A 115,343-nucleotide genomic window follows, 5' to 3' on the forward strand; every position below is an offset into this window, starting at 1 on the left:
CCCAAGTCCTTGTGATTGCAGTATTTTTACGCTCGGTCTAACTTTCATGTAAAGATTCTTTGAGTTTATTTGCCAAAAGTGTTTGACAGTTGGAAAGATGATGTGCATAATCTCGTTTCTCTGCTGCACGACAAGCAGCACGAAACGAAGCAAACAAGCGGTTCTTCAAGGTTTTAAGTAGTACCGAAGAGCAGCAAGGTTAGCAGAAATTTCGAAGCGATCTTTAACAAGTTAACAGCCGATAAGTGTGGGCACTGACCAGATGGGTTTAAGGTTTGTTCTTTTCTCAAAAAGAATGACTTTGAATCACGATTCAGAGTTAGTGCTCACGGAATAAAGTAAATGAATGTGAAAGCTGTCAAGGCTTTTATAAACATCTACTCCGTCGAGTTTAGTAAATTTTGCAGAGATTAAACTGAAGAGTTTGATCCTGGCTCAGATTGAACGCTGGCGGCATGCCTTACACATGCAAGTCGAACGGTAACAGGGAGCTTGCTCCGCTGACGAGTGGCGAACGGGTGAGTAATACATCGGAACGTGCCCAGTAATGGGGGATAGCTCGGCGAAAGCCGGATTAATACCGCATACGCCCTGAGGGGGAAAGTGGGGGACCGCAAGGCCTCACGTTATTGGAGCGGCCGATGGCTGATTAGCTAGTTGGTAGGGTAAAGGCCTACCAAGGCGACGATCAGTAGCTGGTCTGAGAGGACGATCAGCCACACTGGGACTGAGACACGGCCCAGACTCCTACGGGAGGCAGCAGTGGGGAATTTTGGACAATGGGGGAAACCCTGATCCAGCAATGCCGCGTGTGCGAAGAAGGCCTTCGGGTTGTAAAGCACTTTTGTCAGGGAAGAAATCCTTTGGGCTAATACCCTAGGGGGATGACGGTACCTGAAGAATAAGCACCGGCTAACTACGTGCCAGCAGCCGCGGTAATACGTAGGGTGCAAGCGTTAATCGGAATTACTGGGCGTAAAGCGTGCGCAGGCGGTTGTGTAAGACAGGTGTGAAATCCCCGGGCTTAACCTGGGAATTGCATTTGTGACTGCACGACTAGAGTGTGTCAGAGGGGGGTGGAATTCCACGTGTAGCAGTGAAATGCGTAGATATGTGGAGGAACACCAATGGCGAAGGCAGCCCCCTGGGATAACACTGACGCTCATGCACGAAAGCGTGGGGAGCAAACAGGATTAGATACCCTGGTAGTCCACGCCCTAAACGATGTCAACTAGTTGTTGGGGATTTACTTCCTTGGTAACGTAGCTAACGCGTGAAGTTGACCGCCTGGGGAGTACGGCCGCAAGGTTAAAACTCAAAGGAATTGACGGGGACCCGCACAAGCGGTGGATGATGTGGATTAATTCGATGCAACGCGAAAAACCTTACCTACCCTTGACATGGCAGGAACTTTCCAGAGATGGATTGGTGCTCGAAAGAGAACCTGCACACAGGTGCTGCATGGCTGTCGTCAGCTCGTGTCGTGAGATGTTGGGTTAAGTCCCGCAACGAGCGCAACCCTTGTCATTAGTTGCTACGAAAGGGCACTCTAATGAGACTGCCGGTGACAAACCGGAGGAAGGTGGGGATGACGTCAAGTCCTCATGGCCCTTATGGGTAGGGCTTCACACGTCATACAATGGTCGGTACAGAGGGTTGCCAAGCCGCGAGGTGGAGCCAATCCCAGAAAACCGATCGTAGTCCGGATCGCAGTCTGCAACTCGACTGCGTGAAGTCGGAATCGCTAGTAATCGCGGATCAGAATGCCGCGGTGAATACGTTCCCGGGTCTTGTACACACCGCCCGTCACACCATGGGAGTGGGTTCTACCAGAAGTGGCTAGTCTAACCGCAAGGAGGACGGTCACCACGGTAGGATTCATGACTGGGGTGAAGTCGTAACAAGGTAGCCGTATCGGAAGGTGCGGCTGGATCACCTCCTTTCTAGAGAAAGAGAAGTAGATCAAGTCTTGAATTTGTTTGGTTTTAGTGCTCACACTTATCGGTTTGTTTAGACGCGAAGATACAAGCAGCAAAAAAGAGGGCCTTTCAGTTCGATGTGAAAGCGTTGGCTAAGAGGTCAGGGCCCTGGGGCTGAAAAGTTTACGGGGTCTGTAGCTCAGTTGGTTAGAGCACCGTCTTGATAAGGCGGGGGTCGATGGTTCGAGCCCATCCAGACCCACCATCGGTTTGAAGTAGTTGTTGTAAAACACCTGGGGGTGTAGCTCAGCTGGGAGAGCACCTGCTTTGCAAGCAGGGGGTCATCGGTTCGATCCCGTTCACCTCCACCAAGTTTTTGCTGCCAACGGTGTGTTGCCAACTCGGTTTGGTTTGTATCAAGTGTGTAAATGACGGATCTTTGAATAAAAGATTGGCTGTTAGTGAAGTTGGCAAGTAAGCAATGCAAGCATTGCCCTTGCGGTCAAATGAATAAGCGCATGGTGCTGGGCACTGAGGTGTTTATTCATTTGGCTGTAAGAGTCGCCAGATCTTCAGGATCTGGACTTGTTCTTTAACAATTTGGAAATGATGAGATATCGAGATAGATACTCCTTTTAACGAAGGTGTAGATATTTTGATTGATGCGATTGCATCATCGTTCTTCTCAAGAAGTGGGTGTGTATTGTTCCTAATACGCACCGGCGCTTGAAATTTAGAATACACACAAACTACTTTGCTTTTTATGGTGATTACAGTGTTGTTCTTGTGAATAACTTGAGCAGGGCTTAACGCTATAGAGTCAAGCGAATAAGTGCACATGGTGGATGCCTTGGCAGTCATAGGCGATGAAGGACGTGGTAGCCTGCGAAAAGCTACGGGGAGCTGGCAAACAAGCTTTGATCCGTAGATGTCCGAATGGGGAAACCCACCCTTTTAGGGGTATCGCACAGTGAATACATAGCTGTGCGAGGCGAACCTGGAGAACTGAAACATCTAAGTACCCAGAGGAAAAGAAATCAACCGAGATTCCGAGAGTAGTGGCGAGCGAAATTGGAACAGCCTGTACGATTTAGCATTTGAGTTAACAAAACGGTCTTGAAAGTCCGGCCATAGAAGGTGATAGCCCTGTATGTGAAAACTCGATTGTGGAACTAGGCGTACGACAAGTAGGGCGGGGCACGAGAAACCCTGTCTGAACATGGGGGGACCATCCTCCAAGGCTAAATACTCATGACTGACCGATAGTGAACTAGTACCGTGAGGGAAAGGCGAAAAGAACCCCGGGAGGGGAGTGAAATAGATCCTGAAACCGTGTGCATACAAACAGTCGGAGCGGACTTGTTCCGTGACGGCGTACCTTTTGTATAATGGGTCAGCGACTTACATTCAGTGGCAAGCTTAACCGAGTAGGGAAGGCGTAGCGAAAGCGAGTCCGAATAGGGCGTCTAGTCGCTGGGTGTAGACCCGAAACCAGATGATCTATCCATGGCCAGGTTGAAGGTTGGGTAACACCAACTGGAGGACCGAACCCACTAACGTTGAAAAGTTAGGGGATGAGCTGTGGATAGGGGTGAAAGGCTAAACAAATCTGGAAATAGCTGGTTCTCCCCGAAAACTATTTAGGTAGTGCCTCGAGTCTCACTACAGGGGGTAGAGCACTGTTATGGCTAGGGGGTCATCGCGACTTACCAAACCATGGCAAACTCCGAATACCTGTAAGTGCAATCTCGGGAGACAGACATCGGGTGCTAACGTCCGGTGTCAAGAGGGAAACAACCCAGACCGCCAGCTAAGGTCCCTAATATCTGCTAAGTGGAAAACGAAGTGGGAAGGCTAAAACAGTCAGGAGGTTGGCTTAGAAGCAGCCACCCTTTAAAGAAAGCGTAATAGCTCACTGATCGAGTCGTCCTGCGCGGAAGATGTAACGGGGCTAAGCAGATAACCGAAGCTGCGGATGTACACGTAAGTGTATGTGGTAGGGGAGCGTTCTGTAAGCCTGCGAAGGTGTGTTGTAAAGCATGCTGGAGGTATCAGAAGTGCGAATGCTGACATGAGTAGCGATAAACAGAGTGAAAGGCTCTGTCGCCGTAAGCCCAAGGTTTCCTACGCAACGTTCATCGGCGTAGGGTTAGTCGGCCCCTAAGGCGAGGCAGAAATGCGTAGTCGATGGGAAGCAGGTTAATATTCCTGCACCGACGTGTAATGCGATGGGGGGACGGATCGTGGAAAGTGGTCCAGGTGTTGGATATCCTGGTCCCTGCATCATAGAGGACAGTTAGGCAAATCCGGCTGTCATATACTCAAGGGTGTGGGGGGAAGTAGCTACGGCTACGAACCCATTGGAAGTGGTCCCAAGAAAAGCCTCTAAGCTTCAGTTACACGTTGACCGTACCGCAAACCGACACAGGTGGGCGGGATGAGTATTCTAAGGCGCTTGAGAGAACTCAGGAGAAGGAACTCGGCAAATTGGTACCGTAACTTCGGGAGAAGGTACGCCCTTGTAGCTTGACCATGAACAATGGAAGGGTGAAGGGGTTGCAATAAAATGGTGGCTGCGACTGTTTAATAAAAACACAGCTCTCTGCAAACACGAAAGTGGACGTATAGGGAGTGACGCCTGCCCGGTGCTGGAAGATTAAATGATGGGGTGCAAGCTCTTGACTGAAGTCCCAGTAAACGGCGGCCGTAACTATAACGGTCCTAAGGTAGCGAAATTCCTTGTCGGGTAAGTTCCGACCTGCACGAATGGCGTAACGATGGCCACACTGTCTCCTCCTGAGACTCAGCGAAGTTGAAGTGTTTGTGATGATGCAATCTCCCCGCGGCTAGACGGAAAGACCCCATGAACCTTTACTGTAGCTTTGCATTGGACTTTGAACCGGTTTGTGTAGGATAGGTGGGAGGCTTTGAAGTGGGAACGCCAGTTCTCATGGAGCCATCCTTGAAATACCACCCTGATCTGTTTGAGGTTCTAACCTTGACCCATTATCTGGGTCGGGGACCGTGCATGGTGGGCAGTTTGACTGGGGCGGTCTCCTCCTAAAGAGTAACGGAGGAGCTCGAAGGTACGCTAAGTACGGTCGGACATCGTACTGATAGTGCAATGGCATAAGCGTGCTTGACTGCGAGACTGACAAGTCGAGCAGGTGCGAAAGCAGGACATAGTGATCCGGTGGTTCTGTATGGAAGGGCCATCGCTCAACGGATAAAAGGTACTCTGGGGATAACAGGCTGATACCGCCCAAGAGTTCACATCGACGGCGGTGTTTGGCACCTCGATGTCGGCTCATCTCATCCTGGGGCTGTAGCCGGTCCCAAGGGTATGGCTGTTCGCCATTTAAAGAGGTACGTGAGCTGGGTTTAAAACGTCGTGAGACAGTTTGGTCCCTATCTGCCGTGGGCGTTGGAAATTTGAAGGGGGCTGTTCCTAGTACGAGAGGACCGGAATGGACGTATCTCTGGTGTACCGGTTGTCACGCCAGTGGCATTGCCGGGTAGCTAAATACGGAAGAGATAAACGCTGAAAGCATCTAAGCGTGAAACTTGCCTTAAGATAAGATTTCCCTGAGGACTTGATCCTCCTGAAGGGCCGTTGAAGACCACGACGTTGATAGGCTGGGTGTGGAAGTGCAGTAATGCATTAAGCTAACCAGTACTAATTGCCCGTGCGGCTTGGCTCTATAGCATTGAGCCTTGCTTAAAAGATACGCACATGAAACAACACAGTAAATCTACCTCGGGGTAAAACCCGAATGAAAACCAAGGTAGTTTGTTAGATATAGATATACCCGCAACACGCATCAACAAGATAGCAGCGCTGTCTCAAAGATAACTCATCAGTTCCAAATCGAGCCAATCAGCCGCAACGCTGGTTAGCTAACAAGTAAGTGCAATCAAGGCACCGCACTTACAGCCAACCCTCTTTGCCTGACGACCATAGCAAGGTGGTACCACCCCTTCCCATCCCGAACAGGACCGTGAAACGCCTTAGCGCCGATGATAGTGTGCATTCGCATGTGAAAGTAGGACATCGTCAGGCTCTCCAATACCGAAAAACCCCGCTCTTCTGCTCAGATGGCGGGGTTTTTTACTTCTACATTCTCAATCTACAATCAGAACGAAGCTGCTTTTTCGAAGCGTCTCCCTCCTCATCTTGTTTTGTACTTATTCCTATATCTTCTCTGCTTTCCATTTGTTTTCGTTGTAATTGAATTTGGCGCATTTATTAATCCATTGTTTGCAGTGTCTTCTTGGCCTGTTTATTTTTCTGTTTCCTTGTGTTGTTTGCGCGGAAGGGGATGCATCAAGATATTCCCATCTCGATAAGCACTTTCAACACACCCTGGTCACTCAAACCGGGAGTTTGAAATTGAAACTCAACGCTCTACTTTCTTTGGCTGCGACTGATGAGGAGAAGGCGTGGTTGATTTACCGGTGGGTGACCTATCATTTCAAACACGATTCTGGACTAGCCAGCAAAATTGGAGATCCAGCCCAGCATTCGCTTGAAAAACTCCATGCGTTTGGAGGTGGTAGTTGTGCTGTGTATGCCAATGTTACTCATCGCTTAATGCAAATGGCTGGCCTGGAGGTGAAGACAATTTACGGCTTGGTGAAAGGTGGGCCTGCAACCTCTCGCCGCAATGGTAAATCAGTCAATCATGTATGGAACGCGGTCAAGGTGAAAGGTGTTTGGAAGGTCGTGGATTCTACCTGGGGGGCTGGTTTTATCGGTCGACAAGGATTTCAGCCCCAGCACAGCGATCTTTTTTTTCTTCTAACGCCGGAGAAGGCCATTCTCAGTCATTTTGATGAAGCAGATGAATTGGGTTACCAGCAGGCCTTTGGTGTCAATCAATTGTTGTTTGCCAGGTTGCCTGAAGATGCCTTGTATGCGGCTGCAGTCGGTTTGAATCCCACTTTAATAGTAGACGCTGTTCGAAGGGCGTCGAATATGAGTCTGGTGTCCACCTTTGATTTGCACGCTGACGTTTTTCGTGTGCTGTCAGTACCGGTCAATAGGCTGCTTGATCGGAAAACACAAAGTTTTGTGATCGAGTCCGAGGTTTTTGAGGAGCTGATGATTGTCCAGGGAAGGTCTTGGCTGCCACTAAAGAAAAGTGGCAAGGTTCATTCCCTGACTCTTTTGCCGAGTCAGGGTGAGTTGCTAGTCATGGGGCGGCGCCCAAAAGAATATGAGTTTGAGGCTTTGTTGGGCTATCAAGTGAAGTGACTCAAGTGTTCTTGAGAAAGGCTTGCGTAATTGCCAGCCACGCCGTAACACCCAGTGGGAGTATTTTGTCGTTGAAGTCGTAGCTTGGGTTATGCAAGGTGCACGGCCCTATGCCATGCCCATGGGTGCGGTGTCCGCCATCTCCATTGCCGATCCACAAGTATGCTCCGGGTTTGTGTTGAAGCATAAAGGCAAAGTCTTCTGCACCCATGGTCGGTGGAAGATTGGTGTGAACCGCTATTACTTCCGGTATTTGTTGTAACGCAATTTTCGCCAATTCGGCCATGTCAGCTGAATTGATGGTGGGCGGATACTTGCGCTCAAATTCCATTTCAGCGGTGGCACCAAAAGCGGCACAAAGCTCGGTGCTCAGCTTTCTCATGTGCTGCTCAATCAGGTCCAGTGTTTCAATACTGAAGGTACGGACGGTGCCTTGCAATACCGCATGATCGGGTATCACATTGATTGCTTCGCCTGCTTGAATCTGGGTGACTGACAATACTGCGGGTTCCACAGGTTTGCAGCTTCTGCTAACTATGGTTTGAAACGCGAGAATAAGTTGTGCTGCAATAACCACAGGGTCGATACCCAGATCGGGCATGGCTGCATGCGCACCTTTGGCTTGAATTTTTACTGAAAATTCATTGCTGGATGCCATGACCGCTCCAACGTGTGCTGCAAATTCACCTTCTTGCAAGCCAGGCCAGTTGTGCATGGCAAACACCGCATCGACTGGGTAGCGCTGAAAAAGGCCATCGTCGATCATGCGTTGTGCTCCGGCCCCGCCTTCTTCTGCCGGTTGAAAAATAAGCGCAACACTGCCCTTGAAGTTGCGATTTTCAGCAATTTCCTGGGCGGCACCCAACAGCATGGCCACGTGACCATCATGGCCACAAGCGTGCATTTTGCCGGGGTGGCGAGACGCGTGAGGAAATTGGTTCCGTTCCTGGATGGGTAAAGCATCCATGTCGGCTCGCAGACCGATCATTTTGCCTGGTCCCTGAGTTCCTTGAATCAGGCCAACCACACCAGTGCGTCCAATCCCGGTTTCCACTGCGTATCCAAGTTCAACAAGTCGCTTGGCGACAATGTCAGCGGTACGGTTTTCTTCGTAACGCAATTCGGGGTGGGCGTGGATGTCTCGACGGGTATTGACCCAGGATTCAATTTTGCTCGGATTCACAACAAACTTCGCTGGTTGGTACAGGCGTTAAGAATCGCAGGTTTTGCTCTCCGTGGCAATCACCGTGCTTTACTATGAATGTTCTTCACACGAGGTAGGGCAGGAATGATTCAGCGAAGTGCGTTGGTGGGCTGGATGCTGGCTTGCATTTTTCTATTGAATGCTTGCAGCACGGGGGCTTACTTTTGGCAGGCCACAACTGGTCACTTGAAAGTCTTGGCTGCCGCAGACACCATAGACGACATATTGTCTCGTCCTGATGTTCCCGAGAAATTACGGAATCAATTGCAGCATGTTCAGGACATTCGGGAATTTTCGGTGGCTCACTTGGCGCTTCCTGACAATCGCAGTTATCGGACTTATGCTGACTTGAATCGTGCCTATGCTGTATGGAATGTGGTCGCTTCCCAGTCTGACAGTTTGAGTTTGGAGACATGGTGTTTTCCGCTATTAGGTTGTATTTCTTACAAGGGATTTTATTCAGAGTCCAGTGCAGTGGACCTTGCGGACACCTTGCGTAAACAGGGTTTGGATGTCGCGGTTTTGGGTGTGCCTGCGTATTCAACCTTGGGTTTTACGCCAGACCCGGTTTTGAACACTTTTGTGAATTATCCAGCAGGTGAATTGGCTCGTCTGGTTTTTCATGAACTTGCACATCAGGTGGTTTATATCGCCGACGATTCGATGTTCAACGAAAGTTTCGCCACGGCAGTCGAAGAGTTGGGAGTGGTTGCCTGGCTGGCTGAGCCAGGGCGGGAGGCGTTGAAGACTCAATACGAAATATTCGATTCGCGCAGAAACGCTTTCAGACTGATGCTGGCGAAGGCCCGCGATGATCTGGAGCAAATTTATGAGAACCGCAACAAGTTGGACAAACAGCATGTTTTGAGATTGAAAAAAATGCGTTTTGATCAGCTGTTGGCCGATTACGCGGCGTTAAAAGATTCTTGGGGTGGATGGGCTGGTTATGACCGGTTCATGGCTGAAGATTTGAACAATGCGAAGTTGGGCGTGTCGGGTTTGTACACTCAATATGTGCCTGCATTCAAATCCTTGCACAGGCTCTGTGATCAAAGTTTTCCACGTTTTTATGCCGCAACCGAAGCATTGGGTGAATACCCTCGCGATCAGCGTGAAAGGGTGCTGACCGAGTTGCAACTAGGCGAGCCCTTGTCTTTTGGCTTCAAATGTTTATGAAAGCAGGCAGTGGCCGTTCTTCAATACAGGTCTGCCATCTTCGAACACCAAAAAAGATTGGGGTTCAAAAGGTGTCCAAATTTCGTCGTCAGTGAGCGCAGCGGTTGCAATCACCGCGACTCGATCATTCTGTGTGGTCACGGCACCAAAGTCGACTTGGATGTCGCAGTCGACCAAATGTGCGGCTTTAAATGGATGCGCGCGAACAATGTACTCAAGCTTTGTGGAACAGTGTGTATACATCGCTTCGCCGTTGGACAGCAGCATGTTGAATGTGCCGTGTTCCGCGATCTTGGAACACACCGGGCGGAGTACCTCATCCACTTCAGCGACACTGGGGCGGTTGTTCGCAGTGCGGTAGCCGAATTTGTTTTTCAGGGTTTGCAGCAATAGGCAGAATGCGAGTTCGCTGTCAGTTTCACCAATGGGCAAAAAGTCGCCTTGAAGACTTGGGTTGAAATCTTTCAGATCGCCGTTGTGCGCAAATACCCACGCCTGCCCCCAAAGTTCTCGAATGAACGGATGGCAGTTTTGGAGTTTAACCTGTCCGACTGTGGCTTTGCGTATGTGGGAAATCACGTTGTAAGAGCGGATTGGGTAGTTTCGGATCAATTCCGCCACTGGCGAATCGGATGCGGGGCGATGGTCGATGAAGCATCTTGCCGCAGAGCCCTCAAAAAATGCGATGCCCCAGCCGTCTGCATGTTCATCGGTCAGGCCGCCTCTTTTGGCAAAGCCTTCAAACGAAAATTGGATGTCGGTTGGCGTGTTGCAGTTCATGCCGAGCAATTGACACATGGTTTAATTGGTAAATTGTTGATTAATTGATTTTTTATTTTAAGAGACTTTTCATGTCTGAGAAGGATGATTTTTACAAAGACCTTTTAACTGAGGTTTTTGATGTGGGTGTTTTGGCAGCGCAGCCCGATCAAGCGTTGAAGGAAGCCTGGCAAGAGCAAATCATGCCTTGGTTGAGCCAACTGGCCCCAGAGAGAGAGCGGGTTTGGGTTTTTGGGGCGGGCAAGGCAGCTGCATCCATGGCCAAGGCCTTGGAGGGTGTGGTTGGCTCAACAGAGAAACTGCAAGGTTTTGTAGTAACCCGGCGTGGACATGAGGTTAAAACTTCGACCATCGAAGTGGTTCAGGCGGCGCACCCTGTGCCGGATGAAGATGGTCAACGTGCTGCGCGCAGGCTGCACAAAGCCATTTCGGAGGTGCCCTCTAGTGACGCAGTAATCGCGCTGGTGTCGGGGGGCGGTTCAAGTTTGCTCAGTGTGCCGGTTCGCGACATTCCTTTTGTTGATTTACAGCAGTTGAACCGAGCTTTGTTGGCCTGCGGTGCGCCGATCGACGAAATGAATATTGTGCGCAAGCATGTGACCCAAACATTGGGAGGGCAGTTGGCGCAAATTTGCCGTGCGCCCGTGTTTCAGTTGCTGATTTCGGATGTGCCGGGAGATGACCCTTCATCGATTGCATCGGGTCCGTTCAGTCCGGATGAGAGCACATTCCACGACGCCATGGAGGTGATTAAGCGGTGGGCAGTGCAAGTACCACATTCGATTGCCAGATATCTCGAGAAAGGGGTAAAGGGTACCGTGCCTGATACTCCCAAGCGCAGTTCGCTGGTTTTTCGCAAAGTGAAAACCCATTTGCTGGCCAGCAATTTAAAATCGTTGAATGCGGTAACCCAGCACCTTGAGGGCAAGGGCTACAAGGTGCTCAACCTTGGCGACACCCTGGAGGGTGAGGCGCGTGATGTGGCACAGGTGCATGCAGCGATTGCAAGACAGGCGGCCATGGGCCAGGGAGGCTGGCCAGAGGCACCCTTGGCCATCATTAGCGGAGGCGAATGCACCGTAACCCTGAACGACACTCAGTTAAGGCAAGCGCGGGGCGGGCGGAATTCCGAGTTTTTGTTGGCCTTGGCTTTTTACCTTCGTGATTTGAACGCGCCCGTGGAGGTTGCCGCAATTGCCGCAGATACGGACGGAATTGACGGGATTGGCGGGCATGCTGGTGCATTGCTGTTGCCCGGCGACAGGCAATTGTGCAAGGCAGCCAAACTTGCCCCTCAGCTGCACTTGGACCAACACACCAGTTACGACTACTTTAAACGCTTGGACCGATTGTTGATGACGGGGCCCACGATGACCAATGTGAATGACTTGAGGATTATTTTGATCGGCAAGCCCTGAGAAATTCTGGGCAATCCGTGTAAGGTAAAATACACATCATTCCGAACTTTATTTGGCCCCAATGATTCAGACTATCCAAATTGCACCGCCCGATGATTGGCATTTGCACCTTCGCGACGGCGAGGCGCTGGAGTGTGTTGTTGCAGCCACGGCGCTGAATTTTCGGCGTGCGATTGTGATGCCCAATTTGAAACTACCCGTGACTACAGTGGATCAGGCTATGGCCTATCGTCAGCGTATTTTGGTTGCAGTGGAGAAAGCTTGTCAGACTGGTTGCTACTCTACTGAAGAGCAGGCAGTCATGCGTCTGTTTGAGCCCCTGATGGTCCTTTACCTGACTGGTGCTACCAGTCCGCAGGAAATTGAGAAAGCCGCCAGCAGTGAGGTGGTCCGTGCAGTGAAGTTGTATCCGGCCGGCGCCACTACGAATTCTGAGGCAGGTGTTTCAGATTTGTTGGGTCAGTGTGGCGCGGTGTTGGAGTCTATGGAGCGTCATGGTTTGCCTTTGCTGGTACATGGTGAAGTGACGGATGCGGATGTGGATGTGTTTGATCGCGAAGCCGCATTTGTAGAGACGGTGATGAAGCCTTTGCGTCGGCAGTTTCCAAATTTGCGCGTGGTGTTTGAGCACATCACCACTGAGCAGGCGGCTACTTTTGTGACTGAGAATTCTGGCCATGATGCGCAGGGCAGGTTGCTGCTGGCTGCAACCATCACACCGCAGCACCTGCTGTACAACCGCAACGCTTTGTTCAAGGGTGGTTTACAGCCCCACTGGTATTGCTTGCCGGTGTTGAAGCGTGAAGTGCATCGCAAGGCGCTGTTGAAAGCAGCAACTAGTGGTTTGCCGCAATTTTTCCTGGGCACAGACAGTGCCCCGCACGCCAGGCATTTGAAAGAAATGTCGTGTGGTTGTGCGGGTTGCTACTCTGCACCTTATGCCATGGCCATGTATGCGGAGGCCTTCGAACAGACGGGGGCGCTGGAGACCACTGAACTGTTTGAAAAATTTTGTAGTTTGAATGGCCCCGCGTTTTATGGTTTGCCTGTAAACGAAGGTGTGTTTGAGCTACAGCGCAGGTCTTTTGAGGTGCCACAAAAGCTGCCTTTTGTCACTGACAGTGGCATTGTGCCTTTAAGGGCAGGTGAGGTGCTGGATTGGACCGTCACCCGCCTTCGGTGACCGTTGGTGGCAAATTTAACGGTTAGTCCTTGGCTATGGCCGTATGGTGAAAACCAGGCCTGTTTCGATTCTCGAATGGATAGCGAGGGTGCCGTCTCTTGCCGCTTGAATGATCTGCGCAATGAGTCTGCCGAGGCTGCACCGGTTTTTGTTCATTCAACCGAAAACCTGGGGGCGATTGACTATGAACGCCTTGTGCACATTGGCCAGGTCCCGACAAGAGATATTTCCCACGATTGGTATAACGGCCAAGTGTGGCTTGCCTTTCCCAAAGTAAAGCAACTGATCAATACGCTTCATGTTCAGGATGCTGTTAAATGTGCGGAACAGCCCGGTCGTCTGCCTGCCAATGGTCGAAGTCGCTTGCGCGATGCCCTGACTTTGTTTGATGAAAGCGGCGCGCTTCTGCTGACCACGGAGTGGTCGCTTTGCAATGCTTTGTTGCAGCACGATTGGAGGAGTTTGCTGCTTGATCAGCGAGGAAACTGGGATGCCCGGGCCAAGGTTCTTTTGTTGGGGCATGGCTTGCTTGATAGCATGAGCAAGGCTCACAAAGGTTTGTGTGCAAAGGTGGTGCCGGTGCAGGTTCCTTCGCTTGATATCGAATTACCAGAGTTGCAGCGATTGCTGTTATTTGTGGTGGAACAACTTCGCGCACCTGGTAACTTGAGCCCGTTGCCAGTGATGGGAGTTCCGGGCTGGTTTCGAGATTCTGAGCGACCGGGCTTTTACGACGATTCTTCTGTTTATCGCGCGAAGCCAACACGTGGGATTTCTTCATCTCATGAAAGATTGGCTTTTATTTGGGATGGGTCTACACTAACTCCCGGAAAGTGCGTCGGACAGTCGCTGCCTGAATTTCAGGGAGAGGAAAGTCCGGACTCCAGTGAGCACGGTGCTGGTTAACGACCAGGCGCTATAAGGTTTTGGTGACAAAACTGAAAGCGACGGAAAGTGCAACAGAAAACACACCGCCGATGGAAAGGCAACTTTCACAGGCAAGGGCGAACCGGAGGTGTAAGAGACCCCCGCAGACTTGGTAACAAGGCTGGCTAGGTAAACCCCACTTGGAGCAACACCAAATAGGCGCGCAGGCGCTTTCGGGCGTCAACGGCGCTCCCCGTGCGCGCGGGTAGGTGGCTTGAGCTGAAGAGTAATTTTCAGCCTAGAGGAATGATTGTCACTTTGGCTGCAAGGCCATTGAACAGAATCCGGCTTACAGGCGCGCTTTCTACTTCCCTTCATCAAGATTTAATTCCCAGGCGTTTCTTAAGACATTACTTTCAGTGTTGTCTTTATGCTCTTATTTTTTCAGTCATTTTTTCTGCGTTAATTTCTTCAAAGTGCTTCTAAGTCCTTGGTTGTAAAGCGTTTTCCCGAGAGAACTGCTTGACCACCCATTTCATAATGCGTAAAGTGGTGATTCGTGGGGATTTGTGTGATTTTGTGGGAAATTAATTCGCGTGTATCAGGGCAGTTCTTCCTTATCAATGGATGCAAAAGGGCGCATGAATGTGCCGCAGAAGCATCGTGACGCGCTGCAAACGCAGTGCGAGGGAGCCTTGACGCTTACAAAACACCCCAACGGTTGTTTGCTGATGTTTCCGCGCCCGGTTTGGGAGCAGCATCGAGAAAAAATTGCCGCTTGGCCCATGTCTGCCCGCCCTTGGCAGCGCATTTTCCTTGGTTTTGCAACAGATGTTGAAATTGATTCTGCAGGTCGTATTCTGGTGTCGCCAGAATTGCGGGAAGCGGCGTCACTGAGCAAGGAAGTCATGTTGCTGGGCATGGGTAGTCATTTTGAAATCTGGGATTCCACGCTGTTGAAGGTGGAAGAGGAAAAGGCAATTGCTGCGGGCATGCCTGAATCACTGAACGAATTTAGTTTCTGAAGGTGAGTACCGATGAACACATCCCCGTGCTACTTCAACCCACGGTTGACGCCCTGTTGCACACGCCCGACGGACTGTACCTCGATTGCACCTTTGGCAGGGGCGGACACAGCCGCGCTCTGCTCGAAAAGCTTTCAGCGCAGGGACAGTTGGTGGCCCTTGATCGGGACCCTCAAGCAGTCCAGGCCATGGGAGAAATCAAAGACTCCCGTTTTCGGGGAGTTCGCAGCGCATTCGCCGATCTCGAGTCAGCGCTTGATTCACTGGGTATCGATCAAGTGGATGGTGTGTTGATGGATATCGGCGTCTCTTCACCCCAAATTGATCAGGCTGAGCGGGGATTCAGTTTCCGCCGGGATGGTCCACTGGACATGCGCATGGATCCGCAGACTGGAGAGTCCGCGGCCGATTTTCTTGCTCGGGCAGACGCCCGGGAAATCAAAGAGGTGATAAAGAATTATGGGGAAGAACGGTTTGCTGTTCAGATTGCAACAGCGATTGTTGCTCGCCGCACGGAGCGGCCGATCACTACAACACTCGACCTTGCCCAGATCGTGGCAGGGGCAGTTCGCACGCGGGAGCCGGGCCAGGACCCTGCAACGCGCACCTTTCAGGCTTTACGGATTCACGTCAACCAGGAGCTTGCGCAGCTCGAACAAGGTTTAACAGCGGCCTTCAAAAGATTGCGGGTGGGTGGCAGGCTGGCGGTGATCAGCTTTCACTCGCTTGAGGATCGGATCACAAAGCAATTCATCGAAAAGCTGGCGAATCCAAAATCGCAACAAGATGCGCGTTTGCGCAAGCTGCCCTTGCCTGAACCCACGCCGTTGATGAAAAAGCTGGATCGAATCAAGCCGACCAAAGAAGAGTGTGAGTTGAATCCGCGTTCCCGCTCATCCGTGCTGCGTGTGGCAGAGAAGCTGGCGGAATGGCCAGCCAGTTCTTCGGCCGGGGGGAGCACATGGGGCGCCTGAATATTCTGTTACTGGCATTGGTAATTTTCTGCGCCATGTTGGTGGTTGAACAACAGCACACTGCGCGAACCTTGTTTGTTGCCTTGGGTCAAGAGCAGCAGGCTGAACACCAGATAGAAGTGGCTTTTACGCGTTTGCAACTACAGCAAGTGGCCTTGGCCAAAGGTGAGCGTGTGGATGAAGTTGCACGGACAAGACTGGATATGAATCCCCCAGCCCCAGGCTCGGTGGTGTTCATGCAGTTGGAGGGAGGCTTTAAGCGTGAGTAAAGCTGTTCGGTTCGGCGGATCAGAATTGTTGGAAATGCGATTGCCAGCCTGGCGATCGCGTTTTGTTTTGGTGTGTATCTTTCTGGCCTTTGGTGGCTTGATTGCGCGCGCAGCTTACTTGCAGATTATTTCCAATGACTTTTTGCAGGAGCAGGGAGCAAAACGCCTTGAGCGAACGCTGCCTTTGCAGGCCAGCCGGGGCAGCTTGCTTGACCGAAACATGGTGGTGTTGGCGCAAAGCGTTCCTGCCCAAGCTGTGTGGTATGACGGCCGCCGGATTGTTGATGCTAAAGATGAAGATTTGCGCAAACTTGCTGCTGTACTCGGCCTGAAGCCAGATCGAATGATTGCCCAGATGCGAAAAGACAGCAAGCGCGCATTTGTCTATCTGGACCGCCAGGTTGATTCCGATGTTGCTGCAAAAGCCAAGGCATTGAAAATTCCTGGTGTTGGGTTTGTGACCGAAAGCAAGCGCTACTACCCACAAGGCGAGACGATGGCGCATTTGGTGGGTTTTACCAGCATCGAGGACAAAGGCCAAGAGGGCGTTGAACTTGCATTCAATGACAGGCTGACCGGTGAGGATGGCGAGCGCAATGTGTTGCGCGATCGTCTGGGAAATGTGATTGAAGACATTCGCGAATTGCGCCCGCCGGTCAATGGACAGGATTTGGTCTTGTCCGTGGATGCTGATGTGCAATATATCGTGTTGTCTGAACTGAAAAAAGCGGTTGAACAGCACAAGGCAAGGGCGGCAGCGGCTGTAGTACTGGATGCGAAAACCGGTGAGTTACTGGCCATGGCCAACATTCCCACCTACGACCCCAACAACAGGGGGCAGTTGCATGGTGAGAAGTTGCGCAACCGTGTATTCACAGACATGTTTGAGCCCGGTTCAACATTGAAGCCTTTCGGTGTGGCCTTGGCCATGGACCAGGGCAAGGTGAAAGCCAGTACAAAAATTGATACCGGCAACGGTCGCATGTCGATCGGCCCCGCCACAATTAGTGATACAAAGCCGCACGGTGTCATGACTGTTGAGGAAATTATTCAGAAGTCCAGCAACGTGGGGACTTCCAAAATTGTGCTTGAGCTTGAGCGCAAGGATTTGTGGGACTTTTTCAATTTGCTAGGGTTCGGGCAAACTCCCTCAATTGCGTTTCCTGGTTCAGTGGCTGGTCGTGTGCGTCCCTGGAATAAATGGCGCCCCATTGAGCAGGCGACTATGTCGTATGGGCACGGTATTTCTGTGTCCCTGATTCAGTTGGCGCAGTCTTACACCATCTTTGCCAACAAGGGTCACTTTGTACCTGCGTCCTTGATTAAACGTGGGCCGCAAGACCCGGTGGTGTCCCATCGCGTTATCAGTGAGAAGGTTGCTGACAGCATGTTGCATATGCTGGAGTTGGCCTCCGGACCTGAAGGAACTGCGATCAAAGCCCAGGTGCAAGGCTATCGGGTTGCCGGTAAAACCGGTACAGCCCACAAGCAAGAGGGTGGACGGTACGTGAACAAGTATGTCTCGTCTTATGTGGGCCTGGCGCCTGTTTCTGACCCCCGTGTAATTGTCGCCATCATGGTGGATGAACCCAAGAGCGGTGTGTACTTTGGTGGTCTGGTTGCAGCACCAGTGTTCTCGACCATCACGAAAAGCGTATTGACCCGTTTGAATGTACAGCCCGATGCAATTGAATCTACGGAACAGTTGCGCAAGTTTGTGGCGGCACCGGGCGCTGCGGGGAGTCGCTTATGATTAGCGCATACCTGCATTCTGTATCTGAGGTGCTGGCCGAGCTTCATGAGCGCGGCTTTTATGCGGATTGCTCGGGCCTGGTGACGGATCACCGGCGCCTGACAGGACCTCGGGATGTGTTTCTTGCAGTACCCGGTGAAAAATTTGATCCGCGCAATTTGGCAGATGACTTGCTGACTGAGCAGCGTTGTGGCCTTGTATTGGTCGATTACGATGATCAGCGCGCCTACCAAAGCGCCAGTGTATTGCCAGTACTGCATTTGAAAACCATGTTGGCTGACCTGGCCTTTGGTTACTACGAAACCCCAAGCGATGCCATGACAATTATCGCGGTGACGGGCACCAATGGGAAAACCACAGTCACTCGCTGGTTGGCACAGTCACTTAACCAACTCGGTAAAAAGGCTGCCGTGATCGGTACCTTGGGTTATGGCGAACCTGATCAGTTGAAGGCCCACACCGGTTTGACCACCCCAGATGTGGTGGGTGTTCATCACTTGCTACACGAGTTGCGGCAAGCCGGTTTCGATACGGTTTGTATTGAGGCTTCCTCGATTGGGCTTGAGCAGCGTCGATTGGCTTGTGTCAGCATTGATGTGGCTTTGTTTACCAATTTGTCTCAGGATCACCTTGATTATCACGGGGACATGGCTGCTTATGGCCGCTCCAAAATGATTCTGGCCAGCTGGCCAACTTTGCGATTGGCTGTAGTCAATGCAGATGACTCTTTCGGCGTGGAGTTTTTGGCGCATGTTCAGCACAGAAATATTGATTGCTCTGCTGTCGGGCATGTAAGCACTGCGGACTGCCAAATTGTAAGTGTTGCCCATCAGGAGAAGGGGCAACGGATTGAACTGAAGATCAATGGTGCAATTACCCAAATTGACACGCCCATTATCGGTGAATTCAATGCCGACAACATGGCTTTGGTATTTGCCACATTGGTGAGGCTCGGGTATGACGCAAGCGAGGTGAAGAGGGCTTTGGCTGGGGTCACTCCTGCCCCCGGACGCATGCAACACATTGAAGGTGAGCCTGCGGTGGTGGTTGATTATGCACACACTCCTGATGCGCTGGAAAAGACGTTGTTGGCGCTTCGCCCTTTTGCCAACAAGCGTATGGGTAAGCTTTGGGTGGTGTTTGGTTGTGGTGGCGATCGAGACCGCAGTAAGCGCCCCTTGATGGGTGCAGCGGCAGTCGCAAAAGCTGATTTTGTGGTGCTTACGTCGGACAACCCGCGCAGTGAGAAACCTGAAACGATTCTGCAGGAAATTATTGCCGGGATCGACGCGCCGCTACAGAACAATATTCATGTTGAGGTTGATCGACCGGTTGCGATTGAATTTGCAGTTCGCAAGGCCAATGCTCAAGACGTGGTGTTGTTGGCGGGGAAGGGGCACGAAAGTACACAAACGATCGGTACACAAGTGATTGCACACTCCGATGCGCAATGCGCATTGACTGCGCTGAGCAAGCGAGGTGCGCATGCTTGAGTTGAACTGGGCCTTTGAACACATTGCGACTGCTTTGAGCAAGTTGCTGATTGCGCAGGTAAACCAGGGTGTGCCGGAGTTACCGAGTGCTGTTCGTCTGATTCAAACAGACAGTCGACTGGTAGAAAAAGGCGATTTATTCGTGTGCCTGATTGGCGAGCGATTCGACGCACATGATTTTGCCGGGCAGGTCATGAAATCGGGTGCCGCGGCATTGGTAACCAATCGCGTACTTGATTTGCCGATTCATCAGTTTGTGGTGAACGACACTCGCCTTGCCTTGGGTGCGTTGGCCAGTGCCTGGCGACAGCAGTTTGATTTGAAAGTGTTGGCTGTTGTAGGCAGCAATGGAAAGACAACCAGTAAAGAAATGCTGGGTGGAATTTGCAAGGCGCAGTGTGGCGACGATCAGGTACTGGTGACCGCAGGTAACTTGAACAACGATATCGGTGTGCCACAAACATTACTAAAGTTGCGGCCTCAGCATCAAATGGCTGTGATCGAAATGGGCATGAATCATCCGGGCGAGATTGATTATCTGGCAGGGTTGGTAAAACCTGATGTCGTGCTGTTGACGAATGCACAGCGAGAGCATCAAGAATTCATGAAAACGGTGCTGGCTGTTGCCAATGAAAACGGTAGTGCCTTTACTCATTTGTCGTCAAATGGTTGTGCAGTGTTCCCGGTAAGTGATGAATTCGATGCCTGTTGGCAAGCGCTGTCAACCGGTAAAAGTACCTTGCGTTTTGGATCCGGTGCCGATTTCGAAATCTTGCCGCCCCGCAGTGATTTCGGGCAATCCGCCGTCGTGCTTCGTGCCTTGGATGCTCCGATCGAATTACGCCCTAACTTTATTGGCGAGCATAACTATGCTAATGCGGCAGGAGCCGCTGCTGCTGCACATGCTGCGGGTTGTACTCATGAGGCGATTCAAGCAGGTTTAAATGCATTTCAGCCGGTGAACGGTCGCCTGCAGGTTGCCCTGAATACGCCGTCGATATTGCTGATCAATGACAGTTACAACGCAAACCCTGATTCTGTGAATGCAGCAAGCAAAGTGCTGGGCCAGCAGGCAGGCAGTACTTTGCTGGTGCTCGGTGACATGGGCGAGGTAGGTAATCAGTCAGATGAATACCATGCCGAAGTCGGGAGTTATGCAAAACAGGCTGGCGTCAAGCACTTGTATGCCTTGGGCGATGCGACCACTCACACAGTGCTGGCATTCGGTGAGGGCGCAATGCATTTCAAGACTATAGAAACCTTAATAGAAAACACCATGAATACAACAAAGCAAGGCCGATGGTCTGTGCTGGTCAAAGGCTCCCGGTTCATGAAAATGGAGCGAGTCGTTCAAGCGCTGGTTCAACATCATTCAGGGGAGGCTAACCATGCTTCTTGAGCTTACCCAATGGCTTGCGCAAGACATTCGCGCGTTTGGTGTTTTCAATTATTTGACGTTACGTGCGGTGCTGGCTTGTGCCACGGCACTACTGGTTGGGCTGGTGGCTGGGCCCATGGTGATTCGCAAATTGACCCAATACAAAATCGGCCAGTCCGTGCGCGACGATGGTCCTCAAACTCATTTGGCCAAAGCAGGCACACCCACGATGGGCGGTGCGCTTGTCTTAATTGGCATTGGCATTTCAACTTTGTTGTGGGCAGATCTGTCCAACCGCTTTGTATGGGTTGTGATGCTTGTGACATTCGGTTTTGGCTGGATCGGCTGGGTTGATGATTATCGCAAAGTGGTATATCGCAACCCCAAGGGTTTGCCTGCGAAATGGAAATACTTTTGGCAAAGCGTGGTGGGATTGATTTGCGCGTTCTATCTGGCTTTTGCAGTGTCTGCACAAAGCGGGCAAGAGGTATTGGATATTTTTGTGGCATGGGTTGAAAGTGGTTTTTCAATGCACCTGCCCAACAATGCCGATCTGATTGTTCCCTTCTTCAAGTCGATTAGCTACCCATTGGGTGTATGGGGCTTTATTGCCCTGACTTATTTTGTGATCGTGGGTACCAGCAACGCCGTGAATTTGACCGATGGGCTGGATGGCTTGGCGATTATGCCCACAGTGATGGTGGCGTCAGCTTTGGCAATTTTTGCCTACGTAGCCGGCAACGCCGTGTATTCCAAATACCTGCTGCTTCCGTACATTCCGGGCGCTGGTGAGCTTGCGGTTTTCCTGGCGGCAATTGCTGGTGCAGGTTTGGCTTTCCTGTGGTTCAACGCTTACCCGGCGCAAGTATTTATGGGCGACGTAGGTGCACTCGCTCTGGGCGGTGCGTTGGGAACGGTTGCTGTGATTGTTCGACAGGAAGTGGTGCTGTTCATCATGGGCGGCGTGTTTGTTGCTGAAACACTCTCGGTCATGATTCAAGTGCTCTATTTCAAGTACAGCGGTGGCAAGCGGGTGTTCCGAATGGCGCCGCTGCACCACCACTACGAACTGAGCGGTTGGAAAGAAACCCAGGTGGTAGTTCGCTTCTGGATCATCACGATGATTCTGGTGTTGATTGGTTTGTCCACGCTGAAACTGCGTTGAAATGACGTTCAAATTGAGTTGAAACGAATGAATTTGCTTCTTGATCAATCGGTTTTACAAGTCGGACTCGGAGAGTCTGGTTTGGCTTGCGCGCGCTGGGCGCTTGCGCAGGGTGCCCGATTGACCGTGATTGACACACGTGAAATGCCACCAGGATTACAGGAGTTGCAATCCATTCAGTCCGATGTGCGCTTGTTCAATTCAGTCAGTGATTTGAACTGGGATTTTGACCGCGTGGTGGTCTCACCTGGTTTGCCGCCCTCTCACCCGCTGATGGTAGCAGTGCTTGCACAGGCTGCCGCGCATGGCACCCCGGTAGATTCAGAACTTGATCTGTTTGCTGATGCGCTCGACGCTTTGCAGCAAGAAAAGAATTATCAACCGCAAGTGGTGGGTATTACTGGAACCAACGGAAAAACCACCACAACTCGGATGGTGGAATGTCTTACGCAATTTGCCGGGAAGAAAGCTGTGGCTGCGGGCAATATCAGTCCGGCTGCTTTAGATGCTTTGCGTGAGCAATTGGAAGTGGGCGATTTACCTGATATTTGGGTACTTGAGCTATCGAGTTTCCAGTTGCATTGGACCAAGCGTTTGAAATTTGATGCATCGACAGTGCTCAACATTACGCAAGATCATCTGGACTGGCACCCTGATATGCAGGAGTACGCCCAGGACAAATTCCGAATCTTTTCGGAAAATGGTGTGTGCGTGATCAACCGGGATGACGCCTTGGTGCTCGATGCCAATTTGCCAGCTGGAACAAGGGTGTCCACCTTTGGCACAAGTGCGCCTGCTCAAGTCGATGATTTCGGCCTGATTCGAGAAGGTGGCATGCTGTGGTTGGCTCAGTTGGTGGGTGATCAGGAGAAATCGCAGGAAACACCAATTTCCACTCGCCGCAGAAAGCAGGAAGAAGTAGAGCCACGGCAAAAGCTGCTAATGCCAATCGAGGCTTTGCAAGTGGTTGGTTTGCACAACGCAAGCAATGCACTGGCGGCCTTGGCGTTGTGCCAGGGCCTGGGCTTGCCAATGGCCAAGTTGTTACACGGTTTGCGCAGCTACCAAGGCGAACCGCACCGCGTTCAGCATGTCGTCCAAATCGACGGAGTCGACTATTTCGATGACAGCAAAGGTACCAATGTGGGAGCCACTGTGGCCGCGTTGAACGGATTGGCCAAACCCACTGTATTGATTGCTGGCGGTGATGGCAAAGGGCAGGACTTCTCTCCCTTGGTGCAACCTGTGTCGAATTACTGCAAGCATGTGGTGTTGATTGGGAAGGACGCGGACAACATGATGAGCGCCCTTGCCCTAGCGCAGGTGCCTTGTGAAAAAGCAGCAACTTTGGAACAGGCTGTGCAAGTGGCAGCCAGCAAAGCTCGGGAAGGAGACTGTGTGTTGCTGAGCCCGGCGTGCGCAAGCTTGGACATGTTCAGGAATTATGTGCACCGCGCTGAGGTTTTTGTGGATGCTGTTCGAGCCATTGCGGCGGACAGGGGGCAGCCATGCTGAGCAAGTGGGGCAAGAAAGATCAAAGCAACATGCAATTCAAAAGCCTGATCCCTGCCACGGCGGCAGGAGGTGGTTTGTCATCTTCCATGTACAGAGTCAACCGTGGGCCTGCAGTGTCTCAGGTGATTGACCAAGGGCTGATTTGGGCTGTGTTGGCGTTGCTGTTTCTGGGTCTTGTGATGGTGTATTCGGCCACAGTGGCTTTACCCGATTCCAACAAGTACGCCAACTATCAAACCACACACTTTCTGGTTCGGCATGCGGTGTCCATTGCCGTGGCATTTGTAGCAGCCTTCTGTGTTTTCCAGATTCCAATGAAAACCTGGCAAGAGTTGGCGCCCTTGGTGTTTTTGTGTTGTATCGCTTTGCTGGTGTTGGTGTTGATTCCCGGTATTGGCAAAGAGGTGAATGGTGCTCGCAGATGGCTATCACTGTATGTGTTGAATATTCAACCGTCTGAATTGATGAAGGTGTGCGCGATCATTTATGCAGCCGACTACACCGTGCGCAAGCAAGCCTACATGCAGCGTTTTGGGAAGGTTTTGTTTCCCATGTTCATGGCTATGTTTTTGGTAGGCATGCTGCTTTTGCTTGAGCCTGACATGGGCGCATTCATCGTGATTGTCACAGTGGTGTTCGGAATCCTGTTTTTGGGTGGCATCAATGGCCGGGTATTTTTTGGTGTGTTGTTTGCGCTCAGCGCAGCATTTGCTTTGTTGATTGCATTCAGTGATTACCGTCGGGCTCGTTTGCTGGCGTACCTCGACCCGTGGGAGGGCGACAATGCCCTGAACAAGGCCTACCAGCTATCGCATTCCTTGATCGCATTTGGCCGGGGTGAAGTACTGGGCGTAGGTTTGGGTGGCAGCGTTGAAAAGTTGCATTACCTGCCTGAGGCCCACACCGACTTCTTGCTTGCAGTGATTGGCGAAGAGCTGGGCTTTGTGGGTGTGACGGTTGTTATTTTGCTGTTCATGTACATCGTTAAACGATGCTTTGCAGTGGGTGCCCAAGCCATTGCACTGGAGCGCACATTCTCCGGTTTGGTGGCCAAAGGGGTGGGTATCTGGATCGCGGTTCAGTGCTTCATCAACATGGGTGTGAATTTGGGGGTTCTGCCTACAAAAGGCTTGACCTTGCCATTGATGAGTTATGGAGGCTCCGCAATCCTCGTGACCTGCGCAGCCCTTGCCTTAGTGCTCCGGATTGATCATGAAAACCGAACCATGATGCGGGGAGGTGCTGCATGAGCAAAGCCCAGCGATTGGCATTGATTGTAGCGGGTGGTACCGGTGGCCATATTTTTCCGGGTTTGAGCGTTGCATCTGAATTGAAAGCCCGTGGTTGGCAAGTTCAATGGGCGGGAAACCCACAGGCCATGGAAGGTCGTTTGGTGCCAGCAAACGGCGTTGAAATGAACACCTTGGTGTTCTCGGGTTTTCGCGGAAAAGGTATCTTGCAGCAGGTTTTCATGCCATTGAAATTGCTGCGTGCATTCTGGACTTCTGTTCAGATCCTTCGTCGCACCCGGCCCGCAGTGGTATTGGGTATGGGAGGGTATGTGGCTTTCCCGCTGGGTATGATGGCCAGTTTGCTGAATATTCCTTTGGTGGTCCATGAGCAAAACTCGGTTGCAGGCCTGACGAACAAAGTGTTGGCCAAGTTGGCAGATCGCAACCTGGTTGCTTTTCCGTACGCTTTGCCAAATTCCAATTGGGTTGGTAACCCTGTGCGCGAAATGATCTATAGCCAGCCCGAGCCCCGCGCGCGTTTTCAAGGGCGCAGTGGTCCGTTGAAATTGTTGGTGCTGGGTGGAAGTTTGGGCGCACAAGCCTTGAATGAGGTGGTACCCAAAGCCTTGGCGATGTTGCCTGCTGATTGCAGACCCGAGGTTGTGCACCAGGCGGGAGAGAAAAACTTGCCAGCTTTGCGCGATAACTACGAAAAGGCAGGTGTCGGTGCGCAGCAGTTGGCATTTATTGATGATGTTGCGGCGGCCATGGCCACGGCTGATCTGGTCATTTGCCGGGCTGGGGCAATGACCGTCGCTGAAGTTGCAGCCATTGGGGTTGCGGCATTGTTTGTGCCTTTTCCCCATGCTGTTGATGATCACCAAACCCACAATGCAGGTTTTCTGGTGAAAGAGAATGCCGCGTGGCTGCGCCAGCAACATGAATTGGATGCCGCGTGGCTGGCCAACTGGTTGCAACAAACCAGCCGGGACACATGCCTTGCACAAGCAGAGCGTGCAAGGGCCTTGGCCAAACCACAAGCCACGCAGGAAGTGGCGAATTACATTGAACAGGTTGCGAAGGTATGAAACACAAAGTCAAACATGTGCACTTTGTCGGTATTGGTGGTTCCGGGATGAGCGGAATCGCCGAGGTATTGATTAACCTGGGTTACAAGGTGAGCGGATCGGACTTGTCTGACTCTGCGGTAACCCAGCGACTGGCCAAATTGGGTGCCACCGTGTTTACGGGGCACGAACGGTCGAACATTGCCGGTGCAGATGCGGTGGTGACATCGACCGCGGTTGGCGGCAGCAACCCCGAGGTGTTGGCTGCGCGTGCAGCACGTGTGCCAGTGGTGCCCCGTGCTGTCATGTTGGCTGAACTGATGCGCTTGAAGCAAGGCATCGCTGTGGCCGGTACGCACGGCAAGACCACCACCACCAGTTTGGTGGCTAGCATTTTGGCTGAAGGCAAGCTAGACCCCACATTCGTGATTGGTGGTCGTCTGAATTCTGCAGGTGCCAATGCCAAACTTGGCACTGGCGAATTCATGGTGGTTGAGGCGGATGAATCGGATGCCTCTTTTTTGAACCTGATGCCTGTCATCGCTGTGATCACCAACATTGACGCGGATCACATGGAAACCTATGGACATGACTTCGCACGCTTGAAGCAAGCCTTTGTCGAGTTCACGCAGCGCCTGCCATTCTACGGCGTGGCCGCAGTGTGTGTGGACGATCCTTGCGTACGCGAGATCATGCCTTTTGTTTCGAAAACAATTGTGACTTACGGTTTGTCTGAACAAGCGCAAATTCGCGCGGTGAATGTTCAGGCTTGCCAAGGGCAAATGAAATTCACGGTGTTGCGTGAAGACGAAGCACCGCTGGACATTACCTTGAATTTGCCAGGCGACCACAACGTACGCAATTCACTTGCGGCAATCGCGGTGGCCACGGAAATCGGTGTTTCTGATGAAGCGATTGTTGCTGCGCTTGAAAAATTCAATGGTGTTGGTCGCCGTTTCCAGCATTACGGCGAGGTGGCCGCCAAAGAGGGAGGCCACTTTCTGGTGGTCGATGATTATGGACATCACCCCGTTGAAATGGCCGCTACACTTGCGGCCGCGCGGGGTGCCTACCCGGACAAGCGATTGGTGCTTGCCTTTCAGCCCCACCGCTATACACGCACACGCGACTGTTTTGAAGACTTCGTCAAGGTACTGGGTACACCAGACCTGGTGATTTTGTCAGAAGTGTATTCCGCCGGGGAAGCGCCGATTGTCGCCGCCGACGGCCGCTCACTGGCGCGTGCTGTGCGCGTGGCTGGGCGCACTGAACCCGTATTTGTAGAAGACATGAATGAGATGAAAAGTACGATTTTAAACATTGCCCGCGATGGTGATTTGGTCATCACGATGGGTGCAGGCTCAATTGGTGCCTTGCCTGGTCGATTGGTGGCCAGTACTCAAGGAGGAAAACCATGAGCACACGTGTTGATGCAAAAAGCCTGGGCAAAGTGGTGGTGCTTTTCGGTGGTCGTTCCGCTGAACGGGAAGTGTCGCTGAAATCAGGCAGCATGGTGCTGGCTGCTTTGAAACGCAACGGCGTGGATGCGCATGGATTCGATCCGGCTGAGCGCAGCATGGTCGAGCTGGCACAGGGCGAGTTTGACCGCGCAGTGATTTCTCTACACGGACGCTTCGGCGAAGACGGCACGATTCAAGGTGTTCTGGAGTGGCTGAACATTCCCTACACTGGAAGTGGTGTGACTGCATCGGCCTTGGCCATGGACAAAATACTGACCAAGGCAGCGTGGATCAGCCAGGGCTTGGCCACGCCCGATTATGTTCGCCTTGAGCCTGGTTTCAACGTGAGTGAAGTGGTACAGCGCTTGGGTTTGCCCTTGATCGTGAAACCCGCTCAGGAAGGCTCAACCCTGGGTTTGACCAAAGTAAAAACAGTGGATCAATTGCAGGCCGCATTTGATTTGGCCTACAAATATGACCCTAATGTACTGGCAGAAAAATTTGTCAGCGGACAAGAGTTGACCGTGCCGGTCATGGGTGAAGGCGCTGGTGCGCACGCTTTGCCTGTGATCCGCATTCAGGCGCCCGATGGCAACTACGACTACCACAACAAATACATCGGCAATGAAACCAAGTACTTCTGTCCAAGCGGTTTGAATAGTGACTTTGAAGCCGAGGTACAAGCGCTTTGCGTCAAGGCCTACCAAGTCTTGGGTTGCGCTGGGTGGGGGCGCGCCGACGTGTTGGTCGACGAAAGCGGCAAGCCCTGGTTGCTGGAAATGAACACATCGCCCGGCATGACTGACCATTCTTTGGTGCCCATGAGCGCACGCGCAAGCGGTGTTGAGTACGACGACCTGGTGCTGCAGATCGCAGCCAGCGCACGCCTAAAAGCATCCGGTTTGAATGTGGGAGGCGCGCGCTAAATGCTGGGAGCAATCTGGAACGACGACAAACTCATGAGCATTATTGCAGGGCTGTTTTCAGCGCTGGCATTGGTGCTCTTGGGCTATGCGTGTATTCAGTGGTTGATTCAGCGCCCGGTGTTTGAACTGAAGCGCGTGGAATTGGTCGGCGATGTAGAGCGTGTGAACTTGATTGGTTTTAAGGCCAATGTGCTGCCGAAAATCGAGGGCACTTTTTTCTCGGCCAATTTGCAGAAAGTACGGGAACAGGTGGAAGCCCAACCTTGGGTGCGGAAGGCGGTTGTGCAGCGTACCTGGCCTAGTGGCTTACGTATCCAGATTCAGGGGCACACACCTTTGGCCTTGTGGGGCGAAACACGGTTGGTCAACACGTATGGAGAAGTCTTCTCTGCCAACTTGGCTGAAGTCGCAGAAGACCAGCAGTTGGCAGTATTGAACGGGCCTGCGGGCAGTGAATTGCTTGTATCGAAAATGTATGTGTCAAGCATCGAAAAACTGAAAACCTTGGGCATGTGGCCCTCGCGAGTGGAGTTGTCAGATCGTTACGCATGGTCGATTGAAACAGACACGGGCATCACGATTGAACTGGGACGCGCGCAAGAGAATTTCAGCATTGAACAGAAAATGGATCGACTGCTGGCGGTTTATCCAAAAATTACAAGCCAGGTGATGGCGGCAGTGGAAAGAATTGACCTGCGCTATCCAAGGGGTGTGGCAGTAAAGGGCGAGCGTTTGGCGGTGTCAAAACCTGCTGGCGCTTCAAGCATGAAATTGAACTGAATATGAAAAATTGAAACTGGGCACCATGAACAAAGAGCCGAAAGATTTGATAGTTGGGCTGGACATTGGCACTGCGAAAGTTGTGGCCATGGTTGCGGAGTTGCTGCCTGATGGCCGCTTCGAAGTCATAGGCGGGGCGCAACATGATTCGCGGGGATGAAAAAGGCGTAGTGGTCAATATGGAGTCCACAGTGCATTCCATTCAGCAGCCCTTTGAAGAGGCCGAGTTGATGGCAGATTGCAAATTCAAACCGTGCTCACGGGCATGGGGGGCAGCCACATTCGCAGTTTCATTTCTTCGGGCATGGTGGCCATTAAAGAACGTGAAGTCACACAGGCCGATGTCGCCCGCGTGATCGAAACCGCCAAGGCTGTGAATATTCCAACTGACCAGCAAATTTTGCATGTGTTGCCACAAGAATTCATCGTGGACGGGCAGGAAGATGTGCGTGAACCGTTGGGTATGAGCGGTGTTCGTTTGGAAACCCGTGTGCACATTGTGACCGGCGCAGTTTCAGCTGCACAGAACATCGTGAAGTGTGTGCGCCGTTGCGGTTTGGAAGTACAGGACCTGATGCTTCAGCCACTGGCCTCCAGCATGGCTGTGTTGACTGAAGATGAAAAAGAACTGGGTGTGGTGCTGATCGATATTGGCGGTGGCACCACCGATATCGCCGTGTTCACTGGCGGTGCAATTCGTCACACTGCGGTGATTCCAATTGCTGGCGATCAAATTACCAACGACATTGCAATGGCCCTGCGCACACCAACGCCAGATGCAGAGGAAATCAAAATTCGTCACGGCGTGGCCAAACAAGTACTGGCTGATCCACACGCAAAAATCGACGTGCCCGGCATTGGCGAGCGCGACCCGAGAACTTTGTCCAAACAAGCCTTGGCCGCTGTCATCGAACCACGCCTTGAAGAGTTGTTCTTAATGGTGCAGCAAGTGTTGCGCGAATCGGGTTACGAAGAGTTGTTGTCCTCGGGGGTGGTGTTGACCGGTGGTACCAGCCTGATGCCAGGTATTGCAGAACTGGGTGAAGACATTTTCATGAAACCTGTGCGGATTGGCGTTCCTGATTACGCGGGAGGTTTGGCTGATATGGTTCGCACCCCGCGCTTTGCAACAGCGATGGGTTTGCTGCACGAAGCGCGCGCGCAACATTTGCGTGGCCGCAGGGTGGCCTCGCAAGGTGGCGGCCTGAAGCAAACGGTACAGAAAATGAAAGAGTGGTTTTTGGGTAATTTTTAATTGCGGTTTTTTTAATTAGTTTTTTCGGCGATGTTAATTTTTGCTAGATAGGAGGCAAACACCATGTCATTTGAAATTCTCGAGACAGAAACCCAAGGGACTGTCATTAAAGTTGTAGGTGTAGGCGGCGCAGGCGGTAACGCGGTGGCCCACATGATTGCGCAAGGCGTTCAAAACGTCGAATTCATTTGCGCCAACACGGATGCACAGGCGCTGGCAAAAACCAAAGCCAATGTACTTATTCAGCTGGGCAAAACCGGTCTGGGTGCGGGTGCAAAACCCGAGGCAGGTCGCCAAGCGGCTGAAGAAGACCGTGACCGTATTCGCGATGCATTGCGTGGGGCACACATGGTGTTCATCACAGCCGGCATGGGCGGTGGTACAGGTACAGGCGCTGCACCGGTGGTTGCTGAAGTGGCCCAAGAGTTGGGTATTCTGACCGTGGCCGTAGTGACAAAGCCTTTCGAATTTGAAGGGACCAAACGCTGCAAGGCTGCAGAAGAAGGTCTGGAGAAATTGTCCAGCAAAGTGAACTCACTGATTATCGTGTTGAACGAGAAGCTGCTGGAAGTGGTTGGCGACGATGCAACCCAGGAAGATTGTTTCATTGCTGCCGACGATGTGTTGCACAACGCATGCGCTGGCATCGCAGAAATCATCAACGTGGAAGGCAACGTGAACGTCGACTTCGAAGACGTGAAAACAATCATGTCTGAAGTAGGCAAAGCCATGATGGGTACGGCAACTGCCAACGGTCCTGACCGTGCACGCGAAGCGGCCGAGCAAGCTATCGCTTCTCCTTTGCTGGAAGGTGTTGATTTGTCGGGTGCACGTGGTGTGTTGGTGAACATCACTTCAAGCAAGAGCCTGAAGCTGAAGGAAACCAAAGAAGTGATGAACATCATCCGTGCCTACGCAGCTGAAGACGCAACCGTGATTTTCGGTACAGCTTACGATGAAACCATGGGCGATGACCTGCGAGTCACTGTAGTTGCCACTGGATTGGGTCGTAAAGCAGCCAAGCCCACTTTGGTGCAGGCCGAGCAGTACCAGCCAATGGCTCGTACTGGTACGTTCGACGCTGTAAGCGGTCAGCAAGGTGAAACGGATTACGCCATTCCGGCTGTATTCCGCAATCCACGCGACAACGCAGCTTCACGCGTACAGGCTTTGCAAGACAGTGGCATGGATCGGTTTGACATTCCCGCATTTTTGCGACGTCAAGCAGACTGAACGTAGCAGGACTGCGAGTGCCACAATAAAAGCAAGCGATCTGCTTTTCGAGAACATTTTCGAGAAGTGAATGTCCTATCAACACCCTCGGTGGTTCGCGGGTGAAGTTTGCAGTTTTGCCGAAGACTGCAGATCCGCGATCTACCCAGGGTCGCTTGTGTGGTGTATTTTTGAGGTTTTAGGAGAAGTATAAAAATGACAATCAACATCGGTGACAAGTTGCCCAATGCAACCGTGTTCGAGTTTTTTCATGAAGAAACAGAGGGCTGTTCTTTGGGCCCAAACAAATTTGAAGTGGAAAAAGAGTTGGCCGGTAAAACGGTTGCGATTCTGGCCTTGCCTGGCGCGTACACACCTACCTGCTCTGCAAAACACGTTCCGGGTTTTATTGCGAACTATGATGCGTTTAAAGCCAAGGGTGTTGATGAAATTTGGTGTATATCGGTGAACGATGCATTCGTGATGGGCATGTGGGGCAAGTCTTTGGGTGCGGAAGGCAAAGTACGCATGTTGGCTGACGGTTCAGCAGAATTCACCAAGAAAATTGGCATGGAACTGGACCTGACGGCACGCGGCATGGGTGTTCGGTCAAATCGTTATTCGATGCTGGTGAAAGACGGCGTAGTGACCCAATTGAATGTGGAAGCGCCCGGTGTATTCGAGAACAGCACGGCTGAAAAGCTGTTGTCGCAAATTTAAGAAATAACCGAGAAAACAGGGTAATTCGTGCAATTTTGCGACACTTTTACCCCGTTTTAACCCTAATTGGAGTTTGACCTCCATAAAAAATCTTGGGTTGAACTGACCGGGTGGTTACACTTCGGTGACAATTCAAGGAAAGTTGTGTGAAACAAAGAACCCTAAAACAAGTGTTGAGTGCCACGGGCATCGGCTTGCATTCCGGCAAGCGGGTGACCATGACGCTGCGACCCGCGCCACCCGACACAGGTATTGTGTTCAGGCGAGTCGACCTGCCAGAACCAGTGGATTTCCCTGTGAATGCGCTGGCAATTGGTGACACCCGCATGGCCTCCACACTCGAGAAAGACGGTGCCAAAGTTTCCACGATTGAACACCTGATGTCCGCTTTGTGTGGCCTGGGTGTCGACAACGCCTACATTGATTTGACTGCGGTAGAAGTTCCCATCATGGATGGCAGCGCCATCTCTTTTGTGTTTCTTATTCAGCAGGCTGGCCTGGTTGAACAATCCGCCTTGAAGAAGTTTATTCGGGTGAAGAAGTCGATCGAGGTTCGAGAAGGTGAGGGCGCAAGCCTGAAATATGCCAGTTTGAAGCCCTACGATGGTTTCCGCTTGAAATTCGAAATTGATTTTGGTCATCCCGCGATCGACAAGACCGGGCAAATGGTTGAAATCGACTTTTCCAGCACATCCTTTACCCGCGATATTGCCCGTGCGCGCACCTTTGGCTTCACGCAAGATGTTGAAACCTTGCGTAATCTGGGTTTGGCGCTGGGTGGTAACCTCGACAATGCGATTGTGATGGATGAGTATCGAATCCTGAATTCAGATGGTCTGCGTTACGACGATGAGTTTGTGAAACACAAGGTACTGGACGCGATCGGCGACCTGTACGTGATTGGCCATCCTATTATTGGCGAATACCAGGCTTACCGTTCTGGTCACGGTTTGAACAATCAGCTGATTCGAGCCCTGATTGAAGACCCCTCCTCGTACGAAGTGGTGACCTTTGAAAGTGTCAGGGAAACACCTACCGTATTTAGAGCAGATTGGGCGGTTGCCTAAGCGCCCGATTGTAAAATAATATTAAACACAACAAAATCTTGTGGTTTTCGGATACATTCTAGAAACTACTTGAATTTGTGGTGTTTGTTCAGGGCTTGGGTGGCCTCCTTCACTGGCGAATCCCCCAGCCGGTTTTCAAGGTCCAGCCATGCTTTTCTGGCAGCATCCGAGAAAACAGCCCTTTTTGGGCGACGCTCCAACTGCTTCGATGTCAGCGGATTGGTTTGTATTTGTAGCTGGATTTCGTTTATATTCATGCCCGAACCCTGCAGATGTTGAATCAGGCTGGGTAAGGATTGCCTCAGGCGCGTCAGCGCCGCCGGGGTCGACACGAAAATTTTTAGTTTGTCTTTTTTGATTGGTCCAACACTAAAGGTCACACCGCGAAGCGATGGCCATGTGTGAATAATCTTTTCAAGTCGACGCGATTGCGCCGCTTGAGTGATTAAAGAGCTGGTTTGTGGTTCCTGCATCAGGCTTGCCAAGGGAGATAATGCGGAATGCTTTGGTTTCACCGGGGTGTTCTCACTAAAACCCGTTAAAAACGGGTGAATTCGGTTCGCTACGCGGATTGAGGAGGTTATACATGCAGTTAATTCTTATGCGGGGTCCTTTTTCTCGCACCAGTGTACTCAGTATAAAGACCAGCCACGTTGCATTGTTGCTTGTTTTGCTGGTTATGTTGGCGGGGTCTTTCATGGCAGCCGGCCTGTATTTGGCCGCGCGCTACGGTGAACAAATCCCGGTCGTTCAAGACATTGTCTATTCCCAACAATTGGCAAAGCATCATGACGTGGCTGAAACCGGAAGCCCGCTGGACGCCATGGCTATTCGTTTGGCTGAAATGCGGGCTCAACTTGCCCGCCTGGATGCAGTGAGCGTGCGATTGTTAAAATCCAACGGGCTGGATACCAAAGTCACTCTAACGGAGCAACTGGGTCAGGGTGGTTTGCAGCAAAAAGATGAAAAGTCATTGAACTACAGGGAAGTCAAAACCGCCATTTCGGACGTGGCAAACCAGATTGAGCGACAGGCGGATGTCTTCAGTATCATCGACACCGACCTTCAAAGCGCCCGAGTCAAGTTTCTCAGTGTTCCCAACGAGTCCCCCCTCACAGACACCATTGCAGTCAGCAACTTCGGTAACCGGATCGACCCGTTCACCGGCCGTCGGTCTGTTCATGAAGGGATCGATTTTATTGCACCCACCGGTACGCCTATTTTGGCTGCGGCAGCCGGTGTAGTGGTGGAGGCCAAGTGGCATCCAGGCTACGGCAATATGGTCGAAATTGAGCACAACAACAAAACCACCACACGCTACGCCCATGCGTCCAGGCTGCTGGTCAAACCCGGCGACATCGTACGGCTGGGTCAAAAAATTGCCTTGGTGGGCAGCACTGGCCGCTCTACGGGTCCTCACTTGCATTTTGAGGTGCGTGTAGATGGCGTGCCACAAAACCCCAATAAGTTCTTGGAAAAGAACGGTCTTCCCCGCCCTGGCCCTTCGACAGTGGCCGCCTTGAACGGCTTATTCTCGGAAAGCGCTCCTGTCCCGCTGGACTAGGCTTCGCGTGCTAAACTTCTAGGCTGTTTTTGGAATCGACCGGACCCAAAACCCGGTCGATTGACTTTCAGGCCCCTCAAGGGTCGAACCAGCCGACATTATGATCACAGACACTCTGAAAAAGCTTTTTGGCAGCCGCAATGAACGGTTGCTAAAGACCTACCGTAAAACCGTCAACCAAATCAATGCGCTCGAACCCACCATTCAGGCCTTGAGCGACGATGCCTTGCGTGCAAAAACTGCTGAATTCAAAGAGCGCCTGTCCAAAGGCGACACGTTGGACAGTTTGCTGCCCGAGGCCTTTGCCGTGGTTCGCGAGGCCAGCGTGCGGGTGTTCGGCATGCGGCACTTCGATGTGCAGTTGATCGGTGGCATGGCCCTGCATCAGGGCAAAATTTCAGAAATGCGCACGGGTGAAGGTAAAACACTGGTGGCTACTCTGCCAGCCTACCTGAATGCACTGGAAGGAAAAGGCGTTCATGTGATTACCGTGAACGACTATCTGGCTTCTCGCGATGCTGCCTGGATGGGCAAGCTTTACAGCTTCCTCGGCCTGACAGTGGGTTGTAACCTGTCCCGCATGCCACATGACCAGAAGCAAGCTGCTTATGCGTCTGACATCACTTACGGCACCAACAACGAATTCGGTTTTGATTACCTGCGCGACAACATGGTGTACAGCGTGGGCGAGCGTGTGCAGCGTGGTTTGAATTACGCGATCGTCGACGAAGTGGATTCGATTTTGATCGACGAGGCGCGCACGCCATTGATCATTTCCGGCCAGGCTGACGATCACACCGAGATGTATCGCAAACTGGACAGCTTGCCCAAGCAACTGGTGCGCATGCAAAGCGAGCAAAAGCCTGGCGAGGAAGAGGTGCCGGGTGATTTCTATGTGGATGAGAAAGGTCACCAAATCCAGATGAGCGAGGCCGGCCATGAAAAAGCCGAGCAGATTCTAAGCCAGATGGGTTTGTTGCCCGAAGGCGCCAGCCTGTACGATGCGGCCAACATTTCGCTGATGCACCACGTGATGGCCGCTTTGCGTGCCCACAATCTGTTTCACAAAGACCAGCACTATGTTGTTCAAAACGGTGAAGTGATCATCGTTGACGAATTCACGGGCCGCTTGATGCCGGGTCGTCGTTGGTCAGATGGCCTGCACCAGGCTGTGGAAGCCAAGGAAGGTGCCCGCATTCAGGCCGAGAACCAGACACTGGCCTCCATCACGTTCCAGAATTATTTCCGGATGTACAAGAAGCTGTCGGGCATGACCGGTACTGCGGACACGGAAGCGTTTGAGTTCCAGTCCATTTATGGCCTTGAAACAGTAATCATTCCAACGCACCGCCCAATTACCCGCAAAGATGCGCAAGACAAAATCTACAAAAGTGCGCGCGAGAAATACAACGCCATTCTTGAGGACATCAAGGACTGCTATGAGCGCGGTCAGCCTGTACTGGTGGGTACCACCTCGATTGAGAACTCTGAGCTGATCGCCAGTTTCCTGGAGAAGGAAAAGCTGCCGCACAACGTGTTGAATGCCAAGCAGCATGAACGCGAGGCCGAGATTGTGGCCCAAGCCGGGCGCCCCAAGGCCATTACCATTGCGACCAACATGGCAGGCCGGGGAACCGACATTGTGTTGGGTGGCAACTTGGAGCGTGAGCTGGCGGGCATTGAAAACAATGCTGAAATTGACGAAGCCGCCAAGCCAGCGCTGATCGAGAAAGCGCGCGCCGAATGGAAGCTGCGAAACGAGGCCGTGTTGGCCTCGGGTGGTTTGCACATTATTGGTTGTGAGCGCCATGAAAGCCGCCGAATTGACAATCAGCTGCGCGGCCGTGCAGGTCGACAGGGCGATGCGGGCTCATCGCGTTTTTATCTGTCGATGGAAGACCAGTTGCTGCGTATTTTCGCAGGCGACCGTGTCCGCGCGATTATGGAGCGCCTCAAGCTGCCAGAAGGCGAGGCCATTGAAGCAGGCATCGTGTCCCGCTCAATCGAGTCTGCCCAGCGCAAAGTTGAAGGCCGCAACTTCGACATTCGCAAGCAATTGCTGGAATACGATGATGTGTCGAACGAGCAGCGCAAAATCATCTACGCGCAGCGCAATGAAATTCTGGAATCCGCAGAAATTCGTGAAACCATCGGCAACTTGCGTCATGGTGCCCTGGAGGCAGTGTTCCGTGAGTACATCCCTGAAGAGTCTGTTGAAGAACAATGGGATCTCGAAGGCTTGGAAACCGTGCTGCGCAATGAATACCAGCTTGAGGCAACCTTGCGCAAATGGCTGGAAGAGGATGCCAAAAGCTCCGATGAAGACTTCCTGAAACGCATTCTGCAAATGGCCGATGAAATTTACGAAGCCAAAGTTCAATTGGTTGGTGTGGATTCCTTCGCCAAGTTTGAGAAAACACTGCTGTTACAAAGCATTGACACCCACTGGCGTGAACATCTGGCTGCGCTGGACTACCTGCGCCAAGGCATTCACTTGCGTGGCTATGCCCAGAAAAACCCAAAACAGGAATACAAGCGCGAAGCGTTTGAACTGTTTGGTGCCTTGCTGAACCGTGTGCGTGACGAGGTGGCCAAGGTGCTGCTGACCGTGCGTGTTCAAACAGCCGAGCAAGTGCAGCAGGCGGAGCAACAGCTGGAGCAGGAAGCCGCCGCGCATCTGGACAATATGCAGTACCAGCACCCCGATGCCAGTGGTGAAGAAGAGGAACAGGCCTCTGAAGAAGATCGTTCTGCCGCGCCGGCAAATGTTCCCCGCAGGGTGAGTGAAAAAGTGGGCCGTAACGACCCTTGCCCTTGTGGTTCCGGCAAGAAGTACAAGCAATGCCACGGAAAAATTTCCTGAGATTATTGAAATATTTGCGCGAAGCCCGCGTGCCAAGGAGTTGATTGCCATGCCTGTGAATTTGAATGTACCTGCTGCTGATGCACTGTTTCCAGTTGCTGGTTTGGACATGGGTTATGCCATGGCTCAAATTCGCAAACCCAACCGGAAAGATGTGCTGGTGGTGCGTGTGGCTGAAGGCAGTAGCGTGGCAGGTGTATTCACAAAGAACCGGTTTTGCGCCGCGCCCGTTCAGGTATGCCAAGCCCATTTGAAAGCAGGCAAAGGCATTCGAGCCTTGGTGGTGAACACCGGTTGCGCCAACGCGGGCACGGGCGAACGTGGTTTGGCGGATGCACGTGCAACCACGGCCAAGGTGGCCGAGCTGCTGGGTGTGCTACCTGAGCAGATTCTGGTGTTTTCAACCGGCGTTATTCTTGAGAACTTGCCCATGGATCGTCTGTTGTTGGGCATTGACCAGGCGGTTGCAGGTTTGGGCAAAGCCGACTGGCTGGATGCAGCCACTGCAATCATGACCACCGACACATTGCCCAAGGCCAGCAGCCGCAGGCTGAAGGTGGGTTCCGGTGAAATTGCAATCACTGGTGTGTCCAAGGGTGCTGGCATGATTCGCCCCAACATGGCCACCATGCTGGGTTACCTGGCCACCGATGCAGCAATCGCTCAGCCGGTGCTGGAAAAGTGGACGACAGCCATGGCCGATGCGTCGTTCAACCGAATTACGATCGATGGCGACACCTCGACGAATGACAGCTTCGTGGTGATTGCCACTGGCAAAAGCAAGGCAGTCAATATTCAAACCGGAGAAGAGCCCGAAGCAGCAGCAGTATTCGAGACACTGAAGGCCGAATCGATCAAGCTGGCGCAGGCCATTGTGCGCGACGGCGAAGGGGCCACCAAATTCATTACAGTGAAGGTAGAGCAGGCTGGTAACGAAGAAGAGGCTTTGAAAGTGGCTTATGCCATTGGTCACTCTCCTTTGGTGAAAACTGCTTTCTTTGCATCAGACCCCAACCTGGGCCGCATTTTGGCGGCGGTTGGATACGCCGGCATTGATGATCTGGATCAAACCAAGATTCAGCTGTACCTGGGCGACGTGTACGTGGCTCAAAATGGCGGCCGTCATCCGGATTATCGTGAGGAACAGGGCCAGGCCGTGATGAACGACGCAGAAATTACCGTGCGGGTTCAATTGGGGCGGGGCAGTGCCAGCACCACCGTGTGGACCACCGACTTTTCGCATGACTATGTCACCATCAACGCGGACTACCGCAGTTAACTGCGGAGCGCCATGAGTACCCAGCACAACGACGGCAAGGCCATTCTTGAGCAACTGAGCCGTATCGCCCAAGCCTTGGAGCAGGGGGTGATGAAGGCCCCCACAAACTGGAATGCCTCGACTGCATTCCGGCTGCATCACCGGGCAGGTCAGTTGCGACTTGAGCCAGTCAAAACTGTCGAGTCCCTGGATGCCGCAGTGCTTAAAAACATTGGTCCACAACTCGAAAAAGTGGATCGGAACACCCACCAGTTTGTGAAAGGCCTGCCAGCCAACAATGTGTTGCTGACTGGTGCGCGTGGCACAGGCAAATCGAGTTTGGTGCGTGCCATGTTAAGCCGCTATTCGGCACAAGGCCTGCGCCTGATCGAGGTCGACAAAACAGATTTGTTGTTTTTGCAAGATGTGGTGGATTTGGTGAATGGGCGACCTGAGCGTTTTATTGTGTTTTGTGACGACCTTTCCTTCGAAGAGGGAGAGGCCGGGTACAAGGCGCTGAAAAGCGTGCTCGATGGCTCTATCGCGGGCACCTCTGACAATGTGTTGATTTACGCCACATCGAACCGACGCCATTTGTTGCCGCAAATGATGAAGGACAATCTTCAAACCCAGCACATGGAAAACGGAGAAATCCGTCCAGCTGAAGGCATCGAAGAAAAGGTATCGCTGTCGGATCGATTCGGTGTGTGGGTGTCCTTCCATGCGTTTAATCAAGATGAATATCTGGCTGCGGTGCAAGTGTGGCTGGAGCATTTCAATATGCCTTACACCGATGAGGCTCGCCACATTGCACTTCGGTGGACGATTGAGCGCGGTAGCCGCAGTGGTCGACTGGCTTATCAGTTTGCCAAACACTGGGCAGGCTCGAACGGCTTGTGAACCAAATGGCGAGTTCGCATGTGAAACCCCGAATTGATGTTGCAGTGGCCGTGGTCTTCAACGCCGCTGGGCAAGTACTTTGGGGTTGCCGGCCAGAGGGCAAGCCTTATGCCGGTTATTGGGAGTTTCCTGGCGGTAAAGTAGAGCCAGACGAGACAGTGTGGCAAGCCCTTGTGCGTGAGCTGAAAGAAGAACTGGACATTACCGCACTGGAGGGTGGGCCTTGGTTCCGCATTGAACACGATTACGAGCACGCCAATGTGCGCCTGCATTTGTACCGAGTTTGGCATTTTGAAGGTACACCCAAATCGCTGGAGCAACAGCCCTTTACCTGGGCCAGCCTCGACAGTTCCGACCTTTCCCCGATTTTGCCTGCGACTGAACCGCTGTTGCCCAAATTGGCCCAGCCCACGGTGATGGCGTTGAGTAACTATGAAGCCGGGTTCGAAGCCTGTGCCGAGCGATTGGAGCGGGGCTTGAACGCGACCAAGCTCCCGGTTTATGTTCAGTTTCGTGAAAAGACCCTGAGCGGCGATGCCTTGATTCAGGCTTTTGAGCACTGTTATGGCTTGTGCCAGAAAACCGGACAGGCGATGTTGTTGAATTCGGATACCTGGGTTAATTTGCGTGAGCACCTGGACGCTTTGCCATGTCCGCTGCATTTGACGCAAGCGCATTTGCTGTCCGGGCAATTTCAGGATTTACAGTGCGCTGGCGCTTCTGTGCATGATGCAGGCAGCCTGCGAATTGCCTTTGATCGTGGCTTGAGTTATGCCGTGTTGGGTGCTGTGAAACAAACTACATCGCATCCGGAACAGTCGGGTTTGGGCTGGGAAAGGTTTCTTGAAATAACGCAAGCTGCGCGATTGCCAGTGTTTGCGATTGGGGGACTGGCCGGCTACGATATTCCTGACGCTCGTTTGCACGGCGCTCATGGCATTGCCATGCTCAGTCAGTTCGGGGTTGCCTAGGCGATTTACAGGTTACAAAGCCTGATCTTGAATTCAATCGGTTCGAGGTAAGGGTTATTTTTGCTAACCCCGTTCGCATTCGGAATGTTGAATCGAATCCACAACATATACTTGTTGGCGCTGAATTCGGGCACCACTTCCAGGTCGCTTGGTAAATCAACTCGCAACAGCTGAAATGTTTTGCCACTCATCTGCTGGGTGTAATTGCCTTGCTCGGCAGTCACTACGCTCATTTCGCCGCTGTGGCGCAAAATTTTCAGCACCAGTTCAATGGCTTTGGCCAGGGGCCGCATGGGCTCAAACCAGGCCTCAATATCGACGCGTCGCGCTTGGGCAGAACGGGACTGCCAGCGGTGATAACCAGGCAGGTCAAATTCGCAAACGCCGCCTGGAATAGTGCAGCGGCTGCGAATAATCATCAGGAATTCATTGTCTCGCAGGTGGTAGCCCAGTCGACCATTGCACTGGTTCAATTGCGTGGCGGTGGAGTCAATGCTGGCCAGTGTTTCCTCGAGCATGTTGCGATCGACGCCTGGGTGTCCTCTGAATTGAACCAGCGATGCGCGCTGCCGGTCCAGCTCCTGGAGCAAATCACTTTTTAAATCAGCACGCGAGCCGACTTCAATGATTTCAAACAGAGTGAGCAGGGCAGTGTGGTGGTCAAGTCGGTGGTCTTGCGACATGAAGAAGCCGAATTTGGCGAATAAATCTTCAAGGCGCAACAGCGTGCGAATTCTCTCGTTGAGTGGAAACTCGTATGTGGTGATTTGAGTGACCGGATTGGTGGTCTGTTGTTCGTCTGTAACTTGAGTCACCGAGCCATCGCAATTAAAAGGAACATCAGGTGTGATTGTGGCGCACCTGTGGTTTTCATGCAAATAGCAAGGTCATTTTTGCGCTTTTTTTATTAATTTTTGGTGCAGAAAGTCGATTTTTTTAATCAGTTCGGCTAGCCCGCCATTGTTTTCGATCACCTCTGTTGCACCTGCCAACCGCTTCTCTCGGGTGGCCTGGTTCTGTATTACGGCGCGTACTTGTGTTTCAGGCCAACCGTTGCGTTGAATCACCCTTTGAACCTGCTGTTCCACTGGGCAATCGACCACAATGATTTCATCCATCAGTTCGCCCCAGCCCCCTTTTTCAAACAGCAGCGGCACCACCAGTACGAAGTACAGTGTTGCGCCGGTGTCAAGTTGTTGCTGAACAAGCTGGCGGATTTTTGGGTGAAGAATTTTCTCCAGCGCAATACGCTTCTCGGGTTCTTTGAATACCAAAGCCCGCATGTGATCGCGATTCATGCTGCCGTCGGGAAGCAATGCCTCACGGCCAAACGCTTTCTGTATGTCGGGTATCGCCAGGCCTCCGGTTTTGGTCAGGCTGTGGGCAATTTCGTCGGTATCGATGATCGTGGCGCCCAAGGTTTGAAGTCGACTGGAAACCGCAGTTTTCCCGGATCCAATTCCGCCGGTCAGGCCCACCACCAACTGCTTGGGTTTGTTTAAGGCTATGTGCATGGCTTGTTTAAATCCACTTGGTCAGGTCAAAGCCTGCCATCCACGCCAATGCACCCATGACCAGGCAAGGGCCAAAGGGGAATGCATCGGTTTTTTTCTTTCCGCGAATGGTTTGAATAATCAGGCCGAATACAATGCCGGATACAGAGGCAAACAACACCACGCTGAAAAGGGATGTGACTCCCAACCAAGCGCCAATTGCAGCCAACAGTTTGAAATCTCCGTAGCCCATGCCTTCTTTTCCTGTGGCCAGTTTGAAGAGTTGGTAGATTAGCCACAACACCAGATAACCCATGGCTGCCCCAGAGACCGCGCTGGCCAAAGGCACAAATTCGACAAAAAGGTTAAACAGCAAACCAGCCCACAACAGGGGTAGGGTAATGCTGTCGGGCAACAGGTAAGTGTCGAGGTCAATCAGTGCCAAAGCCAGCAGGCTGGCTGCAAATACCATCAAGGCCAAGGCCACAACGCCGGGTGGGTGAAGCAAGCCAATGGCCAGAAAAAGCCCCCCGCACAACAGTTCAACGACAGGGTAGCGCAAGGAGATCTTGCTTTTGCAATGATCACACTTACCCCGCAGAAGCAGGTAAGAAATCACGGGAATGTTATGCCAGGCTTTCAAAGGCGTTTTACAAGCCGGGCAATGGGACGCGGGCAGAAACAGGTTAAACCGCGGAAATTCCTCGGGCTCACGGCCCTGGGCTTCAGCAAGGTCTGCATCCCAGGCTCGTTGCATCATGATGGGCAAGCGGTGGGCCACCACATTCAGAAACGAACCGATACAAAGCCCCAGCAGCACGCTTAGCACAAGCCATTGGGCTGGCTCCAAACCATTCAGTGCGGTCAAACAATGTCTCCCATATTGAAGATCGGCATGTACATGCCCACGATGAGCACGCCCACCAGTATGCCAATAATGCACATAATCATGGGCTCCATGACGGTGGACAGTGTATCCACTTTGTCATCAAGATTGGTTTCATACTGATTGGCCAGTCGTTCCAGCATCGAGTCCATCCTGCCCGACTCCTCCCCAATCCGAATCATCTGGATCGATTCTGGCGGAAACAGTCGACTGTTCTCCATGCTGTCGGAAACCCGACCACCCGAGGCAACGGCTTGCCGTATTTCAAGCGTGGCATCCTGAAAGCTTCGAATTTGGGACACACTGGCCACCGATTCCAGTGCTGAAGTAATCGGCACGCCCGAAGCGCTCAAGGTTGCGAAAGTGCGTGTCCAGCGTGCATGAACCGCGGTTTTCATCAGGTCGCCAACCAATGGCATTCGCAACAACAGAATGTCCATTGAGTTTTTGAATTTTTGATTTCGGCGATACATTTGAAACAGGCTGTACATACCCAGGCCCATGCCGGCCAGCACCATCAACCCGTATTCCTGAAGAAAGTCGGAGGCTTGCAGCAGCAGCGTGGTGAGCAAAGGCAGCTCAGCATCAAACTGAGAGTAAATGGACTTGAACGAAGGCAGGACAAACAGCAACATGCCCACTGTGACACCAATTGCCACCAACACCACAATGCTTGGGTAAATCATGGCTTTGCGCACTTTTTGCCGAATTCGCAATGTTTTTTCAATGTGGGTGGCCAAACGCCCCAGTGCTGAGTCGAGTTCACCGGCGTTCTCGCCGGCGGCCAGGGTGTTACAAAACAGATTGTCGAAACAGCGTGGGTGTTTGCGCATGGCCTCGCTGAGTTTCAAGCCGCTTTCCACGTCAGCCCGAATGGCTCTAACCACTGTTTGAATGGCTCTTTTGGATTTGCTGGTCATGCCGCCCGCAATCAAACCAAGGCTTTGCCCCAGCGGTACGCCTGACTGAATCATGACCGCAAGCTGCCTGACAAACGAGGCCACCAAGACCAATTGGATATTGCTGCCAGTGTAGGGTTTGGCTTTTCGAAGTGAGCTGGCTTTGACACCTTGCCGGCTTAGCTGATAGCGGGCATGGTCAATTGACCTTGCCCTGATTTCGCCTGATCGGGCCTTTTGTGCTTTGCCTTTGGGTTTCTCTGTCCACAAAAACAGCAAGTCCCCTGAAGGGGGTTTCTCTCTCAGGTTTGCATTCATTGTGCGCTCGCAAGCAGATTAATCGGCTTTTGTCGCGCCCAGAATTTCCTCGATGCTGGTGATGCCCAAGCGAACTTTGGCAACGCCCGATTCACTCATGCTGGCAATGCCCTCTTGGCGGGCAAGGCGCTCCATGTCGAGAGCAGATGCACCCGAAATGATGAGTTCCTGCATGGCCTCGGACACGGGTAACACTTCGTAAATCCCGGTGCGACCAGAGTATCCTGTGCCATTGCAGGCCTCGCAGCCCACCGCGCAGAAGGGTGTCCAATCCTCTTGGGGGACCTCTTTTAAAAGGCCTGAGGTGGTCAATGCCTGCAGCCCGAGCGGGTGCGGTGACTTACAACTGCAAAGTTTGCGCACCAGTCTTTGCGCAATAATAAGACTGACCGACGAGGCGATGTTGAAGGTTTCAACACCCATGTTTTTCAAGCGGATGATGGACGACACGGCGTCGTTGGTGTGCAAGGTGGACAGTACCTTGTGACCTGTTTGTGAGGCTTTGATTGAAATGTCTGCTGTTTCAAGATCCCGGATTTCGCCGACCATGATGACGTCGGGATCCTGACGCAGCAGGGCTCGCAAGGCCTTGGCAAAAGTCAGGCCGATCCGCTCGTTGATATTGACCTGGTTGATGCCCGGCAGATTGATTTCTGCGGGGTCTTCTACGGTGCTGATGTTGATGGAGTCGTTGTTCAGCATTTGCAGAAAGGTGTACAGGGAGACTGTTTTCCCGCTGCCAGTGGGCCCGGTGACCAGAATCATGCCGTGTGGTTTTGCCAGGGCTTTTTCGACAGCCGTGCGCTGGGTCGTGTCAAACCCCAGTTGCTCAAGTTTTAGCAGCGATTTGCTGGAGTCGAGCAAACGCATCACAATTTTCTCACCAAACAAGGTGGGCAGGGTGCTGACCCGGAAGTCGATTTTGCGTTCATCGGCTCCGAGAGTGAGTCGGATTCGGCCGTCTTGGGGAACACGTGTTTCGGTGGTGTTCAGACGGCTCATAATCTTGATCCGAGCCGCAATTTTTGATTTGGCGGCCAGTGGGGGCTGTGAGGTTTCCTGAAGTACGCCGTCAATGCGGAATCGAACCCGGTAGCTTTTTTCATAGGGTTCAAAGTGGATGTCCGAGGCCCCTTTTTTCAGGGCATCACTCAGCACTCGCTGAACGAACCGCACAATTGGAGCATCGTCGACGTCCGGTGAGGCTTCCTCATTGTTTGAATTGCCAGCGTCAGATTCAACCTCGGTCAGCAGGCCTTCATCCATGCCTTGAGAGGGATCATTTTTTTCGATGCGGCTAAGTAACTTGTCGTATTCAACCACGACAGGTTCCACCTGCAACTGGGTGCGAAACTTCAGTTGCTGAATGGTGCTGAGGTCAGTGGGGTCGGCCATGGCTACACTGAGCGAGCCGTGGCGGCGATTCAATACAAAAGCTTCCAGCCCCTTCTCAGCCTGAATCAAATCCGACTCAAGGCCTTCGCGGGTATCGTCAAACTGGCTGAGGTCAAGCAGAGGGTAGCCAAAATGCTGCGAAACGGTGCTGGCCAAAAGTTCGGCGCTCACCAATCCGTTGTTCACAATCCACTCGGCCACGGATCGGCCCTGGGCTTCCTCTGCCGTCAATTGCTCCAGCTGGGCGTTGTCCAGAATTCCTTTGGCGGTCAGTGCCCGCACAAGCCCCGAGCTTTTGACAATTGCACTACTGATGCTCATAGATCAAGATCCTTGAAAGTGAACGGTTTGGATCAACAGTTGTATTGCCCAACTATGCGTATTCAGTATGTACTTATCAATCACCTAGGCGGATGTTTTTCGCGCGGATCAAGTGTTGCGATTCACGGCAACATCGCACAGCACCGCCAGTGCTTCAGTATACGGGTTGCTGGTGAGTGATCCCAGGCGGGTTTTCGCCGAATCTGCCAGCGCCTGCGCCTTGTTGCGCGTGTAAGCCAGTGAGCCGGTTTGCTCTATGCTCGCCATAATGACGCTCACATCCTGGGTGCCGCCATTGGCAATCGCATCCCGAATTTGGTTTTGTACCTGTGGTTTGGCGTGCTGCATGGCGTGGATCAGGGGCAGGGTGGGTTTGCCTTCGCGAAGGTCGTCGCCCACATTTTTGCCCAAAGCTGCACTTTCTCCAGCGTAATCAAGTACGTCATCGATCAGTTGAAACGCACTGCCTACTTCTGCGCCGAAACGGCCCAGGTTTGTGATCGCTTCCTTGCTCTGCCCGGTGACAATGCCCGCCAGTCGGCAGGAGGCTTCAAACAGCTTGGCAGTTTTAAAGTCGATGACCTGCATGTAGCGCGCTTCTGTGACATCGGGGTCTTTGCAGTTTAACAGTTGCAATACTTCGCCTTCGGCGATGGTGTTGGTGGCCTCTGACAGTACGTCCATGACATCCATCAAGCCAATTTTTACCATCATCTGAAACGAGCGGGAATACAGGAAGTCGCCCACCAGCACTGCAGCCGAGTTTCCGTACTCTGCATTCGCAGTCAGGCGGCCACGGCGCATGTCCGACTCATCGACCACATCATCGTGCAGTAGTGTGGCGGTGTGAATAAATTCAACAATTGCAGCCAATTCAATGGTTTGCTGCATTTGTTGCTGGGTTGCGCCCAAGGCCCGTGCGGTCAATATAACCAATGCGGGGCGCAACCGCTTTCCACCTGCATTGATAATGTAATCGCTGATCTGGTTGATCAGGCTGACCTCGGAATGCAGGCTGGTTCGAATGACCTGATCAAGTTGCTGCATGTCGGCCGCGATGGGGGACAACACACTTTTCACACTGGGAACTGGGCTGGGCATGGGTTCACTGCATGTCGGGATGATTTATGTTGCGCTTATTGTACTTGACGGTGTTTGCGAAAAGCCGCACCGGGTCAACAGAATGAACGCTGGATGATCACAAGGCTTTGACAACATTGCACTTTCCGAGCATAATTGCGGGCTATCCGAATTTTTTCGGGTTCATTAATTGAAAGTTAGTTTAAAGAAATAAGGGTCAACTATGTACGCGGTCATAAAAACCGGCGGCAAGCAATACAAAGTTGCTGCTGGCGAAAAATTGAAAATAGAACAGATACCTGCTGACATTGGCCAAGAAATCTCTCTGAACGAAGTGCTTGCTTGCGGTAGCGGCGACACAGTTAAAGTGGGTACTCCACTGGTTCAAGGGGCTTCGGTCACTGCAGTTGTTTTGGCACACGGTCGTCACGACAAAGTGAAGATCTTCAAGATGCGTCGTCGCAAGCACTACCAAAAGCGTCAAGGCCATCGCCAGAACTTCACTCAAATCCAGATCCAAGCCATCAACGCTTGATAGAGGAGAATGACTCATGGCAAGTAAGAAAGGCGGCGGCTCTACGCGCAACGGACGTGACTCAGAAGCCAAGCGACTGGGTGTGAAGGTGTTTGGCGGTCAGGCAATCAATGCCGGCGGCATCATCATTCGCCAACGCGGTACACGTTTTCATGCTGGCGACAACGTCGGCATGGGCAAAGATCACACATTGTTCGCCCTGACAGACGGTCAGGTGCAGTTCTCAGTGAAAGGCGCTCTGCGCCGCAAAACTGTGAGCGTGGTCAACGAGGGTTAATCCTTCGTTTGCACCGCACACCGTGCTTGGTCCGATAGCCCTGCATTGCAGGGCTATTTTCGTTTTTGGACAGGTACATTCAAATTTAAAGTTAAAAGGCGCAGTTAGCGGGCGCAGTTATCAGGAATAAGCATGAAATTCATCGACGAAGCAACAATCGAAGTGTTCGCAGGCAAGGGCGGCAATGGCTCTGGCAGCTTTCGTCGAGAGAAATTCATTCCCAAGGGCGGCCCGGATGGCGGCGATGGCGGTAAGGGTGGTAGCGTGTTTGCCGAAGCCGATCGCAACCTGAATACCTTGATTGATTACCGTTTTTCCAAACAGCACCGTGCCAAGGGTGGCGAAAACGGCCGTGGATCTGATTGCTATGGCGCAGCCGGGCCAGACATTGTGTTGAAAATGCCAGTGGGCACCACCATCGTGAATGCCGAAACCGGACTGGTGGTCGCCGACCTGACTGAACATGGCCAGCAAGTGCTGATTGCCAAGGGCGGCGATGGCGGCTTGGGCAACATTCACTTCAAAAGCAGTGTGAACCGTGCGCCACGGCAATTTACCAAGGGTAAAGACGGCGATTCAGCCCGCTACAAGCTGGAATTGAAGGTATTGGCCGATGTGGGTTTGCTGGGCATGCCCAACGCGGGCAAGTCAACCTTGATTGCTGCGGTATCCAATGCCCGCCCCAAAATTGCGGATTACCCCTTTACCACCTTGCACCCTAATCTGGGCGTGGTGCGAATTGGGCACGCCCAAAGCTTTGTGATCGCTGATGTACCTGGTTTGATCGAGGGTGCCGCCGAAGGCGCGGGCCTGGGGCACCAGTTTTTGAAGCACTTAAGTCGCACACGCGTGCTGTTGCACCTTGTTGATTTGGCCCCGTTTGACGACAACGTAGACCCGGTTTACGAGGCCGCGGCCATTGTCGAAGAACTGCGAAAATACGATGAAGACCTGTGGGCCAAACCCCGCTGGTTGGTGTTGAACAAAATCGACATGATCGCTGAAGAAGACCGGAAAGCCAAAATCGACGATTTTGTAACCCGATATCGCGAGAAGACCGGTTGGCAAGGGCAGGTTCACCCCATTTCAAGTTTGACCGGTGAGAATACGGCCAACCTGATGCGCTCTGTGTACGAGAACCTGGTGCAGCAAATGCAAGTGGAATTTCCACCCGAGCCTGATGCACGCTTTCGCGAAAGCACAGGTACACTCATCAATCCTCAAGAAACTGGCGACGATCAGGAGTAATTTTCGTGGCAGAGAAATCTCTGGCAAATCAACGTGTGGTGGTCAAAGTTGGCAGCTCGCTTGTTACCAAGGGTGGCAAGGGTGTGGACATGGAGTCCATTCGTGCATGGGCGGCACAAATCGCGGAATTGACCAATCAAGGTTGTGAGGTGGTGCTGGTTTCTTCAGGCGCAATTGCCGAGGGCATGAAACGCCTGAAATGGGCCAAACGCCCCAAAGAAATTCATGAGCTGCAAGCTGCTGCGGCGGTGGGGCAAATGGGTTTGGTACACGCCTACGAAATTTGCTTTGCTGAACATGGCCTGGTGTGTGCGCAAGTGTTGTTGACCCACGCAGATTTGGCCGATCGCGAACGCTACCTGAATGCACGTTCTACCCTGTATTCCTTGTTGGGCCACAAAGTAGTGCCCATCATCAATGAAAACGACACAGTCGTGACCGACGAAATTCGCTTTGGTGACAACGACACCCTGGGCGCACTGGTCACCAACCTGGTTGAAGCCGACACCTTGGTTATTTTGACCGACCAGGTTGGCCTGTACAGTGCCGACCCTCGCAAGAACCCTGACGCCAAATTCATTCATGAGGAAACTGCGGGCAACCCCGAGCTTGAGAAAATGGCAGGTGGTGCGGGCAGCAGTGTGGGTACCGGCGGCATGATCACCAAGATTCTCGCAGCCAAACGTGCTGCAAGAAGTGGCGCGGCCACGGTCATTGCCAGCGGTCATGAGCCTAATGTGCTGGTTCGCCTGATGAAGGGTGAGCCGGTGGGCACTTACCTGAAAGCCCCACTGGGTCGCTTGGCGGCGCGAAAACAGTGGATGGCCGACCATTTGAAATTGAAAGGTTCGCTGTTGTTGGACGCAGGCGCGGCCGATGCTTTGCGCAAGAAAAAAGGCAGTTTGTTGCCCATTGGCGTAACAGGTTGCCAGGGCAATTTCCAGCGAGGTGACGTGGTAGCCTGCCTGAGCCCAGAGGGCGAGGAAGTGGCACGTGGCTTGGTAAATTATGCAGCCGCCGAGGTTAAAAAAATTGCCAAGCAACCCACCAGCGCGATAGAGTCCATCCTTGGTTATCTGGATGAACCTGAGTTGATACACCGAGACAACATGGTGGTATTGGCCTGACACAACAAATTTGCAAGGAAGGAGTGGGCTGATGGAGCTGTCGATGTGGAAAAACAGCGGGCAGTTTTTCGACTGGGAAGGCCACTCCATCTTTGTGCAAGACACAGCGGCATCCAATAAACCAGTCTTGCTGCTTATTCATGGTTTTCCAACCGCCAGTTACGACTTTCATTTGCTGTGGCCTGATCTGGCCGAAACTCATCGTTTGATCGCATTCGACATGCTGGGCTATGGCTATTCCGACAAGCCGCGCACCTGGCAGCATTCCATTTTTAACCAGGCCGACATTGCAGAAGCATTGTTGAAAAGCAAAGGTGTGGATGAATGCACAATGATTACGCACGATGTGGGCGACACCGTGGGCCAGGAGTTGCTGGCCCGCCATGCTGAGGGAAAACTGGGTTTTCGCTTAAAGCGAGTGGTGATGCTGAACGGCGGCCTCTTCCCCGAAACACACCGAGCCATTCTGGTTCAAAAACTGCTCCTCAGTCCCTTCGGGTTTGTGTTCACCCGATTCATGAAAAAGGAAAAGCTGTCTGCCAGCCTGCGCAGCGTGTGCTCGGCGGGATTAAGCGATGCTGATATTGATGCGGCCTGGACGTTGATGGCCCACAAGAAAGGCAACTTGTGCATGCACCTGTTGATTCAGTACATGCGCGAAAGGCGCGAAAACCGTGACCGTTGGGTAGAAGCCTTGCAAAAAGCCGACATGCCCTTTGCGTTGATTGATGGCGTTGAAGACCCGATTTCCGGCGAGCACATGGTGCAGCGCTTTGAAGAACTGGTACCCGGCAAACAAACCATTCGATTGGCAGGTTTGGGGCACTATCCACACCTGGAAGACGCTGCAAAAGTGTTGGGTGCATTGAAACCCCTGCTGGATAGGCAATAGAATAAAAAAAACGCGAACCTGGTGGTTCGCGTTTTTTTATGTCGACTCAGGTTTTTCTTGGGTTTCTTCGGTTTTAACAGCAGGCTCCCAGTGGTCGCCCCTAGGCAGTCGCCTTGGGTCATTTCTGGAAAACAGCAGTTTGGCCAACTCTCCCAATGCTTGTTTGTACACTTCCCGTTTGAAATCAATTACGTTTTCAAGTGGAACCCAATACTCGTTCCAACGCCAGGCATCAAATTCGGGGTGTTCAGTAGCCCGCAGGCTGACATCACAATCCCTTCCAACCAATTTCAGCAAAAACCAGATTTGTTTCTGGCCCTTGTAGCTTCCCCGCCATTCCCGTCGAATCCAGTGATCAGGCACGGTGTACCGCAGCCAATTCCTGGTTCTTCCTATAATTTCAACATGTTCTGGCAACAAGCCAACTTCTTCGTGGAGTTCCCGGTACATGGCTTGTTCAGGCGATTCACCATGTTTAATTCCGCCCTGCGGAAATTGCCAGGAATGTTCACGAATTCGCTTACCCCAAAAGACCTGCTTTCGGGAATTGGTCAAAATAATGCCGACGTTGGGACGGTAGCCTTCTTTATCAAGCATACGCGCCCCGCAGATTTCTTTACAATTTAGAGTCATTATAAGCACCCGCCTGCGTTTGTACACCTAGGGTATCCGCGCTGCGAGCGGATAAAAGTACAATCGCAGTTCTAACCAATTCATTACTCACGAGTTTTTTGCAAATGCGCGCCACCCAGTTTTTTTTGAATACCCTGAAAGAAGCCCCTGCTGACGCAGAAGTGATCAGCCATCAACTGATGATGCGGGCTGGAATGATCAAGCGCTTGGCCGGTGGCATTTACACCTACATGCCTGTGGGTCTGCGTTCAATTCGCAAAGTGGAAAATATTGTTCGCGAAGAAATGAACCGCGCTGGCGCGCTTGAGTTGCTGATGCCAGCCGTTCAGCCTGCCGAGCTGTGGCAGGAAAGCGGCCGTTGGGAAAAGTACGGCCCCGAGCTGTTGCGCATGAAAGACCGGCACGATCGTGATTATGTGATTGGCCCGACGCACGAGGAAGTGATCACCGACGTGGTGCGCAAGGAAGTGAAAAGTTACCGACAACTGCCACTGAACCTGTACCAGATTCAAACCAAGTTTCGAGATGAAATTCGTCCCCGTTTTGGTGTGATGCGTGGTCGCGAATTCGTGATGAAAGACGCCTATTCTTTTGATCGCACGCAAGAAGCCGCCCTGAAAACCTATGATGTGATGTACGACGCTTACCGCCGTATCTTCACCCGCCTTGGTTTGAACTTCCGGGCTGTGAATGCAGACACCGGTTCAATTGGCGGCAACCGCAGCCACGAGTTTCATGTGATCGCCGACACAGGTGAAGATGCAATTGCATACTGCCCCAGTTCAGACTATGCCGCCAACGTTGAATTGGCTGAGGCCGTGTGCACCGCGCAACGCCCAGTCGCCAGCAAGACCATGGACAAGGTACACACCCCCGGCAATTCGACCTGCGAAGCAGTAGCTGCGCAGTTGGGGCTGGCTTTGACCGCAACTGTTAAAAGTGTGGTGTTTGCCAATGAGTACCTGGAAAAAGATGAAACCAAGCCAGTCAAGAAGGTACAAATTGTATTGGCGTTGGTGCGCGGTGACCACGAGGTAAACGACATCAAGTTGGGCAAACTGGCGGGCGTTCAGGAACTGCGCCTGGCCACTGAAGCTGAAATTGTGGCTGCTTTTGGCACCCAACCAGGTTATTTGGGCCCAGTTGGCTTGTCGCCAGATGTGCGGGTGGTGGCTGACCGCAGCGTCGCCGCCATGGGTGATTTTGTATGCGGTGCCAACGCCGCAGACTATCACTACGCGGGCGTGAATTGGGGGCGTGACTTACCCGAGCCCGAGGTGTCCGACATTCGAAATGTTGTTGAAGGCGATCCCTCGCCAGACGGCAAAGGTGTGCTGGCCATGTGTCGTGGTATTGAGGTGGGCCACGTGTTCTATTTGGGCACCAAGTACTCGGAAGCCCTGCAAGCCAAGTTTTTGGAAGAAAACGGCAAGCCAGCAGTGATTGAAATGGGCTGCTATGGCATTGGTGTTACCCGTATTTTGGGTGCTGCCATTGAGCAAAATTTCGACGATCGCGGCATTATTTGGCCATTGAGCATAGCGCCTTTTGAAGTGGTCTTATGCCCAATCGGCTACAAGAAAAGCGACGAAGTGAAGGCGCAGGCCGACAAGCTTTATCAGATGCTGAAAGATGCTGGCGTGGATGTGATGCTGGACGACCGCGATGAGCGCCCAGGCGTGATGTTCGCAGATTGGGAGTTGATTGGCGTGCCGCTGCGGGTTACCTTGGGTGACCGTGGCCTGAAAGAGGGCAAAGTAGAGTTTCAGTCCCGCGATGGCAAGGTTGAAAAGCGCGATGTTGAAGTTGGGGAAATTTTTGAGCAGTTGTGTGTTGAGCTTGCCAGCAGGCAAGTCAGTTTGTAATCCGTTTGCCCGGTTGGTGCGCAGTGCCCGCCGGGTGTTTGTGCTTGTTGCGGTTGTAGTGGCTGCGACCGGTGTTGGTTCACCGGTCTTTGCCAATCAGCAATACGAACCCATGGCAGACCATGTGCGCCTGGCGCTTCGTACCGCCTTGAATGCCCCTGCGGCACCACGTCCAATTTTTGATTCCGTAAGCCACCGTATCGACTGGATGGCCGACATGTCACGCCGCCTGGCCCGCCGTGTACCTGATTTCACCCAGCGAACAGAGCTCATCAAGATTATTCGCTATGAGGCGCAACGAGTTGGCATTGATCCTCAAATTATTTTCGCTTTAATTGAGGTTGAAAGTAACTTCCGTGCCGATGCGGTGAGCCATGCCGGGGCCATTGGTTTGATGCAGGTGATGCCGTTTTGGACTGATGTATTGTCCAGCGGAAGTTCTCGGGAGTTGTTTGAGCCGCGCGTGAATATTCGCTATGGCTGCCTTATTTTGCGGCATTACCTCGACATTGAAAAAGGCAATCTGGACCGGGCCCTGGGGCGTTACAACGGCAGCCTTGGGAAAATGACCTACCCGAATCTGGTGTATGACCGTTTGGATCGCAATTGGGGCTACAGCTATGTTGAACCCCCGAAGCCTGCGCCGCGCATTGCGGGTGACTTTTGAGCTGAACTTGAAGGTTCGCCGTTTCGGTTTATTGCCCACTCCGCGTGGGTTGTTTGTGTCGCACTGGACCGGTGACGTGGGAGCTGAACTTGAAGGGTCACCGCTGCCCGAAAACTTGGCATTTCGGCTTGTCGTCTTGAGCCTGCACTAAGCCAAGCCCTCCAAAAGTAACGGTCGGGTCTTGGCTTTCGCGCCAAGGCGCGATCGTTAGTCTCGGCGCGCCAAGCCGGCAAGTTTTCTGACTGGTCATCGTGCGACCCATTGCAAGTTCAGCTCCCAATCGGCGGCGGTGTTTCGATCGCCTCGCCTTCAAGAAAACCTGCCCTTGCGTGCCGAGCAGGGCCGGTGTTGCCCAGCATGGGCGACAGAGAACGGACCCGACCCGCAGTTTAGGAGGGTCGTTCTCAGGCATCGCAAGGCTCAGCAAGGGGAATACAGGTTTTCTGGCGAGAGATCGGAACCCAAGACGATTGGGCCTGAATCCGCAGTTGATTACATGCCTGGAAACCCGCCACCCGGTGGCATGCCGCCTCCAGGGAAGCCGCCTTTTCCGCCGCCACCCATTTTTTTCATCAACTTGGCCAGTCCGCCTTTCTGCATGCTCTTCATCATGTCGCGCATTTGCTCAAACTGTTTCAGCAAGCGGTTTACTTCCTGAACCTGCACGCCCGCACCCGCAGCAATGCGGCGCTTGCGGGAAGCTTTCAAAATATCGGGCTTGGTGCGTTCGGCAATGGTCATTGAGAAAATAATGGCTTCGGTGCGCTTCATCTGCTTTTCTGCGGCGGTGGCATCCACATCGCCCGCACCTTTCATCAGTTGGCTGGGCAATTTGTCCATCAGCCCTTGCAGGCCACCCATGTTTCGCATCTGGCTGATTTGCGCCAAAAAGTCGTTTAAATCAAAAGCCTTGCCACTTTTCAGTTTCTTGGCGAGTTTTTCCGCTTCGTGCTGGTCAATGCCTTTTTTGGCCTCTTCCACCAAGGAAACGATGTCGCCCATGCCCAGAATTCGGCCCGCCACACGGTCGGGGTGAAATTTCTCAAAGCCAGTCAGCTTTTCGCCCACACCCATGAATTTGATGGGTTTGCCCGTAATTTGGCGCACGGAAAGGGCGGCACCCCCACGCGCATCGCCGTCCATTTTGGTGAGTACCACGCCGGTCAGGGGCAGGGCTTCGTTGAAGGCCTTGGCAGTGTTGGCGGCATCCTGACCCAACATCGCATCGATCACAAACAAGGTTTCAGTCGGGTTAACTGCTGCATGCAAAGCCTTGATTTCATTCATCATGGCTTCATCAATGCCCAAGCGGCCTGCCGTGTCCAGAATCAGCACATCAAAAAACTGGCGTTTGGCGTGGTTCAGCGCCGCCAAGGCAATGTCGACTGGTTTTTGAGTGATGTCGGAAGGAAAGAACTCGGCGCCTGCCTGCCCGCTGACTGTTTTTAGCTGTTCAATCGCCGCAGGGCGATACACGTCGGCTGAAACGGTCAGCACTTTCTTTTTCAGGTTGTCTTTTAAATACTTGGCCAGCTTGCCGGTGGTGGTTGTTTTACCAGCACCTTGCAAACCTGCCATCAAAATCACCACCGGGGGCTGCGCGGCCAGGTTGATTTCTTCTGTTTTCTCGCCAATCAGCTTGATTAGCTGCTTGTGAACAATGCCCACCAGGGCTTGGCCGGGGGTTAAGCTGTTCAGCACTTCCTCGCCCAGCGCCTGTTCCTTCACCTGATTGATGAACTCTTTCACCACGGGCAGGGCCACGTCGGCCTCCAGAAGCGCCAAGCGAACTTCACGCAACATTTCCTGCGTGTTGGCCTCGGTAATGCGGGCTTCGCCTTTGATATTTTTGACAACGCGCGTTAGGCGATCGGAGAGGTTTTCAAACATCGTATGGTGCCCCTGACTCGTGCTATGAATCGAGTAAACTGATTGGTATGAACAACACAATATTGTACGCGCTCGCAGTGCCGCTGCTGTCCGCCTCGGGTGGATTGGCGGCGCTGAACGTTTTCGGCAAATGGTCTGCACCTGCAGGGTTAAACCGTGCGTTGGTTGCTTTGGCGTTGCTGGTGTCGGGTTATTTGTTGGGCACCCTGTTGTTTCAAACCGATGGCATGCACTTCGGTTTTGTTCTTGGCTTGATGTGCGTGGCCTGGCTGGCCTCCTTGGTCGCCTTTGTTGAAAGTTTTTTCAACCGTGTGCCACTGCTTGAGTTAATTGTGTTTCCGCTGTGTGCCGTGGTGTTTTTGCTTCCACTGTGGATGGGCGAAGACGCTGCAATTCGCATGGCTGGCGATCATTTGTTTCAGTTGCACCTGTTGATTGCACTGGCAGCCTATAGTTTGTTGGGTATTGCGGCTGCCCATGGCATCGTGATGGCCTTTCAGGAAAAAGCCCTGCACCAGCCTGTGGCGTCTAATCAGGAAAACCGCGTGCTGCGGGAACGGCTTCTGGATCAATTGCCCTCGCTGCTCACCATGGAGTCGATTCTGTTCCGGCAGCTTTGGGCGGGCTTTGTGTTGTTGTCGCTCACCCTGATCACAGGTTTTCTGTTTTCTGAAGAGTGGAGCGGCAGCAGTTGGCGATTTGATCACAAAACCCTGTTCGCCATCATTTCATGGTGTTCATTCGCGGTATTGCTGGGCGGGCGTGTGGTATTTGGCTGGCGTGGCAAAGTGGCTTTGCGCTGGTGTTTGGGCAGCTATGCGGTGTTGGTATTGGCTTATTTTGGTACCCAGTTTGTGCTGGAATTTATTTTGAAAAGGGCAGTTTGATGGGTCGTATTCTGTTTTTCCTGGGCCTGGCGTTGGTGGCCTGGATTCTTTTCAAAAGCTGGCAGCGCAAACAATTGGGTGAAAAACCCGGTGTAGACGTTAAACAAAAAGGCAATCTGGGCCGTAAAACCCAGGAAGAGATCATGCCTTGCCAGCATTGCGGCGCTTACAGCCCCATGTCTGAGGGCGTGATGATGCAGGGGCGCTTTTATTGCGGCATGGAGCATGCCAAGGCGGCCGGAGAGAAAGTTCGCTAACGAAGGGGCAGGCCATGTGGCTGGACGAAGGCTGGATTGAAGAAGACTGGGTACACCGCCTGCAAAGCCCCAATCAGGATGCGCGCCCCATGGGCACTGTGGTGGATACCCTGGTTGTTCATTGCATCAGCTTGCCCGAGCGTGGGCGAGACTCCGCCTTAATCACCGACCTGTTTTTGAATCGGCTCGATTGCCATTCCCATGCCTCGTTTGGCGAGTTGATCGGCCTGCATGTGTCCTCTCATTTTCTGATTGATCGGGATGGGTCTGTGACTCAATTTGTCTCGTGTGAAAAACGGGCCTGGCATGCCGGAATTTCAGCCGCAATGGACCGCAGTAATTTCAATCATTTTTCAATCGGCATTGAGTTGCTGGGCGATATTTACACCCCGTTTGAGCAAACCCAATACGCCAGCCTGAAGCGCCTTGCTTTGGAGTTACAAGCACGTTATCCACTGAAATATGCAATGGCGCACAGCGAGATAGCACCCACCCGGAAAACCGACCCCGGACCCTTCTTTGACTGGAAAGGTCTACGCAAATCAAACACCTACGAACTTCAGATTAACGGTCTTTAAAAGGCCGTTTTTTTGTTGCACTGCGGTTATCCCATGCTTGTCCACAAGTTGTTCACAGGGGATAACTCTGTGCACAAGTTGGGGATAAGAAAGTGTTTGCCAAATCGTGTTTCGACCACTACAATTAGTTCCAAGCCACATACAAAACACAAGATATAGTGGTTGCCAGTTTTACCCCACTACAAAAACAAACCCTCAAGAACACGTTTATTCCAGGAGAAAGATGCATGCTAACTAGCCATGGAACCTCAGATTTGGCGAGCAATTTGGCAACTGATGCGCCCTTGTCCACCTCTAAGCCTGCTGGTGCAGCGCCTGTGGTTGACAGCGCGTACTCAAACTACAAAATTATTCGCCGAAATGGTGCCGTGGTTGGTTTTGAGCCCAGCAAAATTGCCGTGGCCATGACCAAAGCATTTCTGGCAGTGAATGGTGGCCAGGGTGCTGCTTCTGCACGCATTCGTGAACTGGTTGAACAGATGACCGGCAGCGTGGTGAATGCCTTGGTTCGTCGCCAGCCTTCCGGTGGTATTTTCCACATTGAAGACATTCAAGACCAGGTTGAGCTGGCCCTGATGCGCTCTGGTGAAGCTGAAGTGGCTCGCGCCTATGTGTTGTACCGCGAGCGCCGTGCGCAAGAACGCGCAGCCAAGCAGGTTGAGCAAGCCGAGCAGCATGCTCTGAATGTAATGGACGGCGACATCAAGCGCCCCCTCGATGTTGAAGCACTGAAAGCGTTGATTGAGAGTGCTGCCGTTGGCTTGAATGAAATTGACGTTGCACACCTGCAGAAAGAAACCCTGAAGAATCTGTACGACGGCGTGAAAATCGACGAAGTCTTCAAGTCTGCGATTTTGGCCTCACGCGCCATGATCGAGAATGAACCCAGCTACACGCTGGTTACATCGCGCCTGTTGCTGCACACAATTCGCCGTGAAATTATTGGCCGCGAAATTGCGCAAGATGAAATGGCGCAGGTGTACCCCGAGTACTTCCCCCAGTTCATCAAGAAAGGCATTGCCGCTGGCCTGCTCGATAATCGCCTGGCCCAGTTTGACATGAAGAAATTGGGCGCGGCCCTGAAGTACGAACGCGATTTGCAGTTCGATTACCTTGGTCTGCAAACCCTGTACGACCGCTACTTCCTGCACGTAGAAGGCACCCGCATTGAAATGCCACAGGCGTTTTACATGCGCGTGGCCATGGGCCTGGCCTTAAATGAAGTGGATCGCGAAGCACGCGCCATTGAATTCTATGAAGTGCTGTCCACATTCGACTTCATGAGCTCTACGCCCACATTGTTCAACAGCGGCACCATTCGTTCGCAGTTGTCTTCTTGTTACCTCACCACCATTGGTGACGACCTTGACGATATCTATGAAGGCATCAAAGAAAACGCGCTGTTGAGCAAGTTTGCTGGCGGCCTGGGTAACGACTGGACGCCTGTTCGTGCCTTGGGCAGCCACATTAAGGGCACCAACGGCAAGTCACAAGGTGTTGTGCCATTCCTGAAAGTGGTGAATGACACGGCTGTTGCCGTGAACCAAGGTGGCAAGCGCAAAGGCGCGGTGTGTGCCTACCTTGAAACCTGGCACATGGACATTGAAGAGTTTCTGGAATTGCGCAAGAACACTGGCGACGACCGCCGCCGCACGCATGACATGAACACCGCGAACTGGATTCCTGACCTGTTCATGAAGCGTGTAATGGAAGGTGGTAACTGGACCCTGTTCAGCCCATCCGATTGCCCCGATTTGCACGACCTGTACGGCAAAGCCTTCGAAAAAGCCTACGTGGGTTACGAAGAGAAGGCTGCCCGTGGCGATTTGAAATTGTTCAAAACCGTGGAAGCAGCCAAGCTGTGGAGAAAGATTCTCTCCATGCTGTTTGAAACCGGTCACCCCTGGATTACGTTCAAAGACCCTTGCAACATTCGCAGCCCCCAGCAACACGTGGGCGTGGTGCACTCGTCCAACCTGTGTACAGAAATTACCCTGAACACGAACGAGAATGAAATTGCGGTGTGTAACCTGGGCTCCGTGAACCTGACGCGTCACCTGAAGCCCGCCGACAACGGCGAGCTGGTGCTAGACCACGAGAAGCTGCAGAAAACTGTGGGCGTGGCCATGCGCATGCTGGACAACGTGATCGACATCAACTACTACGCAGTGGCCAAGGCGCGCAATTCCAACCTGCGTCACCGCCCTGTGGGCATGGGCATGATGGGCTTCCAGGATGCACTGCACATGATGCGCAAGCCTTATGCATCCCGTGATGCAGTTGAATTCGCCGATGAAAGCATGGAAGCCATTTGCTACTACGCCTACGAAGCCTCGACTGAGTTGGCGGCCGAACGCGGTGCTTACAGCACCTTCAAGGGCTCGCTGTGGGACAAGGGCATCATGCCTTTGGATTCACTGAAGCTGCTGGAAGAAGAGCGTGGCGGTTATGTTGAAGTGGATACAAGCAGCCGTATGGACTGGGACGCACTGCGCGCACGCATCAAGAAGCACGGCATGCGCAACTCGAACTGCGTGGCCATTGCGCCCACGGCAACCATTTCCAACATTATTGGTGTAGCGGCTTCCATTGAGCCCACATTCCAGAACCTGTATGTGAAGTCGAACCTGAGTGGTGAATTCACGATCGTGAACGAACACTTGGTGCGCGACTTGAAGCGCTTGGGCATTTGGGACGAAGTGATGATTTCTGACCTGAAGTACTTCGACGGTTCGGTCATGAAGATTGACCGGATTCCAGAAGACCTGAAGCGCCTGTACGCCACAGCGTTTGAAATGGACCCACGCTGGCTGGTTGAAGCTGCAGCCCGTCGCCAAAAATGGATTGATCAAGGCCAAAGCTTGAACATTTACATGGCGGGTGTCAGCGGCAAGCGTTTGGACGACACGTACAAACTGGCCTGGATTCGCGGTTTGAAAACCACTTACTACCTGCGCACTATTGGTGCCACGCATGCTGAGAAATCAACCTTGGCAGGCGGTGAGTTGAATTCCGTGAATGCGGAAGGCGGTGCGTCTGCTGCGTTTACATCAGCCCCGGCCACTGGCTTGGTGCCTAACCTGCCTGAGCAAGAAATTGAAGGCAAGGTGTGCACCATGCGCCCAGGCGATGCGGGCTTCGACGAGTGCGAAGCTTGCCAGTAAAGTTTGAATAAAAGACCAGCGATTTGGGCAAGTGACCAAGACTTGCCCAAGTGAATAAAAATGAACATAATGACACTGTGACTTTATACAGTGTATTAGTTAAGGAGTTAGAAAATATGCTGTCTTGGGACGATGAATTTGATGCAACCATGGGCAAAACAGCAGCAGCGGCCAAGCCTGCCATGCCTGCCATGGGTTCTGTGGCTTCGGGTTTTGCTGCGCCTGCAGCCAGCCAGGGTTTGTATCAGCAAGCTGCGCGCCCTGTGGTGCAGCAACCTGCGGCTGAAGGTGCAAAGGCTGGCCGTGTAAACGCCGCCGACAAGCGCGTAATTAACGGCACCACCGATGTGAACCAGCTTGTGCCCTTCAAGTACAAGTGGGCTTGGGAAAAGTACCTGAGCCAGTGCGCCAACCACTGGATGCCGCAAGAAATCAACATGGACCGCGACATTGCGCTTTGGAAAGACCCCAACGGTTTGACCGAAGACGAACGCCTGATCGTGAAGCGTAACCTGGGCTTTTTTGTAACAGCCGATTCACTGGCTGCCAACAACATTGTGCTGGGTACCTACCGCCACATTACAGCGCCCGAGTGCCGCCAGTTTTTGCTGCGCCAAGCGTTTGATGAAGCCATTCACACCCATGCTTACCAATACATTGTAGAAAGCCTGGGTATTCCTGAAGCGGAAACATTCAACGCGTACAACGAAATTTCCTGCATCAAGGCCAAAGACGATTTCTTGCTGCCGTTCATTGATGTGTTGACTGACCCGTCATTCAAAACCGGCACGCTTGAAGCAGACCAAACATTGCTGAAGAGCCTGATCGCTTTTGCCTGCATTATGGAAGGCATGTTCTTCTACGTAGGCTTTGTGCAAATTCTGGCGCTGGGCCGCCAAAACAAAATGATTGGTGCTGCCGAGCAGTTCCAGTACATTTTGCGCGACGAGTCTGCACACTGCACATTCGGTATCGACCTGATCAACACCGTGAAACTGGAAAACCCACACCTGTGGACACCCGAGTTCAAGGAAGAGATCAAGGCCATGTTCCGCAAGGCTGTTGAACTTGAACACGCGTATGCCGTAGACACCATGCCACGCGGCGTGTTGGGTTTGAATTCTGCCCAGTTTATGGAATACATGAAGTTTATTTGCAACCGCCGTTCCAACCAGATTGGCTTGGGCACCTTGTACGAAGGCGCAACCAACCCATTCCCATGGATGAGCGAAATGATGGACTTGAAGAAAGAAACCAACTTCTTCGAACGCCGTGTAACTGAGTACCAAACTGGCGGTGCGTTGAGCTGGGATTAATCTTTCAGTTGCATGCCGTGATGTAAAAGAAAGCAGCCTTCGGGCTGCTTTTTTATTGGGCCTTTCAAGTATCACCCTGAGTGGGTGGCAGCAACCTAAATTTCTACCCTCTATCGCTGGCTGACTACACTTCCCGATTATTTAAATTCTTGGAGTTGGGGCACCATGTCAGCAGATCTGTTTTTGAAATTGGGCAATGTGAAAGGCGAGTCGGTTGACTTGAAGCACGCGGGCGAAATGGAGCTGCTAAGTGCACGTTGGGGCATGCAAGTGGCGGTGGGTGCCAATGGTGGCGTGTTGGCCCCAGCAGGGCGCGCGGAAGTGAAATCTTTACGTGTTGAAAAGCGCGTAGACCGTGCTTCCCCCACGCTGCATGCACAAACCTGTATCGGTCAGCTTTACGACACCATGGTGTTGACCAAGAGAAAATCTGGCCTTGTTCCGCTTGAATATTTGCGCATTACTTTCAAAGACGTGATTGTGAGTGACATTGATATTTCGCTGGGCGCAGGTGACGATGGTGACCTAGAAGTGGTCACCTTCGCGTTCACAGAGTATCAGGAAGAATACAAACCGCAGAATGGTGATGGCACGGGCGGTGCTGCTGTCACCGCCGGTTTTAATTGTATTAAGTGCGTGAAGATTTAACTTCGTTCTGGAGGCGTTCATACTCCTCCACATGTTGGTTGAACAGCCTCAGGTTAAGTTTGCGGATTGGGGCGGGCAGGTGGTACTTCACGTAGTCGTGGCGCCATTTCATACGCAAATGATGATTTCGAAAGGTAAGTGGATTACCCAATTCGCGTTCTAGTCTCATCACACTGGTTGTTTGTCCCATAAACATGAAGAGGATGCCAACCAAGGCAGCTGTGGGTATCATCGCCCCAACCTTGGCGAGTAATAGTTTTAGATCATCTGGTTCTGTGGTAATTGTTGGCAGAACAAAAACGTAGATCATCATGACCCCAATCAAAACCCAGGTTATGACCAATGCAGTTAGGCTCTTTTGTTTGTCTCTGTCCTCAAAAGAATGATCTGCAAGATAGACGTTAATAGTCCATAGTTCGATGGGCTTCCGAATGTCAACTTTGCCTTTGTTGATCTGTACGTTTGTATCAATTAAGGCCCAGATGTAACTGATTGTTGCGACAGCAAGTGCGTACCAAGAGTTGAAGTAACGGGATTCGTTGCTCAGAAAAATTGGAGCGTCTAGTACCATGCCCAAGACTTCAGGAAAAGTTGTCAGGCATGTGATTGGGAGAATAAAGATTGAAAGCTTGAGAGCATTTGCAATGTTGACCTGTGCAACAAACACGACGTAATACAAAACTGAAATCACGAGCAAGCTAACGGTTGCGAATAATGCGGTGATAGCCTGTTCGGAAAGGTCAAATAAGTAGGCTAACGGAACTACAACCCCATAGGCATAGAAGAACGCGAGGCAAAAGGAAGAGGTAAAAAAATCATTGAAGGGGAGGTAGGATTTAATCATGCTTAATTTGCCCCGAAAAAAGCTTTCGCTTTCTGCTCAATATGATTCGGCGCGCTAGACAGGTTATAAGCAACTCCGATCAAAACGCCAGCACCTAGCCCGATAAGTACGAGAGGTGCACCTGCGACAGTAAAGCCAGCCATACCTAAAGCCACTACCGCGACTTTTGCAAATGCGAGCCCACCTACCAAAGCCGCAACATTTCCAGTTTGATTCTTGGCGCTATCCACTGCGAATTGCATGTAGTTGAATTTTTGATCCAGCTTTGCGTTGTGGTTGTAGTTGGTCATCACGTCGTTGATCAATGTGGGGCCGAACGTTAGAACACCACCCACTCTCGCGGAGCCCAGAAAAGATGATCCTGTAAGCCTGCGCAACTCCCACATTTCATCTGAGGCTTGCTTGCTCAAGCTGAGTACCTTGTCATATTTGAATGCATTGGGCCCCATTGATTTAGTGCTCATGTTCTTACTGATTTTTTCGAACTGGTTTTTCTCCAGCAAGGTAATTTGTTTGGCGTTGGTTTGACGAACCCGGATAAGCACGTCGGCGTGTTTGCCAAACTGGTTGGAGCCTTTAAGGCCCACGGCTTTCAGTTCCACACCGTTGCCAAGTTTCACCGTGCGCGGTTTACCGCTGGCCAGTGTGGCTCGCAATTCGGTTTTCATTTTTGAAGTAAAGCGCGCTTTGGCTGCAGCTTCAATTAAATTGGCCAAGTTGCCGGGCAAGTTGGTTACACCAAATAACTGAGCAAGCAAGGCAGCGCTCACTGTGCCCTTTTCAAATGCACTTACCAGCGTACTGGTTTGCTGTGTGTTCAATTGCGAGGTCATCAGCATGACCCCAGCCACAGGGTCTTGCTGCATTACCTCGGGCACCATCGCCAGGCTAACTTGGGCATCGGGCTCGAAGTGGCCGAGAAAATCCATTTCCTGATGCAGGTATAGCGGCGCTGAACCATCGTGGCTATTCAGCGCACGGGTGTAGGCGAGTTGTAGCGATTGCGCTTTGCGCGTCAGGTGGTCTTCGTGAAATGTGCGGGCTTGGGTGTTCATGCGGCAGCAAAATAAAAACGAGGCAAGCCGCAGTATGCGTGAAAGGTTTTAAGGGGTAGAAATGAAGCGGTTTTTCGAAAAGGCAAGGGGGATGGAGCCTCCCCTTATATTTAGTTTTCAGATTTTTGCCATGGTAGCTTTTCGTAAAACTCGCATACCTTGAAGTACGCTAAATCAAATTCGGGCAGGTTATCTTGAATGTCGTTTGCAAGAGTGCGGTAGCCATCCGCCGCCATGTTTTGCACGGCTGGGTCTCTCAGGCTGTTTGTTGTGGCTTCAATTCCTTTGGTGGTGCAAGTTGTTTGTATGCATTCCAGTAAATCGATGTGTTCCCTATGGCCAGTGAGCGGTGCGTTCTCGATCAGAAAGTAAAGGTCGTAAACATCTTGATACCGGTTTCTTTTCCGGATGGGTTGCTGCAGCAGCGACCGATATTTCTCTGCCATCAAATTGACCAAGCTATACACATGCAGTTCGTCAAGGTCGCTAAGCCGAAGCATTTCAATATCCAGTACTGCCTCGTTGTAGCTGAAATCAATTTCGACAATTTGTGGGGACTGCTTTGCAATTAGGCGGCGCATGGCAGATGGGTTGCTTGGTGCTGCATATCCAATTCGCAGGTTAAGTGTAGGGTGAGTGCGGTTGTTGCCAGGTGGGTTTATTTTCGAAGATTGAATGGTGCAGTGGGTGTTGTAAGAAAGTAGTTGGTTGAAGTACTGAATTTGGGCTTCAAGTTCTTCAGTCAATTCTTTCTCGTTTCCTTGTTGGTAAAGTGCCGTGGTAGAAAAATCGGCGTCGCGGGTGAAGCGGGTGCTGTTGTAGCGAATGGCCATTAACATGCCACCTTTCATCACCATTTGCGTTCGAAGGGGCGCGCTGCTACCGATTGCAGACAACACAATATGAACAGCCTCCCGAAAAGCTTGTTGCTGTAAGGGTGCGCTGGCAACCCATTCGGCTACGTTCAGGGTTTCAATCTGCTTATTCAAAAGTGTTCTCGTTGTTCAATAAAGAGGGCAGGTTGATCGATAGCTTCCAACGATCTGAAAAAAATGGCTCAAATTCTGCCTCAGGGTTAAGTTTTCTAGACCCACCCCGCTGTGCAAACTTTTCCCAGTCGGCAAAAGCTGGGTGGTTAAGCTTGCAAACCTCGGACAGTAGGTAGCCAGCCCGAACCTTATCAATTGGCGCACCGTGGGTGTTCAGTTCATCTACAACAAATAGCAAGTACTTTTTGGCATGGTTGGTGTAAACGTCGACAACATGTTGCAGACCGCCGCACAAAGCGGGTTCTCGAAGCATGTCCAGAAAAACCCGACCAATTGTTGCAACGCGCAGGCTGCTGTGTGCTGTGGTGCGAAAGGCGCCCTGGTTTGAACGTTCAAGCAGGTGCACAGTAATTCCAGACAGTTTTTTAAAAGTAGGGCGAATTAGTTTTGGATAACCCAGTTTCAGAAAATTTTCAGTTTGCTGCCCAAGGTCGCGGTTCATTTTTGCCTTGGCCAATGCTGCCCATTCAGTAGCTTTTGGCCGCGTTAAATAAACCAACTGCGAGAAGCGGTCGGTTAAGCCGTAGTGTTCCATTGCGCTAAGGTGTGACACATACGCGAAAGGATCCAGGCTGCATGCAAGTTCAATTGCCGTGCTACGTTCATGCCCAAAGAGTTGGTATCCGCGTGTTTCTGCAAAGGGTTCAATGGGACGTATTAAGTGGAATTGTTGAAGTAGTTTTAAAACTTCTTCGAGTTGTTTTTTTGTGGCTGCGGTTGTTGATTTTTTATTCGGAAGGCATTGATATACCAGGCAAGCCAATTCATACTGAATAACAGCTGGGCCAGTTTGTTTGGCCAGCTGCGCAGCAATGGTTGTGACTATATTTTCGGGTTGAATAGCTTTAATGTTCTTTGCCATGCGTTTAACATCCGTCCTTAGGACGGATGTTAAACGCATGGCGTAATTTTGTCAAGAAGGCTTTTTATTTCGCTTAGTGCTGGGGTGGTGATGTCAAATAGGCTGAGTAGAGATGATGAAAGCAAATTCAAAAGCAGCTGAATTTGAAGCGGAGGCCCTGGGCAGACTTGCTCGCATTAGGGCGGGAGGGAAGATATTGAAATTGATTGAGGTGAAAAAGCTTGCGCGAGGGAAAGTTGGTTGCAAAGGTGCAGCTTAGTCTAAATGATTTATGTGTTCTGTTGATGTGAGATGAAGGGTGGCTTGTCGGCTAGTCTGTTGGTTCGCTCACTCCTAATAGAACGGACTTACTGCACCTGAGCTGTTAGAATAGATGAGGTAAGTAATCTCCCTTGGCCGAATTTCGGTGGGTATAGCTTCGAACGATTGGAAGTTCAAGCGTCGGATCGATTTAAGCTTCATTTCCAATCATTTTTTTGGTTCTATTAGTTGATGATTTTGTCGCTGTCGTTCTTGCAATTTCAATTGTTGAATTCGGATCTAAGACGTACTCTGATTGCGGTAATGATGCACTCTAGATTTTTGTGTCCATTAATTATTTTGATTTGTTTCGCTGAAATATTTTTTCGTTGAAACCCCTACGCTTTTCTCCATTTATTTTCGCCAACGTTCAATTACCTTAGAAAAGACAACGTCACGCCATTGTTCTTTCCACTCTGTATGAACGTTGACACTTTGCGAATGCGGCTCAGGAAGTGGTAACGGCATCTTTATGACTGCTGGTAGCAGTACGGCCTCACCAACTACAACGCATTCGCCCGGTGCCAAGTTCGGTAGAATTTCCGTAATCGCATTTGCATTGTCGGGAAATAGTCTGCGTACGTAACTCTGATCTGCGTCGTTCGTTAGTCGCAGAGACATAAAGTTATTACATTGGGCAAATATCGTCTCCGAAACTTCCGAAGGTCGCTGGCTCACCACCATTAGGCTCAGGCCGTATTTACGACCCTCTTTTGCAATTCTCTCGATGGATTTGCGAGAAGCCCGATAGGCTGCATGACTGTCTCGTGGCACATAGTTATGTGCCTCCTCGCACACGAGCATAACTGGGATGTCGTTCAGCTTTTCCTGTGCGTGTTGCAATTTGGAGTAATGGAAGCAAAAGTCGAATATCAGGCGAGAAATTAAACTGACAGTAATGCTAAGTACTTCGAATGGCACACCGCTTAAATCTACAATCGTGACGTTTGCCTTGTCGATATAGCCAATGAACTGCTTCATCAACTCCTCGAAGTCTGCTGTGACATGCGCTTGACCCCCAGCCTTTTTCGAACTCAAAAGGAAACGAAGTCGCTTATCAGATAATTTGGCCTCCAATCGGGATACAAATCTGTTGAATTCCCCGTTGAATGGTCCATTAGTTGCTTTAGTCGCAGCAGCAGCTGAGTTAGCGACGAAGTCATGGATCCTATCAAAGTAAATTCTCCGATCATTCACTAAAGTTCCGTCTGCTAACTTAGGCTTATCTTCCCCGGGCAACCGCCCGATAACTTCACGATTTAGATTTTCAATGAAGTTGTACACCTCAGCGATCGAAAAATAAACTGGCGTGTCGTAAGTGACCTCCTTCACAGCTGGGTTATGCTTCTCCTTATTCAAGACCACAGCATGCTTGAATTGGCTAACCTGGTTGTGAGAATTTGCTTCGTTGCTTTCGATGAACATGCTCTCCAATTCTTCAGAATTCATGAGCCAGTAGGGGAGCTGCAGTGAGTCAATGTCGAGTCGGCTGAGGGTGAAAGCCTCATCTTTTTTAAGAGTGAAAGCAGCAGTGTATTCGTCGTGGATATCGAATATCACAACATGGGAATTGTTTTGCCTGTCCTTATTGTTATTTTTGTGCTGGGAAATACCAACGACGTCTTGCAGCATTTTTGCGACGGTACATGACTTGCCAGAGCCTGTCGAGCCAACAACTGCAATATGCTTGCTGAAAAACCTATTGCCATTTATCAAGAAATCGATGGTTTTATTCATCGAAAGTTTGCCAAGTGGGAAGTTGTGATCGCTGTCAGCAGAAAAGATTTGATCCAGGGTGTCCTTTTCCGCGATGAATACGTGTTCGGTAGGCACAGGCAAAAGCAAGCTCCCACGATCAAATGTCTTGTTTTCAGCCAAAGTACCTATTGCTTGGCATTCAATCTGAAAGCTCCAAATCTGCTTTCCATCTGCACCAAGGGTATTGGTACCTTTGATATTGCGAATTGTAGCAATAGTGAAATCGTGATTGCCCTGAGCAATTTTTAAGAAGCGGCCAATCTGAAGCCCTTCTTTATTTTTCTCGAACGCTTCAAGGGTATCCACAGCGACGACAATAGCCTCGGGGGCACATGAGAGCACTGATCCAATCTTAATAGACATTACTTATCCCCATTAGGTACCTGATTTCATCAAACTTTTCGGCACCAAGGACTTCGAGGTTTATATCCTTGGTGTCTATTCCCGTGGTGTCTCCATGGCCAATGACGAAAAAATCGTCAGCTTTGACTTTGTGAGTGAGCTTCTTGTAATCCTCCCAGCGAATAAGCCTTAGTACGAATTCCTTTTTGTCTTTTTGGACCATCGGCTCGCGGAAGAAGTGGGTCTCAGCAAATGTCTTTACTGGTCGCCCCAGATTCGGCACGACATCCTTTTCAACTAGTCGCTCCGCGATTTCATCAAATTTATTTTGTGGAATATCTAGCGCAAATAGTGGGGTGTGAGTATGCGCTAATTTGAAATTGTATTTATCGATGAATGATTTGATGAAGATGACGATTTGTTCATCAAACTGTTCCAAAAATGTTGGGAATATGACAAGGTGACGGAGTCGTGCATTCGCATTCAAATTTACTTTAAGCTGTTGGCGTCGTATTTCTAAGATCTTCTGTCGTGTTTTTAATGCAAGCGTCCATTGAGATACCGCGGTAGTTCTGATCCGTCTTAGAGTTTCCAAAAAATCTTTCTTCGTAATTTTTCTAAGCTTCACATCATGTTTGATGCTTAGATCAGCAATCATTTGAATGGCATTAGGGTAAAAAAGTATTTCTACCTCCCCTTTATTGAAACCAAAAGCTTCAAGGCTAACGATATTTTTGGTCATTAAGTCATCGTATTTTGGTGTTACGGAAATGGTGAAAGCCTTAAGAAAGCCATCGACATCGACTCCAGCAACATCGGCTATCAAATTTTTTAAGTCCTTACTTTTGGATTTGAGCGCATTGTTGAGTTCCAACGCAGTTATGGTTATCTGAGGGTTTTCGGGAAAGTGCGCGAATAGGTGATAACTTATCTTCGCGTCTGGATTAGACTTAAAGTGCTTCATCATCTGAAGCAGTGGTTTGTAAAGAATGCTTGGGGTGTAATTATCGCGTGTCTCATGGTACTTGCACTGAATTGCCTTCGTTCCATCAAAGTTTTCGACTTCAATATCTTCGACAATTCCCTCTATGGTAATTATGTCATTCTCTCCTGCCAGCAATAGTTCGGAGAGCGTCTGATTAAACTGGTAAAGAAAACCTTGGATTGTGTAGTCTGCTGAACGACTCATTCTGATCTTCCAAATTTATGTAAGGTAAAACTACTTGTAGCCTGTATATCTATGTCACTTTCTGTAATAAGTTAAGTGTCAAGTTGTAGCTATTGAAGAAGGAGAATTAAGGATTGTGCTCGGATAAACTGTACAAAAAACACATGGTAAGTCGATACTCCGAACCGGGCTGTACTTATCGAGAGCGCGATGGCCTATCTTTGCCGAGAGTAACCCCCTTAATCCCTCTACTAAACCACTGTCAAAAACTCCGCCACCACAATCATTTCCTCTGCATCCTCAGCACTCAGCACAATCGCTTCATGCTTGTCATTCGTTGATTCTGGTGTCAACACAACCACGCTATTCACTACGCCATCTTCACCAAAATGCTTTTCGCTTTTATAGCGTTTTATGGTGTATTGCCCACCCAGTTCAGGGTCTGAAATTCGGCGGTGTTGTACCACCACAATCTTTCCGTTGCGGGTGCCCTGTGGGTTGAAGTGAAACAGGCACCATGCGCCGGGTGGTATGCGTTTGTTCATGGAATCGCCCTCAACACGCGCTACAAAATATCCTTCACTTGCGCGCAGGTGGGCGGGCAGTACAACATGGTCAAACGTGTCAGCTTGTTGGTATTCGCTAAACTGCCCGGCGGCGAATTTCAAATCAAAAATTGGCACGCTGTTGGCGGCCTCTTGGCCAGCTTGCACAATCGGTAGGTCTAGCCCTTCGTATTTGTTCAACATGGGTGCCACCTCCACGTGTTCAAAACCATTCACCAGTGTTTGAAAGTGTGTGCGTGTTTCTTCGTCGGTAAAGTAAACGTAACATCCTTTCATGCCGCGGGTCATCAGGGTTTTGTAGGTGTTCTTGATCACAGCGTCGGCCATGGCCAAGTTCTTTTCCCGGTCTGTTTTCAGTCCGCCCTTAAACCCTTTGATGCTTTGGTCCATATTGCTGCGCTTGAATGCGTTAGTAAGCACTTCGCCATTGCGCACCACAAAGTCTGGGCCAACAATAACGCCCACGTAGTCCAGCTCCAACCCTTGGCAGGTGTGTATGCAACCCACTTGCTCCACGCTATTGGGCTTGATAATCCATGTGCTGCCATCGTCGTCCAGGTTCCATTTGGCCTTGTAGTCGTGTTCAAGAAACTCGATGTCAAAAGCTTGCGGGTTCTTTTTACTTTTCCAGTCCCAACAGTAGCCAGCCACCACACGGGCTTTGTTGTTCACTTCGTTCTTCTGGCGAATTGCGTTGTGCAACGCCGTGGGCGAATCGAATATTTTGAAATCGAAATCCAACCCGTCCATATTCAAATTGGCGGTGGGTTTAATTTGTAGGTGGTGGTTTAACCAGGCAATGTAGCCGTCGCTGCCATTGCAGCGAAATTGGGATCGTAACTCTTGCTCAACCACTACCGCGCCCAGGGCCTGCGCCCATTTGCGAATTTCCGCTTTGCTGCCAATGTCTTTGAAGGTAACGCGTTGGTCTTCATCCACGAAGAAAATGCACAGCTTGCTGGCGTGGATCAATTCTTTAATTTGGTTCTCGCCCAAGTTGCCATATAGACCGCTTTTTTCATTCAAGCGGTGGGCTTCGTCCACCAGTAACACATCAAACTGGTTGGCTTGGTTGTCCACATATCCGCCCGACCCGCGGAACAAATTCGCAATGCGTGTTTTTTTGAATGTACCTGTCAGCTTGGCTTCGAACACTGCGCGGGGCGCTGCATTTTTAGAGACGTATTGGCACACCATGCCGCGCTGTGTGAATTCGCTGAGCAGGTTGATGGCCACCACCGATTTGCCTGTACCCGGGCCACCTTCCACGATCAGCACACGCTTGCTTGAATCATTGCGGGAATGGGCCAAGTCCAACGCCATTTCATACACCAGCTTTTGATCGTCAATCATCAAAAACTCGCGATTGCCCAGCAGCATATTGCTCAGGCTGTCAGCCAGGTTTTTGGAAGGGCGAATTTTTCCGTGCTCAATGCGGTACATCAAGTCGTTCTGATCGCCGTACTTCACGTGCCTTTTTAAAAACTCGGAAAGCTTGCGCGCGTCTTTTGAAATGAATACGGGTGCGCGGTCGGTGTGTGCTTTGTAAAAAGGGTCGTTGATAACCTCGGCACTGTCCAAGTTGTGTAAATACGCGCAGGCACTGAGGCGCACCTGTTCGTTTTGTACCACCTCGGAATAATCGTCGATGAGTGCGGCATACGTCCATGCTTGGTAAGAAGGGTGGGGCGTGTTGATGTTGCCCTTACCCAGCCAAGTGTTCACTACCGCATCTTGTTGGGTGGCTTGAACGTCGCTCCATTGCTTCAATTCAATGATGACGGCGCATTCCTCTAGCTGGGCATTGCGACCCGTCAAAATAAAGTCGATGCGTTTGCCGGTGAGCGGAATGTTGTACTCGATGGATACCAGCGAGTCGCCGGGAATGTCGGCGTCGTTCAACACCTGGCGCATTTCTTTCATCGAATTGCGCCAAGAATTTACTTCTGATTCGCCTGCTCTGCGGAATAGCTTGCGCTGAAATTCACGGTGAATGGCTTCGTGAATTTGATCGTCTAACACGTCGTCGAGAAATTTCGATTTGCAGGCGGTGTAAACGATCATTGCGGGTGTGGTTTGTTCTTGTGTTTCGAATGTATCAGGAAACCTTCGTTTAATGAACTATTTCAGGTGGGGTAATTGGGGGCTACAAATGGGTGGGGAGGTTAGGCAAAGCAATAGAACTGAATGCAGGTAATTGTTACTGAAGAAGCTCGACGTTCTTGAAATGGGTGGTTGTTGGTGATTCGTAACATACGTGCAGACAGCTTGACGAATGTACCAAAAAAGGTACAATCAGATAAAGGTGATGTTTTCATTAAGCAATTCAAATTGAATTGCGTTTTTTATCGCCAAGCATCTGGTGATGAGCCAGTTAGAGCATGGCTAAAAGCCTTGAAACCCGAGTCAGATAAGAAAATTGTTGGGGCGGATATTCTTGCTGTTCAATGGGGTTGGCCCTTAGGGTTACCATTGGTTGATCATTTGGGTGGGGGACTATGGGAGATTCGATCAAAACTAGAGAATCGAATTGCCAGAGTTTTGTTCGCTTTGGAAAAGGGCGAAATGGTTTTACTTCACGGCTTTATTAAGAAGACTCAGAAAACACCGCAGCGTGAACTAGAAGTTGCGAAGGATAGATTAAGTAAATTAAGGGGCTCCAAATGAATAAACACGTGGGTTCGAATTTTGAAGATTTCTTGAAAGAAGATGGCATTCAAGAAGAGGCAGAAGCTTCGGCTATCAAAAAAGTGATTGCCTGCATGATCGAGCAAGAGATGATTTCAAGATCAATACCGAAAACTGAAATGGCACGCAAAATTGGAACCAGTCGAAGTCAGTTGGATCGATTGCTGGATCCCGAAAACACCTCGGTTACTTTGGCAACACTTGTCAAATCGACAGCAGCAATCGGAAAAAAAATGATCATTACCTTTGAAGATCATCCACAAACAGTTGTTGCTTAAACCCCCACCAAATTCCTCGCCACTGCTTCTGCCACTTCAATGCCATCGACACCCGCTGACAAAATGCCGCCGGCGTAGCTGGCGCCTTCACCCGCAGGGTACAGGCCTTTTGTATTCAAACTTTGGAAGTCGTCGCCGCGGGTAATTCGCAGCGGCGATGAGGTTCTGGTTTCCACACCAGTCAGCACGGCGTCGTGCATGTCGAAGCCTTTGATCTTTTTTCCGAATGCAGGCAAGGCTTCACGCATGGCGGTAATCGCATATTCGGGCAATGCGTCGGCCAGGTCAGTCATTTTGACGCCGGGTTTATACGATGGTTCTACGCTGCCCAGTTCAGTCGATGCTTTGCCCGCAATAAAATCGCCCACCAATTGCCCGGGCGCTTCATAGTTACTGCCGCCCATCACAAACGCATTGGATTCTAGCTTGCGTTGAAAGGCGATACCTGCCAGTGGGCCACCGGGATAGTCGGCCGGGCTAATGCCCACCACGATGCCGGCGTTGGCGTTGCGTTCGTTGCGGGAATATTGGCTCATGCCGTTGGTGACCACGCGGTTCTCTTCAGATGTGGCCGCCACCACTGTGCCACCGGGGCACATGCAAAAGCTGTAAACGGAACGACCATTGGCTGCGTGGTGTACCAGTTTGTAATCGGCTGCGCCCAGCAGTGGGTGGCCCGCGTGTTGCCCCAAGCGGGCACGGTCGATCAAGCCTTGTGGGTGTTCTATGCGAAAGCCCACGGAGAATGGCTTGGCTTCCATGTACACACCGCGCTCGTATAGCTTGGCAAAGGTGTCGCGTGAACTGTGGCCCAGCGCCAGCACCACATGGTCTGCGCGCAGTTCGTAAGTGCCACCGTCTTTCAGGTTCTCAATGGTCAGGCCGCGAATGTGGCCGTCTTCAATGTGAAAGTCGCATACGCGTTGTTGGAAGCGAATTTCGCCGCCCATGGCGATAATTTGTTCGCGCATGTTTTCAACCACTTTCACCAGCCGGAAGGTGCCAATGTGGGGTTTGCTGACCAGCAAGATTTCTTCAGGTGCGCCGGCCTTTACAAACTCGGTCATCACTTTTCGACCCAGAAAGCGCGGGTCTTTGATTTGGCTGTACAGTTTTCCGTCTGAAAATGTACCAGCTCCGCCTTCGCCAAATTGTACGTTCGATTCGGCATGTAGTACGCGCTTGCGCCACAGGCCCCAGGTGTCTTTGGTCCGTTCGCGTACCTGCTTGCCACGCTCAATCACAATGGGTTTGAAGCCCATTTGCGCCAGCATCATGGCTGCGAAAATACCGCAGGGGCCGAAGCCGATTACCACAGGGCGAATTGCAGGGGCTTCATTCAATTTCACCGGCAACTGGTAAACCATGTCGGGCGCAGGTCGAATGTGCGAGTTGGTGGTGAATTTCGACAACAACTGCGCTTCAAGGCGATCGCTGCGAAGTTCGACATCAACGATGTAAACCAGCAACAATTTTTGTTTGCGTGCGTCGTAGCTGCGTTTGTAGATGCTGAAGCTTTTGACGTCTTCGGCTGTAATTTTCAGCGTGCTGTGAATAAGCTCGGAAAGAGCATGTTCAGAGTGGTCGAGTGGAAGCTTCAGCTCGGACAGGCGGATCATGGCAGGTGTACCTTGTGGATCTGTTTTTCGGATCAAGGCCGTATTTTATGCTTTTGCCCGCCAAAGTGCACTTATTCTTCTCGACTGTTGCTGCTGGCTATCAAGGTTGCACCACACCCAATTTTGTGACCGTGCAGTGCCACTGCCATGTAGTTGTCGGTGAACGCACCAAGGCCTTCAATAATCGGGAATACGTGGGGCTTGCACAAAGGGCAGGTGACCATGTCGCCAACCCTGGCGATGGGTCGGCCCTCAACTGTGGTGGTGGGGCTGCCAGAGATCACCACACCACCGTGGCTGGTGGTGTCGCCGATCAGGATTTGCGCGCGACCTTGTATGACGGGCCTTGAAGACATGGGTAGAAAAGTGAGTCGTGTAACTTCTTAAGTAATTAATCGACGGTGGTGGTTCCTTGCGGCTTCGGCCAGGTTTGCCACATCAAGGCCATGCGGGCTGCTATTTTCTTGCCGTGCGAGATCGCTATTTCTTCAACTGACAAGGCAGGTCTTAACGTTCGTGCCTGTATCAATGCTTGCTGCGCCAGTGGTGTATTGCCCAGTTTGTCCAATGCCGCAGCTTGCGCAACATGTGCCAAATGAAACCGTGTGTCGTGTTGTACTGCTTTTATTGCTTCTTCCAGCGCTTCTTCCGGGCGGTTTGCCCGCAGCAAGAAACAGCTCAGTATCCACAACCAAAATCCAAGTCTTCTGTCTTTGGGGCTTATACGCATGCCCAGACGCATTTGCGCAATACCGCCTTCCAGTTCATTCATCAGTACCAAGGCAGCACCGTGGGCAACCTGTGCCTGTGCATTGCTGGGGTTAAGCTGCAAGGCCGCTTTTAGTGTGATCAGGCCTTGCCGGGTTTGTCCAAGGTCGCACAGTGCGCAACCCGCATAACCCATTACCTCGGAATTGCCCCCGTCTAGTTCAATTGCAGTGTTTGCCGCTGTCAGCCCGCTGGCGAGAACGGCGTCAGAATGTGGCAACAGCCCGATGTTTCGGGACAGTGCGGTCAACAAGGCCAAATGTGCGTGGGCAAGGCCAAAGTTGCTGTCAATTTCAATGCTGTTTTCGAGTTGGTGCCGGGCATCGCGAAGACCCGCCTCGCTCCAGCCCAGTTGGGCCAAAGCGCCCGTGGCCTCATGATAATGTGCCCATGCGTCGAGATTGTTGGGGCGCTGTCTTCGAATCTGGGCTATTTCGGCTTTGGTTAGCGCGGGTTCAAGTTCGCTGAGCAAACCCCGGGCAATTTCCTCCTGTAAATCAGCGCTGGAGGCTGGCGAGCATTCAAACCGACTGTTCCACAACACTTGGCCGGTTTGCGCCTCTGCCAGCTGAACATTCACCCGAATGATTTCGTCCACTCGACGAATGCTGCCCAGTACAACGAATTGCACCTGAAGCTGTTCAGCAATTTCAGGTAGTGCAACGCTGCTGTGGTCGAATATTTGCGTGGAGGCTTGTGAAATTACCAGAAAACCGGGTACCCGAGCCAGCAGTGCAATGACGTCTTCAAGCAAACCCTCAGCCAGAAACCGCAGGTCGGTTTGTTCTCCCAGTACCTTGAAAGGCAGCACCGCGATGGTGGAATGTTTTTGCACTGTGGGTTTCGAGGACACTTCTGTTCGGCGAACTGGCAAACTGAATTGGTAGCCGCGCCCTGTGACTGTTGAAATCGCCTGACTACCCAGGAGCTTGCGCAAAGCAGAGGTTTGCACGGTTAAATTGTTTTCTTCCACGACCATGCCGGGCCACACCGTTTGCAGCAATTCGTCTTTGCTTAGAACACGTGTGTGGTTGGTGACCAAGCACATTAAAAAGTCAAAGGTGCGCGAACCCAAATTGACCGCTTCGCCTTCGCGCAGCAAAAGTCTTTCATTTGCGCGCAATTCAAAGTGATCGAAAAAATAGGAAGAATCCAAGCGCGCAACCGAAGGTGAGGTGTTAGCAAAATATAGCAAACATTTAGGAATTCTTAAGGACTAAACACAGCGTGTCCGTGCACAGTGAATTCATTGAGCAGTTGGCTGCTCAAAACCACTGGAGACTACTATGACTTTTTCTGTACCCAATGCTCAACGTGAAATGCGTGCACTTTACAAAGTAGAACCTGGTGCGGCGATGGTGACCGACCATGCCTTGGCTCGCGGGGTTGATCCCTTGGACCCTTTTCATTCTGTGGTGGAGCCCATGGATGGTTGTGGCGTGCAGGTGCCGATTGGTGTTCATCGTGCTTTGGGCGGTCTGCACGATGCGCCCACGCCTGGCGATCTGTTGTGTGCTGCGCTGGCTGCATGTCAGGATTCAGCCATGCGCATGGTGGCCAACGTGCTGGGTGTTGAGCTTGTTTTTCTGGAAGTGCGCGTGACTGCCGATGTGGATGTTCGTGGTGCATTGAATATGTCGCCAGAAGTACCAGTTGGTTTTCAAGGCATGCGCTGCAATGTGCAGTTCAAGGTAAAAGAGGGCACACCCGCCGACTTGATCAAGGCATTGACCTATGCAGCCAAGCGTTCTTGTGTGGTGCAGCAAACCTTGAAAAATCCACCCAAGGTTGAAACCAGTTTTCAGCTAAACTGAATTCGACCCGCACCCAACCCCATTCAAGGATCGCCATGACCTCTGTTCAACCCCATGTGAAAGAGGCTGGCCGAGGCCCTGCCGTGTTGTGCCTGCATGCCAATGCATCGCACGCCGGGCAATGGAAGGGCTTGATGGGTTTGCTGGCGGATCGGTTTCAGCTGCTTGCGGTGGATTCCTACGGTTCAGGCCAAACACCCGACTGGCATTCGGAACGAACCATTTCTCTGCAAGATGAAGTGGATTTACTGATGCCGGTGTTGGATAGAATGGGTGAAAAGTTCACCTTGGTGGGGCATTCCTACGGCGGTGCGATTGCTTTGAAAATTGCCTTGTTGTTTCCGCACCGGGTGAAGGCACTTGCACTATTTGAGCCCACTTTCTTCTCTGTGGTTGAGCATGAAAGCCCAAGCCCGAATGATGTAGACGGCATTCGCCATGCAGTGGCCGCCGCCGGTGCTGCGCTGGACAATGGCGATCCACATTTGGCGGCTCAGCATTTTATCGATTTCTGGATGGGGCAGGGCAGCTGGGCGAAAACCCCTGAAGAGCGCAAACCGGCGGTGGCGGCATCAGTGCGCAATGTGCGGCGGTGGGGGCATGCCTTGTTCAGCGAACCCACCGTGCTGAGTTCTTTTGGCCAGTTGAATGTTCCGGTGCTTTACATGGTGGGGGGAAAGTCGCAGTTGTCGGCCCACGCTGTGGCGAAGCGATTGGTGGCCACTTTGCCGAGCGTGGAGTTAATTGAGTTTGCGCAGATGGGCCACATGGGGCCGGTGACCCATCCTGATGTAGTGAACGAAGCGATTTCAGGGTTTTTACAGAAAGTGTTTTCTTAACGCCACCAAAGGCACTGCATACAACACAGCAAAACCGGTATTCATGACGGCGTTTTGCCAAAAACCGCTGTACAGCGAAAATGCGGTGTCGGGTATATACCAAAGCAACACAGATATCGCAATCATGTTGCAGGTCTCTTTGGCGTCTTTAATATTCAGTTTGCGCACCAGCATAAACATGAGCGCGCCCCAGCCCACCATCACCGAGCCCATCACTGCATGCGCAAGCTCGATGTAAGCCGTCGCTTGTGAGTCGAAGGCGGAAATTTGTGCGGGGTTCTGGAATACCAACAATCCGAAGGCCTGCTGGGTCAAGCCCGGTGCAAGCACCATGAAAAAGCCAAACAACACGGTGAATTCGGCGGTGTAGCTTAGCCACTTGATCCAAAAGGTGGGTGTGCTTGTGGCCGTGTTTTGCAGGGTACTGGTAGGCATGTCGGTTCTCCTTGCCGGGTTGAAAGTGAATCAGTTCAACGCCAGTTTGATGAGCCTTGGGTCATTGCAGCAATAACCTGCGAGGTCATAGATTCCAGTAATTTTCCGTGGCAGTATGGGCACATGCACACACATACACCCACCCAACATGCTGGAATTCGTCTGCGCGATTTGCGGGCAAGGCAAAAGATCAGCCAACTTGATTTGGCCTTGCGCGTGGGTGTTTCCCAGCGCCATTTAAGTTGCATTGAAACTGGCAAAGCCAGTGCCAGCAAGGAAATGTTGTTGGCACTGCTGGAGGGTTTGGATGCGCCGCTGAATGAACGCAATGAAGCGCTGGTGGCTGCAGGTTTTGCCCCCTTGTTTGGGAGCAGGCCGATTGATCACCGGGAAATGGACACCATCAATGAGGTGATCGATTTGATGCTGACTGCGCAGCATGCAGCGCCGGCCATGGTGCTGGACAGTGAATGGAATTTGGTGAAATTCAACGCCAGTTTTGTGCGCTTGTTGCAACTGCTGGAGTTTGATTTGGCCGCTTTGCAAGCGACTCCCAATGTGCTGCTGGCACTGACTGCGCCCGGTGGCCTGGCCACACGCCTGCTAAACCCGGCTGAAGTGTTGGGCGATGTATTGAAAAGGGCGCAGCGTGAGGCTTTGCATGTGCCTGCGTTGCAGGCCATGTTGGCGCAAATTCCGCAATCCATGTTCGACACCAAACAGCCACAGAATTTCAACAACCCCACCTTGGTCACCCGGTTTAAAAGTACGGTGGGCGAGCTTCGTTTTGTGTCAACTTTCACCAGTTTTGGAGCGCCCTTGGACATTACTGCGGCATCGCTGAGAATTGAACATTTGTTCCCCGCCGATGAGGCCACTCGAAAGGCATTTTCATAATGCGTACTTTGCTGCTTTTTCTGTTGATTGCCATGGGCGCATTTGCCACCTGGTGGTTTCTGCAAAAACCCAGCCACAACCGGCAATGGGCTGATGATGTTTCCCAAATGTTGCATGCAGATGTGAATGGCGACAGGGTGGTGTTGAAAAATGTGCGCAACTTTGAGTGGCGCACAGAAACCGATTACACACCGCGCTGGGAAACACGTGAATATGATTTAAGCCAGTTGCAAACAGCCGACCTTGTGTTGTCTTACTGGATGGGGCCTAAAATTGCCCACACCTTGGTGTCGTTCGGTTTTGCCGATGGGCAGTACCTGACTTTCTCGCTGGAAATCCGAAAGGAAGTCGGCGAGGAGTTCTCCGCGTGGAAGGGTTTTTTCAGGCAGTACGAGGCTATTTTGGTGGCGGCCGATGAGGCCGACATTATTCGCACACGGAGCAATGCGCGTGGTGAAAACGTGTACATCTACCGACTGGCCATTCCGCCAGAACAGCTAAGAACCCTGTTTTTGGCCTATGTAGAACAGGCACAAAAACTGGAAAAGACCCCCGAGTTTTACAACACCCTGACCAGCAATTGCACCACGGTGGTGTTTGATATCGCCAAGCGAATCGTGCCGGATTTGCCGCTGGATTATCGCCTGTTGCTCAGCGGGTACTTCGCCGAATACGCCCATGCGCAGGGCGGTTTGGTAGAGGGGTTTGGCTATACCGAACTTCAGGAGAAGGGCTATATTGTGCCCCGCGCCAAAGCCATGCAGGTCGGTGAAAATTTCTCGGAAGTCATTCGCCGGGGTGTGCCCGGCATGTAAGGCTTTGATCAGCAACCACCCGCCCAGCGTGGATCGTTGATGTTGTAGCTGCGCGGTTTCATGTAGTCCACCGGGTCGCGCAGGTAATCCACCTGGGGTGGATCGGGCAGCCTGCTGACTGCTTCCAGCCAACTGTTTTCATAAGCCGACGCCCCGCCGCCAATGCCAGGTGTCCAGGCGTCGTGGTGGTTGGGCAAGGCTATTTTGGGTTTTGTCAGTGCCACATAAGCCAAAGCGTCCCGGTAGGCACTGGTCACCAAGCCAAAACCAACAATCGCATTCAATTGCACATCCACACATTCAGGCAAATTCGTCAATGCGTTGGCCACCGCTTCGCTTTCTGCGTTGCCGGCTTTCATCACCCCAGTAGAGTTGTGCCAAAACCAGGCAAAGTCGCCTGCCCGGAAGTGATAAGCCCAAGTGCCGCCTGCAGGTTGGCCCACGCCGCCGTCGTCTTGCAGGGTGCCCACAAAGCGAAGTGCTTCGGCCAGGCTGGTGTTCAAGTAGGTAGGAAATGTGAGCACGTCGGGAATGTACACCAAGGGCATGCCACCGCTGAGCAGGTCGGCGGGTTCAGCGGCGGAGTGAGTGTGCTGTACAACATGCACGGGCTCGACATCTTCCCAAATTTGAATGGCGCGTACACTGCCGGCACCGGGGTTGGTTTGGTCGCCCAGGTTCAGGCAGGGAAAGGAGTTGGGTATGCCCTCACTGGCGGCGCGCTCGCGGGCGATATCGCACACGTTGCTGCCCGCAATCAACAGGGCATTGCTTAGGCCTGCCACATAGCCCGCATCGGCTGCATGGTCAAAGTGGCCGTGCCCAATGAATATGGCTTCAGGTTGAATGGCGGCCAGTTCTTCACGGCCAATGGGCACATAGTTGGCGTGCACGCCCACAATTTCCCACGCGTCCATTAAAAACAAATGGCCTTTCATGCTCACAATGAAACTTGAAACACCCACCCACCAAAACTTCACCTGCTCCGGGTCCATGGCGTTGGGACCTAATATGCGTTCGCGCGTGGCTTGCAGTTCAGCGCTGGGTGCACGGGCTGCGGGCAGGGGTTTGAAGCTGCTGGCGTCAAACACATTGGGCCGTGTTTCATTGGGTGTAGTTCGGGCGGTGCTGGTGCTGCCCGTGCCGGAATCGCCGCCCAGGCAGGCAGCCAACAGTGGTGCGCAAAGCAAGGCACAGGCAATCAGGCCTGTGCGGGAAAGTAAGTTAGTCATTGTTATTGGGTAGTTGCAGGTGTCTCCAACACCTTGTACTGCCAACAACGTTGTTTTAGATGCCCTTCACCAACGGTGAAAAAAAGCGAATGATCTTCACTAGGTCTTCTTTGGCCTCGGGCAACGCAAGGTTCATGGTTGGCCAAATGTGCGGCATGCCGGGGCGGGTGAGTAAGGTGATTTGCCCGCCCACTTTTTCTACCGCATCGCGTAGTAACACAGAGTCGTCCAGCAAACATTCGTCTTCACTGGCGGTCACCATGAGTGGTGGAAGACCTTTCAATTTCCCAAGCAGGGGCGATGCGCGTTCATCGGCGGGGTAATGGCCGCACATGTACAAGTTGGCGGCGTGTTCAATCATGTGTGAAGACAACATGCTGTCGGTCTTGTCATTGCCTTCAATGGAGGGTGACAGGCGGCGCATGTCGGTGGCTGGCGAAATCAGCAGGCCGCCGTGTGAGGGCAGTTTCTTTTTAAGTGCATGTTGCAACACGGCCAGGCTCAAGTTGCCGCCGGCAGAATCGCCCGCCACGAAAATGGGTTCGCCTGTGGGGGTATCTGCCACCAGGGCTTCAAAGGCTGCAATGCAGTCGTCCAGTGGGGCTGGGAACGGGTTTTCTGGTGCCAGGCGGTAGTCCACCATGAACACGCGGAAACCCAAGGCATTGGCCAAGGCGCCACAGAAGGGGCGGTACATGGGGGGGTGGCCCGCCACAAAGCCGCCGCCGTGGATGTACAACAAAGCGCCTTTGGGATTGACCGGAATAAGCCATTCACCTGGAACACCGCCCAAAGCGCCTTTGATATGTTTCAAGCCTTTTGGCACAGGAGCCAGCAAATTGGATGCAGCGGTCACCATGCGAAACCGGCGCACGAACCCAGCCCCGTTGCCCCGGTAGCTTTTCAGGGCAATGCTTGCAATTTTGTTCATCACTTTGGCTTGAATGGACGGCATGGTGTTCCTCTTTGAAAGTGGGGTGGGGTATTTATAGCACTGCCAGTGCTGCCCAGTTTACCTTGAGTTTTCAATGCACTTGATAAATTCGGACAAATCTGGAATGGAAATGCAAACGCTGTTTTCAGGCCTGAAAAAATCGGCACAATAAAAAAAAGAGCACAACCACACGGAGACACCATGGCGATATTCGACGAAGACATTTTGATCATTGGCGCAGGTTTGTCAGGCATCAGTGCCGCATGCCATTTGAAAAAAGAATGCCCCAACCGAAAGTTCACCATTCTTGAGCGCCGCACCACCATTGGTGGCACTTGGGATTTGTTCCGCTACCCCGGTATCCGCTCAGATTCCGACATGTTCAGTTTCGGCTTCAAGTTCAAGCCTTGGAAAAATGCGCATTTTTTCTCGCAAGGCAATGACATTCGCAGCTATGTGCACGAGGCAGCCACCGAGAACAAGGTGTTCGACCACATTCGTTTTCAGCGCAAGGTGAGCGACGCGAACTGGGACAGCGAGGCCCAGCGCTGGGTGATCAATGCTGTGAATGAAGCGACTGGCGAGCCAGAGCAATACCGCGCGAAATTCATGATGGCCTGTGCGGGCTACTACAACTACGACCAAGGCTATCGCCCTGATTTCCCGAATGAGAAAAGCTTCAAGGGCTTGGTGGTTCATCCTCAGCACTGGCCAGAAAACCTCGACTACACCGGCAAAAAAGTGGTGGTGATTGGCAGTGGGGCAACAGCTGTAACATTAATCCCAAGCATGGCCGACAAGGTGGAGCACATCACCATGTTGCAGCGTTCGCCGTCCTATATTTTTTCCTTGCCCTCCGTGGATGCGCTGACCCGCGTGCTGCAAAAAACCCTGCCGTCCAAACTGGCTTATAAGCTGAACCGCACGCGCACTATTGGTTTGGCGCACTTCATGTTCAAGGCCAGCAAAAGCAAGCCCGAGGTGGTGCGCCGCTTCCTGATCGCGATGATGCGCAGGCAGTTGAAAGGCTCCAGCGTGGATATCAAACACTTCACACCCAACTACATGCCCTGGGATCAGCGTTTGTGTTTGGTACCCGATGGCGATTTTTTCAAAGCCCTGCGCAGTGGCAAGGCCAGCGTGGCCACAGACACCATCAAGCAGTTTGTGCCCAATGGCATTGAGTTGAACTCAGGCGAAGTGCTGGAAGCCGACATCATCGTGACTGCCACCGGTTTGAATGTGCAAATGGTGGGTGGCATGAAGATTAGCCTGGACAATGCGCCTGTGAACTTGAGCGAAAAAATGTTCTACAAAAGCGCCATGTTGCAAGACCTGCCGAACGCGGCGGTGGTGCTGGGTTACACCCACGCATCGTGGACGCTGAAATCAGATTTGGTCAGTGGTTTTGTGTGCCGCCTGCTGAACTACATGGACAAGAAGGGCCATGCTGTGGCGGTGGCCAAAACTGAACACGTGCAGCCTGTGGAAGGTTTCACTGTGCTGGGTGGATTGAATTCAGGGTATTTGAAGCGCGTGGCCGACCAGTTGCCACGCCAGGGTGAAACCCACCCGTGGCACAATCGGCAAGATTATTACCACGACACCAAAACCTTGCTGGAAGACCCCGTGGATGAGCCCGGTTTGGTGTTTGAACCTGCAAAGGCAGGGGGCAGGGCCAAGCCGAAGCTGAAGGCGGTGGCTTAAACCCAGTGGCTTAAGTTAGCTGTCGCTGTCGACCAGGGTGAAGCGCTGGGTCATGCGCTCACCCACCTGCACCATTTCAAAAAATACATTCAAAGGCCTGGTCCACGCGGTGTGGGTATCGCCACTCAAAGGGCGGTAAACCACCACAGGGCTCAAATCGCTTTCCTGAATGGCTTGGCAAATAATTTCATACAGCCCACCTTTGTAGTGTCGATAACGTTCGCCCGTTTTTACGCTGTGAGGTTGTTCTGGCACATGGCTCAAGGGGTGTCTCCTTTGTTGTTGTGAGTCATATTTCTTGAATATTCAAGGTCATATCGTTAAACTGTACGGCTGTCCTTGAAGAATTGAAAGGAGTTCCTGAATGCCTGCAATCAAGCGAGCAACCGAGGAAACCAGCAAACCAGCAACCAAGCCTTTGACCAAGTCGGTCGCGAAGCCTGCTGCTGCCAAAGCAGAGCTGCCCGAAAGCAAAGCACGCCCGGTGGCTACAACCCGAAAACCTTCCAAAACGGCGCTTTCTCCCTCCGAGGTCACGCCTTTGGCACTGCTTACGCCCAGCAAGCCTGCGCGCCGCCGCCGGTCGGGCGCTGCAAAGCCCAGAAAGTTGAAGGGTGCCACAACCACTTGGCCATTTCCAACAGGCTCACGGCCTTAACCTGCTGAACGCTTCACTATGCTTCTAATCGATATTTTGCGCTTACTGCTGGAAACAGCCGCCAGCCTGCTCACCTTTTGCCTGTTGCTGCGCGCATTGATGCAGTGGGTACGTATACACCCCAGTAACCCCCTGTCACCGTTCATTTTTTCCATGACCGACTGGCTAGTGAAGCCCTTGCGCAAGGGTGTGCCCGGCTATGGTGGCATTGATTGGGCCTCCATTTTTGGCGCCTTTGTGGTGTCTTTTGTGCTGCACATTGTTTTGGTGTTGCTCACAGTTGGACTTTCCAGCGGTGGTCCGGGCGTGGGTTCGCTGATTACGCTGACTATACCCATTGCCATTTTTTGGGTGTTGCGCAATGTGGCTTATCTGCTGATGGGTATTGTGCTGATTCAGGTGATCTTGAGCTGGGTGAATCCGTTCTCGCCGATTGCGTCGATTCTGAATGAGCTGTCACGCCCTTTCCTGGAGCCATTGCGCAGGGTGCTGCCCACCATTGGCAATGTAGATTTATCGCCTTTGGTTTTCTTCCTGATTTTGCAGATCGTGATGATGGTGCTGCAAAGCCTGATGCCCGGGTTTTAATTTGGCCAACTGGCATGGCATAAAAAAAGAGCACCTTCAAAGGTGCTCTTTTTCATTTTGGCGGGTTATTTAAATTCAGCGTGTAACGCGCGATGTACCGCCACCACTGACAATTCTTACACGGTCACCAGGCCGGAAATCTTCACCTGCTGCATCCTGAACATAAGCACGCAAGGTGCCGTTGTCCATGCGAACGGTAATTTCCAGGCCCTGACGGGTCGATGCATTGCGTTCTACGGCCTGACCTGCAATACCGCCAGCCACCGCACCCACAATTGCACCCACAGCACGACCGCTGCCGCCACCCACGTTGCTGCCTGCGATACCGCCAATGATGCCGCCAGCGGCAGTACCTACGCCGTTGGTGTCGCCCTGAATAGTCACGGTGCGTACGCTTTCAACTGTGCCTTGCTCGATAATTTGTGCGCGGCGGGTTTCACCTTCGCGATATACCTGACCCGAACTGCTTTGGGTGGCACAGCCTGCAAGCGCAGAAAGCGCAATCAGGGCCACTGCACCGGTGCTTCTTAAACTGAACTGAATTGACTTGGCCATGATTTGATTTTCCTTTCAAGTTACCAGGGTTGTTGACCAAAAGCGGCAGTAAACCTGGACGCAATTTCTTCCCGGCTGTACTGGTAGGTTTGAGGGCCTTTCACTGCAATTTTCAGAGAACCCATCAAACTGGCCAGTTTGGCCGCATTCACAATGCCCATGCCTTCTGTAAGGCCGTAGAGCAAGCCGCCGCGGTATGCATCGCCACAGCCAGTGGGGTCGGCGATGCGTTCTGCTTTAACGCATGGTATGTCGTGCCGTTGACCCTGTGTAAATACCCAGCTGCCTTCGGCACCGCGGGTCACCACGAGTGCTTCCAGCTTCTCTGCGATCTGCTCCAGGGTTAGCCCGGTGCGCTCACACAGCATCTTGGCTTCATAGTCATTGACAGCCGCGTAGGTCGCAAGTTCCAAAAACCGGTCAAGTTCGGGTTTGCCGAACATGGGCAGCCCCTGGCCTGGGTCGAATACAAATGGAATGCCTGCGGTGGCAAATTGCTCAGCGTGCTGCATCATGCCGTCCCTGCCATCGGGGGCAATGATGCCCAAGGCGATGTCGCCGGCATCGCTCACCTTGTTCAGGTGCGAGTGACTCATGGCGCCTGGGTGGAAGGCGGTAATCTGGTTGTCGTCAAGGTCGGTGGTAATGAAGGCCTGCGCCGTGAACTCTTCGCCAATTTGCTTCAGGCAGTTGGTTTCAATGCCCAAGGTTTGCAGGCGCTGAAAGTAACCTCCGGCATCATGCCCAATGGTGGCCATGGGTACGGGTTTGCCGCCCAGCATATTCAGGCTGTAGGCAATGTTGCCCGCGCAGCCGCCCCAGTCTTTGCGAAGACTGGGAACCAGAAACGCAACGTTCAGAATGTGTACCTGATCCGGCAAAATTTGGTCTTTGAAACGGCCTTCAAACACCATGATGGTGTCGAATGCGATAGAACCGCAGATTAAAACGCGTTTGGTGTTGGTTGGGGAATTCATGGTGAAGCAGTCCAGTATCTAAAAAATTGGCTTGGCGGTTATTGTTCGCCTGGGCCTTGGTCAAATAATTCAAGCCTGAAGCCAGTCGCGGCGCTTTCGGGCAGTTGTGTATTCAAAGTGCTCAAGTTCAAGTATGCCAGTACTTCCACGGTTTTTTCGCCAGCAATCAACGGCGCTTGGCTGGCCGCATTTTCATCGCGAAGTTGGTAATCGCTTGGGCTTAAGGATTTGCTGGCCAATACCAAACCTTGCGGGTCGAGCAATTCCACTTTCAGGTGGGGCCACAGGGCAGGCAAAGGAAGCTGGTTGTGTAAGGTGAGGTCAACCCGCAGATTGTGTTCATCCAGAGCTTGCAGGCCGCTGCCTTCAACTCGCAGAGCCTGGGTGGCCGGGCTTGCAAACAGTCGCTGAATAGTTGGCCCTGCCGTATTAATGTGTTTGGCCATGTCGGGGGTTTGTTGCAGCAGGTCAATACGTTGCCACCACAATGCTTGCAGCCCAAGCGCCAGCAGCAGTGCAACACAAGCCACCTTTAACACCGGGTTGCCTTGGCTGAAATTCAACAGTGGTTTAGAGGGTGCCGTGTCGGCGAACAACGCTTCCGAATCTGTGCCATCGCCGCCGGTCAAGTTGTGGTCGCTGGTGTAGCCAGTGTCACTATGCTTGGGGCTAAGGTCCAGTTTTTGCCAGGCTTCAGTGTCGGCTGAAGTAAGGTGCTCAATGCCGGAAAATATGGTTTGGCAATGCCCACAGCGTACCTTGCCCTCGTGCATTTGCAGTTGGCCAGAGGTCACTTTGAACAGGGTGTTGCAGTTGGGGCAGCGTGTGGCAAGGCTCATGGCGCTAGTTTAACCTTGCCGGTGGGTGCAAGGCGGTCAGTCCGCCGCTTTCTGGCCATGCAGGCATACCCAGCCGTCGCGCTCGGCCCACACCGCAAGGTTGATCCATTGGCGGTAATGTGAAATCACTTCTTCGGCCTGGCGGGCCAACACGCCTGAAAGTACCAGTTGCCCGCCTGCTTCTACATGGTTGCACAGCGATGGGGCTAAAACTTTCAGCGGGTTCGATAAAATGTTGGCGACCACCACCGGAAATTGGCGCTTGGCCAATGGAAAGTCGGGCAAACCACAGGGCATTTCGACGCCATTGTTGCCGGCATTGTAGGCGGTGCTGTCGACAGCTTGGGGATCAATATCCACGCCAATGGCTTCAGATGCGCCCAATTTAAGCGCTGCAATGCCCAAAATACCCGAGCCACAACCGTAATCCAGCACACTTTGTCCCTTCAGTGGAAACTCGCTTAGCCAACGAAGGCAAAGGGCAGTGGTAGGGTGTGAGCCGGTGCCAAAGGCCAAGCCGGGATCGAGCACCAGGTTGATTCGATCGTCGATGTTTTGGGGTTCGTGCCAGGAGGGCACAATCCACAAACGGGCTGAAATGGGAATGGGGTCGAACTGGGACTGGGTTAGACGAACCCAGTCTACCTGAGGCACTTCGGTGTAATCAATTTCAGCTTCACCCAGCAATTCGGCCGGGATTTCACCGAAAATTTGCTCACCTTCAGCTTTGTTGCGAAACAAGGCCACCACATGGTTCAAATTCCACGCCGCTGATTCTGGCTCCATGCCGGGTTCGCCGAACAAGGGTTGTTCGTCTTCGCTGTCGGCATTGGCGTCTTCCAGGCTGACCGCCAAAGCCCCCAACTCCATGAGCAGGTCGGAAACTTCGTCGGCTTGCTCAAAGGGCAGGGTGAGTTTGGCTTGTATCAGCGGTGTGGCCTGTGGGTTCATTTACTTGAAACGTGCTTCCAGTTTGTGCTCAAGGTAGTGAATGCTGGTGCCGCCTTCAACAAAGCGGGCGTCTTCCATCAATTCACGGTGCAAGGCTGTGTTGGTTTTAATACCATCGACTACCAATTCTGCGAGGGCTTGGCGCATGCGGGCCATGGCCTGCTTGCGGTCTTCGCCGTAAGTAATCACTTTGGCAATCATGGAATCGTAATGCGGTGGCACGTTGTAGCCACTGTAGACATGGGAATCCACGCGCACGCCGGGGCCGCCAGGCGCATGCCAGTTCTTGATTGGACCAGGTGAAGGCACAAACTTGAACGGATCTTCCGCATTGATTCGACATTCCATGGCATGGCCACGGAATTCAATGTCGCGTTGGCGGAAACGCAGTTTTTGCCCCGCTGCAATGCGAATTTGTTCCTGAACAATGTCGACACCAGTAATCATTTCGGTGACCGGGTGTTCAACTTGCACGCGGGTGTTCATTTCAATGAAGTAAAACTCACCGTTCTCGTACAGAAATTCGAAGGTGCCGGCACCACGGTAGCCAATTTTTCGGCAGGCTTCTGCGCAGCGTTCGCCAATCCGTTCAATCAGGCGGCGTGGAATATTCGGTGCCGGTGCTTCTTCAATCACTTTCTGGTGGCGGCGTTGCATGGAGCAATCGCGTTCGCCCAGCCACACGGCATTCTTGTGTTCGTCGGCCAGGATCTGGATTTCAATGTGGCGGGGGTTTTCAAGGAATTTTTCCATGTAAACCGCCGGGTTATTAAATGCAGAACCGGCTTCAGTTTTGGTCATGGTGACTGCGTTCAACAGCGCGGCCTCGGTGTGCACCACACGCATGCCGCGGCCACCGCCGCCGCCAGCGGCTTTGATAATGACCGGGTAACCCACTTGGCGTGCAATTTTCACGATTTCGCGTGGATCGTCGGGCAATTCACCTTCAGAACCCGGCACGCAAGGCACGCCCGCAGCAATCATGGCCCGCTTGGCCGATACCTTGTCGCCCATCAGCAGAATGGATTCAGCACGGGGGCCTATGAACACAAAACCACTTTTCTCGACACGGTCGGCGAAGCTGGCATTCTCGGACAGAAAGCCGTAGCCCGGGTGGATGGCCTCAGAATCGGTCACTTCTGCGGCGCTAATAATGGCTGGAATGTTCAGGTAGCTTTCTTTGGAACTGGGGGGGCCAATACACACCGACTCATCGGCCAGCTTGACATACTTGGCGTCCACGTCGGCGGTGGAGTAAACCGCCACGGTTTTAATGCCCATTTCCTTGCACGCACGCAGAATGCGCAGGGCTATTTCGCCGCGGTTGGCGATCAATATTTTTCCAAACATGGTGGCTGCTCCTGTTCTATTCAATGACGAATAGAGCTTGACCAAACTCCACGGGTTGACCGTTTTCGACCAGGATGGCCTTGACCACACCAGACTTGTCGCACTCAATTTCGTTGAGCAACTTCATGGCTTCAATAATGCAGATGGTTTGGCCTTCTTTCACCGTGCTGCCAATTTCCACGAAATTGGATGCGCCGGGGCTGGGCGCGCGATAAAACGTGCCAACCATGGGTGAAGTGACTTTGTGGCCGGCATCGGCTGGTGCTGCGGGTGCTTCAGCAGCAACAGCAGGGGCCGCAGCCGCGGCTGGCGCCGCCATGGCTGGCGCTTGCTGCATCATTTGCTGTGGCATGGCCATGGTGTATTGAGGCTGGCTTTTGACGATGCGTACCTTGCCTTCGCCTTCAGTCACTTCCAGTTCGGAAATGTCGGATTCGGCGACCAGGTCGATCAATGTTTTTAGCTTTCTGAGGTCCATTTACTTGCTCCATCTAGGGAGGTTGGTTTTGTATGGCAGTACGCAACCAAGCGCGAGGTGAATTGAGCCTAACTTCGCTTAGTGTGCACTGAAAATCAATTATTTTCCACCTTGGAGGGCTTTGATGAACCTTGCTTCGCGGTTCGCCCAAGTCAGGCGTTGCGTGAGCATACCCGATTTTAACGTTGCAGTGCGTTAGTGATAGTACTCATCTGTATTCTGCCGGCTTCTGTGAGTATTTCATTACCATTTTCGTCCAAAATGACGGTAAATGGTAATCCACCCTGTTGGTTACCCAGTGCTTTTCCAAGCTCTGTACCAGTCATGCCTGCAAGCACGATAGGGTAATTTACAGGTGTTTTTTGCAGAAATTGCTGCACGTTGCTGGGAGAATCAATTGCAATTCCGATCAACTCCACATTTTGGGCTTGAAGTTGCGGATACAGCTCGTCCAGTTCAGGCATTTCTTCCACGCAGGGTGGGCACCATGTGGCCCAAAAGTTAAGAACCACAACCTTGCCTTTCAGTGCACCCAAGTCGAGCGATGCGCCTTGCGGCGTATCAAAGGTGTAGCCACTCAAAGGATAATCAGGGCCATTCTTGGGTTTCAGGCCAAAATACAGACCAATCGCCAAGGCGAGGACTGCGGTCAGAATCGGGATAAGTTTGTTGCTCATGGTGCGTCTATCAAACGGGTCAAGCCCGCAATGTCGGTTTGAAAAAGGGTTCCGTCAGGCGCTTGCCGGTTCAGCAAGCCCCTGCGTTGTACCGGGCTGGCCACACCCAGCTGGAACCAGCGCTGCTTCCAGCGAAAGGCCACAGCCGGAAATGATTTTCCAGCCAACAAGGCATCTTCACAGGCGTCGAAATGGATGTTCTGGTTTAACAGCCAGTAGTCCACTTCTTTTTCGTCGTCGGCGAACGCAATGATGTGCACATCGGAATGAGCACTGCCCGTGCCATTGACCGCTGCGCCATACACAATGGGTTCGAACTGCTGTATACCTTGCATGAATTGGAGTGCAACTTCACGCAATTCGTTCAATTCACCGGGTTGGCTGTCAGCTTGAAACAGGGCTTGGTAGGCGCGCAGCTCATCTTGAATGTCTTGATCAGAAGGAAGTCGTTCCCGGGGCACACGCTGTTTTCCAAGCAAGGCTTTCACGGCCTGGTTGCGTGCGGTGGCGTAGTCCAAGCCTTCCTCTGCAATCAGTCTGGCTGCGGTCATCGCAATTTCTATGCGAAGTTCGTCTTGCGGGGCGAAGAATTCTTCCATATCGGCAGTGTATCCAAATTCACAGGCACTACAATATGGGCTTGTTCTGAAAGGAAGAAAGAATGCACATCCACATTCTCGGGATTTGTGGCACCTTCATGGGCGGTGTTGCCCAGTTGGCCAAGTCCCTGGGCCACACCGTGACCGGTTGCGACGCCAATGTTTACCCACCCATGAGCACCCAACTAACCCAGGCGGGGATCGAGTTGACCGAAGGTTTTGGTGTGGAGCAACTGGCAATCAAGCCCGATCTGTGGGTGGTGGGCAATGTGGTCTCGCGCGGTAACCCCCTGATGGAAGCAATTTTGAATCAGGGGCTGGCCTACACCAGTGGCCCCCAGTGGGTGGGCGAACATATTTTGCGTGGCCGCAAGGTGTTGGCTGTGGCGGGTACGCATGGCAAAACCAGTACCAGTTCGATGTTGGCTTGGGTGTTGCAACAGGCGGGTTTAAACCCCGGCTTTTTGATTGGTGGTGTACCTGGCGGTTTTGGCGTATCAGCCACATTGGGGCAGGGCGACTGTTTTGTGATTGAAGCCGACGAGTACGACACGGCCTTTTTCGACAAGCGTTCGAAGTTCGTGCATTACCGCCCCGTGGTGGCTGTATTGAACAACCTGGAGTTTGACCACGCCGACATTTTTCCCGACCTTGCGGCCATTGAAACCCAGTTTCACCACCTGGTGCGCACCGTGCCGTCGGAAGGGCGGGTGGTATGCCCAGCCAACACAGAATCGCTGGAACGGGTACTTAAACGGGGTTGCTGGACTCCTGTGGCGCGTTTTTCCGCCAATGGTGATGAGGCACCCTGGCAAGCCCATGTATTGGGCGCATCCCGATTTGAAGTGTTGATGCATGGTGAGGTAAAAGGCCAGGTGGAATGGGACTGGTCAGGCCTGCACAATGTGAACAATGCCTTGGCGGTGATTGCGGCTGCACATGCCGTGGGGGTGAAAGTGGCTGATGCTTGCAATGCCTTGAGTGCATTTCCCGGTGTAAAGCGCAGGATGGAGTTGCGCGGCGAGGCGGCCGGTGTGAGGGTGTACGACGATTTTGCGCATCACCCAACCGCCATTGCCACTACGCTGGAAGGCGCAAAAGCCCGCATGGCGGAAATTGCTTTGGCCAATGGCCAACCCGCAGGCCGCTTGATTGCACTGTTCGAGCCGCGCTCCAACACCATGAAAATGGGTACCCTTGCGCAAGCACTGCCTGCCTCCTTTGATGAGGCTCAGGCCGTGGTGTGCTACACCGCAGGTATTCAATGGAATGTGCGCGATACCTTGGGCAGCGTCGGTGAAAGATTGTTCACCAGCGACAATTTGAATGAAGTGATTGATCATGTGGTTTCCCAGGCACAGCCGGGTGACTGGGTGGTGGCCATGAGCAATGGTTCGTTTGGCGGCATTCACCAAAAACTGATTGATGCTTTGGCTTCACGGGTGAAGGCTTGACGCCCTTTACCCTTCACAGCCCGGGAGGTTTTGCGCGTACCCCGGGTGTAGCCGATCTGGTGGTGTACCTGCACGGGTTTCGTTCGTCGTCCAAATCGGTGAAAGCCCAGAAGATGATTGATGCGTTTGACCAGGCCGGTTTAAGCAGCCATTTGTGGGTGCCCGATTTGCCTGCCTCGCCGGCGCAGGCATTGGCCATGATCGAGCAGCACCTGGATGCCCGTTTACACAGCCAACCCGAATTGTCGATGACCTTCATTGGAAGTTCCTTGGGAGGATATTACGCCACTGTGTTGGGAGAGTTGCATGCTCAGGCTTCGGTGGTGTTGTTGAATCCGGCCATCAAGCCTTATGACGACCTGCAAGATCAAATCGGAAAAAAGAAGGTTTATTTTTCTGATGAAGAAATCGAATTTGTACCCGCCTACCTGGGCGATTTAAAAGCCATGGAGCAAACCAGCCTGACAAACCCGCAACGTTACTTTTTGGTGGCTGCGCGTGACGATGAGGTGCTGAACTGTGACACCATGCTGGCGCGTTACCGCGGTGCACACCAACTTCACCTCCTCGGTTCTGATCACGCTTTGAGCGATTTTGATGATATTTTGCCCTTCGTGAAGCTGGCTGTGGGTTTGCCATGAGTGGTGTTGTCGCGTGGGCCAGGCGTTGCCCGCCAAGCTGGCCTGCCTGGGCCCGAAACTGGGCATGTACCTCCGGTTCGCTCACCCAGCGTTTGGTGCGCCTGAACCAAGGGTTTAAAGTAGAGCCTGTTGTGCAAGCCAAGGTGTTGATTAAACACGGGCCTGGCGCCAGGGGGCAAAGTGTAACGGGGCAAATGATGCGGCAGCGGCTGGTGCGCTTGCACGTGAACAACGCGCCTGTGGTGCTGGCCCAAACTCTGGTTGAAATGGATGGCCCAGTAAATGATTGGCATTTTTGGCGGGGTTTGGGCACCCGCTCATTGGGCACGGTGTTGTTTTCCGACCCGAAAGTAAAACGGGGCAAACTTTATTTCGCACGCTTGCCTTTGCAGCAGCCTTGGGTGCAACGCTTGTTGCCCCCGGCGATGAAAGCCGAGATGAACCGGCTGGGCAGTGGCCGCGTTTGGTATGCGCGTTGCGCGCGCTTTTCGCGCAAACCCGACAGAACGCCGTTGTGGGTCATGGAAGTGTTCCTGCCCCAACTCGAGAACTACATTTAGGACAGTTGATGAATTTGTATTACGAAGAGGCCGGAGCCTTCAAAGTGGGCCGAGTGCTTCAAGAGCAAGGCAACGCCTATCAGGTTGAAACCTTGCATGGCAAACGCACCAAGGTGAAATCCAACAGTGTGATGCTGAAATTTGATGCGCTGGAATGTGCAGAATTCCACACGCAGGTTGAGGCTTTGGCCAAGGAAGTGGACACCGAGTTTTTGTGGGAATGTTCTCCTGAGGGCGAGTTTGATTTCACGGCCATGGCTCAAGAGTACTTCGGTGAAAAACCCACAGTGGTGCAACAGGCAGCCACCCTGGCAGCTTTGCATGCTGCCCCCATTCACTTTCACCGCAAGGGCAAGGGCATGTACCGTGCAGCCCCGCCAGAAATTTTGCAGGCTGCTTTGGCCGGTTTGGAGAAAAAGCGCCTGGCGGCTGAACAGCAACAAGCCTGGGCCGATGCCTTGGTGCGCCGTGAACTGCCGGACGGTTTTGCAAAACAGGCAGCCACATTGCTGGTTCGGCCCGACAAAAACAGCGCCGAATACAAAGCCTTGATGCTGGCTTGCACGGAAGCGGGCCGGTCGCCCGATGTGTTGTTGATTGAATGTGGCGCTTTTAAATCTGTGCATGAAATGATGCGTGCACGTTTTGCTGCCGTGTATTTCCCGAAAGGCCCGGAAATTGATTTGCCTGCGCCCGAGGTGCCAGCCGAGTTGGCGGAGTTGCCCGTGGCGAATGTGCGCGCGTTTTCGGTTGATGATATTTCAACCACGGAAATTGACGATGCATTCAGCGTGGTGTGGCTGGATGAAAAACGCGCCCGAATTGGTGTGCACATTGCAGCGCCTGCGCTCTTGATTGAGCGCGGGAGTCCATATGATCGCGTGGCCCGCGAGCGCTTGTCTACCGTGTATGCGCCCGGCGATAAAATCACCATGTTGCCCGACCAGGTGGTTGAGCTGGCCACATTGGCCGAAGGGCGAACAGTGCCATCGGTCAGCATTTATGTGGAAGTGAGTACTGAAACAGGTGAGCTGATCAGCGAGCCTTACAGCGCGATTGAGCAAGTGCCCATGGCAGCGAACTTGCGCCACAATCACCTGGATGCGGCTTTGTCGAAAGAGGTGCTGGAAGACCCCGGTCTGAATGAACTGGATACGGTGGGTGAATTTTTCCCTGCCCTGAAAACGTTGTGGAAAAGTTCGTGTGTGTTGCGAATGGAGCGGGAAATTGTTCGTGGCCAGCCCGAGAAGCACACGCGGATCGATTTTAATTTCTACGTGAGTGATGACGGCACCGTTGAAATTCAGCCCCGCCGCCGCGATGCGCCACTGGATTTGTTGGTGGCTGAATGGATGATCTATGTGAACCGCGAGTGGGGCGGTATGCTCGACGAGTGCAAAGTCACTGGAATTTACAGGGTACAACCGCCTATGGGACGTGTGCGAATGTCGACCCATGCCGCGCCGCATGTGGGTTTGGGCGTGCCGCAATACGCCTGGAGTACTTCGCCTTTGCGCCGTTATGTTGACCTGGTGAACCAGCAGCAATTGATTTCGCTGCTTCGCCAGGAACCACCGGTGTACACCGCAACCGATGCGGAATTGCTGTCAGCCGTGAACAGTTTTGATGTGACTTACAAAGCCTATGCCGAATTCCAGCAAAGTATGGAACGCTACTGGTGCTTGCGCTGGATTCAGCAAAAGGGCCGCAAACAGTTTGACGGCGTGGTGGTGAAGGACGAACTGGTGCGCCTGGACGACATTCCCCTGTTTGTTCGCTTGGTGGGCGTTACTTCGCCAGGCCGTGGGGTGCAGGTAGAGGTTGAGCTGGATCAGGTGGATGAACTGACCCTTACAGTTTCTTGCAAGTTGATTGCCTTGAAAAAAGGCACAGCAACGCGCTTGCTGGATGACGACGAGGAAGAGGAGGTTGAACTTCCCGAGGCGCCGGTGGCGGTGCTTGAAGCGGGTGAGTCGGAGGGGCTCAATCCTCCAGACGATTCCGCAGGAGGTTCTGCAGCTTGACTTCGCTGCGTGCACCACTGGGCGGGATCGACTTGAAAAAGGCACTGGTGTTGTCGGTGCTTCTTCACGCCTTGTTGTTGCTGGTGCATTTTTCAAAACCGAAAGTAGACACCGCTTTTAGTCGTCCGCTGGAAGTGATTCTGGTGAATGCGCAATCGCAAAAAACGCCCACTGATGCCAAAGTACTTGCACAAGTTGCACTGGATGGTGGCGGGCAAGCAGACAAGGGCCGGGCGACCACTTTGCCCGGGCAAGCGGATGACAAGGTCAACCAGCGCGAACTGATCGCCAGCCAGGAACGGCTGAAGGAGCTGGAGGCCTTGCAGCGCAATTTGGCGGGTGCGGAGTTGCGCACCACACCGCAAAACGAAGTGCTGGACACGCGCCCCGGCAATGATCCGAAAAGCCAGCGTGCGCTTGAAATCAAGCGGTTGCAGGCTCAAATTGCCGACAACATCAAAAGCTACAACGAACGTCCACGCAAGCATTTTTTCTCGCCACGTACCTCGCCCTATGCTTTTGCAATTTACGAGGAGGCGTGGCGCGCCAAGGTAGAACAGGTGGGCAATGCGAATTACCCCGATGAACTGAAAGGCCGTATTTACGGCAAGTTAAGGCTGACTGCCTATGTGCGTGCTGATGGCACGCTGGAAGATGTGGAAGTCGACCGTTCTTCGGGATCGGCCGTGTTGGATCGCGCTGCATTAAGAATTTTAAGAATGTCTACGCCGTTCCCACCTTTTCCCTCAGAGATGCGGCAGAAGGCCGATATTTTGGCGATTACACGCACCTGGGTGTTCAGCCGTGACACCATCAGTACCGAGTATTAAGTTCAGGGAGATTCGTTGTTGAATGCATTGATTCGTCAAGCAGATCGGTATGTGGTGATCGGGAATCCGATTGCACACAGCATGTCGCCGTTCATTCATTCCGACTTTGCGGCGCAGCTTGGTTTGCCTTTGCAATATGAACGAGTGCTTGCCCCACTGAATGGTTTTGCACAAACTGTAGCAGCGCTGCAGGCTGCGGGTGTGAAGGGCGCCAATGTGACCGTGCCATTCAAGCTGGATGCCTTTGCATTGGCTGGCAAGCCTCCCAATTCGCTGACACCCGCCGCAGAATTCGCGCAGGCGGCCAACACCTTGAAATTTAACGTCGATGGCACTGTGCTGGCCGACAACACCGATGGTGGGGGCTTGTGCCGCGACTTGAACCGCCAGTTAAATACGCTGGGTTTGCGACTGGAGCAATGCCAGATATTGATGATCGGTGCAGGTGGTGCAGCCAGCGGTTGTGTGGCAGCTTTTCAGCAGGCGGGTGTTCAGCACCTTACGGTACTTAACCGAACTGTGGACAAAGCGCGCCAGCTGGCGCAGCGTGCGGAAGCGATTGATCTTCCCGCAGCCGGTGGCGGGCTGGATACACCGCCTTCTCATTTTGATGTGCCCGGCGCACCGGTGGTGATTGTGAATGCGTCGTCAAGCAGTCTGAAAGGGGATGTACCTGTACTTCACCCTGATTGGTACGCGCGCGCTGTATTGGTCTACGACATGATGTATGCCGCCGAACCCACAGCATTTATTCGGTCTGTCAGTAAGCTGGAGTTACCGTGCAGCGACGGCCTGGGCATGTTGGTTTTTCAAGCCCAGCTCGCCTTTGAGGTATGGACCGGGCAGTCGCCCAATGCCCTTGAAACTTTAACCAAAGTTCGGCAAGCCTTGCTTGCCAAAGCAAAACAACAATGACCATGGCTCGCAGAAAATCTTCTCCTGGTGGCAGCAAGCGCAAATTCAGCCTGAATCCATTGGTGTGGTTGTGGCGAATTTTCTTTTGGGGATTCTGCGCCATCGTGTTGTTACAGCTTTGGTATTTGGCGCAAATTGCGGTGTGGACTCATGTGAACCCCAGCAGCACGAGTTTCATGCAAACCCGTTTGGCTGAAATTCGCAAGACCGAACCGGGTTTTCAGTTGAAACATGAATGGGTGCCTTACGACAAAATTTCCTTGAACTTAAAGCGTGCTGTAATCGCTGCTGAAGACAGCGGTTTCATGACTCACAAGGGCGTGGAAGTGGAAGCCATTCAATTGGCCATTAAACGCAATGAAAGACGAGGAAGGGTGACACATGGTGGCTCTACCATCACCCAGCAGTTGGCCAAAAACCTGTTCTTGACCAGCAAGCGGAGCTACATTCGCAAAGGTCAGGAGTTGGTCATCGCTTTGATGATTGAAGCGCTTTGGGACAAACGCCGTATTCTGGAGGTGTACCTGAATGTGGTGGAATGGGGCAACGGCGTATACGGTGCGCAGGCCGGCGCAAAACACCACTACGGCGTCAGTGCTGCACAACTGAGCAACTATCAGGCTGCGCGCATGGCAGGCATGTTGCCTGCGCCACGCTATTTTGACAAACGCAGAAATTCGCCTTTTTTGGCGCGTAAAACAGGCACGCTGCAAAAGCGGATGTACCAAGTGACTGTGCCGAAGTAATGCGTCTACGTTTACTTGTTCAGGTGCATACCCTTTTGCGCCAGAAAGCCTGAGTTCCCCCTTGAAGACGATTAACCACCCTGAGCGCCCCCGCTAACAAAGCGGGCGGGCTGCGCTCCCGGCGTTGCCGAACGGGAGGTGAATCGACTACAAGGGCAGGCTTTCTTGAATGGCGCTGCAAGGGCATTGCTACCTGAACAAGCAAAAAGGCGTTACTTCGGCAACGAAATATTTGTTTGAGAATGCGTTTGAATGTGTTTATTTTTGACGAATATTGGAATGAATTCTGAGCGCGGGCAGATAGTCTGGCCGGATTGTCTAACTTGGTAGTTTGAGTTGGTGAAGTTACAGTGTGATAGCAGTGTAGTGACGCTACGAGGTGTGCACGCAAGAGCAGAATTTCTGGGAAACTAGATTTATTGTGATCTATTCAAACAACTGGTGATTCAATTCAAGTTATGAGATTCCACGCTGACGGCCCGATCATTCCCGACATACTTTTGAATCGTTGTGATGAGGGTCGTGTGGTGTTTCTTTGCGGTGCGGGAGTATCTGTACCGTCAAATATGCCTGATTTTGTAAAACTTACTGAGTGCGTAATCAATTTCTTTGACCCTTCAGCTGACTCGGAAATCAGGATTGCATTTCAGCCTTGGTTGGATGAAAAACAGAAAGGGAACGAGTCTTCCTTAAAAACTCCACTAGACCAGATATTCAATCTTCTCCATATGGAGTACGGTAAACATGAAGTTAATCAGTTGGTGGCAAGACGGCTAAGTGCCAAGCCTTCCGGCAAGATTGGACATGAGCATGGGTTGATCAAGCGAATTTCTAAAAGCGCCAAAGGAATTCCGCAGATCGTAACCACTAATTTTGATCGCTTGTTTGAGGGGCGCGATCAAGAGGAGCACACATATGAACCGCCAGCTTTTCCTGATCTTGGATACGGTTCAAGTATCGAGGGTATTACATATCTGCACGGAAAGTTGCAAGACCCTGATTCTGAAAGTCATCCATATGTACTGAGTAGTGCAGATTTTGGTCGAGCCTATCTTTCTGAAGGTTGGGCGACAAAATTTATTCGAGATCTATTGGGTCGATATACCGTAGTGTTGCTAGGCTATAAAGCGGAAGACCCACCGATTAAATACCTCCTACAAGGCCTTAACCATGATGGAAAATATGACCGATCCAGGTTGTATGCGTTTGATAAAGGTCCTCCTGAAGAAATAGAAGCAAAGTGGCATGATCGTGGTGTAACGGCGATAGCCTTTCCTGATTTTCCAAAGTTGTGGGAGAGCATACAAGCTTGGGCTGAACGCGCTGATGACCCTCGTAAATGGCGAGAGTCGGTGATCGCCAAGACTCAACAAGACCCAAAAGATTTGGCGGCTCATGAGCGTGGGCAAGTAGCACATGTTTTACGCACGGTACAGGGCGCGAAATTATTCTCCCAGGCAGATCCAGCTGCAAATCCAGAATGGGTGTGTGTGATGGATGAGATGGTGCGTTCCGCGGAGCAGGTTGAGGGGTATGGTGAAGATACAGAGGTTTTTGATCCCAGGGCGGCTTACGGCCTTGATGACGATTTAGAAGATTTTTCTGATGATAAAAATAAATCACCTGTTAACAACGACGATCTTTTGATTTGGAGAGAGGGAGATGGCAATCCGCATGATTTTCACCGGATAGGTGGAAGGCGGCCTGAAGGTTTTGAGCCGCTTTCTGCCAGGTTAGGTCACTTGATTACATGGTTTGCTAAGTCCATTCATAGTCCGGTGCTGGCTTGGTGGGTGATTCGTCAAACTGGTATACATCCCCGATTGTTGAGAGAACTTGGAGGGGAAATCGAACGTTCAAAAAATTTACATTCGCGAGCTCGACATATTTGGAATCTGATTCTTGAGGCGCAACGTGATCCTCGAAATAGGGCTCATCAAGATCGGAATTGGTTCGATTTCAAAAACAAAGTTGCAAGTGAAGGCTGGACTTCTCATGTTCTGAGGGACTTCCGAAAATTTGCAACTCCAAGGTTGGATGTTAAAGCGCCTTATGGCTTGAGTAAGGCTAAACCACCTCAGGACGATTGGCAGCATGTTGATCTCGGAGGACTAGGTCAATTCGAAGTGAAGTTCCTTGAGCGTTATAACGAAGATGTAGAAGTACCTGATGAGGTCTTGCCTGAAGTATTTGGCATCATTGAGGCGCAGTTTAGGGTGGTGTCAGGCCTGCTTAAGGATATCGATAGGGATATTTACAATTTTGAGCTACCTACTTGCTACCCTGATCGAGATGTTGAGGGGGAAGTTCATGTAGAAGAAAGTGCGCAATCTGTGACTTGGTTCATCCAGCTTTTTGACCGGATGGTTGCGGAATATCCAGAGTTAGCCCGTGCGCATGCAACGACTTGGCCAATTGCAGATCCTTTATTCTATGGAAGGTTAAAGCTGTATGCGTTTAACAAAGTAGAATTATTTGAAGCGGATTATGTTGCTGAGCAAGTGTTGTGTATTCAGCAAGAAATTTTCTGGGATAGCGATCTGGTTCGAGAGCTTGTGTTCTTGCTGATTGATCGATGGCATGAGTTCTCTATTGATCATAAAAGTCGATTGATGAAGAGAATTCTTGAAGGGCCTGACAAGCGCTCCTACTGGTCTGATGATGAATATCCTAAATTACGAGATGAGTCTGCCGCCAGCTACGCAAGATATATTCAATTACACGGATGTGAGCTAACGGTAGACCATACTAAAAAACTCGCAGAATTGATCGAAAAGCTTCCAGAATGGCGTGAAAGCTGGGCTTCATCAATTGCAATCAAACAGGGCTCTTCAGGCGGATGGGTGTCCACCGACGAAAATCCAGATGAAATTTTAAGCCTTCCAGTGGGGGAATTGGTTAGTAAAGCCAAGGAGGCGTCAAAGCGGGATTTGTTTAGTCTCACCGATAAAAGACCGTTTATTGGTTTGGTTAAATCCAATCCGAGAAAGGCACTTGCGGCGCTTACAATTTCTGGAAAAAAGGGGGAGTTCCGGGAAGATTTCTGGTCGGAAATGATCAATCACTTTCCCGAGGAAGTAAGGCCGCGGTTAAGGCTGGTTTTCTTGAGGCGATTATCGCGTTTACCTTATTCGCTGATAGTAGAACTCCGCTTTACATTGGGACGATGGTTTGAAAAGAACCTTAATGTCATTCTGAAGTTTGATGAAGCCCTTGGTTGGGCTTTGTACGATCACATCGTTGATGGAATTATGAGTGGCGGAGCAGACGCCACTGGGAGTAGCCGTGGTGAAGTGACTTTGAGGGGAAAAGTCATTCAACAATCCCGGCGAACTTATGATCATGCAATTAATGGTCCCATCGGTATGTGTACGGAAGCTCTTTTCCGTGTCGTGACGGTAGAAAAGCTGGAGGCGGGTTCGCTTATTCCGGGGCACATCAAATCTCGTGTCGAACGTCTTTTTTCGGCAGTTGGGGAAGGCTCGGATCATGCGGTTTCAGTAAGTTGCCGAAGGCTCAACTGGTTGATGTTCATCGATCCAGGTTGGAGCAATACGCAGTTGATTCCTATGCTGAATTTCCAACATCCTCGTTCAGAAGCTGCATGGAACGGATTCTTACATAGTGGGAATATACCTAGCCCACCTTTGTTGGAAATAATTAAACCGCAGTTACTTGGACTTTTCCCAAAGATTGAAGAGTTTTCTTGGGGTGGCAAATTAGCAAATGTAGCTGCCCGGTGGCTAGGTTGGTTGCGGGTTTTTGCTTGGGATAAGTCTTACGGTTTATCGTGTAATGAAATGCGTTCAATTCTTCGGGCAATGTCGGAAAGTACCCGGAATCAATTTATCTTCTGGCTGAGCCAGGTGGGACGTCACAAGGAGAATGACTGGAATAAACACGTTCTTCCATTGATTGAAGAAGATTGGCCAAGAGAGCGGCGATATAGGACTATGGCAGCCACTGAAGCGTGGGTTAATTTACTTGGCGAGACTGGGGTGAATTTTCCAAGTGTCTATGAGGCGGTGAAAAAATTCTTGGTGCCCTTGGAGACAAATAGTCACTCACTATATCGTTTCATAAGGGAAGCCGCTGGCGAGCAGCCGATCACGGTCTTGTTTCCGGAAAAGACTTTGGACTTAATGAACAGAATTGCGCCAGATACGCTCGGCCCCCTTGCGTATGAGTTACCGAAAGTTCTTGCATTAATTTCAGAAACTAAGCCTGACCTGACCTCTGACCCGCGTTATTTGCGTCTTATTGATCTGCTTGAGCGGACTTGAAAATCTTGAGTTTTCAGTGTTTCATGCCTGTAAGTTCAGATACCTCATCGTGCAAACAGATGAGTAACTGAACAAAAAAATCTATGCTATCTGTGTAGATAGAAACCTCACCCCAACAAAGTTTCCCATAGCTTCCGAATCGGCTTTCTCATCACCATCAACGCGGGGTCGCTGGTGCGTGATTTGTCATGTCCTGCCAGCCGCAAGGCATGTTGCTTGGCCCGCAGTTGTCGGTAGGCATCGGCCACATAATTGGCAAGCTCAGCCGGCACCAGTCCCAGCTCCCCAGCTTTTTTCAACAAGGCAATATTGCCTTTGTTTTTTGTCAGGTCAGGGTGCTTGTTGGCGTAGCCCAGCACCAAGGCCTGCACCATGAATTCCACATCCACCATGCCGCCCAAATCGTGTTTTACATCAAACAGCTCTGTGTGGTTGGGGTGTCCATCCAGCATTTTCTGGCGCATGGTGATCACTTCTTTCTTCACGTCATTCCAGTCGCGGGGCAGTTGCAAAATTTCTTCCCGCAGCGTCTCAAATTTTTTACCAATCTCTACATCGCCCACACAAAAGCGCGCACGGGTTAGTGCCTGGTGTTCCCAAAACCAGGCGCCCACACCGCCTTCGCGGCGTTGATAGTCTTCAAACGATTCCACACTGCTCACCAGCAAGCCAGCTTCGCCGTTGGGTCGCAGTCGAAAATCAGTTTCAAACAAAGTGCCTGCTGCGGTTTGTGTAGTCAGCCAGCGGTTCATGCGCTTGGCCAGTTGGGCATACAAATCTGGGGCGCGGTCATCCTCGTCTTCAAACAAAAAAATCAAGTCCAGGTCGGAGGAGTAACCCAACTCTTTGCCGCCGTGTTTGCCATAGGCCACCACCGCAAACCGAGGTTGTGCGCGGTGCCGTTTCGGCAACTGGTCCCAGGCTCGCTCCAGAATAATTTCGAGTGTGCAATCGGCCAGTTCAGACAACAGGTCCGAGACATGCTCCACTGTCAACAGGTTTTCAAGGTCTTGTGTCAGTACCCGGAATAGTTGCGCATGGTGCTGTTCCCGAATCAGGTCCATTTGACGTTCAAGGTCGGGCTGACCGTCGGGCAATTTGGCTTGGTCGAGCAGTTCACGCAATTGCTGTTTCCATTGAGCAAAATCGGGTGGCGTCAGCAGGGTTCTGCTGTCTAGCAACTCATCGAGCAGCAGTGGGTGTTTGATCAGGAAGTTGGCGGCCCACGGGCTGGCCGCAAGCATTCTGCTGACTCGCATGCGGGCTATTGGGTATTCGTCCAGCAAGCTGAGGTAAGCCCCACGGCGCGATACGGTTTCAATCAGGTCGCAGCAGTAACGCCAGCAGGAGTCTGGTGCCGAAGATGCGCCGGCTGCGGCCAGCAAAGTGGGCATCAAACGGTCAACCCGTTCCCGGTGCGCGCTTGGCAAAGCCTGATAACGACTCGATTCAATCAGGTGTTGATAACGATCTTGCGCAGCTTGAGGGTGTGTGAACCCTTGGGTGAGCGTGTCTGCCCATGGCAGTTCAAGGCTGGGGGTTTCTTCGTCTTCCTGTTTGTCGCCAAACACGACATCAAAGTGGCTCGCCACGTAATCCATGTGGCGGTTCAAAGCCTTCATAAAATTGCCTGGGTCTTGAAATCCCATGGATCGCGCAATGCGCAGCACCTCAGTCGGGCTGGCTGGCAAGCGGTGGGTTTGCGCGTCGTCCACATACTGCAGGCGGTGTTCAAGGTTTCGCAGAAAACGGTAGGCTGCCACCATTCTGTCGTGGTCGTCTTTGGTAATCAGCCCCAACTCCACGCATACTTCCAACACATCAACCGTGCGTCGCAATTGCAGCTTGGGTTCGCGTCCGCCGCGAATCAACTGAAAAGCCTGTGCCGTAAATTCAATTTCGCGAATACCGCCTCGTCCCAGTTTGACATGCACCGAGCCCGGGTGTTGGCTTTCTCGTTTGTTCACTTCATTGCGAATTTGCACATGCAAGGCCCGCAAAGCGCGAATGGATCCAAAGTCCAGGTATTTACGAAACACAAAAGGCCGAACAATGTTGTTCAGGTTGTCCAGGCTTTGCTGAAAAGCCGCGTCTTGCGCCGGGTCTACCGCCCAGTTCACCACGCGGGCCTTGATCCAGGCATAGCGCTCCCATTCGCGGCCTTGCACCACGAAGTACTCCTCCAGCATGTCCAGGCTTACCACCAGTGGGCCTGAGTCGCCATTCGGGCGAAGGCGCATGTCGACCCGAAACACAAAACCTTCGTCGGTTACTTCCGAAATAATCTTGATGACACGTTTGCCCACCTGCGTGAAAAATTCTGCATGGGATTGGGTTTTACCCGTGGGGCCGCCCAGTGTTTCCCCATCCTGGTTGTACAAAAAAATCAGGTCGATGTCGCTGGAGGCATTCAATTCAAGACCGCCCAGCTTGCCCATGCCCACCACCATCATGCAATCGCCATCGGCCGGTTCACCAAAACGCTCAGCCTGCATTTTGTGGCTGAATTTCAGCGCAATTTGTACAGCGGCGTCGGCCAGAAAGGACAAGGCCTCTGTCACTTCGAACAAGTCAACCTTGCCCTGCAGGTCGCGCCGCATGATTTCAATCATGCTTCGTTGTCGTACCAGGCGAAGTTCTGCCATCAGGGCTTTTTCGTCGCTTAACTCCCGCGCTTTCTCCAGCCAGGTTTCAATACAGTTCAAAAGGTGGTCTTCATCGTGCTCGGTGCTGTCCCATTGAGGGAAACGGTTGAGCCAGCGTTTGGCATATTCGGAGTGGGTGGGCCAAACCTGATGATAGAAATCCAGTGGGTCGTTCATGCGTGTCGTAATAAAGGGAAGCTTGGTTCTACAATAGCGTACTACAGGTGTTGACGATTATTCGGGCGGTATTTCTTGCAGGAAGGAACAAACCAGGCACTGGTGCAACAAGTCAAGGGCATCCCCTCGCTTCGGCGTGCAGGGGCGGTGCTGTTTTGGGTGTTGATTGCTGTGTATACCCCACTGTGTATGGCGTTGTTGGCCATCAAGTGGTTGGTGCTGCCTGAAATTGACCGCTACCGTCCCGAAATTCAGCAGTACTTGCAAACCCAAACTGGTACTGCGATCGAAATTGGTCAGATTCAAGCCAGCTGGCGCGGTTTTGGGCCTTTGCTCGAGGTGCGAAACGTTCGACTGCAGCAAGCCAACGGCGAACCAGGTTTCACCGCCGATCAGCTTAAATTAACCTGGTCTTTGCCCAGCATTCTCGCGTTCAACCCCCGTTTGAAGAATCTGGAAGTGCAATCACCGGCGCTCAGTGTAGTGCGCAATTCGCAAGGTGTAATCGAAGTTGCCGGCATACCTTTGGTGGACGATGGCAGCCAGGGCAACCCCGGGCTGGACTGGTTGTTGGCGCAGCAACGTGTGTTGCTAAAAAATGGTGTCTTGAATTGGCAAGATGCCATGGGGCAATTTCCCAGTGCCCAGGCCATCGAAACCGAACTTTTACTGGAAAACGGATTAAGCCGCCACCAGGCGGGTCTTACCTTCAAGTTGCCCGTGCTGGCACAAACACCAGTGAATGCCCGTTTGAACTTTAAAACGCCTTTGTTGGAGCGCCAGCTGGGTGATGTGTCCAAATGGAAAGGCAGTTTTTATCTCAGTGCCTTGGTGGATCAAACTGCACCACTTGAGTCGGTGTTTAAAACCTTCGGTCTGGATGTGGATTTAACCCAACCACAGGGAAAACTCTGGATCGATTTTGAAGACGGTTTTGTGCAGCGTTCATTGCTGGATGCGCGAATCGGGAAATTGCGTTTTTCCAACCCCGAGGTTGATGCTCCACCTTTTGACATGACCAACACCAGCGCATTGGTGGAGGTGCAAGGTCAGCATGCGTTGTTTGAGCCGAATGCCATTTCGATTCGTCAATTGAAAGGCCAGATTGCCGGGCAAAAACAGTTTGGGCCAACCGATTTGTCCCTGAAAAAAGAAGAAGGTGCAGGCGGAGTGGATTGGGGGGTTCAAATCCAGCAACTGGACGCAGCCCAGGCCCAGGCGGTGGTGCTCGAGTTGGGCCCGCACCTGGGGCAGCTTCAACGGCTGGAGCCTTTGAAGTCTTTCGAAGTGGCCGGGCGAATTAACCGTGTTGCACTGGATTGGCGTACCACGGGTAAGAAGCCACACGAGGAGTCAGTCTCGTTCAAGTCCGATGTTGATTTCAGCAAGCTCACCGTTTTGTATCGCGACCCTTCACCAAAATCGAATGGGCGAATCACCGGTTTCAAGAATCTCAGTGGCACCTTCAAAGGCAGTGATTCCAAAGGCGAATGGAGCTTGGTCGGCAATAATTCTGAAATTTCATTGCCCGAAATATTTGCAGCGGAGACCCTGGCGTTCGATTCGATTGAAGGCAGTGGCGCTTGGCGGGATGTATTCACGGCCAATCAGCCAGCAGAATTTTCCGTGGAGCAACTGAAGGTCGCCAATGCTGATTTACAGGCCCAAGTGGCTGGTACTTACCAGTTTCGCCGGGATGAATCGGATGTCATCGATATCAAGGGCACTTTGCCCATGGCCAACCTTGGGCGTGTGGCCAACTATCTGCCATTGGTGGTTGGGGCCAGCGCCCGTGAGTGGCTAACCGAGAATCTAAAAGCGGGAATGGCAAAAAATGGCCAGTTTGAACTGTCTGGCCGCTTGAGCGACTTTCCCTTTGCCGACCCCAAACACCCCGGTGTGTTTAGAATCGACGTGCCGATTGAGAACGGTGAGCTGACTTATGCCCCTGGCTGGCCTGGCATTCAGAAGGTGAACGGCAAGGTATTGTTTATTGGCAAACGCATGTCAATTGAGGCAGATCAAGCTGAAACCGCTGGTGTGGCTTTGAAAGATGTGCAGGCCAGCATTGATAACCTGGATGCTTGGGAACCCTTGCTGGAAATCAAGGGGCAAGGCCAGGGTGAGTTGGGCAAAATGGTGGCCTTTGTGAATCAAAGCCCGGTGCGGGAAATTTTGAATGAGGCGCTGATCAATGCTCAGGTGGAAGGCAACGCCAACCTGGATTTACGCCTGACCATTCCAATTGCCGACCCTGAAAAAACCCAGGTCAAGGGCGATTTGAAATTGAAAGGCAATGCCATTCGAGTGGTGCGGGGCATGCCGATGGTCAGCAATGTGGATGGAGTGATCCAGTTCTCCAACAAAGGTTTGTTTATCGACCAGCTTTTGGGTCAGGCTTTGGGTGGACCTGTGGTGGTCAAAGGCACCACCGATGCCAACGGGCGTATGGAAATTCGTGCCAACGGTACTGCGCGCGCCAAGGGGCTTGCCCAGTATTTGAACCCTCTGAGCGAACCTTACCTCGGAGGTAGCACACCGTATTCAGTGCTTGTATCCACTCGCGAGAATGGTGTGACGGTGGATGTCAACAGCCAATTGCAGGGTTTGGAAGTCAAGTTACCTGCACCTTTTACAAAGAAAACGGATGCCCGTTTGCCATTCAGGCTGAATCAAACTGCCAGTGCGCAAGGCGAACGTTGGCAAGTCGATTTGGGCCCGGATGCAAAACCGCTTGCACAACTCCGAGCAATTGTTCTTGAAGAAGCCGGGCAGGCGGGTATTGATTCCATGCAGTTTGCAATCGGCGCGCCTCTGGCAGCGCCCACTGCTGGAATACAAGGTGATATTCGGGTGCCGGCAATTGATTTGGACACCTGGCGCACCATTTTTAACGATGTCACCTCGGCCTCGGGTAACACAGGATTGATGGGCGAATTGATGGGCGACCCTACCGCGGCCACCAATGTAAAATTAAAGGTGGGTATTCGCACCGAGCGACTGAATGTGGGGAGCAAATCATTTGAAGGTGTATCCGTGGCCGCCCGCACGGTAGAGAAAAGATGGCAGTTCGATGTGAAAGCCAAGGGGGTTGATGGTTATCTCTCCTGGATCTCCGACAAACAAAGGCCAGACGGTGCAGTGTTGGCGCGTTTCAAAACCTTGGCCATTCCCAAAACGCTCGACAGCAACATACGCGATTTGGTTGAAGAACCAGCCTCCAGCATTCCGGCTTTGGACGTGCAGGTGGACAACTTCACCTTGAATGATTTGGTTTTGGGCAACCTGAAATTAATTGCTGTTAACCAAACCCGTGAGGAGCAGGCGCGCGCCGCACTGGGTCAACGCCCGAAAGAGTGGAAGCTGGAAGAACTGCGCATTGAAAACCCCGAATCGATTACCAGGGCCAAGGGGGTTTGGCAGTACGGTGAAAACCTTAAAAATCAGCGCACCGACATTGAAGTCGACCAAACCGTGAAAAATGCGGGAGGCTTGTTAACCCGACTTGGCATGGCCGGGGTGTTTCAAGGTGGCGAGGGTACGCTGGTTGGGCGGTTGCGCTGGAATGATGCCCCCACGAACATTGACTATGGCAGCTTGAGCGGGCAATTCAAGTTGAAAAGCAGCAAAGGGCAGTTTTTGAAGGCAGACCCTGGAGTTGCCAAATTGCTGGGTGTGCTTTCTTTGCAAAGCATTCCACGTCGTTTCACGCTCGATTTCAAAGACGTATTTTCTGAGGGTTTCGCCTACGACACCATGGAGGCTGATGTGGCCATGAAGGAGGGCATTGCCAGCACCCAGAACTTCAAAATGACCGGGCCCAGCGCCACCGTGTTGATGGACGGAAAACTGGACCTGGAAAGCGAAACACAAAACCTGAATGTGGTGGTGTTGCCCGATTTGAATCCCACGGGCGGATCGCTGATTTACTCGGTGATTGCAGCCAACCCGGCTGTGGGAATCGCATCGCTGATTGCTGACTTTGTCCTGAAAGATCCGCTGTCGAAAATCTTCTCGTTTCAGTACAAAGTGAGCGGCCCTTGGGTGGCCCCGGTGATTGAGCGTGTGCGCAAGGGCGATGCAGTTACCCCGCCCACCAATGATCCCAACACAAGGAATTAGCATGAGCAAATCCATGACCGTGGCAAGCTTGCAAATGATTGCAACCCCCGACCTTGAACGGAACCTGGATATTGCGCAACGCTTAATTGGGCAGGCTGCTAGGCAAGGTGCGCGCATGGTGCTGTTGCCAGAGTATTTTTGCCTGATGGGACACAAAGACACCGACAAACTGGCGATTGCCGAGCCTTTCGGCAACGGTCCTATTCAACAATTTCTGATCGACCAGGCGGTGGTGCGCAACCTGCACATCGTGGCAGGCACCCTGCCAATTGCCAGCGGCGTCGACGGCCGCGTGTACAACACAACCCTGGTATTCAATCCCCAAGGTGAATGCACGGCCCGCTACGACAAAATTCACCTGTTTTGTTTCACCAAGGGGCAGGAAAGTTACGATGAAGCGCGGGTTTTACTTCCCGGAAAAACACCGGTAGTGGCTGATGTAGACGGCTTCAAAATCGGCTTGTCAGTGTGCTACGACCTGCGTTTCCCTGAACTTTACCGCGCCATGGGCCCAGTGGATTTGATCGTGATGCCCGCAGCATTCACTTACACCACTGGGCGCGCCCACTGGGAGGTGTTGATGCGTGCCCGCGCCATTGAAAACCAGTGTTACGTGCTGGCTTGCGGCCAAGGTGGTGTGCATGAGAATGGGCGCCGCACCTGGGGCCATTCCATGTTGGTGAACCCGTGGGGCGAGGTTGAGAATGTGCTGGAAGAAGGCGAAGGGGTCGTGCTGGGTCAGCTTGACCCTGCTAAGATAGTTGATGTGCGAAACAGCTTGCCCGCACTTACGCACCGCGTGCTTTAAAGGATTCAACATGAAAGTAGTAGACCCCGCCATTTCCAACCTGGCCATTGCCCAAAGCCTGTTGTGGACCCCCTACGGTATCGACGAAGGTCACATTCAGAAGGCCTTTGGTGAAATTTTTTCCCACAAAGTTGATTTTGCTGACTTGTACTTTCAGTACGGCTGCATTGAAGGCTGGTCACTCGATGAAGGCATTGTGAAATCGGGCAGCTACAACATTGAACAAGGTGTGGGTGTACGCGCGGTCAGCGGTGACAAAACAGCATTTGCTTATTCCGATGACATCGCCTTCAAACCCATTCTGGCGGCTGCCAAATCGGTGCGCGAAATCGCAAGCCTGGGAAAAACAGCCAATCGAAACCTGAAAACAGGCAAGGGCTTCGCGGGTGCCGAAAGCCGTGCACTTTACAGCCCCTTGAACCCGATTCCAACGCTGACATCGACAGAGAAAGTTGATTTGCTCAAGCGCCTTGAGCAATTTGCCCGCAAACGCGACAAACGCGTGAAGCAAGTGATGGCGAACATCGTGGGTGCTTATGACGTGGTGCTGGTCGCGCGCAGCGACGGCGTTCTGGCCGCCGATGTGCGCCCCTTGGTGCGCGTGAATGTCAGCGTGGTGGTTGAACAAAAAGGCCGCCGTGAAACCGGTTCATCGGGTGCTGGTGGCCGGTATGACTTTGGCCATTTCAACGATGCCTTCCTGATGCACCATGCACACACTGCAGTGGATCAGGCCCTGATCAATCTGGAAGCCCGCCCTGCGCCTGCCGGTTTGCAGACCGTGGTACTGGGTTCTGGCTGGCCCGGTATTTTGTTGCATGAAGCGATTGGTCATGGCCTGGAAGGCGACTTCAACCGCAAGGGCAGTAGCGCATTTTCAGGCATGATCGGCCAACGCGTAGCAGCCAAGGGCGTGACCATTGTGGACGATGGCACTTTGGCCAGCCGCCGGGGTTCTTTGAACATCGACGATGAAGGCAACAAAACCCAGTGCACCACTTTGATTGAAGACGGTATTTTGAAAGGCTACATTCAAGACATTACGAATGCACGGCTTATGAAAATGCCGGTGACCGGCAACGGTCGCCGCGAGAGTTTTGCCCACTTGCCCATGCCCCGCATGACCAACACCTACATGTTAAACGGCGACAAAACCCCCGAGGAAATTATCGCCAGTGTGAAAGACGGTGTGTATGCAGTTAACTTTGGTGGTGGCCAAGTGGACATTACCAGCGGCAAGTTTGTGTTTTCAGCGTCGCTGGCCTACAAAATTGAAAATGGCAAAATCACTTACCCACTCAAGGGCGCTACCTTGATTGGCAACGGTCCGGAGTCGCTCACCAAAATTTCAATGGTGGGCAATGACATGGCGCTTGACGATGGCGTAGGCACCTGTGGCAAAGAAGGCCAGAGTGTACCCGTGGGTGTAGGCCAGCCTACCCTTCGAATTGATGGCCTGGTCATGGGTGGTACGCAGTAACGGGTCAGTGAGGGGTCGCCAAGCGGTATAAGGCATCAAATTTCCTGATATTTCAGTGGGATGCCAACCACAGCCGCTCGCGACTTGTTAGAATTTCGCTCAGCGCGCTTGCGGAGCGGCCATGAATTGATTACATTTAAAAGATGAACACGAATTTCGCGCACTCTTTTTATTCTTTTTTTGGCTTCTTTGCCTGGTTTGGGCAAGCGGCGGAAGAGGGTTGTGCGTAAAAACACATAGTTCAAACAGATCCCAAAACCGCCAGGCCTGAACCTCCTGGCGGTTTTTTTTTGAACCGACACTTTGAACAAAAAGCGCGCCAGCATTCAGGAGAATTGGCATGAACACGGTAACAGACGACTTGAGAATCAAAGAAATTAAAGAACTGATCACCCCTGCGGCGCTAATCGCAGACGTGCCCATTACCCCTGCAATCGCCGACACAGTCGCAGGTTGCCGTTCAGCCCTGCACAAAATTTTGCATGGCGGCGATGACCGCTTGATCGTAGTGATGGGGCCTTGCTCCATTCATGACGTAAAAGCAGCCATGGAATATGCCAACAAGTTGAAGGTGTACCGCGAAAAGTACGCTGAAGACCTGGAAATCGTGATGCGCGTTTACTTCGAAAAACCCCGCACCACTGTGGGTTGGAAGGGCTTGATCAACGACCCCAACCTGGATGGCAGCTTCGAGATTAACAAAGGCCTGCGCATGGCCCGTGAAGTACTGTTGAATATCAATGGCTTGGGTTTGCCCGCGGGTACCGAATTTCTCGACATGATCACCCCCCAATATATTGCTGATTTGGTCAGCTGGGGTGCTATTGGTGCGCGCACCACTGAAAGCCAGATTCACCGTGAGCTGTCATCGGGCCTCAGCTGCCCGGTCGGCTTCAAGAATGGCACTGACGGCAATGTAAAAATTGCAGTGGATGCCATCAAGGCCGCGCAACATCCGCATCACTTCCTGAGTGTGACCAAAGAAGGTCGTAGCGCGATTGTCAGCACTTCCGGCAACGAAGATTGCCACATCATTTTGCGTGGCGGAAAAGGTCCGAACTACGACGCAGCGTCTGTGGAAGCCGCAGCGACTGACATTGGCAAGGCAGGTTTGGCCGCTCGCATCATGATTGATGCAAGCCATGGCAACAGTAGCAAGGTGCCCAAAAACCAGGTTGGCGTGTGCGAAAACATTGCTGAACAACTGGCTGCGGGCGATGCTCGCATCATGGGTGTGATGGTTGAAAGCCACTTGGTGGAAGGTCGCCAAGATTTGGAGCCTGGCAAACCGCTGACCTATGGTCAAAGCATTACTGATGGCTGCGTGGGTTGGGATGACAGCCTGCAAGTCCTTGAAACTTTGGCACAGGGTGTGCGCAAGCGCAGGCTTGCACAGGTTGCTTAAAGTAAGCGCTTCAAGCCGGGTTAAAGCGATTGCTGCAGGTACAATTAAACGCCTGTAGCAACCGTTTTACCCCAGGCGTCCCATGACCACCAAAACGAAAAAAACCGAGAATTCCCAGTACCTTGGCAATCTGATTCGTATTAAAGGGGCGCGTCAGCACAACCTTAAAAATGTCGACATCGACATTAAAGCCGGTGAAATTACTGTGTTCACCGGTGTGTCGGGCAGTGGTAAAAGCTCATTGGTGTTCGACACCCTGTACGCTGAAGGCCAGCGCCGTTATGTTGAAACCTTCTCGCCCTATGCACGCCAGTTTCTGGACCGCATGGACAAACCCGACGTAGACAGCATCGAAGGCGTGTTGCCAGCCATTGCCATTGACCAGGCCAACCCCGTGCGCACCTCCCGAAGCACCGTGGGTACGATGACTGAAATCAACGATCACCTGAAGTTGATTTATGCCCGCGCCGCCCACCTGCATTGCCGTCAGTGTGGCCAGTGGGTGCGGGAAGACACAGTAGCCACCATCAAGCAATCCATACTGGACAAAGCCGCCGCACAAAACGATCCACGCATCGTGATTACCT

Annotated in this window: 93 protein-coding genes, 2 tRNA genes, 3 rRNA genes, 1 other RNA gene and 3 pseudogenes (1 of these 102 running past the window's edge); 68 read left to right on the forward strand and 34 right to left on the reverse strand. The window is 52.1% G+C overall.

From position 1 onward, the window contains the following. The first annotated feature begins 412 nt into the window (after window positions 1-412). The 6 genes from LMED105_RS08920 (at window position 413) to LMED105_RS08945 (ending at window position 7,173) form a co-directional block, all read left to right on the forward strand. A 16S ribosomal RNA gene (locus LMED105_RS08920) occupies window positions 413-1,943 on the forward strand. Window positions 1,944-2,107: 164 nt separating this feature from the next. Further along, window positions 2,108-2,184: transfer RNA gene (locus LMED105_RS08925), tRNA-Ile, on the forward strand. Between the two features lie 30 nt (window positions 2,185-2,214). Next, a tRNA-Ala gene (locus tag LMED105_RS08930) sits at window positions 2,215-2,290 on the forward strand. Between the two features lie 447 nt (window positions 2,291-2,737). Next, window positions 2,738-5,620: ribosomal RNA gene (locus tag LMED105_RS08935) — 23S ribosomal RNA — on the forward strand. A gap of 246 nt (window positions 5,621-5,866) precedes the next feature. Next, window positions 5,867-5,979 (forward strand): 5S ribosomal RNA (rrf, locus tag LMED105_RS08940). Together the 16S, 23S and 5S rRNA genes with 2 tRNA genes alongside form the textbook arrangement of a ribosomal RNA operon. A gap of 174 nt (window positions 5,980-6,153) precedes the next feature. Continuing rightward, window positions 6,154-7,173 carry a transglutaminase domain-containing protein gene (locus LMED105_RS08945; protein ID WP_232222733.1) on the forward strand — a complete coding sequence of 340 codons (1,020 nt, stop codon included), beginning with the start codon at window positions 6,154-6,156 and terminating at the stop codon, window positions 7,171-7,173. Window position 7,174: 1 nt separating this feature from the next. Here the strand turns inward: LMED105_RS08945 and LMED105_RS08950 are convergent, their stop codons facing one another. Continuing rightward, complete coding sequence (locus LMED105_RS08950; RefSeq protein ID WP_008250380.1) at window positions 7,175-8,356, reverse strand: M20 aminoacylase family protein; 1,182 nt, start codon at window positions 8,354-8,356, stop codon at window positions 7,175-7,177. A gap of 105 nt (window positions 8,357-8,461) precedes the next feature. On the opposite strand from LMED105_RS08950, the gene LMED105_RS08955 reads away from it, so the two are divergent. Then, window positions 8,462-9,553 carry an aminopeptidase gene (locus tag LMED105_RS08955; RefSeq protein ID WP_008250381.1) on the forward strand — a complete coding sequence of 364 codons (1,092 nt, stop codon included), beginning with the start codon at window positions 8,462-8,464 and terminating at the stop codon, window positions 9,551-9,553. Here LMED105_RS08955 and LMED105_RS08960 read toward each other — a convergent pair. Continuing rightward, window positions 9,548-10,351, reverse strand: a complete 804-nt coding sequence (locus tag LMED105_RS08960) for a class II glutamine amidotransferase (protein ID WP_008250382.1) — start codon at window positions 10,349-10,351, stop codon at window positions 9,548-9,550. The genes LMED105_RS08955 and LMED105_RS08960 overlap by 6 nt on opposite strands. A gap of 53 nt (window positions 10,352-10,404) precedes the next feature. Between LMED105_RS08960 and LMED105_RS08965 the strand changes: the two genes are divergently transcribed. The 21 genes and pseudogenes from LMED105_RS08965 (at window position 10,405) to lpxC (ending at window position 33,092) form a co-directional block, all read left to right on the forward strand. Further along, window positions 10,405-11,751 (forward strand): glycerate kinase, encoded by a 1,347-nt coding sequence (locus LMED105_RS08965; protein WP_008250383.1) that lies wholly within the window; start codon window positions 10,405-10,407, stop codon window positions 11,749-11,751. A gap of 61 nt (window positions 11,752-11,812) precedes the next feature. Further along, complete coding sequence (gene pyrC / locus LMED105_RS08970; protein WP_008250384.1) at window positions 11,813-12,934, forward strand: dihydroorotase; 1,122 nt, start codon at window positions 11,813-11,815, stop codon at window positions 12,932-12,934. Window positions 12,935-13,009: 75 nt separating this feature from the next. Next, window positions 13,010-13,633, forward strand: a pseudogene (locus tag LMED105_RS17140) (DUF3025 domain-containing protein); the annotation flags it as partial. Between the two features lie 131 nt (window positions 13,634-13,764). Continuing rightward, window positions 13,765-14,169, forward strand: an RNA gene (rnpB, locus tag LMED105_RS16330) — RNase P RNA component class A. A gap of 228 nt (window positions 14,170-14,397) precedes the next feature. Further along, window positions 14,398-14,826, forward strand: a complete 429-nt coding sequence (gene mraZ / locus LMED105_RS08980) for a division/cell wall cluster transcriptional repressor MraZ (protein ID WP_008250386.1) — start codon at window positions 14,398-14,400, stop codon at window positions 14,824-14,826. A 2-nt stretch (window positions 14,827-14,828) separates the two neighbouring features. After that, complete coding sequence (gene rsmH, locus LMED105_RS08985) at window positions 14,829-15,800, forward strand: 16S rRNA (cytosine(1402)-N(4))-methyltransferase RsmH (RefSeq protein ID WP_008250387.1); 972 nt, start codon at window positions 14,829-14,831, stop codon at window positions 15,798-15,800. Next, window positions 15,788-16,069 carry a cell division protein FtsL gene (ftsL, locus tag LMED105_RS08990; RefSeq protein ID WP_008250388.1) on the forward strand — a complete coding sequence of 94 codons (282 nt, stop codon included), beginning with the start codon at window positions 15,788-15,790 and terminating at the stop codon, window positions 16,067-16,069. The genes rsmH and ftsL overlap by 13 nt, the downstream gene beginning before the upstream one ends. Window positions 16,070-16,103: 34 nt before the next feature. After that, window positions 16,104-17,822, forward strand: coding sequence for a penicillin-binding protein 2 (locus LMED105_RS08995; RefSeq protein ID WP_083797157.1), 1,719 nt, complete (start codon window positions 16,104-16,106; stop codon window positions 17,820-17,822). Continuing rightward, window positions 17,819-19,315 (forward strand): UDP-N-acetylmuramoyl-L-alanyl-D-glutamate--2,6-diaminopimelate ligase, encoded by a 1,497-nt coding sequence (locus LMED105_RS09000; RefSeq protein ID WP_008250390.1) that lies wholly within the window; start codon window positions 17,819-17,821, stop codon window positions 19,313-19,315. Before LMED105_RS08995 ends, LMED105_RS09000 begins: the two co-directional genes overlap by 4 nt. Further along, window positions 19,308-20,714, forward strand: coding sequence for a UDP-N-acetylmuramoyl-tripeptide--D-alanyl-D-alanine ligase (murF, locus tag LMED105_RS09005; RefSeq protein WP_008250397.1), 1,407 nt, complete (start codon window positions 19,308-19,310; stop codon window positions 20,712-20,714). The genes LMED105_RS09000 and murF overlap by 8 nt, the downstream gene beginning before the upstream one ends. Next, the gene (mraY, locus tag LMED105_RS09010) at window positions 20,704-21,858 is read left to right on the forward strand and encodes a phospho-N-acetylmuramoyl-pentapeptide-transferase (RefSeq protein WP_008250398.1); all 1,155 of its coding nucleotides are present in this window, start codon (window positions 20,704-20,706) and stop codon (window positions 21,856-21,858) included. The genes murF and mraY overlap by 11 nt, the downstream gene beginning before the upstream one ends. A gap of 27 nt (window positions 21,859-21,885) precedes the next feature. Then, complete coding sequence (gene murD / locus LMED105_RS09015; protein ID WP_008250400.1) at window positions 21,886-23,373, forward strand: UDP-N-acetylmuramoyl-L-alanine--D-glutamate ligase; 1,488 nt, start codon at window positions 21,886-21,888, stop codon at window positions 23,371-23,373. A 29-nt stretch (window positions 23,374-23,402) separates the two neighbouring features. Continuing rightward, on the forward strand, window positions 23,403-24,623 hold the full coding sequence (gene ftsW / locus LMED105_RS09020) for a putative lipid II flippase FtsW (protein WP_050771201.1): 1,221 nt from the start codon (window positions 23,403-23,405) through the stop codon (window positions 24,621-24,623). After that, window positions 24,620-25,693 carry an undecaprenyldiphospho-muramoylpentapeptide beta-N-acetylglucosaminyltransferase gene (murG, locus tag LMED105_RS09025; protein ID WP_008250404.1) on the forward strand — a complete coding sequence of 358 codons (1,074 nt, stop codon included), beginning with the start codon at window positions 24,620-24,622 and terminating at the stop codon, window positions 25,691-25,693. The genes ftsW and murG overlap by 4 nt, the downstream gene beginning before the upstream one ends. Next, entirely contained in the window at window positions 25,690-27,090 is a 1,401-nt protein-coding gene (gene murC, locus LMED105_RS09030) for a UDP-N-acetylmuramate--L-alanine ligase (RefSeq protein WP_008250406.1), read from the forward strand. The genes murG and murC overlap by 4 nt, the downstream gene beginning before the upstream one ends. Beyond that, window positions 27,087-28,058 (forward strand): D-alanine--D-alanine ligase, encoded by a 972-nt coding sequence (locus LMED105_RS09035; protein ID WP_008250408.1) that lies wholly within the window; start codon window positions 27,087-27,089, stop codon window positions 28,056-28,058. The genes murC and LMED105_RS09035 overlap by 4 nt, the downstream gene beginning before the upstream one ends. After that, window positions 28,059-28,838, forward strand: a complete 780-nt coding sequence (locus LMED105_RS09040; protein ID WP_008250409.1) for a cell division protein FtsQ/DivIB — start codon at window positions 28,059-28,061, stop codon at window positions 28,836-28,838. Window positions 28,839-28,863: 25 nt separating this feature from the next. Further along, a pseudogene (gene ftsA / locus LMED105_RS09045) lies at window positions 28,864-30,093 on the forward strand (cell division protein FtsA). Window positions 30,094-30,156: 63 nt separating this feature from the next. Next, window positions 30,157-31,326: a cell division protein FtsZ gene (ftsZ, locus tag LMED105_RS09050; RefSeq protein WP_008250414.1), complete on the forward strand. Its 1,170-nt coding sequence runs from the start codon at window positions 30,157-30,159 to the stop codon at window positions 31,324-31,326. Window positions 31,327-31,521: 195 nt separating this feature from the next. Continuing rightward, window positions 31,522-32,025 (forward strand): peroxiredoxin, encoded by a 504-nt coding sequence (locus tag LMED105_RS09055; RefSeq protein ID WP_008250416.1) that lies wholly within the window; start codon window positions 31,522-31,524, stop codon window positions 32,023-32,025. A 146-nt stretch (window positions 32,026-32,171) separates the two neighbouring features. After that, on the forward strand, window positions 32,172-33,092 hold the full coding sequence (lpxC, locus tag LMED105_RS09060) for a UDP-3-O-acyl-N-acetylglucosamine deacetylase (RefSeq protein ID WP_008250418.1): 921 nt from the start codon (window positions 32,172-32,174) through the stop codon (window positions 33,090-33,092). A gap of 65 nt (window positions 33,093-33,157) precedes the next feature. Here lpxC and LMED105_RS16800 read toward each other — a convergent pair whose 3' ends face one another. Beyond that, window positions 33,158-33,349, reverse strand: coding sequence for a hypothetical protein (locus tag LMED105_RS16800; RefSeq protein ID WP_156799624.1), 192 nt, complete (start codon window positions 33,347-33,349; stop codon window positions 33,158-33,160). A gap of 329 nt (window positions 33,350-33,678) precedes the next feature. On the opposite strand from LMED105_RS16800, the gene LMED105_RS09070 reads away from it, so the two are divergent. From LMED105_RS09070 to LMED105_RS09090, 5 genes are all read left to right on the forward strand, one after another. Next, window positions 33,679-34,656 carry a M23 family metallopeptidase gene (locus LMED105_RS09070; protein ID WP_083797154.1) on the forward strand — a complete coding sequence of 326 codons (978 nt, stop codon included), beginning with the start codon at window positions 33,679-33,681 and terminating at the stop codon, window positions 34,654-34,656. Between the two features lie 100 nt (window positions 34,657-34,756). After that, complete coding sequence (secA, locus tag LMED105_RS09075) at window positions 34,757-37,519, forward strand: preprotein translocase subunit SecA (protein ID WP_008250427.1); 2,763 nt, start codon at window positions 34,757-34,759, stop codon at window positions 37,517-37,519. 49 nt (window positions 37,520-37,568) lie between these two features. Continuing rightward, a complete protein-coding gene (gene argJ, locus LMED105_RS09080; protein WP_008250428.1) occupies window positions 37,569-38,798 on the forward strand; it encodes a bifunctional glutamate N-acetyltransferase/amino-acid acetyltransferase ArgJ in 1,230 nt (409 codons plus the stop codon). A gap of 12 nt (window positions 38,799-38,810) precedes the next feature. Continuing rightward, window positions 38,811-39,677, forward strand: coding sequence for an ATP-binding protein (locus LMED105_RS09085; RefSeq protein ID WP_008250429.1), 867 nt, complete (start codon window positions 38,811-38,813; stop codon window positions 39,675-39,677). Between the two features lie 5 nt (window positions 39,678-39,682). Continuing rightward, window positions 39,683-40,648, forward strand: a complete 966-nt coding sequence (locus LMED105_RS09090) for a Nudix family hydrolase (RefSeq protein ID WP_040513090.1) — start codon at window positions 39,683-39,685, stop codon at window positions 40,646-40,648. Window positions 40,649-40,653: 5 nt separating this feature from the next. Here the strand turns inward: LMED105_RS09090 and zapD are convergent, their stop codons facing one another. From zapD to LMED105_RS09120, 6 genes are all read right to left on the reverse strand, one after another. Next, a complete protein-coding gene (zapD, locus tag LMED105_RS09095; protein ID WP_040513092.1) occupies window positions 40,654-41,415 on the reverse strand; it encodes a cell division protein ZapD in 762 nt (253 codons plus the stop codon). Window positions 41,416-41,535: 120 nt separating this feature from the next. Further along, on the reverse strand, window positions 41,536-42,162 hold the full coding sequence (coaE, locus tag LMED105_RS09100; protein ID WP_008250432.1) for a dephospho-CoA kinase: 627 nt from the start codon (window positions 42,160-42,162) through the stop codon (window positions 41,536-41,538). A 7-nt stretch (window positions 42,163-42,169) separates the two neighbouring features. Beyond that, entirely contained in the window at window positions 42,170-43,009 is an 840-nt protein-coding gene (locus LMED105_RS09105; RefSeq protein WP_008250433.1) for an A24 family peptidase, read from the reverse strand. Continuing rightward, entirely contained in the window at window positions 43,006-44,244 is a 1,239-nt protein-coding gene (locus LMED105_RS09110) for a type II secretion system F family protein (RefSeq protein ID WP_008250434.1), read from the reverse strand. The genes LMED105_RS09105 and LMED105_RS09110 overlap by 4 nt, the downstream gene beginning before the upstream one ends. Before the next feature lie 18 nt (window positions 44,245-44,262). Then, complete coding sequence (gene pilB / locus LMED105_RS09115; RefSeq protein ID WP_008250436.1) at window positions 44,263-45,960, reverse strand: type IV-A pilus assembly ATPase PilB; 1,698 nt, start codon at window positions 45,958-45,960, stop codon at window positions 44,263-44,265. 108 nt (window positions 45,961-46,068) lie between these two features. After that, window positions 46,069-47,061 carry a polyprenyl synthetase family protein gene (locus LMED105_RS09120; RefSeq protein ID WP_008250438.1) on the reverse strand — a complete coding sequence of 331 codons (993 nt, stop codon included), beginning with the start codon at window positions 47,059-47,061 and terminating at the stop codon, window positions 46,069-46,071. Window positions 47,062-47,263: 202 nt separating this feature from the next. Between LMED105_RS09120 and rplU the strand changes: the two genes are divergently transcribed. From rplU to LMED105_RS09145, 5 genes are all read left to right on the forward strand, one after another. After that, entirely contained in the window at window positions 47,264-47,575 is a 312-nt protein-coding gene (gene rplU, locus LMED105_RS09125) for a 50S ribosomal protein L21 (RefSeq protein WP_008250440.1), read from the forward strand. 16 nt (window positions 47,576-47,591) lie between these two features. Continuing rightward, a complete protein-coding gene (rpmA, locus tag LMED105_RS09130; RefSeq protein WP_008250442.1) occupies window positions 47,592-47,852 on the forward strand; it encodes a 50S ribosomal protein L27 in 261 nt (86 codons plus the stop codon). A 132-nt stretch (window positions 47,853-47,984) separates the two neighbouring features. Then, window positions 47,985-49,100, forward strand: coding sequence for an Obg family GTPase CgtA (gene obgE, locus LMED105_RS09135; RefSeq protein WP_008250444.1), 1,116 nt, complete (start codon window positions 47,985-47,987; stop codon window positions 49,098-49,100). 5 nt (window positions 49,101-49,105) lie between these two features. Next, window positions 49,106-50,227 carry a glutamate 5-kinase gene (proB, locus tag LMED105_RS09140; RefSeq protein ID WP_040513070.1) on the forward strand — a complete coding sequence of 374 codons (1,122 nt, stop codon included), beginning with the start codon at window positions 49,106-49,108 and terminating at the stop codon, window positions 50,225-50,227. A 31-nt stretch (window positions 50,228-50,258) separates the two neighbouring features. Continuing rightward, window positions 50,259-51,119, forward strand: a complete 861-nt coding sequence (locus LMED105_RS09145) for an alpha/beta fold hydrolase (RefSeq protein ID WP_008250448.1) — start codon at window positions 50,259-50,261, stop codon at window positions 51,117-51,119. A 36-nt stretch (window positions 51,120-51,155) separates the two neighbouring features. On the opposite strand, the gene LMED105_RS09150 is transcribed toward LMED105_RS09145, so the two are convergent. After that, a complete protein-coding gene (locus LMED105_RS09150; protein WP_008250450.1) occupies window positions 51,156-51,716 on the reverse strand; it encodes an RNA pyrophosphohydrolase in 561 nt (186 codons plus the stop codon). A gap of 140 nt (window positions 51,717-51,856) precedes the next feature. Here LMED105_RS09150 and LMED105_RS09155 point away from each other — a divergent pair, with 140 nt between their 5' ends. Continuing rightward, a complete protein-coding gene (locus tag LMED105_RS09155) occupies window positions 51,857-53,617 on the forward strand; it encodes a proline--tRNA ligase (RefSeq protein WP_008250452.1) in 1,761 nt (586 codons plus the stop codon). Next, the gene (locus tag LMED105_RS09160) at window positions 53,586-54,284 is read left to right on the forward strand and encodes a transglycosylase SLT domain-containing protein (RefSeq protein ID WP_232222735.1); all 699 of its coding nucleotides are present in this window, start codon (window positions 53,586-53,588) and stop codon (window positions 54,282-54,284) included. The genes LMED105_RS09155 and LMED105_RS09160 overlap by 32 nt, the downstream gene beginning before the upstream one ends. A 492-nt stretch (window positions 54,285-54,776) precedes the next feature. On the opposite strand, the gene ffh is transcribed toward LMED105_RS09160, so the two are convergent. Next, entirely contained in the window at window positions 54,777-56,174 is a 1,398-nt protein-coding gene (gene ffh, locus LMED105_RS09165) for a signal recognition particle protein (protein WP_008250457.1), read from the reverse strand. A gap of 47 nt (window positions 56,175-56,221) precedes the next feature. Between ffh and LMED105_RS09170 the strand changes: the two genes are divergently transcribed. From LMED105_RS09170 to LMED105_RS09195, 6 genes are all read left to right on the forward strand, one after another. Next, window positions 56,222-57,061 carry an inner membrane protein YpjD gene (locus LMED105_RS09170; protein ID WP_008250458.1) on the forward strand — a complete coding sequence of 280 codons (840 nt, stop codon included), beginning with the start codon at window positions 56,222-56,224 and terminating at the stop codon, window positions 57,059-57,061. Then, the gene (locus tag LMED105_RS09175) at window positions 57,061-57,318 is read left to right on the forward strand and encodes a PP0621 family protein (RefSeq protein WP_008250461.1); all 258 of its coding nucleotides are present in this window, start codon (window positions 57,061-57,063) and stop codon (window positions 57,316-57,318) included. The genes LMED105_RS09170 and LMED105_RS09175 overlap by 1 nt, the downstream gene beginning before the upstream one ends. Window positions 57,319-57,332: 14 nt before the next feature. After that, window positions 57,333-57,896: a 1,6-anhydro-N-acetylmuramyl-L-alanine amidase AmpD gene (gene ampD, locus LMED105_RS09180; protein ID WP_008250463.1), complete on the forward strand. Its 564-nt coding sequence runs from the start codon at window positions 57,333-57,335 to the stop codon at window positions 57,894-57,896. A gap of 227 nt (window positions 57,897-58,123) precedes the next feature. Further along, a complete protein-coding gene (locus LMED105_RS09185; RefSeq protein ID WP_083797156.1) occupies window positions 58,124-61,060 on the forward strand; it encodes a ribonucleoside-diphosphate reductase subunit alpha in 2,937 nt (978 codons plus the stop codon). Window positions 61,061-61,176: 116 nt separating this feature from the next. Further along, complete coding sequence (locus tag LMED105_RS09190) at window positions 61,177-62,376, forward strand: ribonucleotide-diphosphate reductase subunit beta (protein WP_008250466.1); 1,200 nt, start codon at window positions 61,177-61,179, stop codon at window positions 62,374-62,376. A 165-nt stretch (window positions 62,377-62,541) separates the two neighbouring features. Beyond that, on the forward strand, window positions 62,542-63,024 hold the full coding sequence (locus tag LMED105_RS09195; RefSeq protein ID WP_008250468.1) for a type VI secretion system tube protein Hcp: 483 nt from the start codon (window positions 62,542-62,544) through the stop codon (window positions 63,022-63,024). Here LMED105_RS09195 and LMED105_RS09200 read toward each other — a convergent pair. From LMED105_RS09200 to LMED105_RS09230, 7 genes are all read right to left on the reverse strand, one after another. Next, the gene (locus tag LMED105_RS09200) at window positions 63,005-63,868 is read right to left on the reverse strand and encodes a hypothetical protein (protein ID WP_008250470.1); all 864 of its coding nucleotides are present in this window, start codon (window positions 63,866-63,868) and stop codon (window positions 63,005-63,007) included. The genes LMED105_RS09195 and LMED105_RS09200 overlap by 20 nt on opposite strands. A 2-nt stretch (window positions 63,869-63,870) precedes the next feature. Next, window positions 63,871-64,923 carry a hypothetical protein gene (locus LMED105_RS09205; RefSeq protein WP_008250473.1) on the reverse strand — a complete coding sequence of 351 codons (1,053 nt, stop codon included), beginning with the start codon at window positions 64,921-64,923 and terminating at the stop codon, window positions 63,871-63,873. Window positions 64,924-65,033: 110 nt separating this feature from the next. Continuing rightward, window positions 65,034-65,912 (reverse strand): nucleotidyl transferase AbiEii/AbiGii toxin family protein, encoded by an 879-nt coding sequence (locus tag LMED105_RS09210; RefSeq protein WP_008250475.1) that lies wholly within the window; start codon window positions 65,910-65,912, stop codon window positions 65,034-65,036. After that, window positions 65,905-66,834, reverse strand: coding sequence for a hypothetical protein (locus LMED105_RS09215; RefSeq protein WP_008250478.1), 930 nt, complete (start codon window positions 66,832-66,834; stop codon window positions 65,905-65,907). The genes LMED105_RS09210 and LMED105_RS09215 overlap by 8 nt, the downstream gene beginning before the upstream one ends. Before the next feature lie 654 nt (window positions 66,835-67,488). Next, window positions 67,489-69,255, reverse strand: a complete 1,767-nt coding sequence (locus LMED105_RS09220; RefSeq protein WP_008250481.1) for an ATP-binding protein — start codon at window positions 69,253-69,255, stop codon at window positions 67,489-67,491. Continuing rightward, on the reverse strand, window positions 69,245-70,423 hold the full coding sequence (locus LMED105_RS09225) for a hypothetical protein (protein WP_008250483.1): 1,179 nt from the start codon (window positions 70,421-70,423) through the stop codon (window positions 69,245-69,247). The genes LMED105_RS09220 and LMED105_RS09225 overlap by 11 nt, the downstream gene beginning before the upstream one ends. 230 nt (window positions 70,424-70,653) lie before the next feature. Then, window positions 70,654-73,032, reverse strand: a complete 2,379-nt coding sequence (locus LMED105_RS09230; protein ID WP_008250485.1) for a DNA/RNA helicase domain-containing protein — start codon at window positions 73,030-73,032, stop codon at window positions 70,654-70,656. A gap of 204 nt (window positions 73,033-73,236) precedes the next feature. Between LMED105_RS09230 and LMED105_RS09235 the strand changes: the two genes are divergently transcribed. Together LMED105_RS09235 and LMED105_RS09240 are read left to right on the forward strand one after the other, a co-directional pair. After that, a complete protein-coding gene (locus LMED105_RS09235; protein WP_232222736.1) occupies window positions 73,237-73,635 on the forward strand; it encodes a type II toxin-antitoxin system RelE/ParE family toxin in 399 nt (132 codons plus the stop codon). Further along, window positions 73,632-73,934 (forward strand): helix-turn-helix transcriptional regulator, encoded by a 303-nt coding sequence (locus LMED105_RS09240; RefSeq protein ID WP_008250489.1) that lies wholly within the window; start codon window positions 73,632-73,634, stop codon window positions 73,932-73,934. The genes LMED105_RS09235 and LMED105_RS09240 overlap by 4 nt, the downstream gene beginning before the upstream one ends. On the opposite strand, the gene LMED105_RS09245 is transcribed toward LMED105_RS09240, so the two are convergent. The 3 genes from LMED105_RS09245 to LMED105_RS09255 all read right to left on the reverse strand — a co-directional run bounded on the left by LMED105_RS09245 (window position 73,931) and on the right by LMED105_RS09255 (window position 77,477). Then, window positions 73,931-75,553, reverse strand: a complete 1,623-nt coding sequence (locus LMED105_RS09245; RefSeq protein WP_008250491.1) for an NAD(P)/FAD-dependent oxidoreductase — start codon at window positions 75,551-75,553, stop codon at window positions 73,931-73,933. The genes LMED105_RS09240 and LMED105_RS09245 overlap by 4 nt on opposite strands. A 71-nt stretch (window positions 75,554-75,624) precedes the next feature. After that, window positions 75,625-75,909 (reverse strand): PAAR domain-containing protein, encoded by a 285-nt coding sequence (locus LMED105_RS09250; RefSeq protein ID WP_008250492.1) that lies wholly within the window; start codon window positions 75,907-75,909, stop codon window positions 75,625-75,627. A 35-nt stretch (window positions 75,910-75,944) separates the two neighbouring features. After that, on the reverse strand, window positions 75,945-77,477 hold the full coding sequence (locus tag LMED105_RS09255) for a winged helix-turn-helix domain-containing protein (protein ID WP_008250494.1): 1,533 nt from the start codon (window positions 77,475-77,477) through the stop codon (window positions 75,945-75,947). A 130-nt stretch (window positions 77,478-77,607) separates the two neighbouring features. Between LMED105_RS09255 and LMED105_RS09260 the strand changes: the two genes are divergently transcribed. Both LMED105_RS09260 and LMED105_RS09265 read left to right on the forward strand, forming a co-directional pair. Then, window positions 77,608-78,135 carry an OsmC family protein gene (locus LMED105_RS09260; protein ID WP_008250496.1) on the forward strand — a complete coding sequence of 176 codons (528 nt, stop codon included), beginning with the start codon at window positions 77,608-77,610 and terminating at the stop codon, window positions 78,133-78,135. A 35-nt stretch (window positions 78,136-78,170) separates the two neighbouring features. Further along, window positions 78,171-78,974 (forward strand): alpha/beta fold hydrolase, encoded by an 804-nt coding sequence (locus LMED105_RS09265; protein ID WP_008250498.1) that lies wholly within the window; start codon window positions 78,171-78,173, stop codon window positions 78,972-78,974. On the opposite strand, the gene LMED105_RS09270 is transcribed toward LMED105_RS09265, so the two are convergent. Then, a complete protein-coding gene (locus LMED105_RS09270) occupies window positions 78,954-79,409 on the reverse strand; it encodes a hypothetical protein (RefSeq protein WP_008250499.1) in 456 nt (151 codons plus the stop codon). The two genes, LMED105_RS09265 and LMED105_RS09270, sit on opposite strands and share 21 nt — an antisense overlap. Before the next feature lie 123 nt (window positions 79,410-79,532). Here LMED105_RS09270 and LMED105_RS09275 point away from each other — a divergent pair, with 123 nt between their 5' ends. Together LMED105_RS09275 and LMED105_RS09280 are read left to right on the forward strand one after the other, a co-directional pair. Continuing rightward, on the forward strand, window positions 79,533-80,306 hold the full coding sequence (locus tag LMED105_RS09275; protein ID WP_008250503.1) for a helix-turn-helix domain-containing protein: 774 nt from the start codon (window positions 79,533-79,535) through the stop codon (window positions 80,304-80,306). Further along, window positions 80,306-81,121 carry a DUF4105 domain-containing protein gene (locus tag LMED105_RS09280; RefSeq protein ID WP_008250505.1) on the forward strand — a complete coding sequence of 272 codons (816 nt, stop codon included), beginning with the start codon at window positions 80,306-80,308 and terminating at the stop codon, window positions 81,119-81,121. The genes LMED105_RS09275 and LMED105_RS09280 overlap by 1 nt, the downstream gene beginning before the upstream one ends. Before the next feature lie 8 nt (window positions 81,122-81,129). On the opposite strand, the gene LMED105_RS09285 is transcribed toward LMED105_RS09280, so the two are convergent. Continuing rightward, window positions 81,130-82,353, reverse strand: a complete 1,224-nt coding sequence (locus tag LMED105_RS09285) for an MBL fold metallo-hydrolase (RefSeq protein WP_198006830.1) — start codon at window positions 82,351-82,353, stop codon at window positions 81,130-81,132. Window positions 82,354-82,408: 55 nt separating this feature from the next. After that, window positions 82,409-83,308: an alpha/beta hydrolase gene (locus LMED105_RS09290; protein WP_008250509.1), complete on the reverse strand. Its 900-nt coding sequence runs from the start codon at window positions 83,306-83,308 to the stop codon at window positions 82,409-82,411. Between the two features lie 180 nt (window positions 83,309-83,488). Between LMED105_RS09290 and LMED105_RS09295 the strand changes: the two genes are divergently transcribed. Beyond that, entirely contained in the window at window positions 83,489-84,994 is a 1,506-nt protein-coding gene (locus LMED105_RS09295; RefSeq protein ID WP_008250511.1) for an NAD(P)/FAD-dependent oxidoreductase, read from the forward strand. Between the two features lie 15 nt (window positions 84,995-85,009). Here LMED105_RS09295 and LMED105_RS09300 read toward each other — a convergent pair whose 3' ends face one another. Continuing rightward, window positions 85,010-85,249, reverse strand: a complete 240-nt coding sequence (locus tag LMED105_RS09300) for a DUF1653 domain-containing protein (protein WP_156799631.1) — start codon at window positions 85,247-85,249, stop codon at window positions 85,010-85,012. Window positions 85,250-85,358: 109 nt separating this feature from the next. Here LMED105_RS09300 and LMED105_RS16805 point away from each other — a divergent pair, with 109 nt between their 5' ends. Both LMED105_RS16805 and LMED105_RS09310 read left to right on the forward strand, forming a co-directional pair. Then, the gene (locus LMED105_RS16805) at window positions 85,359-85,652 is read left to right on the forward strand and encodes a hypothetical protein (protein WP_156799626.1); all 294 of its coding nucleotides are present in this window, start codon (window positions 85,359-85,361) and stop codon (window positions 85,650-85,652) included. Window positions 85,653-85,670: 18 nt separating this feature from the next. Continuing rightward, entirely contained in the window at window positions 85,671-86,240 is a 570-nt protein-coding gene (locus LMED105_RS09310) for a YggT family protein (protein ID WP_008250514.1), read from the forward strand. A 75-nt stretch (window positions 86,241-86,315) separates the two neighbouring features. Here the strand turns inward: LMED105_RS09310 and LMED105_RS09315 are convergent, their stop codons facing one another. The 8 genes from LMED105_RS09315 to LMED105_RS09350 form a co-directional block, all read right to left on the reverse strand. Next, window positions 86,316-86,795, reverse strand: coding sequence for a glycine zipper 2TM domain-containing protein (locus LMED105_RS09315; RefSeq protein WP_008250515.1), 480 nt, complete (start codon window positions 86,793-86,795; stop codon window positions 86,316-86,318). A 20-nt stretch (window positions 86,796-86,815) separates the two neighbouring features. After that, a complete protein-coding gene (locus tag LMED105_RS09320) occupies window positions 86,816-87,772 on the reverse strand; it encodes a carbohydrate kinase family protein (protein ID WP_008250516.1) in 957 nt (318 codons plus the stop codon). Window positions 87,773-87,810: 38 nt separating this feature from the next. Then, the gene (locus tag LMED105_RS09325; RefSeq protein ID WP_008250521.1) at window positions 87,811-88,611 is read right to left on the reverse strand and encodes a DUF3426 domain-containing protein; all 801 of its coding nucleotides are present in this window, start codon (window positions 88,609-88,611) and stop codon (window positions 87,811-87,813) included. Window positions 88,612-88,647: 36 nt separating this feature from the next. After that, the gene (prmA, locus tag LMED105_RS09330; RefSeq protein ID WP_008250524.1) at window positions 88,648-89,562 is read right to left on the reverse strand and encodes a 50S ribosomal protein L11 methyltransferase; all 915 of its coding nucleotides are present in this window, start codon (window positions 89,560-89,562) and stop codon (window positions 88,648-88,650) included. Next, the gene (accC, locus tag LMED105_RS09335) at window positions 89,563-90,912 is read right to left on the reverse strand and encodes an acetyl-CoA carboxylase biotin carboxylase subunit (RefSeq protein WP_008250526.1); all 1,350 of its coding nucleotides are present in this window, start codon (window positions 90,910-90,912) and stop codon (window positions 89,563-89,565) included. It lies immediately after the preceding gene. Window positions 90,913-90,928: 16 nt separating this feature from the next. After that, entirely contained in the window at window positions 90,929-91,390 is a 462-nt protein-coding gene (gene accB / locus LMED105_RS09340) for an acetyl-CoA carboxylase biotin carboxyl carrier protein (protein ID WP_008250527.1), read from the reverse strand. Between the two features lie 179 nt (window positions 91,391-91,569). Continuing rightward, window positions 91,570-92,067 carry a TlpA disulfide reductase family protein gene (locus LMED105_RS09345; protein WP_008250529.1) on the reverse strand — a complete coding sequence of 166 codons (498 nt, stop codon included), beginning with the start codon at window positions 92,065-92,067 and terminating at the stop codon, window positions 91,570-91,572. Continuing rightward, window positions 92,064-92,666, reverse strand: coding sequence for a hypothetical protein (locus tag LMED105_RS09350; RefSeq protein ID WP_008250530.1), 603 nt, complete (start codon window positions 92,664-92,666; stop codon window positions 92,064-92,066). Before LMED105_RS09350 ends, LMED105_RS09345 begins: the two co-directional genes overlap by 4 nt. 62 nt (window positions 92,667-92,728) lie before the next feature. On the opposite strand from LMED105_RS09350, the gene mpl reads away from it, so the two are divergent. The 8 genes from mpl (at window position 92,729) to LMED105_RS09390 (ending at window position 104,119) form a co-directional block, all read left to right on the forward strand. Then, window positions 92,729-94,120 carry a UDP-N-acetylmuramate:L-alanyl-gamma-D-glutamyl-meso-diaminopimelate ligase gene (mpl, locus tag LMED105_RS09355; protein ID WP_040513074.1) on the forward strand — a complete coding sequence of 464 codons (1,392 nt, stop codon included), beginning with the start codon at window positions 92,729-92,731 and terminating at the stop codon, window positions 94,118-94,120. Beyond that, window positions 94,117-94,761, forward strand: coding sequence for a YqiA/YcfP family alpha/beta fold hydrolase (locus LMED105_RS09360; protein ID WP_008250534.1), 645 nt, complete (start codon window positions 94,117-94,119; stop codon window positions 94,759-94,761). The genes mpl and LMED105_RS09360 overlap by 4 nt, the downstream gene beginning before the upstream one ends. Further along, complete coding sequence (locus tag LMED105_RS16325) at window positions 94,758-95,321, forward strand: chorismate lyase (protein ID WP_008250539.1); 564 nt, start codon at window positions 94,758-94,760, stop codon at window positions 95,319-95,321. The genes LMED105_RS09360 and LMED105_RS16325 overlap by 4 nt, the downstream gene beginning before the upstream one ends. A gap of 8 nt (window positions 95,322-95,329) precedes the next feature. Then, window positions 95,330-97,345, forward strand: coding sequence for a ribonuclease catalytic domain-containing protein (locus tag LMED105_RS09370; RefSeq protein ID WP_008250541.1), 2,016 nt, complete (start codon window positions 95,330-95,332; stop codon window positions 97,343-97,345). Beyond that, window positions 97,342-98,175: an energy transducer TonB gene (locus tag LMED105_RS09375; protein ID WP_008250544.1), complete on the forward strand. Its 834-nt coding sequence runs from the start codon at window positions 97,342-97,344 to the stop codon at window positions 98,173-98,175. The genes LMED105_RS09370 and LMED105_RS09375 overlap by 4 nt, the downstream gene beginning before the upstream one ends. 18 nt (window positions 98,176-98,193) lie before the next feature. Then, the gene (gene aroE / locus LMED105_RS09380) at window positions 98,194-99,090 is read left to right on the forward strand and encodes a shikimate dehydrogenase (protein WP_040513118.1); all 897 of its coding nucleotides are present in this window, start codon (window positions 98,194-98,196) and stop codon (window positions 99,088-99,090) included. Next, a complete protein-coding gene (gene mtgA, locus LMED105_RS09385) occupies window positions 99,087-99,836 on the forward strand; it encodes a monofunctional biosynthetic peptidoglycan transglycosylase (RefSeq protein ID WP_008250546.1) in 750 nt (249 codons plus the stop codon). The genes aroE and mtgA overlap by 4 nt, the downstream gene beginning before the upstream one ends. A 458-nt stretch (window positions 99,837-100,294) precedes the next feature. Beyond that, complete coding sequence (locus tag LMED105_RS09390; protein WP_040513075.1) at window positions 100,295-104,119, forward strand: SIR2 family protein; 3,825 nt, start codon at window positions 100,295-100,297, stop codon at window positions 104,117-104,119. A 107-nt stretch (window positions 104,120-104,226) separates the two neighbouring features. On the opposite strand, the gene glnE is transcribed toward LMED105_RS09390, so the two are convergent. Further along, complete coding sequence (glnE, locus tag LMED105_RS09395; RefSeq protein WP_008250548.1) at window positions 104,227-106,941, reverse strand: bifunctional [glutamate--ammonia ligase]-adenylyl-L-tyrosine phosphorylase/[glutamate--ammonia-ligase] adenylyltransferase; 2,715 nt, start codon at window positions 106,939-106,941, stop codon at window positions 104,227-104,229. Window positions 106,942-107,016: 75 nt separating this feature from the next. Here glnE and LMED105_RS09400 point away from each other — a divergent pair, with 75 nt between their 5' ends. The 5 genes and pseudogenes from LMED105_RS09400 to uvrA form a co-directional block, all read left to right on the forward strand. Next, window positions 107,017-111,063 carry a YhdP family protein gene (locus LMED105_RS09400; protein ID WP_008250549.1) on the forward strand — a complete coding sequence of 1,349 codons (4,047 nt, stop codon included), beginning with the start codon at window positions 107,017-107,019 and terminating at the stop codon, window positions 111,061-111,063. A gap of 1 nt (window position 111,064) precedes the next feature. Beyond that, window positions 111,065-111,871, forward strand: a complete 807-nt coding sequence (locus tag LMED105_RS09405) for a carbon-nitrogen hydrolase family protein (RefSeq protein ID WP_040513076.1) — start codon at window positions 111,065-111,067, stop codon at window positions 111,869-111,871. Window positions 111,872-111,881: 10 nt separating this feature from the next. After that, entirely contained in the window at window positions 111,882-113,351 is a 1,470-nt protein-coding gene (gene tldD / locus LMED105_RS09410; protein ID WP_008250551.1) for a metalloprotease TldD, read from the forward strand. A 340-nt stretch (window positions 113,352-113,691) separates the two neighbouring features. Then, entirely contained in the window at window positions 113,692-114,756 is a 1,065-nt protein-coding gene (gene aroG / locus LMED105_RS09420) for a 3-deoxy-7-phosphoheptulonate synthase AroG (RefSeq protein ID WP_008250553.1), read from the forward strand. An 82-nt stretch (window positions 114,757-114,838) separates the two neighbouring features. Then, window positions 114,839-115,343 (forward strand): annotated as a pseudogene (gene uvrA, locus LMED105_RS09425) (excinuclease ABC subunit UvrA); it runs 5,134 nt beyond the window's last position.

The organism is Limnobacter sp. MED105 (genome assembly GCF_000170915.1).
Taxonomy (GTDB): domain Bacteria; phylum Pseudomonadota; class Gammaproteobacteria; order Burkholderiales; family Burkholderiaceae_B; genus Limnobacter.

Excerpts from the sequence above, each read along its gene's own strand:
- tldD (WP_008250551.1), top strand. The coding sequence starts at position 111,882 with ATGAAAGTAGTAGACCCCGCCATTTCCAACCTGGCCATTGCCCAAAGC.
- LMED105_RS09000 (WP_008250390.1), top strand. The coding sequence starts at position 17,819 with ATGATTAGCGCATACCTGCATTCTGTATCTGAGGTGCTGGCCGAGCTT.
- LMED105_RS09090 (WP_040513090.1), top strand. The coding sequence starts at position 39,683 with ATGGCGAGTTCGCATGTGAAACCCCGAATTGATGTTGCAGTGGCCGTG.
- LMED105_RS08960 (WP_008250382.1), bottom strand. The coding sequence starts at position 10,351 with ATGTGTCAATTGCTCGGCATGAACTGCAACACGCCAACCGACATCCAA.
- LMED105_RS09225 (WP_008250483.1), bottom strand. The coding sequence starts at position 70,423 with ATGAGTCGTTCAGCAGACTACACAATCCAAGGTTTTCTTTACCAGTTT.
- LMED105_RS09215 (WP_008250478.1), bottom strand. The coding sequence starts at position 66,834 with ATGGCAAAGAACATTAAAGCTATTCAACCCGAAAATATAGTCACAACC.
- LMED105_RS09260 (WP_008250496.1), top strand. The coding sequence starts at position 77,608 with ATGACTTTTTCTGTACCCAATGCTCAACGTGAAATGCGTGCACTTTAC.
- LMED105_RS08965 (WP_008250383.1), top strand. The coding sequence starts at position 10,405 with ATGTCTGAGAAGGATGATTTTTACAAAGACCTTTTAACTGAGGTTTTT.
- glnE (WP_008250548.1), bottom strand. The coding sequence starts at position 106,941 with ATGAACGACCCACTGGATTTCTATCATCAGGTTTGGCCCACCCACTCC.
- murC (WP_008250406.1), top strand. The coding sequence starts at position 25,690 with ATGAAACACAAAGTCAAACATGTGCACTTTGTCGGTATTGGTGGTTCC.
- LMED105_RS09155 (WP_008250452.1), top strand. The coding sequence starts at position 51,857 with ATGCGCGCCACCCAGTTTTTTTTGAATACCCTGAAAGAAGCCCCTGCT.
- LMED105_RS09310 (WP_008250514.1), top strand. The coding sequence starts at position 85,671 with ATGCTTCTAATCGATATTTTGCGCTTACTGCTGGAAACAGCCGCCAGC.
- LMED105_RS08955 (WP_008250381.1), top strand. The coding sequence starts at position 8,462 with ATGATTCAGCGAAGTGCGTTGGTGGGCTGGATGCTGGCTTGCATTTTT.
- ampD (WP_008250463.1), top strand. The coding sequence starts at position 57,333 with ATGTGGCTGGACGAAGGCTGGATTGAAGAAGACTGGGTACACCGCCTG.
- argJ (WP_008250428.1), top strand. The coding sequence starts at position 37,569 with ATGCCTGTGAATTTGAATGTACCTGCTGCTGATGCACTGTTTCCAGTT.
- mraY (WP_008250398.1), top strand. The coding sequence starts at position 20,704 with ATGCTTCTTGAGCTTACCCAATGGCTTGCGCAAGACATTCGCGCGTTT.
- LMED105_RS09150 (WP_008250450.1), bottom strand. The coding sequence starts at position 51,716 with ATGCTTGATAAAGAAGGCTACCGTCCCAACGTCGGCATTATTTTGACC.
- LMED105_RS09070 (WP_083797154.1), top strand. The coding sequence starts at position 33,679 with ATGCAGTTAATTCTTATGCGGGGTCCTTTTTCTCGCACCAGTGTACTC.
- murG (WP_008250404.1), top strand. The coding sequence starts at position 24,620 with ATGAGCAAAGCCCAGCGATTGGCATTGATTGTAGCGGGTGGTACCGGT.
- LMED105_RS09370 (WP_008250541.1), top strand. The coding sequence starts at position 95,330 with ATGAATTTGTATTACGAAGAGGCCGGAGCCTTCAAAGTGGGCCGAGTG.
- LMED105_RS09265 (WP_008250498.1), top strand. The coding sequence starts at position 78,171 with ATGACCTCTGTTCAACCCCATGTGAAAGAGGCTGGCCGAGGCCCTGCC.
- LMED105_RS16805 (WP_156799626.1), top strand. The coding sequence starts at position 85,359 with ATGCCTGCAATCAAGCGAGCAACCGAGGAAACCAGCAAACCAGCAACC.
- ftsZ (WP_008250414.1), top strand. The coding sequence starts at position 30,157 with ATGTCATTTGAAATTCTCGAGACAGAAACCCAAGGGACTGTCATTAAA.
- LMED105_RS09035 (WP_008250408.1), top strand. The coding sequence starts at position 27,087 with ATGAGCACACGTGTTGATGCAAAAAGCCTGGGCAAAGTGGTGGTGCTT.
- accB (WP_008250527.1), bottom strand. The coding sequence starts at position 91,390 with ATGGACCTCAGAAAGCTAAAAACATTGATCGACCTGGTCGCCGAATCC.
- LMED105_RS16325 (WP_008250539.1), top strand. The coding sequence starts at position 94,758 with ATGAGTGGTGTTGTCGCGTGGGCCAGGCGTTGCCCGCCAAGCTGGCCT.
- LMED105_RS09220 (WP_008250481.1), bottom strand. The coding sequence starts at position 69,255 with ATGTCTATTAAGATTGGATCAGTGCTCTCATGTGCCCCCGAGGCTATT.
- pyrC (WP_008250384.1), top strand. The coding sequence starts at position 11,813 with ATGATTCAGACTATCCAAATTGCACCGCCCGATGATTGGCATTTGCAC.
- LMED105_RS09290 (WP_008250509.1), bottom strand. The coding sequence starts at position 83,308 with ATGCCGTCCATTCAAGCCAAAGTGATGAACAAAATTGCAAGCATTGCC.
- LMED105_RS09205 (WP_008250473.1), bottom strand. The coding sequence starts at position 64,923 with ATGAACACCCAAGCCCGCACATTTCACGAAGACCACCTGACGCGCAAA.
- LMED105_RS09190 (WP_008250466.1), top strand. The coding sequence starts at position 61,177 with ATGCTGTCTTGGGACGATGAATTTGATGCAACCATGGGCAAAACAGCA.
- rplU (WP_008250440.1), top strand. The coding sequence starts at position 47,264 with ATGTACGCGGTCATAAAAACCGGCGGCAAGCAATACAAAGTTGCTGCT.
- murF (WP_008250397.1), top strand. The coding sequence starts at position 19,308 with ATGCTTGAGTTGAACTGGGCCTTTGAACACATTGCGACTGCTTTGAGC.
- LMED105_RS09325 (WP_008250521.1), bottom strand. The coding sequence starts at position 88,611 with ATGAGCCTTGCCACACGCTGCCCCAACTGCAACACCCTGTTCAAAGTG.
- LMED105_RS09230 (WP_008250485.1), bottom strand. The coding sequence starts at position 73,032 with ATGATCGTTTACACCGCCTGCAAATCGAAATTTCTCGACGACGTGTTA.
- LMED105_RS09275 (WP_008250503.1), top strand. The coding sequence starts at position 79,533 with ATGCACACACATACACCCACCCAACATGCTGGAATTCGTCTGCGCGAT.
- LMED105_RS09250 (WP_008250492.1), bottom strand. The coding sequence starts at position 75,909 with ATGTCTTCAAGGCCCGTCATACAAGGTCGCGCGCAAATCCTGATCGGC.
- LMED105_RS09405 (WP_040513076.1), top strand. The coding sequence starts at position 111,065 with ATGAGCAAATCCATGACCGTGGCAAGCTTGCAAATGATTGCAACCCCC.
- LMED105_RS08995 (WP_083797157.1), top strand. The coding sequence starts at position 16,104 with ATGCGATTGCCAGCCTGGCGATCGCGTTTTGTTTTGGTGTGTATCTTT.
- LMED105_RS09055 (WP_008250416.1), top strand. The coding sequence starts at position 31,522 with ATGACAATCAACATCGGTGACAAGTTGCCCAATGCAACCGTGTTCGAG.
- obgE (WP_008250444.1), top strand. The coding sequence starts at position 47,985 with ATGAAATTCATCGACGAAGCAACAATCGAAGTGTTCGCAGGCAAGGGC.
- prmA (WP_008250524.1), bottom strand. The coding sequence starts at position 89,562 with ATGAACCCACAGGCCACACCGCTGATACAAGCCAAACTCACCCTGCCC.
- ftsL (WP_008250388.1), top strand. The coding sequence starts at position 15,788 with ATGGGGCGCCTGAATATTCTGTTACTGGCATTGGTAATTTTCTGCGCC.
- coaE (WP_008250432.1), bottom strand. The coding sequence starts at position 42,162 with ATGCACATAGCCTTAAACAAACCCAAGCAGTTGGTGGTGGGCCTGACC.
- LMED105_RS09040 (WP_008250409.1), top strand. The coding sequence starts at position 28,059 with ATGCTGGGAGCAATCTGGAACGACGACAAACTCATGAGCATTATTGCA.
- rpmA (WP_008250442.1), top strand. The coding sequence starts at position 47,592 with ATGGCAAGTAAGAAAGGCGGCGGCTCTACGCGCAACGGACGTGACTCA.
- LMED105_RS09195 (WP_008250468.1), top strand. The coding sequence starts at position 62,542 with ATGTCAGCAGATCTGTTTTTGAAATTGGGCAATGTGAAAGGCGAGTCG.
- LMED105_RS09085 (WP_008250429.1), top strand. The coding sequence starts at position 38,811 with ATGAGTACCCAGCACAACGACGGCAAGGCCATTCTTGAGCAACTGAGC.
- LMED105_RS09280 (WP_008250505.1), top strand. The coding sequence starts at position 80,306 with ATGCGTACTTTGCTGCTTTTTCTGTTGATTGCCATGGGCGCATTTGCC.
- LMED105_RS09175 (WP_008250461.1), top strand. The coding sequence starts at position 57,061 with ATGGGTCGTATTCTGTTTTTCCTGGGCCTGGCGTTGGTGGCCTGGATT.
- LMED105_RS09170 (WP_008250458.1), top strand. The coding sequence starts at position 56,222 with ATGAACAACACAATATTGTACGCGCTCGCAGTGCCGCTGCTGTCCGCC.
- LMED105_RS16800 (WP_156799624.1), bottom strand. The coding sequence starts at position 33,349 with ATGAATATAAACGAAATCCAGCTACAAATACAAACCAATCCGCTGACA.
- LMED105_RS09240 (WP_008250489.1), top strand. The coding sequence starts at position 73,632 with ATGAATAAACACGTGGGTTCGAATTTTGAAGATTTCTTGAAAGAAGAT.
- mtgA (WP_008250546.1), top strand. The coding sequence starts at position 99,087 with ATGACCATGGCTCGCAGAAAATCTTCTCCTGGTGGCAGCAAGCGCAAA.
- secA (WP_008250427.1), top strand. The coding sequence starts at position 34,757 with ATGATCACAGACACTCTGAAAAAGCTTTTTGGCAGCCGCAATGAACGG.
- LMED105_RS09245 (WP_008250491.1), bottom strand. The coding sequence starts at position 75,553 with ATGATCCGCCTGTCCGAGCTGAAGCTTCCACTCGACCACTCTGAACAT.
- LMED105_RS09350 (WP_008250530.1), bottom strand. The coding sequence starts at position 92,666 with ATGGAAGAATTCTTCGCCCCGCAAGACGAACTTCGCATAGAAATTGCG.
- LMED105_RS09270 (WP_008250499.1), bottom strand. The coding sequence starts at position 79,409 with ATGCCTACCAGTACCCTGCAAAACACGGCCACAAGCACACCCACCTTT.
- mpl (WP_040513074.1), top strand. The coding sequence starts at position 92,729 with ATGCACATCCACATTCTCGGGATTTGTGGCACCTTCATGGGCGGTGTT.
- LMED105_RS09315 (WP_008250515.1), bottom strand. The coding sequence starts at position 86,795 with ATGGCCAAGTCAATTCAGTTCAGTTTAAGAAGCACCGGTGCAGTGGCC.
- pilB (WP_008250436.1), bottom strand. The coding sequence starts at position 45,960 with ATGAGCATCAGTAGTGCAATTGTCAAAAGCTCGGGGCTTGTGCGGGCA.
- LMED105_RS09295 (WP_008250511.1), top strand. The coding sequence starts at position 83,489 with ATGGCGATATTCGACGAAGACATTTTGATCATTGGCGCAGGTTTGTCA.
- accC (WP_008250526.1), bottom strand. The coding sequence starts at position 90,912 with ATGTTTGGAAAAATATTGATCGCCAACCGCGGCGAAATAGCCCTGCGC.
- aroG (WP_008250553.1), top strand. The coding sequence starts at position 113,692 with ATGAACACGGTAACAGACGACTTGAGAATCAAAGAAATTAAAGAACTG.
- LMED105_RS09120 (WP_008250438.1), bottom strand. The coding sequence starts at position 47,061 with ATGCCCAGCCCAGTTCCCAGTGTGAAAAGTGTGTTGTCCCCCATCGCG.
- LMED105_RS09390 (WP_040513075.1), top strand. The coding sequence starts at position 100,295 with ATGAGATTCCACGCTGACGGCCCGATCATTCCCGACATACTTTTGAAT.
- LMED105_RS09145 (WP_008250448.1), top strand. The coding sequence starts at position 50,259 with ATGGAGCTGTCGATGTGGAAAAACAGCGGGCAGTTTTTCGACTGGGAA.
- LMED105_RS09200 (WP_008250470.1), bottom strand. The coding sequence starts at position 63,868 with ATGATTAAATCCTACCTCCCCTTCAATGATTTTTTTACCTCTTCCTTT.
- LMED105_RS09285 (WP_198006830.1), bottom strand. The coding sequence starts at position 82,353 with ATGACTAACTTACTTTCCCGCACAGGCCTGATTGCCTGTGCCTTGCTT.
- LMED105_RS09185 (WP_083797156.1), top strand. The coding sequence starts at position 58,124 with ATGCTAACTAGCCATGGAACCTCAGATTTGGCGAGCAATTTGGCAACT.
- ffh (WP_008250457.1), bottom strand. The coding sequence starts at position 56,174 with ATGTTTGAAAACCTCTCCGATCGCCTAACGCGCGTTGTCAAAAATATC.
- LMED105_RS09110 (WP_008250434.1), bottom strand. The coding sequence starts at position 44,244 with ATGAATGCAAACCTGAGAGAGAAACCCCCTTCAGGGGACTTGCTGTTT.
- ftsW (WP_050771201.1), top strand. The coding sequence starts at position 23,403 with ATGCAATTCAAAAGCCTGATCCCTGCCACGGCGGCAGGAGGTGGTTTG.
- LMED105_RS09345 (WP_008250529.1), bottom strand. The coding sequence starts at position 92,067 with ATGAGCAACAAACTTATCCCGATTCTGACCGCAGTCCTCGCCTTGGCG.
- murD (WP_008250400.1), top strand. The coding sequence starts at position 21,886 with ATGAATTTGCTTCTTGATCAATCGGTTTTACAAGTCGGACTCGGAGAG.
- LMED105_RS09320 (WP_008250516.1), bottom strand. The coding sequence starts at position 87,772 with ATGAATTCCCCAACCAACACCAAACGCGTTTTAATCTGCGGTTCTATC.